Raw genomic sequence first — 106850 nt, forward strand, 5'->3', positions numbered from 1 at the left:
CCTTGTCGGTGGCGATGTCGTACCGCATGTACTCGGAGCCGCGGAAGAAGTACGCCTTGCCGTTGTTCCACACCACGCCGCCGTCGAGGTCCGATTCCCACAGTCCGGGCCAGTTACCGGCGATCGGCTTCGGGTAGCCGGCGTCGACCTTGTCGGTGGCGATGTCGTACCGCATGTACTCGGAGCCGCGGAAGAAGTACGCCTTGCCGTTGTTCCACACCACGGAGGCGTCGATGTGGTCCGGGAACAGACCGGGCCAGTTGCCGGCGATCGGCGTCGGGTAGCCCGGGTCGACCTTGTCGGTGGCGATGTCGAACCGCACGTACTCCGTGCCGCGGAAGAAGTACGCCTTGCCGTTGTTCCACACCACGCCGGCGTCGACGAGGGATGTGAACAGGCCCGTCCAGTTGCCGGCGATCGGCTTCGGGTAGCCCGGGTCGACCTTGTCGGTGGCCACGTCGTAGCGGTAGTAGGTACTGCCGTCGAACAAGAACGCCTTGCCGTTGTTCCAGAGCACTGGTGCGGTAACCATCTGCCTGAACACCTCCTGAGTGTCGCGGTCGCGTTGTGGGCTTGCCCCGACAACGTTCCACACTCGTCCGGCGCGAGCAGGGACGCCCTGAGCTTGATCGTTCCTGCACTGGACATGACCACCCGCACGGCCCAGTAGCCTGCCCGGATCGCCTGCGAGGGCCCCCTGGCGCGCCTGCAGATAGGCGGGGCGGGGCAGTCCGGTCGGTGACGGCTGCTGGGGCGAAACCCTTGTTTCGCGCAAGCCGATCAAGGTGTGCGTCGGTCAGGAAATTCGTCAAACGCCGGTGCGCTCGACAAAGTCATCAGCGAGGACGGTCAGACGTTGGGGACCTGCAGCTTGTCCCAACTGGCCTTGCCGGGGATGCCGTCGGCATCGCCGCCTTCGAAGCCGAGTTTCCGCTGCCAGGCGGCGAAGGACTTCACATCGCCCGGGCCCCATACGTCGGCGTTGGCGCTCGTCTGGTACCGGTTGCAGCCTTCGGCGACGAGCCGACGGTGCATTGCGGCGATGATCGGCGACTTCCGTCCGGTATGGAAGAACGACGCACCAGGGAACGGCTCGGTATCCGGCCTGGGGACGGGGTGTGAGTCCTTGAAGTGGTCGTACGCCTCCTGAGCCGCCGCGAGGACCTTGTCGTAGATCTTGTCCATGTACGGGCCGGCGCAGGAGGTCGAGGACCAGTGGCGGTGGTAGAAGAGGTTGCTCTTGCTGGGGCGTTCGCCGATCACCTTGGCGAAGTGCCAGCCGGCGAGACGGGCAGCGTTCCTCCAGGTGTCCTCGGCGACCGTCCAGCCGGGCGCGAGCGTCGCGTTCGCCATTTCGATGCTGATCGTGCTCTGGTTGCCGGCCATGTTGCCGACGGCCCAGGCGAACTCGTTCACCTTGACGTACTGAGCGACGGCACCGGCGGCGTCCACGTCGAAGTGGGCCGAAGCCGGACGCGTCTTCCAGACGTTGAGCACACCCTGGTGCGAAAGCCGGCCGCCGTTGTGGTGCAGCGTGACCGACGTCTTCCTGTAGGACTTGTGGGTGACGTGGCCCGTCGCGCTCAGCTTGTCGATGAGGTTCGAGACGGTACGGTCGTAAGCGATGGTGGCGGTCACTTGAGGGCCTCCGCGTCCTTCTCGACGCCGCCCTCGGCGAAGGCGACGAAGTCGCTCTCCGGAAGGTCATCGAGGTTGTCGGTGCCGGGTCCATCGCCGGTGTCTGTCTTCTCGAGAACCGCCTTCACGTCCTCGTCGTCGAAGTTCTTCGCGGGCATGACGCCATCCTTTCAGTTCCACAAACTTGTGTCGCCAGTGGTACTCAGGATCAAGAATTCCCGCGTCACCGGTCGAGATGTCATCACGTCAACCGTCATCGGATGGTCGAGGCATAGAACTGCTGGTTGATGTAGCGGTCGAATCCGAAGGCCGATCTCCCGACGTCTCCGCGGAGAGAAAGGTACCGGAACCTGCGACGCCATGGCCTCAGCCTTTAGACGTTGGGGACCTGCAGCTTGTCCCAACTGGTCTTGCCGGGGATGCCGTTGGCATCGTCACCTTCGAAGCCGAGTTTCCGCTGCCAGGCGGCGAAGGACTTCACATCGCCCGGGCCCCATACGTCGGCGTTGGCGCTCGTCTGGTACCGGTTGCAGCCTTCGGCGACGAGCCGACGGTGCATTGCGGCGATGATCGGCGACTTCCGTCCGGTATGGAAGAACGACGCACCAGGGAACGGTTCGAATTTGGTGGGGCCGGCGGGCCCGCCATCCATGTACTGCTTGTAGGCCCCGTTCGTGAACGTGGACCATTGGTTCCAGTTGTGTGCGTCCTTGATGGCCTTTGCCGTCGTGGCGTTGTAGAGCGGGTTCTTGAGCTTCCCCTCGACCCTGAGCATGTCCGGTGGGGAGAACTGCCCTGGATGCTTCAGGGAGCGTATCTGGAAGAGACCAATGGACGGCCCCCACTTGTGGTCGACCAGATCCTGGTCTCCGATGATGCCCGGGTCGCCTTTGGACTCTGCCATGGCGACGGCCGCCGCGGTTTTGATGTCATTGCCGGTGAACCCTGCCTGTATGGCGAGGGCGCGCAGCTCGGTCAGGCTCATTCTCATATTCCGACGCCCCTCTAAATTGTTGATCAGAAGCCATGCCCACATGGCGCATCACGGAGTCGGATCGAGGACCGGGAATTGGCCGGAATTCTCGACCCGGGAGGAGGTGTTGCCGAAATCTGATAACTGTACCTGCGGGTAAGGGATGAAATCCCGCTGCGAGCTTCCCGGAATTGGCACGTATACACATAGGAGATCACGGATCCCCTTAGCCGCGCCTCCGTGGTGCGAGACGGCTTTGCGAGGCGCGAAAGATCGCTTATTGCCACTGTAAGACAGTGTCAGGGATCGGGCAAACAGAGTGCCAAGGGCTCGCAGAGAATCAACCTGTTGCTTCCCCTGATCCGGCTCGTTGGTGTGGTGTGCGCATCCTCGAGCCGGTCTTTCACCAACTCGCTGTGAAGTTCGAGGTGTTGTTCCCGCATCTGGACGAGCGGCAGCGACGGCTGATGATGGGGGCCGAGGCCCGGATCCTGGGTCACGGCGGCATCCGGGCGCTCGCGCGGGCGGCCCGGGTCAGCGAGACGACGGTCCGCAAGGGCGTGCACGAGTTGGAGGCCGGCGAGGAGCCAATGAACCGGGTCCGCAGGTCGCCACTGCGGTGGACGGTGAAGTCGACCAGAAGCCTCGCAGCCGCGCTCACCCGTCAGGGGCACCGGGTGAGCGCGCACACGCCCGACCGGCACAGCTACCGACTCATGGCCTGCCCCACCCACTGACTCCCCAGAGCCGGAGCTACGCCCATCGCCATGTGGTCCCTTCCACCGCGTAGACGTCCCCACGACACCCCCGTCCGCCGGTGTTGTCCCCCGCCGCCCTCCTGCCATGGCCACAGATCAACAGAGGGCGGCATGTGGGCAGTTCAGTAAGGCCCGCCCAGGCACCGCGGCACTGTCCGGAACGCTGCCGAGGACGAGCAGAGGTGGCCGCACGCGTACAACTCGGTCTCGTCACCGGGGGTTTCCCGCAGGGCCCGGCAGACGTCGAGGTCGGGGCGGGCGCCGCTCGCGAACTTCAGCGGCTTGGTGTACGGGATCGCGTACGGGACGGTCTCGATCCCGGTGATCTTCACCGCATGGTTCCCTCGACGTGCCGGGCGACGCCGAGCAGGCGGCCCACGCGCGCGGGGTGGCCGATGAGTTGCAGGCCCAGCGGCATGCCGTCCGGGTCCCGGTGACCGGGGACGGTGACGGCGGGCAGACCGAGCAGCTGCCAGGGGCGGCTCAGGATCGGGGTGCCGGTGGCGTCCAGTCCGTACGGGGCGGGGCCGGGGGCCGCCGGGCCGAGGATCACGTCGGCATGGTCGAGGAGTTCGAGGATCCGGGTGCGGGCTTCGTGCCTGACGGCGAGCGCGGCCCGGTATTCGTCCGCCGGGATGTCGCGCCCGTGTGCCAGGAGGTCGTTCAGGTGGCGGCTCAGGGACCCGGGATGCTCCGCCTCGGCCGCGAGCGACCGGGCGGCCTCGTACGCCATGACCGTGGCATGCGTCTCGGCGAGTTCCGGCGTCCGGACCCGTCCCGCGAGGTCGTCCGTCTCCGCGCCGGCGGCGGCCAGGCCCCGCACCGTGCTCTGCAACGCGTCGAGCATCGCCGGGTGGACGTCGGCCAGTTCCGTGCCGGTCCACACCAGCACCCGTACCGTCGCGTCCGGGGCCTCGCACCGCGTGCCGTCGACGGCCTCCACGGCGGCGAGCAGATCGTCCACGTGCTCGGTGAGCAGCCCTGGTGCGTCCAGGGTCGGGCTGAGACCGGTGATCCCGGTCGTCGGCCAGGCACCGACCGGGGCGACATATCCGGCGACGCCGCAGAAGGAGGCGGGCCGGGTCAGTGAGCCCGCGGTCTGTGAGCCCAGGGCGAGGGGCACCACGCCGGCCGCGACGGCGGCGGCCGAGCCGCTGGACGAGCCGCCCGGGGTGTGGGTCACATCGTGCGGGTTGCGGGTGGGGCCGGGCTGGAAGTACGCGAACTCGGTCGTCACCGTCTTGCCGAGGGGAACGGCGCCCGCCCGGCGCAGCCGGTCCACGAGCCAGGCGTCCTGCTCGGCGATCCGTCCGCGGCGCAGCGGGGAGCCGCACTCGGTGGGCAGACCGGCGACATCGATGATGTCCTTGACCCCGAACGGCACGCCCCTGAGCGGTCCGTCCGATGCCCGCTCGGCAGCCGCGCGGGCACCCTCGGCGTCCACGCGGACCCAGGCGCGGATCTCCGGCTCGGTCAGCTCCAGACGTCGTAGCGCGTCCTCGACAGTGGTCATGAGCGGGTGCCTTCCGCTACGAGGGGATCGGCGTCGAGCCGGTGGAAGGCTCGGTTGAAGTAGACGAGGCTCTGGCCTCCGGGGCGGGTGCGGATCTGCTCGATGTCGACGAACAGCACGCTGTGCGAACCCATGGGCACAGTGTGCTTGATCGTGCCGATCGCTGTGACCAGGGCTTCCTTGAGGACCGGGACGTCATGGGTGCGGTCCCAGACGTCCCAGGTGAAGCGCTCGGCCATGTCCACCTTGGTGGCTCCGGAGAAGTGCAGTGCGAGTTCCTGCTGCTCTCCGCCGAGGACGTTGAGACCCACGCGTCCGTTCGCCCGGAAGACGTCGTGCATGGCGCTGCCGCGGTTCACGCACACCAGGACGGTAGGCGGGTCGTCGGTCACCGAGCAGACGGCGCTGAGGGTGATACCGCAGCGGCCGTTCGGCCCGTCCGTGGTCAGGATGTTGACGGCTGCCGGGAGGTGGGCCATCGCCTCGCGGAAGTCGGTCCGGCTGGGGGGCACGGCTTCGCCCTTCCTCTCGTTGTCGTCGTACCTCGGGGTGCTCGTAGTACTCACCACAGCTCGACCACCAGCCGCGCCGACTTCGCGCGTGACACGCAGGCGGCGATCTGGTCTCCGGCCGCCTTCTCCTTCGCGGTCAGGCAGTGGTCGCGGTGGTCGGGTTCGCCCTCGACCACGCGCAGGACACAGGTCCCGCAGATGCCCTCGCGACAGGAGGTCTCCAGCGGGACGCCGTTGTCCTCCAGCACCTCGGCGATGCTCCTGCCGGGCGGCACGGTGTAGATCTCACCGGTGTCGAGTTCGACCTCGAAGGCCCCGCCCGCGTCCGAGGGCTCACCGGCCTGGAACAGCTCCGAGTGGATCCGCTCCTCGGGCACACTGCGCGCGGCGACCTCACGGACGTACGTCATGAAATCCTGAGGTCCGCACGTGTAGACGTGGGCATCCGCCGGAAGACCGGTCAGTTGCGCGGCGAGCGCGGCACCGGCCGACTGCCGGCCGAGCCCGAAGTGGCGGACCACGCGCCCGGCGAAGGCGGACTCCTCCAGAAGTGCGGCGAAGGCCGCCTCCGCCCGGCTCCTCGCCACGTAGTGCAGGGTGAACTCCGCTCCCCCGCCGTGCAGTTCGTACGCCATCGCCAGCAGGGGCGTGATCCCGATGCCGGCCGCGACCAGATGGTGCTCGGCCGCGTCAGGGGCAAGGCCGAACAGCTGCCGGGGCGCGCCGACGGTCAGCTCGGTGCCCGGCTCGGTCTTGTCGTACAGGGCGTGGGAGCCGCCGCGGGAGTTCTCCTCGCGCTTGACGGCGATGGTGTAGGCGCCGGGGTCGTCCGGCGGCCCGCACAGCGAGTAGGGGCGGGTGATCCCGGTGGGGCCGGTGACGTCGACGTGCGCGCCGGACGGGTACGGGGCGAGGGGTACGCCGTCGGAGCGGACGAGTCGGAGGACCTTGACCGCGTCGGTCTCGTGGTGGGTGTCGGTGACGGTGACAGGGAACATCCGTCTGCCTTCGGGGGTCGGGTCGGGAGCTGACGGCGCTGTCAGCGCATGTACAGGCCGCCGTTGGCGTCCCAGCAGGCTCCGGTGACCGCGTCCGCGTGCTCGGCCGCGAGCAGGACGGCCATGTCGGCGACGAAGCGCGGACGGCCGAGCCGGCCGACGGGGATGGTCGCCTCGATCTGCGCGAGCCGCTCCGGCGCGACGGTCTCGCGGACCACCGGAAGGTCCTGCGGTCCCGGCGAGATGGCGTTCACCGTCACCCCGTGCGGGCCGAGTTCGCGGGCGAACACCTTCGTGAGGGTGGCCACTCCGCCTTTCGCCGCCGCGTATTGCGCGCCGGTCGCCGTTCCGCCGTTCTGGCCGGCCAGGGAGGCGATGTTGACGATGCGTCCGTAGCCGCGTTCGGCGAAGTAGGCGCCGAAGACCTGACAGCCGAAGAAGGTGCCGTTGAGGTTGGTGTCCACCACGGCGTCGAAGCTCTCCGGCGTGATCTCCATCAGTGGTTCGACCTTGGCGTGTCCGGCGTTGTTGACCAGGACGTGGACGGCGCCCCAACGGTCGGTCAACCTGTCCCGGACCGTGGCGAAGGCGTCCTTGTCGCGGACGTCGAGTGCGAGTCCGACGGCGTGGTGCCCCTCGGGGTCGAGCTCCGCCGCCGCCTTGGCCGCGGCCTCCTCGTCCAGGTCGGTGAGCGCGACGCAGTAGCCGTGGTCGTACAGCCGTCCGGCGATGCAGGCGCCGAGACCCCCGGCCGCGCCCGTCACCACCGCGACGCGCCGCTCGCTCTCCTCGTGCGGGCTCACAGCAGGAACCCCGAAGCGGTCACGGTCTCCTCGGAGTTGACCAGCTGGACGATCTTCCGCGCGATGCGGGGACCGTCCGCGCCGAACACGATCCGGTGAGTGACGTCGGCGGCGAGGACGAAGGTCTCCTCGCGTTTGTAGCCGACGAGGATCTGCGCGGAGCAGATCTCGATCGCGTCGGTCGCGCGGCCGGTGACGACGAAGCGGGAGACCGAGCGGACCGTGCGGGCGGCCGCCGCCGCGGAGATGGACATCCCGCCGGTGAGCCGCTCGATCCGCATCCGGCGCATGCGGTCGTCGTCGTAGACGAGGTTGAGGCGGGAGGCGAAGTCCGTGACATCACGGTCGATCGGAATGACGTACTCGCCGCCCTCGGACCACAGTTCGTCCCACTCCGCGTAGCGGCGGGCGTCGAGCAGATGGGCCTCGTGCCAGATCAGGGAGACGGCGGCGAGGGCGCGGGGATCGTCCCGTGGTAGCTCAACAGCCGTGCTCGGGGCCTCAGTTGCCATCGGTCATCATCCTCTTCCACATGTCGTACGCCTCCCGCATCCCGGTCTCGTCGGTCGCGTGGGAGGTGGGCTGACCGAGGTCGTCGGGTTTCTCCCGGCCGAGGCCGCGGTTGACCAGGATCGGCATGTCCACGCCGCCGGCCACACCGCGCTGAACGCGGTTCCAGGCCTCGGCGTCGTCGGGGCTGCCGAAGCCGAAGGGGCCCTGGAAGTGCTCGTGGATGCGCAGGCGTTCGCGGTTGACGATCTCGGGGCCGCCGTCCAGGCCGAGGGCGACGTGCCGGATCTCCGTCTCCGTGACCGAGATGGGGCGCAGGACGCGGAAGAACGCCATCGACATGGCCACGTTCGGGAACAGGTTGAGGTTGAACCCGGCGCCGTGGAGGGAGCGGACGATGCGCCGCACCTTCTCCGGCGGCAGGTCCTTCGACAGTTCCTCGACGATGTGGCTGAAGCGGTCCTGGAGCTTCTCGGAGCCGTCGTCCACGTCCAGGTCGGCGTGTTCGGCGACGGAGATGGAGACGCTGTGGCCGTTGCCGAGGGCGTGGGTGACCGCGGTCTCGTCGGTCATGATCGACAGCATGCTGGCGGTCTCGGCGTCGACCGAGGACATCCAGGAGCGGTGCACGATCGGGAAGTGGTACCAGTCGGTGGTGCTCTCCAGCTGGATCTTCCAGTTGCCGTTGAAGCGGAACAGGTGCTCGCCCTGCACCTTGATGGGGTATCCGGCTCCCTGCTTCATGAAGCGGTCGATCCACAGCCTGGCCCCGCCGAGGAAGTCCTCCAGCGGCTCGATGTCCTCGCTGAAGCTGGCGAAGACCATGCCCGCGTACGTGGCCACCTTGAGCCGCTGGAGCGGGAGGTCCTTCTTCTCCAGCACGTCCTCGTAGCCCTCGGAGTACGGGATGCCTCGCAGGGTGCCGTCCAGCGCGTACGACCAGGCGTGGTAGGGGCAGGTGAAGCCGTTGCCGTTGCCCTTGGGGGTCTCGCAGACGCTGGCGCCGCGGTGCCGGCAGCGGTTGAGGAGGACGTTGACGCCGCCGCGCCGGTCCCGGGTGACGATGACGGGACGGCGGCCGACCCAGGCCGTCTTGAAGTCGCCGGCCTTGGCGATCTCGCTCTCGTGGGCGACCCACACCCAGGTGCGGTGGAAGATGCGGTCCATCTCCCGTTCGAAGAGGGCCGGGTCGGTGTAGAGGGTGCCGGCGACGCGGTCGGACTCGACGAGCGGCGAGTGCGTCATCGGGCCACCTCCGGCTCGGGGAGCGGGCGGCCGAGGCGGGCCTCGATCTTCATGTAGCGCCACAGGCCGTGCTCGCCGACCTGGACGGTGCGGAAGAGGTTGCAGGCGGCGGCGACGGTGGCCTGGTCGACGACGTCGGCCAGGACGTAACAGGTCCAGGGCCAGGAGTCGGACGGGCCGACCATGTGCAGGTCGTCGTCGATGGTGCCCAGGACGGTGACTCCGGGCAGTTCGTACAGCTGGCCGAGCATGGTCGTGAAGCCGTCCCAGACGGTCTTGCCCTGCCCTGTGGGCAGGTCGAAGAAGTTCTGGTTGACGCCTATGCAGAACAGCACGCGCAGGTGTGCGTCGGACACGGGGCTCCTGCCTTTCTAGAGGTAGCCGGGGAAGGGCTGGACGCCCATGAGGACCGCGCCCGCGCCGTCGTACATGCCCTCCTGGAGGAAGGCGTGCTGCGGCACGACCGACGCGTCGCGCAGGTAGCGCTGGAGGGGGCTGCCGTCGGTGATGGCGCCGATGCCGCCGAGTTGGTAGGCGGCTCGGACGACCTCGAAGGAGGTCTTGGCGAGGTGCGCGGAGGCCAGCCTCAGCAGGCTCGCCTGTTCGGCCGTCGCGGGGTCGCCCGCCTCGACCGTGGCCCACACGTCCTCGGTGGTCTCGTAGAAGAAGGCGCGTACGGAGCGGAGTTGGGCCTCGGCCTGCCCGACCGCGATGCGGTAGGTGGCGCGTTCGGCGGGCTTCGGAGCGCCGGTGAAGCCGGAGCGGCCGCCCTGGGCGATGACGTGGTCGAGGGCCGCGCGGGCGACGCCGAGGCCGACGACGGCCAGGACCTGGGCCGCGTAGGGGACGGTGGGATAGCGGTAGAGCGGTTCGTCGACGGTGGGTTCGCCGCCGCGCACGAACGTCCACTCCTCCGGTACGTCCACGCCGTCGACCACGAGGTCGTGGCTGCCGGTGCCGCGCATGCCGATGACGTCCCAGTTGTCGACGATCTCCACCTTTTCGGGCCGCAGGACGGCGGTCCGCGGCCGTCCGGCCCGGTCCTCACCCGCCTTGATTCCGACGCCGAGCACGTCGGCGCCCTTGCAGCCGCTGGCGAACCTCCAGCGCCCTGAGACGCGGTAGCCGCCCTCGACGCGCTCGGCGGGCTGCACCGGGAACAGGCCGCCCGCGAAGGCCACGTCGGGCCCGTCCGCGTACAGCTCCGCCTGTGTCTCCAGCGGCAGTGCGGCCAGGTAGATCCCGGAGGAGCCGAAGCTCGCGACCCATCCGGCCGACCCGTCGACCACCGAGATCCGTTCGACGAGACGGAGAAACTCGGTGGGCGGCAGGGCATCGCCGCCGAATCGCTTCGGAACGCCTGCCCGGTAGATTCCCGCGCGCTTGAAATCGGCGATCACATCCCGCGGCACATGCCGCTTCTCCTCGAATTCCGCCCGCCGGTCGGCTACGACCGTCAGCAGCTGATCGAAATGCGTCATGAGGGAATCTCCTCGCATTGCCGGGCGGTTCTCACGCCCGCTGTGTCATCACGCTATGTGCGGCAACCAAGCGCCCGCCATTGGGACTTGACCTCGCCGCGTAGGGGATTTCCCTTATCCGAGCAGCAGTGCGAGGTCCTTGTGGACCTCTCCCGACCGCGCGACCAGAACCACGTTCTCCGGCCGGCCCAGGACAGCGATGTCGCGTACCGGATCCCCGTCCACGACCACGAAGTCGGCCGTTTTTCCCGCTTCGAGGGTGCCCAGCCGGTCGTCGACGCCGAGGAGGCGGGCCGCGTTCAGGGTGCCGGCCGTGATCGCGTCGAGCGGTGCCATGCCCAGGTCGACGAGGTGGGACAGTTCGAGCAGATTGCGGGCGTGCGGGACGACGCCCGAGTCCGTGCCCAGGGCGATCGGGACACCGCGGGCGATGGCGTGGGCGATGTTCTCCTTGCTGATGCCGGACCAGCGGCTCTTCTTGCGGTAGTGGTGGTCGGCCATGACCGCCGGGTCGAGCGGGGCGAAGACGGTGGACAGGGTGGGCACCAGGAACGTGCCCTGCTCCAGCGCCAGGTCGCACAGCTCGTCGGTCATGCCGTAGCCGTGCTCGATGCTGCTGACGCCGGCCCGGAGGGCGTTGCGGATGCCGGCGGCGCCCTGGGCGTGCACCGCCACGGGCCGGCCCCGGTGCCGGGCCGCCTCGTCGACCACGGCCGTCATCTCCTCCTGGGTCAGGCCCTCGTCGTCGGGATCGTCGTGCGGGCTGCCCATGCCTCCGGTGGCGCACACCTTGACGACGTCCGCTCCGGCGCGCAGTATCCGGCGGACGGCAAGCCGCGCCTCGTCCACCGTGTCGGCGAGCTCGCCGAGGTGCGGGGCGGCGTCGATCCCGCCGGGCAGCGAGCAGTCGGCGTGTCCGCCGGTGTGGCTGATCACCTTCACGGCGACCTGGAGCCGGGGGCCCTCGATCAGCCCGCGCTCGACGGCCGTCCGATAGCCGGCGGGTATGCCGCCGAGGTCGCGCAGGGTCGTCTCTCGGAACAGCTGTTTGACGGGTACGGCGGGGTCGGCGGCGCGGCGGGAGATCACGTCGGCTGGAAGTAGGCTGCTCCAGGCTCGGCCTAGTCACTGGGGCAGGCTCGCCTTGGGGGGATCGACCTGATAATTCGTCGTGGGTCCACGGCTGGAGCAGTGGCTCGCCGAGTGGGCAGAACTCTTGGGCTGGTCACTGCTGCGGCACTCGCGCTGACGGCGGTGCTGTTGTCGCCTTTCGTGCTGAAGGAGCTCTCACGCTCCAAGGACGTGGACTGGAACAGGCTGAGTCAGATTGGCGCGGCGTACGGCTTCACGTCGGCTGTCGTCTCGGCGTTGGCGTTGGCCGGCGTCGCCGTTTCCCTGGGCGTCCAGAACCGGCAGGCCAGGGCGGACCAGGTCCAGGGGATCCGCAGTTACTACCTTGAGCTGGTTCGCCTGGAACTCGACGACATGGCGCTTTTCCAGCCTGTTTGGGGCGACACGGACATCGTCGATCCCCATGAGCAGAAGCGGCACGTCTATGCCGACCTCATGATGAACTACGCGTGGATGGGCTTCGAGATCGGGACCATTCGCGAGAGCCTGCTGCGGGACATGCTCGCCGGGATGTTCACCGGAGACGCGGGGCGGCACTATTGGAGCCGGGCTCACACTTCGTGGATCGCCAGTTCGTCCGGAAGCCGTGTCGGTCGTCGCTTCCTGGCCATAGTGGGTGAGGAGCACGCTCGCGCTGTCGCTTCCGGACCACCGACGCGCTCGCCCATTGCCTCCCGTCCGCCTGCGGTGCCCCCCGCGGGGGCGTCGCCCGCATGGCGGGCATCGGTCGGCGCTCTGGTCGGTCTGGGCGCCGGCCTGGCCCTCGGATCGCTGCTGCGGAATCGACGCTAGGGGATATCGGCCGCGGGCCAGGTGATCATGGCGTGGCCGGTGTGATCACGGCGTCGGAGCCGTCTTGGACAATCGCGCTCTCCGGACTGAGCCCGCGCCAGTTCGGCACTTTGGTGGCCGCACTGCGGCGTTGGGGCACCGCCGGGGTTCGCCGGGGACGGCCTTGGAGTTTGGCTTCGGGTCGGGCATGACCTGCCGGCATCGCCACCCTCGGATGCGCACTCATCTGCTGGTGACGCCTGGAGCCCTGGCCTGGACGCCGGAGAACAAGTACGGGCCAGTGGGTTTCGGGGTTCGCCGCTCTGCGGTTTCCCGGTATTGGAGCAACCGAGTGACGGTGCGAGCGGACGGGACAACCACCGGTATCGGCGAAGGAGTTGTCCCGTCGTCGTCGTAAGGGCGATGGCCTGGCGGTCCGTATCACCGCGTGCCGATACGTTCCGGGGCGGTGGCGAGCACCGCGTTCAGGAGGCCGGGGAAGCAGGCGTCGAGATCGTCTCTGCGCAGGCTGAGCATGCGCCGGGCCCCGTCCACCCGGACCTTGAGGACGCCTGCTTCGCGCAGCACCCGCTGGTGGTGGGAGAAGGTCGACCGGCTGATGGTGAGCCCCGCCGCCTGCTGCAACTCCGTGCATGGTGATTCGCCCATCGCGGCCAAGGCGCGCACGGCGCTGAGCCGCGCGGGGTCGGCCAGTGCTGCCAGGACTGTGGCCAACCGTAGGTCGGCCGGGTTCGGGTGCGGTGTCTCGATCGGCGTGCTCACTCTGGCGAGCGTAGTGGAGGCTTGCTGTCATGTCGATGATCATCGTAGTGTTCGATGACTATCGACATGATGGCTCTCCAACGGAGGCGGCTGAGTATGAGCATCGAGAAGGTAGCCCTGGTCACCGGCGGATCTCGCGGCATCGGAGCGGCCATCGCCCGGCGCCTGGCCGGCGATGGCCTGCTGGTGGCACTCACCTACTCGGCTTCGCCGGACCGTGCGGATCAGGTCGTGCGGGAGATCGAACGCGCTGGCGGGCGTGCGCTGAGTCTTCGTGCCGATGCTGCCGATCCAGACGCGGTCACGGCAGCGGTCGAAAGGACAGCCGCTGCTTTCGGGCGCCTGGACGTTCTTGTCAGCAACGCCGGTGTCGCGAGTGCCGGCCAGGTGGAGGAACTCGAACCCGAACAGATCGATCGGATGATCGATGTGAACGTGCGCGGCGTCCTCCACGTCATCAGGGCCGCGCTTTCCCACCTCGGCGAGGGCGGACGGATCATCACCATCGGCAGCATGATTGCCGAACGCGTGCCCTTCGCCGGGGGCGCCGTCTACGCCATGACCAAGGCCGCCATCGCCGGACTGGTGCGCGGCCTGGCAAGGGACCTGGGCCCGCGGGGCATCAACGTGAACAACATACAGCCCGGCCCCACCGCCAACGATCGCATGTCGGCCGACAGCCCGGCCGCGGACGCCATGCTCCAGTGGCTCGCACTGTCCCGCATAGCGACCCCGGATGAGATCGCCGGACTGGTTTCCTACTTGGCCGGCCCAGAGGCCGGCTACATCACGGGGGCCAGCCTTTCCATCGACGGCGGTTTCACCGCCTGACCCGGGGCGGGGCCACCGCGGGTTACCTGGTCCCTCGTGTCCGGGCCAGGACTTCGGGGCCAAGTCATTGCGACAGGAGTTCTCAGTGCTTGTTCAGCGCCGTCTACGCCGACCGCGCCTCGATCATCCACGCCGGAAACGCCTCCACGCGCGCTCGCGTGCCCTCCACCGGATCGCCGACGGCCGCATCGGCATCCGGATCCGGCGAATACTCCCCAGGTCCACCAAGGGCACCTCCGCCGACCTCCGAGCAAAGGTGCCGGTGAGCGGCATGCTCAACCTCGAAGCCGGAGAAACCCCACGCGAAAAAGGGCCCCCACAGGCTCTCACCCGCGAAGACCCTTCGCACCGTCGGGACGACAGGATTTGAACCTGCGACCCCTTGACCCCCAGTCAAGTGCGCTACCAAGCTGCGCCACGTCCCGGTGCCGTTTGACCTGGGGTTTCCCCGGTCGAAACGCGCAAGGAAACAATACCGCACTCGGCTCGGTGGTCGCGCACGCCTTTTGTCCCGGCCGGCCGTGGCGGTGCGGTGCGGGTGTTCAGCTCCCGCCCGGCAGCCCCAACTCAGGATAGGAGTCCAGGAGTCGGGTCGGGGCCGCCTGCCGCCAGGAGTCGGCGAGGATGTCGCGCAGTTCACCCTCGCCCTCCAGCGCGGCGAGCCGGACCCGGACCCAGGCGAACTGGGCCTCGTGGTCGGCGATCCAGAACTTGGCCGGCTCGGCGAGCACCAGTTCGTCGCGCTCCTCCTTGGGACAGCGCACGGCGATGGAGGTCTCGTCCTCGGGCAGCGTGGCGAACATCTTCCCGGCGACCCGGAACGTGGGCATGCTCCAGGCGATCTTCTCGCTGGTGTCCGGCAGGGACAGGGCGACACGGCGTACGTCTTCGGCTTCCGGCATGTCCCGAACCGTAGCCGCTGCCACTGACAGTCACCCGGCCGGAGCACCCACGTGCTTGTAGTAGAGGGTTGTCGGGCGCAGCACCCCGTGGGGGTCGAGGGCGTAGTCGGGGATGACCCCGGCGCGGGTCCAGCCGGCCGAGCGGTAGAGGTGCTCGGCGGGGCTGTCCGTCTCGGTGTCCAGATGGAGCAGGGTGATCCCGGCGGCGACCGCGGCCTCCTCGGCGACGGCCAGCAGCCCGCGTCCGACGCCCCGGCCGCGGGCGTCGCGGTGGACCATGAGTTTCACCAGCTCGGCGCGGTGCGGACTGTTGGGCTTGTCGGGGTAGGGGAAGGCCAGGCCGACCGTGCCGACGGCCCGGCCGGTGCCGTCCAGCGCGACCCAGACGGCGAGCTGCCCGGCGGCCACGGCGGCCGCCCGCCCCCGCCACCAGGCGACGGCCCGCTCCCGCTCCAAGGGCGCGAGGAAGCCGACGGACGCCCCGCCGTTCACGGTGTCGGCAAGGAGCTCGGCCAACTCACCGACTCTCTGCGGGAGTTGATCCGCCCCGAGGCGCAGGGTCCTCACGGCCGCACCACCGCCAGCACATACCGCGTCTCCCCCGGTCCGGCGCACCGGAACCGCGTCGGTCCCCACACCCGCAGCCGCAGGCAGTCGCCGACGTCCAGGAGCTGCTCGGCGCCCTCCGCCGTCACGGCCAGGCTCCCGTCGAGCACCCAGATGTGCTGCTCCAGGCCGGGCACCGGCGGACGGTCGTAGGCGATGTCCGCCCCCGCCGAGAGCCGGCCCTCGACGAGTTCGCCGCGCAGCCCGCCGTGCGGCGGAGACACGGAGCGTCGTACGAAACCGGAGGCGCGGTCCTCCCACACCTGCTGTTCGGCGGCGCGCAGCACCGGCGCGGGTTCCGCCTCGACCTCGCTGAGCAGCTGGGACATGGTCCGGCCGTAGACGTTGCAGAGGCGGTTGAGGAGGGCTGCCGTGGGGCTGGTCTCGGCGCGTTCGGCCCGGGACAGGGTGGACCTGCTCACTCCGCTGCGCTCTGCCAACTCGCCCAGGGACCAGCCGTGTTCGGCCCGCAGTTCGGCGAGGCGGCTGCCGAGGCGGGCGTCGACGGGGTCGGGGGCGGCAGGATGCGGGGCGGCCGACTCCTCGTGTTTCATATCCGGGACGATATCCCTGATGTGAAACGCCGGCGTTAAGGACGGCTCACATCCGTGCCGCCTCGCCCAGGGCCGTCAGCACCGGGCGGATCAGCGGGTGCCCCTCGGCTCCGCGTCGTACGGCCGCGAAGACACGGCGGGTCGGGGCGACGCCGTCGACGGGGCGTACGACCACGCCGGTCAGGTCCATGCCGCGCAGCGCCGAGCGCGGGACGAGGGCCACGCCCGCGTCGGCCGATGCCAGGGCCACCACGGCGCGGAAGTCGTCGGAGGAGTGTTCGAGGCGGGGCTGGAAGCCGGCGCTCTCGCAGGCCAGGACGACCACGTCATGGCACGGGTTGCCGGGGTACGGGCCGATCCAGGTGTCCTTGGCCAGTTCGGCGAGGGGGACCTCGGAGGCCTCGGCCAGCCGGTGGTGGAGCGGGACGACCGCGTCGAACGGCTCGGCGTACAGGGGTACGTGGATGAGCCGGGGGTCGTCGGCGGGCGGGGCCCCTCGGTACTCGACCGCGACCGCGACGTCGACCTGCCGGTCCAGGACCATCGGGAGGCTGGCGTCGCCCTCGGCGTCCTGGACGCGGATGCGGATGCCGGGGGCGGTGCGGGCGAGCTGGGCCACGGCCGGGGCGACCACCAGCGCGATGCCGGTGGCGAAGGCGGCGACGGTGACCGTGCCGGCCTCGCCGGAGCCGTACGCGGCCAGCTCTGCCTCGGCCCGCTCCAGCTGGGCGAGGACCGCGTTGGTGTGGGCCAGCAGGATCTCGCCGGCCGGGGTCAGCCGTACGCCCTTGGCGCTGCGCTCGACCAGGCGGTGGCCGGTCTCCTGCTCAAGGGCCGTCAGCTGCTGGGAGACGGCCGAGGGGGTCAGATACAGCGCGGCGGCAGCCGCCGTCATCGTGCGGTGGTCGGCCACCGCACGGAGGATGTGGAGCCGCCGTGCCTCGATCATGGGATTGATTATCGCAATATGTCGGCGCCGCTCGGACCGCCGGCTCAGCCCGGCCCGACGACCCGCTGCCCCGGCGACCTGCCGACCCGTCGGCTCAGCCGGCCAGCTCGGCCCGGGCCGCGACGAAGGCGTCCACCGCGCGGTCGACGTCGTCCGTCGAGTGGGCCGCGGACAGCTGGACCCGGATCCGGGCCTGCCCCTGCGGGACCACCGGGTACGAGAAGCCGATCACGTACACGCCGCGCTCCAGCAGCAGCTCGGCCATCCGGCCCGCCACGGCCGCGTCGCCGATCATCACGGGGGCGATCGCGTGGTCGCCGGGGAGGATGTCGAAGCCCTCCTCGGTCATCCGGCGGCGGAACAGGGCGGTGTTCTCGGCGAGCCGGACCCGCAGGTCGTCCGCCGCCTCCAGCAGGTCGAGGACCTTCAGCGAGGCCGCCGCGATCACCGGGGCGAGGGTGTTGGAGAAGAGGTAGGGGCGGGAGCGCTGGCGGAGCAGGGCGACGATCTCGGCGCGGGCCGCGACATAGCCGCCGGAGGCGCCGCCGAGGGCCTTGCCGAGGGTGCCGGTGATGATGTCGACGCGGTCCATCACGCCGTGCAGCTCGGGGGTGCCGCGGCCGGACGGGCCGACGAAGCCGACGGCGTGCGAGTCGTCGACCATGACCATCGCGTCGTAGCGGTCGGCGAGGTCGCAGATCTCGCGGAGCGGCGCGACATAGCCGTCCATGGAGAAGACGCCGTCGGTGACGACCAGCCGGCGCCGGGCGCTCTGCGCCTCCTTCAGCTGCCGTTCCAGGTCGGCCAGGTCGCGGTTGGCGTAGCGGAGGCGGCGGGCCTTGGAGAGGCGGATGCCGTCGATGATGGAAGCGTGGTTGAGGGCGTCGGAGATCACCGCGTCCTCCTCGCCGAGCAGGGTCTCGAAGACACCGCCGTTGGCGTCGAAGCAGGAGGAATACAGGATCGTGTCCTCCTGGCCGAGGAACGCCGACAGACGGGCCTCCAGCTCCTTGTGGACCTCCTGGGTGCCGCAGATGAAGCGGACCGAGGCCATGCCGTAGCCCCAGCGGTCCAGCGCCTCGTGCGCGGCGGCGATCACCTCGGGGTGGTCGGCGAGGCCGAGGTAGTTGTTGGCGCAGAAGTTGAGGACCTCGCCGGGACGGCCGCCCGCGGTGACGGCGACGGTCGCGGACTGCGGGGTGCCGATCACGCGCTCGGGCTTGTGCAGTCCGGCGACGCGGATCTCGTCGAGGGTGGCGCGCAGGTCGTCGCGCACGGAGTCGAACATCATCAGTCCTTGGGAGTCGTCAGCGGGTCCGTCAGTGGGTCCGTCAGTGGGTCCAGTCGAGGATGACCTTGCCGCCGCGGCCGCTCGCCGCGTCGGCGAAGGCCGCCTCGAAATCGCGGTAGCCGTAGCGGCCGGTGATCACGGGGGCGAGGTCGAGTCCGCCTTCCAGCAGCACCGACATCGCGTACCAGGTCTCGAACATCTCACGGCCGTAGATGCCCTTGATGGTGATCATCGAGGTGACGATCCGGGCCCAGTCGACGGGGAACTCCTGGGCGGGCAGGCCGAGCACGGCGATACGGCCGCCGTGCGTCATGTTGGCGATCATGTCGCGCATGGCCTCGGGCCGGCCGGACATCTCCAGGCCGATGTCGAAGCCCTCGCGCAGCCCCAGCTGCCGCTGCCCGTCGGCGATCCGCGCCTGCGACACGTTCAGGGCGAGGCTCACGCCGATCTTGCGGGCGAGTTCGAGGCGCTCCTCGCTGACGTCGGTGATCACGACGTGCCGGGCGCCCGCGTGCCGGGCCACGGCGGCGGCCATGAGACCGATCGGCCCCGCGCCGGTGATCAGGACGTCCTCGCCGACCAGCGGGAAGGAGAGCGCGGTGTGCACGGCGTTGCCGAACGGGTCGAAGATCGCGGCCACGTCGAGGTCGACGGGGACCCGGTGCACCCAGACGTTGCCGGCGGGCAGCGCGACGTACTCGGCGAACGCGCCGTCGCGGCCGACGCCGAGGCCGACCGTGGCCCGGCACAGATGGCGCCGCCCGGCCTGGCAGTTGCGGCACTTGCCGCAGACGAGGTGGCCCTCGCCGCTGACCCGGTCGCCCACCTTGATGTCGGTGACGTCCCGGCCGGTCGCCGCGACCTCGCCGACGAACTCGTGCCCGACCACGAGCGGAGTGGTGATCGCCTGCTGGGCCCAGCCGTCCCAGGCCCGGATGTGCAGATCGGTGCCGCAGATACCGGTCCGCAGGACCTTGATCAGTACGTCACCGGGACCGACCGCGGGCTCCGGAACGTCCGTGAGCCACAGCCCGGGCTCCGCCTTCTCCTTGACCAGCGCCTTCAACGCTACGGCTCCTGTGCGTGAGGTCCCGGCCGCGGGGTCGCCGAGGCGGCCCGCGGCCGGGGAGGGGGGTGGAATCTCACAGCAATCTGCCGCACCCGGGCGCATCGGTCCATCGAGGATTTCTTAAGCGCCGCCACAGCTCCGCTTCACGCCCGCGGAACGCCCGGCAGGACAGGGCTAGTCGAGGCGGGAGACCTGGTAGTGGGCGATGCGCCAGTCCTCGCCCGTCCGGGTGACGAGGACGGAGAGTTTGACGTCCAGCGGGGGCCGGTCCGTGAACGAGAACTCGACGGCCAGGTAGCCGAGGACGACGCCCTCGGCGGGCCACCGGGTCTCCAGGACCCGGTAGGCCGCCTTCATGCCGAGGGGCTGGGAGTCGTAGTACGCGGCGACGCCCTGCCGTCCGACGCTGTAGGGGTGCAGTCCCTGGAAGACGGCGTCCTCGGTGAACTCGGCCGCGACGCGCTCGGGTCGGTGTGCGTCGACGGCCGCCTTCCACCGGTCGAGGACCCCGGTCAGGATCGCCGTGTCGTCCGCCGTGCTGGTCATGTCCGCTCCTTTTCGATTGCCCGGGTGAGGTGCTGGGGTGACGTGCCGTGCCGTCAGTGTCCGGCGCTCATACCCCCGTCGACGTGCAGGATCTCGCCGGTGACGAACGGCGCGGTCTCCAGGAAGAGGACCGCGTCGACGATGTCGCTCACTTCACCCATCCGGCCGACCGGGTGCAGGGCGGCGAGGAACTCGTGGGTCTCCGCCGGGTGCATCGGAGTCTTGATGGTGCCGGGCGACACCGCGTTGACGCGGATGCCACGGGTGGCGTACTCGATCGCCAGGGACTTGGTCGCGGACTGCAGGCCGCCCTTGGTCAGCGAGGCCAGGACGGAGGGGACCCGGGCGTCCGCATTGTCGACCAGGCTGGTGGTGACGCTGACGATGTGTCCGCCGCCCTGGGCGAGCAGGTGCGGGACCGCCTGCTGGGTGAGGTGGAAGAAGCCGGCGACGTTGATGCCGGTCACGGCGGCGTAGTCCGCGGCCGTGTAGTCGGTGAAGGGCTTCGCGACGAAGACGCCGGCGTTGTTGACCACGGTGTCGACACGGCCGAACCGCTCGACGGCGGCGGCCACCACCCGCTCGGCGGTCGCCGGGTCGGCGATGTCGCCCTGGACGGTCAGGACGCCGGCGTCGTCGGCCGGGGCGATGGTGCGCGAGGTGGCGACGACCGCGAAGCCGAGCTTGCGGTAGCCCTCGACGAGGGCGGCGCCGATGCCCTGCGAAGCGCCGGTGACGATCGCGACCTTCTGCTGCTGCGTGCTCATGATGACCTTCTCCGTAGTGGCTGACCGGTTACTAGCCGACCGGTCGACTATTTGAAGGTAGGCCGGGTCCGTCGGGGGTGCCAGGATCGGCTTCCTCCCTGCTGGGAGGTACAGGCTCCCAGCGCAGCTCAGCCGTGGAGCGCGTACGGGTCGCCGGTGGGCAGCCAGGCGTCCGGGGCGTGGATCCCGAGGTCGCCGACGCCCTCGCACAGGGCGTCGACGGCGGCCAGGACGCCGGCGCGGTCCTCGCTCGCGCGCCAGACCAGGGACCAGGTCCAGTACACCTTCGGCGCGACGATCTCGCGGCGGACCAGGTCGGGCGGGAGCGGAGCGGTCTGGCCCTTGGGCGAGTTGAGGACGGGCCGGGTGCAGCGCCGGACGTGGTCGAAGTAGGCAGGGCCGGTGACGGCACCGTCGGAGATGCGCACCGCACGGGCGCCGACGGCCTGCGTGAGCTCCTCGGCGTACCCGTTCCAGGAGGCCCAGGAGGTGATGTCGTCGTCGATCAGGACGTCAGCGTCCCGGGCCGGCAGGTCGCTCGTGTCGGTGCCCTTCGCGACGGCGTACAGCCGGTCCGCGCCGATCAGCCGGGCCCGCAGCCCGAGCCGTTCGAGGTCCTCGGTACGCACCCAGCAGACGGCGAGGTCCAGGCTGCCGTCGGCGACCCGGGCGGCCTGGGTGTGGGAGGGCGCGACCCAGGCGTCCACATGGACCCGGGCCACCGCGGCCGTCCGCGAACCGAGGTCCGGCGGAAGCCAGTTGACGTACCCGAGCCGGACCGGCTGAGAGCCCGAGAGCCGGCCCGCCCGGCGCTTGAGGTCGTCGGCCCGCTCCAGCAGGTCCCGGGTGTGCGGGAGCAGCGCGGCGCCGGCGGGGGTGAGGGAGACCGAGCGGCGGTCCCGGTCGAACAGCCGGACGCCCAGGTCCCGTTCGAGCGCCTTGATCTGCTGGGAGAGCGAGGGGCCCGCGATGAGCAGCCGCTCGGCGGCCCGGCCGAAGTTCAGCTCCTCGGCGACCGCGACGAAGTAGCGCAGCTGGCGCAGTTCCACGCGCGTCATGCTACGCGCGCTGGGAGGCTGCGCCTCCCAGCAGCGAGTCGGCCGGTCGTGGCACCGTTGCCGGCGGCGGCGCACGATGGAGTCAGCGACAACGGAGGGAGCACATCGTGCGAGAGTTCCTGGTCGAGATCACCACCGACATCCCCGAGGGAACGGGCCAGGACGAGGTCGACCGGCGGCGGGCGGCCGAGGCGGTCCGCGCCGGGGAACTGGCCGCCACCGGCCACCTGTTCCGGCTGTGGCGCCCGGTGGGCGAGCTGCGCAGCATCGGCGTGTGGCTGGCGGACGACGAGGCGGAACTCCACGAGAAGGTGCTGGGCACCCTGCCGCTGCGTCCGTGGATGACGCTCACCGTCACCCCGCTGGAGTCCCACCCCAACGACCCGGGCCGGGTCGACGGCACCCGATGACCGCCTCTCCCTGGGCCCATGTGGCCAGGGCCGCCGCCGCACTCGCCGCGGGCATGGGCGTCGGCCGTTTCGTGTACACCCCGATCCTGCCCCTGATGCATGCCCGGGCGGGCCTGTCCGCCGGTGCCGGGGCGAACCTGGCCACCGCCAACTACGCCGGCTACCTCCTCGGCGCGCTCGCCGGCACCCTGGCCCCCGCACTGGTCCGGTCCCGCGCCGTGCTGCGCGGCTCGCTGATCCTGCTCACCGCCACGCTCGCCGCGATGCCCCTCACCCACAGCACGGCGGTGTGGGCCGCGCTGCGGCTGTCGGCCGGAGCGGCAAGCGCACTGGTGTTCGTGATCGCGGTCGCCTCGCTGCTGCACCATCTGCGGGAGCACCCTGCGCACCTGCCCGGCTGGGCCTTCGGCGGGGTGGGCGCCGGCATCGCGCTGTCCGGCCTGCTGGTCCTGGCCCTGCGCTCCGTCTCCGACTGGCGGGCGGCCTGGTGGGCGGCCGCCGCGCTCACCGCAGTGCTGGCCGCGGCCGCGTGGCGACTACGGCCCGAGGACGCGCCGGCCGCGACGGCGGCCGGGGACCGGCCCGGGGCCCGCACCCACCGATGGTTCGGCGCGCTGTTCCTCAGCTACTTCCTGGAGGGTGTCGGCTACATCGTCGCCGGTACCTTCCTGGTCGCGGCGATCGGCCAGGGCTCCCCCGGCTGGGTCGGCAGCGGCGCGTGGGTGCTCGTGGGGCTGGCCGCCGTACCGTCCTCGGCGCTGTGGGCCCGGCTCGGGCGCCGCTGGTCCCGCCCCGGCCTGCTGCTCACCGCGCTCACGATCCAGGCGGCCGGCATCGCGCTGCCCGCACTGAGCGGAAGCACGGCCGCCGCCCTCGGCTCTGCCGTGCTGTTCGGCGCCACGTTCCTGGGCGTGAGCACCCTCGCCCTGGCCACGGGCGCGCAGTTGCGCTTCCCGCGCTCCGTCGCCCTGCTGACCGCCGGATACTCCGTCGGCCAGATCCTCGGCCCCCTGGTCGTCGCCCCGCTGCTGCGCCACGGCTACCACCAGGCGCTGCTGCTGGCCGCCCTGGTGGTCCTCGCGGCCGCCGTCGCGGCCGCCGTGCTGCGGATCGGCTTCCCGCACCACATGGGCCGGGACCACACAGTGCCGGTACGACAGCGGCGACCGGCCGGGGCCGCCACCCGCTCCTAGGCCGCTGTCACACCGAGCAGGGCCCGGCAGTTCTGCCAGAGCGGGCTCAGCCGGCCGGTGCTGTTGTACAGCTTGGCGAACATCACCTGGCCCTCCAGCTGGGCCACCACCGCCCGTGCCGCCTCCCTGGTGTCGGTCACGCCCACGTCGCCGCGCTCACGGGCCTCGGCGACGACCGACTCCACCATGTCGACCTGGGCATCGAAGATCTCCTGGAGCCGTCCGCGGACCGCATCGGTCTGGTTGCTCAGCTCCAGGGCGAGGTTCCCGAACAGACAGCCCGCCACGGTCCCGCAGCCCCGCTGGCCGGCGAGCTGGCCGGCCTCGGTCTCCTCGAGCAGCCGGCGCAGCCGCCGCAGCGGCTCCGCGTCACCGGTCAGGGCCCGGGTCCAGTCGCGCTTCTGGGCGGCCCAGTGCTCGTCGACGACCGCGAGCGCGAGGGCCTCCTTGGACTCGAAGAAGTAGTAGAAACTGCCCTTCGGCACCCCGGCCGCCTTGCAGATCTCGGCCACGCCGAGCGCGGAGTAGCCACGCCCTTCGATCAGCGAGCGAGCGGCGTCGAGGATCTTCCGCCTGGCGTCACTGGTACGTCCCATGCCACCAGGGTACGGAGATACTAGACCGGTCGGCTAGTGAAGGGGGTGTTCCCGTCGTCACAGCAGCGGCAGACCGTCGGCCTCGCGCCGCTCGATGCGGGCCACCAGCTCCACCGCCGACGACTTGATCGTCTCCAGACCGGGCCGGCCCCAGGGCCTCGGCTCCACGTCGACCACGCACACCGTGCCGAGTACCGTCCCCGTGCTGTCGATCAGCGGGGCGCCCAGGTAGGAACGGATGCCGAAGTCGTCGACGACCGGGTTGCCCGCGAACCGCGGGTAGTCGCAGACGTCCTCCAGGACCAGCGCCTTGCGCCGGACCACCACATGGGGGCAGAAGCCATGGTCGCGGGGCAGCTCCCGGCCCAGTACCGGTGTGCTGCCGTCGGGTCGCACCACGGGCGGTGCCACGTCCGGCAGGTGCAGACCCGCGAAGAACTGGCGGTTCACGTCGATGAAGTTGACCATGGCGTACGGCGCCCGGGTGATCTCGGCGAGCCGGTCCGCGTAGGCGTCCAGGGCGGGGTCCGGGTGTGCGCCCAGGCGCAGTTGGCCGAGGCGCCGGGTGCGCTCGGGTGCCTCCTTGTCCTCGGGCGTGAGCAGCAGCCGGCCGGCCGGGCGCGACGGGTCGTACCTCATGCGCGGGCTCCGTCGCAGTGGACGTGGGTCATATACGGGCTCCGTGAGGGGTGTTGGGGGTTCACATGTGGGCGCCGTGGCTCGGCGCGGAGACCGGAGCGTGGGCGATGAGATGGCGGACGAGGGTGAGCAGGGTCTGGACGCCGGAACTGGAGATCCGGGCGTCGCAGCGGACCACCGGGATCTCCGGGTCGAGATCGATGGCGGCGCGCACCTCGTCGGGGTCGTAGCGGTAGGAACCGTCGAACTCGTTGATGGCGACGATGAAGCCGAGGCCGCGCTCCTCGAAGAAGTCGACGGCCGCGAAGCAGTCCTCCAGACGGCGGGTGTCGGCGAGGATGACCGCGCCGAGCGCGCCCTCGGACAGCTCGTCCCACATGAACCAGAACCGCTCCTGTCCGGGCGTGCCGAACAGGTAGAGGACGTGTTCCGGGTCCAGGGTGATGCGGCCGAAGTCCATGGCCACGGTCGTCTCGACCTTGTTCTCGATCCCTTCGAGGCTGTCGGTCGCGGCACCGACCGTGGTGAGGAGTTCCTCCGTGGACAGCGGGGCGATCTCGCTGACCGCGCCCACGAAGGTGGTCTTGCCGACCCCGAACCCACCGGCCACCAGGATTTTCAGCGCGGTGGGAAAGGGATCAGAGCTGTCGTCGTAGTCCATCGAGCACTGCCTCCAGGAGGGACCGGTCAGTGGGGTTGTGGTGGAACACGGGGGGCTTGGCGGTCAGCGCCCCGCAGTCGACGAGGTCGGAGAGCAGCACCTTGGTGACCACGGCGGGCAGTTTGAGGTGCGCGGCGACCTCGGCGACCGAGACGGGGGCGCGGCACAGGTCGAGTGCCTGCGCGTGCTCTAGGCCGAGGTAGCCGAGGGGCGTGGACCCGGTCGCCATCACCTGCGACATGAGGTCGAGGGCGATGCTGGGCTCGGTGCGGCCGTTGCTGACCGTGAACGGACGCACGAGGCGTCCGGCCGCGTCGTCGAGCCAGGGCCCGTCGCCGGCTGCCGCCACCCTCAAGGCCTCATCGCCGTGGATTCGACGGCATGCTGCCGGGGCGCGGTGACGAGGTACGGGCGGACGCTCTTGACCAGCATCGCCATCTCGTAGCCGAGGACGGCGGCGTCGGCCTCCCGGCCCGCCAGCACGGCGAGGCAGGTACCGGAGCCGGCCGTGGTGACGAACAGCAGCGTCGAGTCGAGCTCGACGACGACCTGGCGGACGTCCCCGCCGTCGCCGAACCGGACGCCCGCGCTGCGGCCCAGCGAGTACAGGCCGGAGGCGAGCGCCGCCATGTGGTCGGCGCTGTCGGGGTCCAGGCCGTGGACGGACTTCACCAGTCCGTCGCAGGACAGGAGCACCGCGCTGGTGGTGTGCGGTACGCGCTGCACTAGGCCGCTCATCAGCCAGTCGAGGTCGGATACCTGGGCGGTCGGCGCATCGCTCGCCATGGTGGATCGACTCCTTGGGGTACGAAGGTCTGCGGGAGCGGTGGGGGTGGGGGTGGAGACGGTGCTGGTCATCCGGCCGGTGCGCTCCCGTCGGGCCGGGTGGTGAAGTCGGAGGTGTGCACCGGGCGCAGGGCCTGGGAGTACGACTGGGGTCGGGACGCGGACTGGGTGTCGGCGGGGTCCCGGTGCGTCCGGCTCATGTGTGTGGGGGACATGTGGTCCGTGGCCGCCGGGTGACCTGTGGTCATGAGGTCCGAGGTCTTGTGATCCGAGGCCGTGTGGTCGGAGGTCAGGTGGTCGAAGGTCAGGTGGCCTGAGACCAGGGGGTCCGGCGTCATGGGGGCCGGCGTCATGCGGTCCCGGGCCGACTGGTCCGGGCCTGTGTGGCCGGGAGCTGTGTGGTGCGGAGTCAGGTACCCGGCCTCCATGTACGTGACGTCCGTATGTGCCGCCCCCGTGTGCGTGGCATCCATGTGCGTGGAGTCCATGTGCGTGGAGTCCATGTGCGTGGCATGGGACGTGTTGGTCGGCCGGTCGCCGGATCCGTCGCCGGCGGCCATGTCGGCGAAGCCCGTACCGGTGAACCCGTCATGGAGGGATGCGCCATGTGCCCCGCCCATGGACTCGGCGGTGGTCGGCTCCACCTGGGTGGCCTCCAGGTGCTGCTGGGCTTCGGCGAGGCCGATGCCGCGCTGGAAGGCGGCCATCAGGCCGGGGTCGTGTCCGGCCGGGACCTCGTTTTCCTGGCGGGGCGCCGGGCCGCCGCGGAGCTGGGGAACGATGTGCTCCTGGGCACGGCGGCGGGGCAGTTGGGGTTTGCCCATGGTGCCGCGCACGGCGCCGACGCGCGGCACGGGCGGGCTGCCCGCGTGCTCGGCGACCGCGGACCGGTCCTCGGGCCGGATGCCGGGCAGCGCCTCGGCGGGGTTCGCGCGGGTCTCCTGGGCGCCGCGCACCGGCAGCGGCGCGGGACCGCCCCCGTGCTGCGCGTGCCGGCGGCGGCCACCGGCGGCGGGCGTGGCGGGACCTTGCTGCTGCCCGGGTCCTCGGCCCGCCGGCGAACCGCCCGCGGCGGCCCGGCTTCCGGCTCCCGTGTCCGGCCCGGCGGCACCGCCGGGCCGCACGCCCTCCAGTGCCCCGGTCCCCTTGGACGACCGGGCTTCCCCGGCTCCGGGCGCACCAGCACCACCACCGGGCGCCCCCGGCGCGTCGCCCCCGGTCGCCGTGGAGCGCGGCTGCGGGAGGGCCCCGGGTGCTCCGGGTGTGCCCGGGGCCGTACCCAACAGGCCCTGCGGGACGACGAGGACGGCCTGGACTCCGCCGTAGATGTTGGTCTGGAGGCGGACGTTGATGCCGTGCCGGCGGGCGAGCTGGGAGACGACGAAGAGGCCGATACGGCCGTCGGCCAGCAGGCTGGCGACGTTGACCTGGTCGGGGTCGGCGAGCAGGGCGTTCATCTTGGACTGCTCGCCGACCGGCATGCCGAGTCCGCGGTCCTCGACCTCGACCGCGAGGCCGGAGGTGACGAGGTTGGCGCGGAGCAGCACCTGGGTGTGCGGGGCGGAGAACACGGTGGCGTTCTCGACGAGTTCGGCGAGGAGGTGGATGACGTCGGCGACGGCGTGCCCGCGCAGTTCGCCGTCGATCGGCGGGACGAGTTTGACCCGGGAGTACTGCTCGACCTCGGCGATGGCGGAGCGCAGCACCTCGGTCATGGAGACGGGGTTGCTCCACTGCCGCCGGGACACGGCGCCGCCGAGGACGGCGAGGTTCTCGGCGTGCCGTCGGATGCGGGTGGCCAGGTGGTCGACGTGGAAGAGGCCCTTGAGGAGGTCAGGGTCCTCGATCTCGTTCTCCAGTTCGTCGAGGATCGAGATTTCCCGGTGCACGAGGGACTGAAGGCGCCGCGCCAGGTTGACGAAGACCTCCAGCTTCTGTTCGCTGCCGGCCTGGCTGGAGAGCTGGGCCGCCTGTACGACGGCGGTGACGGCGCCGTCGTGCGCGCGGGACAGGTCGGCCGCGAGCAGCTCGAAGTCGTCTGCGTCCTCGGGCGGTCCGCCGCGCGGCTTGCGCGGGGGCGGGGTCTCGCCGCGGCGCAGTGCGTCGACGAGGGCCAGCAGATCGGCCTCGCCGCGGGCTGCGTTGCGGCGCAGGACGGCGACGCGGTCGCTGACCGAGCGGGCGGCGCGGCCCGCGGCCACGGCGGCGATCACGATGCCCGCGGCCGTCACCGAGACCGCTCCGGCGAGCACGGCCAGCAGGCTGAGGCTGGGCCGGGCGCCGGTGGAGCGGACGGTGAAGAGGACGGCCGCGCAGCCGCTGAGCGCCACCGCGACCGGCGGCAGCACCGCCAGACGCATGAGCTGAGGCCGTATGTGGGTCTCGGGCAGCGCGGGAACGGGTCGGGCGACCGGCCGTCCGTGCCGGCCGCCCTCACGGCGGTCGGCGCGGGCGGCCGGTGCACGGAGGTGAGACATCTGCGTCCTCGTACTGGTCCGTCGGGCCTGGTTCCTCGCGCGGGTCGCGCGAGTTGGGCATGCGCCATCGCAGTGTCGGCCGAGGGGACCGCAAAAGAATTCGGCCCCGCCTCGCCCGACGGACACTCACAGTAGTCGCCAAGGCATCATGTGCGGTGGGCAGTTGACAAAGTCCCCCGGAGATGGTCCCGCTCTGGTATGAGCCGTCGTACGAAAGACCGATACCCCCCTCGACACTCCACTCCCGAACAGTCATCGACCGATCCGACCTGCTCAGAAACGGTCACGCACAGAAGACGCGAGCCGGGGCTCCCGCCGCTCCGTCCCGCTCGCCGACCCCCCGTCCGCGCACCCTCGACCGGTCGGACCGGACGGCCGCAGGGGCTTCCGTGCCCTCTCCGCCACCCCCGGAACGTCACCCACGGTGACCCCTTTGGCCTTGACTGCTCTTCGTCGGTGCGCGGCGCGGGCCGTCGTGGGCGACGATGCCCGTCACCGCGTCGGTCGCGGCCCGGGTCAGGTCCGGGCGGCTCAGGACCTCCGTGCTGTCGATGAACTGGTCCACCGCGCCGGTCCTGCGCAACGCCCGTATGTCCGGGTCCTTGATGCGGGCGCTGAGGGCCCGGGTGAAGCGGTCGGCGCGCAGCACCCGGAAGGGCCGGGCGTGATAGGTGCGCGTGGCCGGGTCGACCCGGTCGGTGAGCTCCAGTTCGTTGTGCAGGTGGGCGACGATCTCGTACGCCTGGACCAGATGACGCTCGCGCAGGTGCCAGTCGGTGGCCGCGAGGACGGCGGTGAGTTCGGAGGTGAGCCGCGGGGCCGCGGGGGTGCGGGCGAAGGCGCTGCCGAGCCATTTGCCGTAGGGCGGGTAGCGCCGGTCCATCAGCAGGGAGAGCCGCATGAGGTCGCGGACCAGGCGGGAGGCCTCTACGGCGGAACCCAGTTCGTCGCCGACCTCGCCGCAGCGGCCGACGAAGGCCTCCTCCTGGGCGATGCGCTGCCACTGGCAGGCGAGGACGTGGAGCCAGAGGTCGTGGGGGTACCAGCGCAGGGCGGTGCGGGCCGGGGTGAGCGTGTGGAGGCCGTCGTGGAACACGGCACCGGCGGTGACCTCGGCGAGGAGCTGGGTGGGCATGGCGAGCCAGTGCGCCGGGGTGACTCCGGAGGCGGGGTCGAAGCCGAGGGTGGCGCGGAACCAGGAGGAGACGCCGGTCACTTCGACGCGGTGGTGCACCGGACCGTCGGTGACCCGCATGACGCGGATGTCCCGGTCCCCCGTGGCGGCGAAGTGGGTGGGCCAGCCGTGGAAGGTCTTCGGAAGGTGTTCGGCGAGCACATGTCTGATGCGTCCGGCGTGGCGGCTCACATCGTGGGAGTGCAGGAAGAGCTGGAGCCGCGGCCCCCATTCGTGGTCGGCGGAGCGCTCGGTGTCGTATCCGAGCACTTCGGAGCCCGCGCCGATGCGGGCAGCGGAGTGGGGTATGCCGGGAGCGGCCTCCTCCAGCAGTGGGCGTACGGCCTCGGTGTAGAAGCGTCGGGAGAGCTCAAGTCCCGGTAAAAAAGAAGGACTTGGCATATGTGCATGGCTCATGACGATGCCCCTGCCCAGGTTGTGCAGGGGCATGCACGCCATTTTCACGCCATCGCCACACCGGTGACGGCGTCACAGGCCCTTCGTCACGATTTCCTCGCCGCTCGCGCCCACCGGCCCGCCGTCACCGGTCGCCCGCGAGGTCACACTTCGCCCGCGAGGTCGAGGTCCCCCTGCCCGGGCGCGACCTCCGGCCGCTTCTCGCCGCGCCAGGGCCGGGCGATCGGCGCCGAGACCGTATGCCACCACGGATCCGCGGGCAGCTTGCCGGACGGCTCGAAGGGCTCGCCGGGACGCGGCAGCGCGACCGCCTGGCCCGCCTCGTCGCCGGCGTCCTTGGTCCACTCCCCCGGCTCGGCCCAGGCGTGCGGGGCGAGGTTGAAGGTGCCCCAGTGGATCGGCAGCAGCACGCCGTGCGGCTGCCCGCCCTGGAGGTCGAGGTGGGCGCGCATGCCCTCCTGCGGCGTCATGTGTATGTCGGGCCAGTACTCGCTGTACGCGCCGATCTGGATCATCGTCACATCGAAGGGCCCGTGGTCGGCGCCGATGTCCTTGAAGCCGTCGAAGTAGCCGGTGTCACCACTGTGGTAGATCCGGTGCTCCTCGCCGGCCACGACCCAGGACGCCCACAGGGTGTGCTGGGTGTTGCGCAGCCCCCGGCCGCAGAAGTGGCGGGCGGGGGTGGCCGTCAGGGTGAGTCCGCCGACCTTGGTCTCCTCGTGCCAGTCCAGCTCGCGCAGCCGGTCGGCGGAGATGCCCCACTGTTCGAGATGGGCACCGACCCCGAGCGGCACGGCGAACAGGGTGTCGGTGCCGGCCAGTGCCTTGATGGTGGGCAGGTCGAGGTGGTCGTAGTGGTCGTGCGAGATCACCACCACGTCGACGGGGCCCAGCGCGGCCAGCGGCAGCGGCGCCGGGTGCAGCCGCTTGGGCCCGGCGAACGGGAACGGGGAACAGCGCTCGCCCCAGACGGGGTCGAACAGGACGCGGTGCCCGTCGATCTCCGCGAGGACGCTGGAGTGGCCCATCCACGTCACGCGCAGGCCGGTGGCGGCGGGCCTGCCGAGATCGGCGACGGTGGTGGGGTACACCGGGACGGTGCCCCGGGGAGCCCTGCGGGCGCGCTGCTCCTTCTCGAAGTAGGTCTTCGCGAACTCCAGCATCGACCCCGAGGGCCGCATCCGGGTGGTGCCGCCGGGGTTCTGGAAGACACCGTCCTTGAAGTGCGGGGAGCCCTGGATACGGGCCAGGCGCTCGCCGCCGGGGTCCGCGCCGAAGGCAGCGGGCCGCAGCACGCGGAGCCCGGAGCTCAGGGATCGCAAACCGGTCACGGTACCTCCAGTGGTGTCGCCGAGGTCCCCATTATGGTCGGCCCTTGTGACAGTCGGCGTTGACACCGCACCATCCGCCTCCCAATACTGACCCACTGTTCAGTAGCACCGTTTCTTCACACCGCTCCCGAGGAGCCCCCGTGACCGCTCCCCTGATGTCTCTGGTCTGGACCGACCACGTCACCGGCCGCCAGGGCTTCCTGGTCGTCGACCGGCTGGTGCGGGGCGTGGCCAGTGGTGGTCTGCGGATGCGGCCGGGCTGCACCCTGGAGGAGGTCACCGGGCTCGCGCGCGGCATGACGATGAAGGAGGCCCTGCACTACAACCCCGAGGGCCGCTACATCCCGCTGGGCGGCGCCAAGGGCGGCATCGACTGTGATCCGCAGGACCCCGGGGCGTACGCCCTGCTGGTCCGCTATCTGCGCGCCATGCGGCCGTACGTGGAGAGTTCCTGGACCACCGGCGAGGACCTGGGGCTCACCCAGGACCTGGTCGACCGGGCGGCGGCCGAGGCGGGGCTGGTCTCCTCGGTGCAGGCCGTGTATCCGCTGCTGGCCGACGAGGCGGCGGCCCGGCGGCGGCTGGCGGACGCCTTCACCGTCGAGGTGGACGGGATCGGTCTCGACGAGCTGGCCGGTGGCTGCGGGGTCGCCGAGTCGGCGCTGACGGCCCTGGACCGGGCCGGGGTGCCGTACGCGGGGACGCGGGTCGCCGTGCAGGGCCTCGGCACGATGGGCGGGGCCACGGCGCGGTTCCTCGCCCGCGCGGGGCTCACCGTGGTGGCGGTCGCCGACATCAAGGGCACGGTCGCCAACCCGGCGGGTCTGGACGTCGAGGCGCTGCTGCGCGCGCGGGACGCGTACGGCACCGTCGACCGCGCGGTGCTACGCCCCGGTGACGTGGAACTGCCGGGTGACGCCTGGCTCTCCGCCGACGCGGAGGTGCTGGTGCCGGCGGCGGTGTCGTACGCGATCGACACCGGCAACGAACACCTGGTCACCGCCCGCTGGATCGTGGAGGCGGCCAACATGCCCGTGCTGCCCGAGGCGGAGGAACGGCTCACCGCGCGCGGGGTGACCGTGCTGCCGGACGTGGTGGTGAACTCGGGCACCAACGCCTGGTGGTGGTGGACCCTGTTCGGCGACATCGGGCCCGACGCCGACGAGGCGTTCGCCCACACCCGCCGCTCGATGCGGGCGCTGGTGGAGCTGATGCTGGACCGCGCGGAGTCCGACGGTACGACCCCGCGGGCCGCCGCCCATGCCCTGGTGACCGACCGGCTGCCGGTGATCGCGGAGCGGTACGGCTGGTATCGGTGACGCGACGCGTGCTCAGCGGCGCCCGGCCCTCAGAGTGAGGAGCAGGGCCAGGAACAGGGCCAGGAGGGCCGTGAGCGCGGTGCCCTGCCAGCCGACGGCGTCGAGCAGGGGCGCGGCGACGGCCGTGCCGACGGCGCCGACCGTGAAGTACGCCACGAGGTAGACGCTGCTGAGGCTGCCGGAGCGGGCGGGGTCGAGGGCGATGACGCGGCTCTGGTTGGCGGCCTGGGCGGCGAAGCAGCCGGCGTCGAAGAGGGCCAGGCCGAGGGCGGTGCGCCACGGGGTGTCCAGGCCCGTGGCCAGCAGGGCGGTACCGGTCGCGGCGGCGGCCATGGAGACGCCGATCACCGTGCGCGGGCCGTACCGGTCGGTGAGGCGGCCGGTGAGCGGGAGCGCGGCGAAGCCGAGGAGCCCGGCCAGGCTGTACAGGCCGATGGCGGTCGGGCCGAGGGAGTGCGGCGGCTGGGCCAGGTCCAGGGTGAGGGCGATCCAGACGAGGTTGAAGGCGAAGTACCAGAGCGCTCCGGTGGTCACCGCGCGGCGCAGCCGCGGCTGGTGCAGGAGCAGCGGGGCGAGGGCCGTCAGGGTGGCGCGGTAGCCGCGGTCGGTGTGCGGCCGGTGCCGGGGCAGGAGCGTGGCCGCGGCGAGCGCGCCGAGCAGGGCGAGGGCGGCGAAGACGAGGAGCATCCGCCGCCAGCCGAGGGCGTCGGTGAGGGCGCCGCCCGCCAGCCGGCTGAGCAGGATGCCGGCCGACATGCCGGCGGCCACGAGGGCGACGCCGGTTCCGCCGCGGCCCGGCCGGGCATGGCGGCCGGCGATGTTACCGGCCTGGGCGGCCACGCTCGCGGTGGCGCCGACGAGCAGATAGGCGGCCAGGAGCACGGACGCGTCGTGCGCGGTCGCGGCTAGCGCGAGGGCCGCGGCCAGGGCGGTGAGCTGCGCGGTGACCAGGCGGTTGGGGGCGAGGTGGTCGGTGAGCGGCAGCAGCAGGGCGAAGCCGGTCATGCAGCCGGCGAGCGCGGCGGTGGGCACCAGGCCGATCACGGAGAGCGGCACGTCGAGGTCGGCGGCGACCGCGGTGAGCGCGGGCTGCACGGCGTAGTTGTTCGCGATCGCCGTCCCGGCTATGGCGGCCAGCAGGAACGTGCCGCCGCGGGGCAGCGGCCAGCTCATGGCCGCGCGTCGCGGGTGAGGACGACGGCGTAGCGGCACTCGGCGCCGGTGGTGTTGGCGAAGACGCGCTCGGCGGGTGCGCCGAGTTCGATGGTGTCACCGGCGTCGAGTTCGTGGACCGTGGCGCCGTCGTGGAAGGTCAGCCGGCCGTCCAGGACCCAGACGAGCTGCCGCACGAAGGCGAAGGCCGCCGCCGGATACGGGACGCGGGCGCCGGCGGGCAGCCGGATCTCGGCGATCTCCGCCGGGAAGCGCGGGCCGGTGATCTGGCGGCGCCGGTAGCCGGTGCCGGGGTCGCGCCACTCGTCGGCGTCGGTGACACGCCGCACCCCCGGGGTGTCGGCCACGGGCTCCTGCGCGCCCTCGGCGAGGGTCAGCAGTGAGGCGACGCTGAGCTGGAAGGCGGCGGACAGCTTGCCGAGCACGACCGCGGTGGGGCTGCTCTCCCCGCGCTCGATCCTGCTGATCATCGCCGGGGAGACCCCGGAGGCGTCCGCGAGCTGCGCCAGGGTCCAGCGGCGGCGCTCCCGTTCGGTGCGGACACGGGCGGCGATCTGCCGTACCAGGGGATCCGCCGGTGGTTCTACTATATTGGACATGAATCCAATATACGAGAGAGGCGCGGTGACGGTACGCCCGGCCCGGCCCGGTGACGGGGAGGCCGTCCGCGCGATCCGCAATCACGCGATCGAGCACTCGACGGCCCTGTGGACCGAGACCCCGCAGACCCCCGCCCAGGGAGCGGCCTGGTTCGCCACGCACCTGGAGCGCGGATCGGCGCTCGTGGCCGAAGTCGCCGAAGCGCCGGGCGAGGTGGCCGGATTCGCGGTCTACGGCCCGTGGCGCGCGCTGGACGGCTACCGGCACACGGTGGAGAACTCCGTCTACGTCCGCGAGGGCAGGCACGGGCTCGGCATCGGCTCCGCGCTGCTGGGCCCCCTCGTCGCCGCGGCCCGCGAGGCCGGCCACCATGTGATGATCGCCGGCATCGAGGCCGGGAACACCGCGTCTATCCGGCTGCACGACCGGTTCGGCTTCGAGCACGTCGGGACGGTCCGGGAGGTGGGCACCAAGTTCGGCCGCTGGCTGGACCTGACGATCATGCGGCTGCCGCTGTGACGGTCACGCGGCTGCCGCCCGCCCCGGGACGCCGACGCGGGCGGTGTGACAACCGATTAGGGTGGCCGCGTGGCGAGAGTGCGGTTGAGTGTGGCCGAGCGGCGGGAGGAACTGCTGCGGGCCGCCATCCAGCAGATCGAGGTGCGGGGCGTGGCGGCGGTGCGGATCGCCGACGTCGCCTCGGCCCTCGGCGTGAGCAACGCGCTGGTGCTGTACCACTTCTCGACGAAGGAGAAGCTGGTCGCCGCCGCCTTCACCTACGCCGCCGAGGACGACCTGACGCATCTGCGCAAGCTCCTGGGCCGCCGGACGTCGGCGCTGCGCCGGTTGCGGGCGGCGGTGCGCTGGTATGCGCCGACGGGGCAGGCCAAGGGCTGGCGGCTGTGGATCGAGGGCTGGGCGGTGGCGTTGCGGGAACCCGCGCTGCGGGACGTCACCAAGGGCCTGGACCGGCAGTGGAAGGCAGCGATCGCCGAGGTCATCGCCGAAGGGGTGGCCGCGGGCGAGTTCCGGTGCCCCGACCCCGCGGCGGCGGCGCTGCGGCTGACCGCCCTGCTCGACGGGCTCGCCGTCCAGCTGACCTCGTACCCGGGTGCCGTGCCCCGTTCCCGGGCGCAGGAGTGGGTGGACGAGGCCCTGGCGCGCGAACTGGGGCTGCCGGAGGAGAAGTAAGGGGCGGCCCGCAATGGGGCCACCCCTTACCTGTCGGCACCGCCTCAAGCCACCGAGGCGATCCGCATCTTGATGTCGTCCGGGGAGAGCGCCCCCTTGGCCGTCACGTGGTCGCCGGACGACTCGCCGCGCAGTCGGCGCCCGATCCAGGGCACCAGGTACTCACGGGCCCAGTGCACGTCGTCGCGGCGGACCTCCAGGGTGCCGCGGGGCGGCAGCGGCGGCCACGGCTGGTCCGGGTCGGCCGGTACCTCGACGCCGAGCATCTGGCCGGCGCGCAGCGCCACGCGCGTGTGGCCCTCGGGCGAGAGGTGCAGACGGTCGCCGTCCCAGGCCCGGCGGTCCTGCACGGTCTTCAGGGACCACAGGTCCAGGACCGGGCAGCCGTACCGGTCGGCGATGGCCCGGACGTGCCCGTTGTATGTGGCGATCTTGCCGCGCAGATGCTTGAGGACGGGTACGCCCCTGGTGTCGAACCCGGTGGTCACCAGCACCGTGCCGATGGCCTCGGTCAGCTGGGCCACGGCCCGCTCGAACCGCTCGGCCACCTCGTCGGGGTCGGTGCCGGGGCGGATGATGTCGTTGCCGCCCGCGCAGAAGGAGACCAGATCCGGGGCGAGTGCCAGGGCCTGCGGCACCTGGTCCGCCACGATCTGGTCGAGCAGTTTCCCGCGCACGGCGAGGTTGGTGTACTCGAAGTCGCCCTCGGGCCGTCGGTCCGACAGCAGTACCGCGAACCGGTCGGCCCAGCCGACGAACGCCCCGTCGGGGCCGGGGTCGCCGACGCCCTCGGTGAAGCTGTCCCCCACCGCCGCGTACGACCCGATCACTGATGCATTGTCACTCTTCGAATCGTCTCCCACATCGGACCATGATTCACCTTCGACTGTGACCTACGCGACCGTAATTAAGGGTTGACGCTCGGTGAGATAAGACACTTTTAAATACTTTGCCAAGCCTGGAATAAGGCTCTGATCAGCGGCGTTTACGTGTCGATCGCCAGACGCTGAAGTCGCTGACCCGGATGTGGCTCCAGGTGGTCCGGAACGCGAAGTGCCCGCTCGCATAAGGCTCCGGGTCGGTGTAGTCGAACACCAGCCGGCCGTTGTTCCACCATCGCACGGTCGGACCGTCGGAGACGATCCGGACGCGATTGGGCCGGTTCGCGACGAGCAGCGGCTCGGTGTAGTCGTAGATCAACGGGCGCACGCCGGGCTCTCCGACGTAACGGCGCAGCCTGGTCGTCGTGTTGTAGTTCGCGCCGTAGCCCGCGTAGTACGTCGTGAGGTAGTCGTACTCGGCGAGCGCGCCGCCGCGCGGGGTGGCGAACAGGTCGTCCGGGGAGCGGACGTCGGTGGCGTTCCAGAAGTTGTTGAGGTCCGAGACACGGTCGTTGGCACCGCCCGCCGACACCGGTGTGGCGGTGTACTCCAGGACGTACGGCCCGTCGAGCCGCCGTCGGAACCATACGGTCGCACCGGCGGGCACGTCGACGTCCAGGGTCCCGTCCGCCGCGGTGACCGTGCCGCCCTGCTCCAGTTCCACGAACCACTGACCGAGGCCGTGGCGGAAGTCGTCGCGGGCGAGCAGCCGGCGCTGCCGGGGTACGGCGGTCGCGGGCGCGGCGGAGGCCAGGGCCGTGAGGGCGGCTCCGGCGGCCAGGGCTCCGAAGGCTCGGCGGGTGGTCGTCATGCGGCGGTTTCCTTCCGGCGGGGCGGCAGTGGCGGGAATCGCTGACAGAAAGCGCTTGCATCAACGGGGGTTCACTGTGCCGCCGTCCGCCGCCCGTGTCGATGCCCTGAGCACCCCCGCCACGAGAAGGAAACACGGAAGGCCGGACCCGGGGATCGGGGGTCCGGCCTTCTGAGTGCGTGTCAGACCAGTGCGGGCGCCGGGTCAGCCGACGGCGAGGCCCTTCGAGCGGAGGTAGGCGACCGGGTCCACGTCCGAGCCGTAGTCGGGGGTGGTCCGGATCTCGAAGTGGAGGTGCGGGCCGGTGACGTTGCCGGTGGCGCCGGAGAGGCCGATCTGCTGGCCCGCGGTCACGGTCTGGCCGACCGAGACGGAGAGGGCGGAGAGGTGGCCGTACTGCGCGTAGTAGCCGTCGGCGAGCCGGATGACGACCTGGTTGCCGTAGGCGCCGCCCCAGCCTGCCGTGACGACCGTGCCCGCGCCGACGGCCTTGACCGGGGTGCCGGTCGGGACGACGAAGTCGACGCCCGTGTGGTAGCCGCTGGACCACATACCGCCGGCGACGTGGTAGCCGGTGCCGACGGTGGCACCGGTGACCGGAAGGGTGAAGCCGGACGCGGTCGCCGCCGAGCCGGCCGAACCGTCCGAGGAAGCGGCCGGGGACGAGGTGGACGACTGCGGGTTCGACGGCGTCCCGGAACGGGAGCCGGAGTCCGCGCCGTCCGTCGTCGCGGCGTGACGGCCGCCGAGCGTGAGCCTGAGGCCGGGGTGGATCAGCGAGGGGTTGTCGCCGACGGCCTCCCGGTTGTCGGCGTAGAGCCGGTGCCAGCCGCCGCGGACGCTGTGCTCGCGGGCGATCTTCGAGAGATAGTCGCCGGGCACCACGGTGTAGACGCGGTGCGCGGAATGCGTGGCGGAATTCCTCGCGGCCGCCTTGTTCACCGCGGTCTTCTCGACCTTCGGAAGCGACTGCGTGGCCTTTTCGGAAACGGACTGCGAGGTGGCAGCGTGGGCGCCGGTGGCCCCCATGAGCGGCAGAGCCAGCGCGGCGCCACCGGTTCCGGCGACGGCCATCGAGCGGGTGAAACGCTGGGACTTGGGGCGGCGGTGCTTACCCTTCGCGGGCATGGCGCATTCCTCTCCGACGCCTGCGAGGTGAGCTGTCGGGTTCGGGCTGGAGCTGCCCGGCCACGCACCGTCGCGCGACTACACCCCTAGCCGTCCCGGGAACCGGAACAGGCGGTCTTACCTGGTGGGTCCCCCGCTCCTGCCGGGCACGGGTGAGTGTGTGTGGGGACTCCGGGCGGCGGCAGGATTCGGCGTTCCGTCCGGAAGTGTGGCGAACGTAAGCGAGTGAGACGCACGCGGACAAGCGGCCGGTTCCGCCTGTCCGAGTTTCACTTGATCCGTTACCGGAAATCCCGGTCACCGTCCGTAAATTCCGGCCTATTCGGTTTTCCAACCTTCTTGCAAAGCACCGGAATTACGTGAACATGACGCGCGACGGACGGTCACGAATATGACGCTCCTCACGCACGTCACGCCACGTCCCCTTATTCCAGAGCGAGTTGTAATGAAGGTGCTAATTCGGGCAGATGCATCAGATCCGACGGAGCCGGATGACCGACGCATCCAGGTCACCCTTCAGTCCGGTGTGCAGTCCGTGGTGCAACAGGACGGCACCCCGATACACTTCGCCCGTTTCGCGGCATTCGTAAGACGCCGTGGGGTCGAGACCCTGCAGCCGCACCGCCGGCGCCGGCTCGCCGTAGCTCTGGGCCTGCAGCCAGGCGAGGACGACGGTCTCGTCGCCGAGCGTGTACTGCACCGCGCTGAGCCCGCCGGTCGGCGGCCGCAGCCGGAACTGGTCGCCGCGCTGCACCAGGGGCCGGATCTCCTTGTAGAGCTCCACCCAACGGCCGGCCTCGGCGAGCTCCTCCTCGGTCCACTGCGAGAGGTCGCCGCCGACACCGAGCGCCCCGGCCATCGAGCTGACGAAACGGAAACGCAGACTGCTGACCCGGCCGTTGAGCTGGTGGTTCGGGCTGTCGGTGACCCAGGCGGACATCACCCGGGCGGGATGGATCTGGCTGAAGCCGTGCTGGATGGCGAGCCGGTCCAGCGGGTCGGTGTTGTCGGAGGTCCACACCTCGTCGGTGCGGCTCATGATGCCGAGGTCGATCCGCCCGCCACCGCCGGAGCAGGACTCGATGGCGACGCCCGGGTGGGCCGCGCGGAGCCGGTCGAGGAGGGCGTACAGCCCGCGGACGTGGTCGACCCACAGGCGCTGCGGGTAGGGCTCGCCGGGCCAGCCCGCATCGGTGAAGCAGCGGTTGAAGTCCCACTTGACGTAGTCGATCGGGGCGCTGGACAGCAGGGTGTCGAGCTGCCCCCAGAGGTACTCCTGGACGTCCTCGCGGGCCAGGTTGAGGACGAGCTGATTGCGCAGTTCCGTCCGCTTTCGCCCCTGCTGGTACTGCACCCAGTCGGGGTGGGCGCGGTACAGGTCGCTGTCCGCGTTCACCATCTCGGGCTCGACCCAGATGCCGAACTGCATGCCGAGGGCGTGCACGTAGTCGGCGAGGGGCTTGAGGCCCTTGGGGAAGCGGTCCGGGTTGGGCGTCCAGTCGCCGAGGCCGGCGCGGTCGCTGGTGCGGGCGCCGAACCAGCCGTCGTCGACCACGAACAGCTCCACGCCGATCGCGGCGGCCCGCCGGGCGAGGGTGGCCTGCTGCTCCTCGGAGATGTCGAAGGTGGTGGCCTCCCAGGAGTTGAACAGCACGGGCCGGTCCCGGTCGGCGTCCGGGATGATGTACGCCCGCTGGTAGGCGTGCCAGGCACGGCTCGCCCCGCCGAAGCCGCCGTCGGTCCACAGGCCCGCGAAGACCGGGCTGGTGTACGACTCCCCCTCGGCCAGCATCAGCAGGCCCGAGTCGTCGTAACCGGCGCCGCCGGTGATCTGCACGCGCGCGTCCGGGAGTTGGGCGACGGCGATCCGCCAGGAGCCGGACCAGCCGAGCGCACAGCCCCAGACCTCGCCGCGCTCCTCGGTGGCGTCGGTGTCGAGGGCGACCCAGGGCAGGTGCTGGTGGCTGGTGTGGCCGCGGCGGCTGCCGATGACCTTCTCGCCGTAGGTGAGCGGGGCGCTGGTGAGGCGGGACTCGGCGGCCCAGCGCCCGTGCAGCTGGGAGAGCCGCCAGCCCTCGCGGTCGGGGAGCGTCCAGGCGGCGGGGTCGGCGCGCAGCAGCTCCACGCGCGCGTGCCCCTCGTTGCCGACGGTCACCCAGCGCTCCACGACGTCGTCGCGCATCCGGTAGTGCAGGGTGATGAGGATCCCGTCGTCCCGGAAGCGCAGCCGCAGCTCGTCGCCGTCCGCGCCGGCCTCCGTCTCGTAGGCCTCGAAGGCCCACTCGGTGCCGCGCCGCTCCTCGGTGCGCACGGACAGGGAGGGGCGGACGAACCGCGGCCCGCCCTCGACGGGGTACTCCTCCCGGCCGTCGAGCGGCGACTCGAAGGCCCAGTAGCCGGGCAGCGCCCGGGTGCTGAGCTCCTCGGCGTCGGCGAGCTGGATTCTGGCGCCCCAGTGCAGGTGGAGCAGTTCGTCGGCCTCCGTGAGATGCAGCGCGTAGCTGCTGCCGGGGCCCGACAGGAGCCAGGTACGACCGTTTTCGGCGATGTCCACCATCGAGAAACCTCAAACCTCACACAGCTGCCAACAGATCCGCTCAAGCACCAACATCATCAAGGTCTGCGGGCTCCGGAAGCAAGGGCAACGGGCCTGCAGGCGATGCCTGTGGACAACTCATTGCCCGTGGAAACCGATGTCGTATGGTCGATCCAGTGCCCGTCGACGAGCAGCGCCGACGGGGCCGACCGGGAGGAGCCCCCCGTGACGCAGCAGGTCCCGTCCACCGAGCCCGAGCTGGCCGGGGTGCGCAACTTCCGTGACGTGGGCGGCCTGCCGACCGTGGACGGGCGGCGGGTGCGGCCGGGCGTGCTGTTCCGCAGCGGGCATCTGGCGCACGCCACGGAGCAGGACACGGAGTTCCTCGCCTCGCTCGGCCTGCACACCGTCTTCGACTTCCGCAACGCGGCCGACCAGAAGCTGGAGGGCCCGGACGTCGAGCTGCCCGGCACGCGGAACGTGAACCTGCCGCTGACCGACCCGGCGCACGGCGCCGAGTTCTGGAAGATGGTCCGCGAGGGTGACATCGAGCAGCTGCGCGGGCTCCTGGGGGACGGCAAGGCCGCGGCCCGGATGGTCAGCTCCTACCGCACGATCGTCAAGGAGCGCACCGACGAGCACTCCCACGTGCTGCACTCGATCGCCGAGGACAGCGTCCCGGCGCTGATGCACTGCGCGGCCGGCAAGGACCGGGCGGGCATCTCCATAGCCGTGACGCTGCTCGCGGTGGGCGTGGAGCGGGACGCGATCCTCGCCGACTACCTGGAGTCCAACGCCAAGCACCGCCGCTACAAGGTGCGGCGCAGCGGCGGCGGGGACAGCGCGTACAGCCCCGAGGTGATGGACCTGCTGAGCCCGCTCTTCGACGCCCGCGCGGAGTACCTGACGGCGGCCTTCGAGAGCATCGAGGAGACGTGGGGCGACGTCGACACGTACCTGGAGCAGGGTCTGAAGGTGGCCCCGGAGACCCGGGAGCGGCTGCGCGAGCGGCTGCTCGACTGAGGCTCAGCTCTTCGCGCCGAGGGAGAACAGCAGGAAGAGGAACGCGGCCAGGACGTGCCCGAGGGCGATGTAGATGATCAGCCGGACCCACAGGGCCCGGGGGAACTTCTCCTCCATGTCGGTCATGGCAGCTCTCCGGTGATCGGGCCCAGGCACAGCGCGGCCGTGGGACTCTGCAGCAGGGTGTGGACGAACAGGAGCTCGACCCCGTCCTGGTCCTCGGCGGCCAGCCGGTGCGGGGTCAGCGAGTCGAAGTGCGCGCTGTCGCCGGGCGCGAGCACATGGGTGGTGTCACCCAGACGCAGCCGGAGCCGGCCGCGCAGGACGTACAGCCACTCCTCGCCGGGATGCACCCGCACGATGTCGCCCTGGGAGCCGTACGGCACCCGGACGCGCAGCGCCTGCATCCCGCGGCCGGACGCCCCGGCCTGCCAGTACGTCCAGCCGCCGGCGCGGGTCGGTTCCATGTCGCCGGCGCGCACGATCGCGTCCCGGTCGGCGACGGTCTCGCCCAGCAGCTCCGAGACCGTCGTACCGTAGACACGCGCGAGCGCGAGCAGCATCGGCAGCGAGGGCTGCCGCTGCCCGGTCTCCAGCCGGGAGAGATGGGCGGGCGACAGCCCCGCGTCCCGGGCCGCGGCCTCCAGAGTGAGACCGGCACGGCGGCGCAGGGAGCGCAGCTGCGGGGCGACGGCGGGCAGGTCGCCCACCGGCCCGCCCGTATGCTCTTTCTCGTGCTCTTTCTCGGAGGAGCTCATGCCTCCATTCAGCCGGAGCTTTGCCCCTACGGCAATTTTCTTGCCTCAGAGACAAAAGGCTAACGGTTGGCCACCGCCTGCTTGATGAGCGTCTTGCCGAAGTCCCACATCAGGCCGCCGCCGCTGTGGGCGTCGTCCATGACGTCCGTGAAGGCGTCCACGAAGCGGTCCACGTCCGTCTCGTCGACGATCAGCGGCGGGATGAGCTTGATCACCTCCAGGTGGTCGCCGGAGACCTGGGTGAGGATCCGGTGCCGTTGCAGCAGCGGTACGACGACCATCTGGGCGAACAGGCCCTTGCGGGCGGCCTGGAGCATGGTCCAGCGGCTGCGTAGCTTCAGCGAGCTGGGCCGGCCGAACTCGATGCCGATCATCAGGCCCCGGCCGCGCACGTCGGCGAGCAGCTCGTACTTGTCGGTCAGCGCGGCGAGCCGGGACTTGAGCTGCTCCCCCACGGCCCGGGAATTGGCGACGATCTGGTCGTTCTCCATGACCGAGAGGACGGCGAGCCCGGCCGCCATGGCCTGGGCGTTGGCGCCGAAGCTCGCCGAATGGACCAGGACGCGGTCCATGGACGAGTAGACCTTCTTGAAGATCCAGTCCTTGCCGAGGGTCGCGCCGACCGGGACGTATCCGCCGGACAGCGCCTTCGCCACGCACACCAGGTCCGGTTCCACGCCCTCCTCGTGCTGGTAGGCGTAGAAGTCGCCGGTGCGGCCGAGGCCGGTCTGCACCTCGTCGGCGATGAGCAGCGCCTTGTGCCGGTGCAGCAGCTCCTGGGCGGCGCGCAGATAGCCGGGCGGGGCCTCGTGCACACCCTTGCCCTGGATCGGCTCGACGATCAGGGCGGCGACATCGCCCTTCTTCAGTTCGCGGGCGAGCGCGTCGAGGTCACCGAGAGGGACGGCGGTGTCGGGCAGCAGCGGGGCGAAGCCGTCCCGGAAGCCGTCCTCGCCGTTGACCGACAGCGCGCCGGTGGTCAGGCCGTGGAAGGCGTGGTCGCAGTAGAGGACACGGGGTCTGCCGGTGGCGAAGCGGGCGAACTTCAGGGCCGTTTCCACCGACTCCGTGCCGCTGTTGCCGAAGAACACCCGGTCCAGGTGCGGACTGTGCGCGAGGAGCCGCTCGGCGAGCAGCCCGGGCAGCGGCTGGCAGTCGAAGCGGGTGAGGTCGGCCAGCTGGGCGTCCAGGACGTCGTGCAGGGCCTTGCGGACGACGGGGTGGTGGCGCCCCAGGCCCATCACCCCGAACCCGGCGAGCATGTCCAGGTAGTCGTTGCCGTCCGCGTCCCAGAAGTGGGCACCCTCGGCCCGCTCATAGACCTTGTCGAAGCCGATGGTGTGCAGCATGCGCGGGAGCTGATGGTTCAGGTACTTCCCGTGCAGCTCGTACCGCTCACCACCGCGCTCGGCGAGCAGCGCACCGAGGTCGAACTCCTTGCTCATTCTTTCTCCTCGTAAGCGCCATCGATGACAGCGCCCTCGGCTGAGGCGCCCCGTAGGGGCGCGGGACGCATCGATTTGCGGCTGCCGCCGCGGGGCGCGACCAGCCCGGACGCCGCCGCACCCGCCACACGACCCCCCGCGGCACCCCGTCCCGCGAGACTGGACCCGATCCGCCCCGCGATCTCCACCGGCGTCAGCCCGATGTCGGCCAGCACCTCCCCCCGCTTCGCATGCGCCAGGAACTGCTCCGGAATCCCGAACCGCCGCACCGGCACGTCCACTTCGGCGTCGCCGAGCGCGAGCGCCACCGCCGAGCCCACCCCGGCCGCCCGGCTGTTGTCCTCGACGACGGCCACCAGCTGGTGCTGCGCCGCGAGGCCCGGCAGCGCCGGATCCACGGGCTTGACCCAACGCGGGTCCACGACCGTGCAGCTGATCCCCCGCGCGGCCAGCAGCTCCGCGGCCTGGAGGCACACCGGCGCCATCACACCGACCGCGACCAGCAGCACCCGCGGATCCTCCCCACGGTGCAGGACGTCGATCCCGCCGACGCGGTCGACCGCCGGGATCTCCGGGCCCACCGACTCCTTGGGGAACCGCACCAGGGTGGGCGCGTCGTCCACGGCGACCGCCTCGCGCAGCTGGAGGCGCAGCTGTTCGGCGTCGCGCGGGGCGGCGATCCGCAGGCCGGGGACGACCTGGAGGATCGACATGTCCCACATGCCGTTGTGCGACGCGCCGTCGACTCCCGTCACACCTGCCCGGTCCAGGACGAACGTCACCCCGCAGCGGTGCAGCGCCACGTCCATCAGCAGCTGGTCGAAGGCACGGTTCAGGAACGTGGCGTAGACGGCGACGACCGGGTGCAGTCCGCCGGTCGCGAGGCCGGCAGCCGAGACCGCCGCGTGCTGCTCGGCGATGCCCACGTCCCACACGCGGTCCGGGAAGCGCTCGGCGAACTTGCCGAGGCCGACCGGGTGCAGCATGGCCGCGGTGATCGCCACGACGTCGTCCCGTTCCTCGCCGATCCGGACGATCTCGTCGCCGAACACCGAGGTCCAGGAGGGGCCGTTGGACGGCGCGAGCGGCTCGCAGGTGAGCGGGTCCATCACGCCGACGGTGTGGAAGTGGTCCTCCTCGTGGGCGAGGGCGGGTTCATAGCCGCGGCCCTTCTCCGTGAGGCAGTGCACCAGCACCGGCCCGTGGAAACGTTTCGCGCGCCGCAGCGCCGACTCGACGGCCTTGATGTCGTGGCCGTCGATCGGGCCGACGTATTTGAGGCCCAGGTCCTCGAACATGCCCTGCGGGGCGAAGGCGTCCTTGAAGCCCTTCTTCGCGCCGTGCAGGGACTCGTAGATGGTGTTGCCGACGACCGGGGTACGCAGGAGGACGTCCTTGCCCCAGGCCAGCACCTTCTCGTAGCCGTCGGTGGTGCGCAGGGTGGCGAGGTGGTTGGCGAGTCCGCCGATGGTGGGGGCGTACGACCGCTCGTTGTCGTTGACGACGATGATCAGCGGGCGGTCCTTCGCCGCCGCGATGTTGTTGAGCGCCTCCCAGGCCATCCCGCCGGTCAGCGCGCCGTCGCCGATGACCGCGACGACATGGCCCTTCTCCCCCTGCACCTGGCGGGCCTTGGCGAGGCCGTCGGCCCAGCCGAGCGCGGTGGAGGCGTGGCTGTTCTCGATGACGTCGTGCTCGGACTCCTCGCGCGAGGGGTATCCGGACAGGCCGCCCTTGCCCCGCAGCTTGGAGAAGTCCTGACGGCCGGTCAGCAGCTTGTGGACGTAACTCTGGTGACCGGTGTCCCAGAGGATGCGGTCGACCGGGGACTCGAAGACCCGGTGCAGTGCGACGGTCAGCTCCACGACGCCCAGGTTGGGCCCGAGGTGGCCGCCGGTCCTGGCGACCGCGTGCACCAGGAACTCGCGTATTTCTTCGGACAGTTCACCGAGTTCCGCCTCGGACAGCGCCTTCAGGTCGCGTGGTCCCCGGATCTTCTCCAGAATCGTCACGCTCGGGCCCCCTTCGGTCCGTGCTGTTCAGCTCACGGTGACGGCGGGTGTTCCGGACCCGGCGCCGTCCTGCTCCATCTGCTCGGCGATCTTCATCGCTTCCTCGATGAGGGTCTCCACGATCTTCGACTCGGGCACGGTCTTGACGACCTCGCCCTTGACGAAGATCTGCCCCTTGCCGTTGCCGGAGGCGACCCCCAGGTCGGCCTCGCGTGCCTCGCCGGGGCCGTTGACCACGCATCCCATGACGGCGACGCGCAGCGGCACCTCCATGCCCTCCAGGCCGGCCGTCACCTCGTCCGCCAGCTTGTAGACGTCGACCTGGGCGCGCCCGCAGGACGGGCAGGAGACGATCTCCAGGCGCCGCTGCCGCAGGTTCAGCGACTCCAGGATCTGGATGCCTACCTTGACCTCCTCGGCGGGCGGGGCGGACAGCGAGACGCGGATCGTGTCACCGATGCCCTGCGAGAGCAACGCCCCGAAGGCGACCGCCGACTTGACGGTGCCCTGGAACGCCGGGCCCGCCTCCGTGACCCCGAGGTGCAGCGGGTAGTCGCACTGGGCGGCGAGCTGCCGGTAGGCCTCGATCATCACGACCGGGTCGTTGTGCTTGACGGAGATCTTGATGTCCCGGAAGTCGTGCTCCTCGAAGAGCGAGGCCTCCCAAAGAGCGCTCTCCACAAGCGCCTCCGGGGTCGCCTTGCCGTACTTCTCAAGGAGCCGGCGGTCGAGCGAGCCGGCGTTGACCCCGATCCGGATCGGCGTGCCGTGGTCCTTCGCGGCCCGCGCGATCTCCCGCACCTGGTCGTCGAACTTCTTGATGTTGCCGGGGTTCACGCGGACCGCCGCGCAGCCGGCCTCGATCGCCGCGAACACGTACTTCGGCTGGAAGTGGATGTCGGCGATCACCGGGATCTGGGACTTCTTCGCGATCGTCGCCAGGGCGTCCGCGTCGTCCTGCGTGGGGCAGGCGACGCGGACGATCTGGCAGCCGGACGCGGTGAGTTCGGCGATCTGCTGGAGGGTGGCGCCGATGTCCGAGGTGCGGGTCGTGGTCATCGACTGCACCGACACCGGGGCACCGCCGCCGACCGCCACCGGCCCGACATGGATCTGCCGGGACACGCGGCGCTCGGCGACGGGCCGGGCCGGGACCTCGGGGAGGCCCAGGGAAATGGCGGTCATGCGGTCACTCCCGGTTCCCGGAGACCGTCTCGCGCATCGCGCGGAGCGACTCCTTGAGGGATCCCATGGTGGCGAGGACGGCGGTGGGCTCGTAGCCGCAGTGCGCCATGCAGTTGGCGCAGCGCGGGTCCTTGCCGCGGCCGTACTTGTCCCAGTCGGTCTTCTCGATGAGTTCGCGGTACGTCGGCACGTACCCGTCGCTCATCAGGTAGCAGGGGCGCTGCCAGCCGAAGAGCGAGTAGTTCGGGATCGCCCAGGCCGTGCACGGGAAGTCGACCTTGCCCTCCAGGAAGTCCAGGAAGAGCGGGGAGTGGTTGAGCCGCCACTTCTTGCGGTTGCCGCCCGCGAAGGCCTTCTTGAAGAGCTCGCGGGTCTGCTCCACGCCGAGGAAGTGCTCCTGGTCGGGTGCCTTCTCGTAGGCGTAGGCGGGCGAGATCATCATCTCGTCGACCTTGAGGTCGTCGTTGAGGAAGTTGAGCACCTCGATGATGGTCTGTGGGGTGTCCGTGTTGAAGAAGGTCGAGTTGGTGGTCACCCGGAAGCCGCGCCGCTTGGCCTCCTTGATGGCCTCCACCGCCTCGTCGAACACGCCCTCCTTCGCGACGGACTCGTCGTGCCGCTCGCGCAGCCCGTCGATGTGCACCGCGAAGGCGAAGTACGGCGAGGGCGTGAACTTGTCCATCTTCTTGCGCAGCAGCATCGCGTTGGTGCACAGGAAGACGTACTTCCGCTTCGCCACCAACTGCCGCACGATCTCGTCGATCTGGGGGTGCATCAGGGGTTCGCCGCCCGCGATGGACACCATCGGCGCGCCGGACTCCAGCACCGCCCCGACCGCCTGCGCGACCGGCATACGCTGCTTCAGCACTCCCGCCGGGTGCTGGATCTTGCCGCAGCCCTCACATTTCAGGTTGCAGGCGAAGAGGGGTTCCAGCTCCACGATCAGCGGGAACTTGTCCCGCTTGCGAAGCTTCTGTTCAGCCAAGTAAGTAGCGACCTTGATCGTCTGACGCAGCGGCATGGCCATCTGGCTCACCTCCGGGGGAGCAGCAAAGAACGGTGCCATTCGAAGAAAGCTGGAAGAACGGATCGAAGAACGCGGAAAGCAGATATTCCACCGCGCACCGTGCCGATCCGGACGAGTTCATGTTCAGGAGCGTCCACGACCACCCTGACGGCCGCAACAGGGCGCTCGCCCGCGTGCACGGCGCTCAGGAGTGTGGCCGCCGACTCCATGTCGACCGCGATTGCGCCGGTCGCGAGCAGATCTGATCGCTCGTGACCGCGGACGACGTGATCGGAGCCGGTGACGGGGCCGGTGTGGACGGTGCGGCCGGGCAGGGTCCGCACGAGCTCCTTCACGAGGAGTTCGGTGCCGACGCACGGGACGCTGCCGCGGGGGTCCCGGGTCTCCTCGGCGACGACCAGGTCGCCGGGGTGCATCCCGGGGGCGAGTCCCGCACAGAAACCCGTCGCCAGGACCGCGGCACCGGCCAGCGCGGGATCGGCCAGGACCCGGGTGACGGACCGTTCCGCCGCCTTGGGTCCCATGCCGGTGCGCAGCACGGTGACGGGTCCGCCCGCGCCCCCGCGTTCGCCGGCGCGCAGGGCGAGGTGCTCGATGCCGAGTGCGCAGGCGATCAGCAGCGGGGCCGGCGCGGGCGTGGGGCTCATCAGTCCCCCTCGGCCTCGGGGGTGGGCTCGCCGTGGACGTAGCGGCCGAGCGCGGTGAGCGGGAAGACCTGCCGGTAGAGGTGGTAGTTGATGGAGAAGTCCCAGGGGAAGCCGGTGCCGGTGAAGTACGGCTCGTCCCAGGAGCCGTCCTGGCGCTGGGTCTCGGCGAGCCACCGGACGCCCCGCTCGACGGCCTTGGCGTCCTTCTCCCCCGCCGCGAGCAGCGCCATCAGCGCCCACGCCGTCTGCGAGGCGGTGGAGGCACCGCGCCCGCTCCAGTCGTCGGCGTACTTGTAGGAGCGCAGGTCCTCGCCCCACCCTCCGTCCTCGTTCTGGACCTGCTCCAGCCAGGTCACCGCCCGCCTGATCGCCGGGTGCGAGGCGGGCAGCCCGGCCGCGGTGAGCGCGGGCACCACGGAGCCGGTGCCGTAGACGTAGTTGACGCCCCAGCGCCCGAACCACGCGCCGTTCGGCTCCTGTTCGGCGAGCAGCCACTCGATTCCGCGCCGGGTGCGCGGGTCGTGCGACATGCCCTCGAAGGCGAGCATCTCCACGACGTGCGCGGTGACGTCGGCCGACGGCGGGTCGATGACCTCGCCGAAGTCGCAGAACGGCAGCCGGTTGGGGAACGGGCTGGTGTTGTCGACGTCGAAGGCGCCCCAGGCCCCGTTCTTCGACTGCATGCCGAGGTTCCACCGCACCCCGCGCCCGATGGCCTTCTCCATCCGCTCGGGGTCGTGGTGCCTGACCCGGCGCAGGGCGAGGACGACCTCGGCGGTGTCGTCGATGTCGGGGTAGTTGTCGTTGTGGAACTCGAACGCCCAGCCGCCCGGCGGCAGCTGGGGGCGCTTCACCGCCCAGTCGCCGGGCCGCACGATCTGCTCGCCGAGCATCCAGTCGGCGGCCTTGACGAGTTGCGGGTGGTCGGCGGGCAGACCGGCGTCGGCGAGCGCGATGGTCGCCAGGCAGGTGTCCCACACCGGCGACTGGCAGGCCTCGATCATCCGGCCGCCGTCCTCGCGCCACACGGCGTAACGATCCAGCGACTCGAGTCCCGCACGCACCACGGGGTGTTCGAGGTCGTAGCCGAGCAGGTACAGGGCGATCACCGAGTACACGGCCGGGGGCTGGATGCCGCCCCACGCGCCGTCGTTCTCCTGGCGCTCGACGATCCAGCGGCCGGCGGACTTCAGGGCGGAGCCGCGCAGCCGGCCCAGCGCGATCCTGCGGTAGCCGCGGACAACCTTGTCGAGCCGCTGGAAGACACCCTCCCAGCTCGCCACCGGAGCCAGCGGCTGGGGCGGGTTCGGGTTGGCCGGGTCGGTGTGGAGCTCGTCCAGCGGGAAAGGGGCGGGGCGCACCGGGCGCTTGGCCGAGACCACGGTGAGCGGCACGATGGTCTGCCGGGCCCACTGGCCGAAGTTGTAGATGCTGAGCGGGAACCACTTGGGGAAGTACAGGAGTTCCGGCGGGAGTTCGGGCAGGTCCTCCCATTTCCACCAGCCGAACAGGGCCAGCCAGATCCGGGTGAAGACCCGGGCGGCGGCGATCCCGCCACGCTCGCGGATCCAGGCCGACGCCTTCGCCATGTGGGGTGCGTCCGGCGCGTCCCCGGCCAGCCGCAGGGCGACGTACGCCTCGATGGTGGTGGAGAGTTCGCCGGGGCCGCCGTAGAAGGTGGCCCAGGTGCCGTCCGCGCGCTGCTCGCCGCGGATGAAGAGCGCGGCGGCGGCGGTCGTGGACTCGTCGCGGATGCCCAGGAACTGACGGAGCAAAAGGTCCTCGGCGTCCATGGTGACGTTGGTCTCCAGGTCACCCTTCCACCAGCCCTGCGCGTCCTGCTGGGCGAGCAGATGATCGGTGGCACGCCGCACGGCGCGTTCGGCTGCTTCTTGTACCCCGGCCGCCACGGGGGTGGTGTGGTCGGTTGTGGCCGAGTCGGCCCGGGGCGGAACGGTGGCCCCGGTGCTTCCGTCGGTCGTCGCTGTCATGGCTTCCCCTTCGTGCAGTCGTACGAAATCGTTCTGCTGTGGGTCCGCCGTCGGCCGGTGCTGGCTGCGCGCTCGCACCGGCCGGCGACTACGCGAGGGCTATTCGACCGATAATGATCATCTCTTTCGTACGACGACGAAGTCCGCGAGCGCCGTGAACTGTGCCCGTACCCGGTCGGGCATGTCGATGGCGTGCAGGGCCTCGATGGCGATGGTGTGCTGGCGGCGCGCCTCTCCGGCGGTCCACTCGCGGCCGCCGGCCTCCTCGATGAGGGCGGCGCGGGCGGCGAACTCCTCCTCGGAGAAGTTCTCGAAGTCGCTGCTCTTGGCGTCGGCGGCGAGGATCTCGCCGAGCCGCTCGGAGGCGGGCCCGCCGGCGGCGAGCGCGGCGACGACCGGGAGGGACTTCTTGCGCTGGCGCAGGTCGCTCCAGGTCTGCTTGCCGGTGGCGTCCGGGTCGCCCCAGATGCCGAGCAGGTCGTCGACGGCCTGGAAGGCGAGGCCGAGGTGGTAGCCGTACTTCTCCAGGGTGTCGGCGGTGCGGTCGTCGGCGCCGCCGAGCACCGCGCCGATGGAGCTGGAGGCGGCGAGCAGGGCGCCGGTCTTGTTGCCCTCCATCTCCAGGCACTCCTCGACGCTGACCCGGTCGCGGTGCTCGTAGGAGATGTCCTGGGCCTGGCCGTCGATCAGGGCGCGGGTGGCGGTGGTGAGCCGGCGGGTGGCACGGCCGGCCTCGACGGTGCCGAGCTCCAGCAGGACCTCGTTGGCGAGGGCGAACAGGGCGTCGCCGACCAGGATGGCCTGGGCGGGGCCGTGCACCTTCCAGACGGTGTCGCGGTGCCGGCGCTGTTCGTCGCCGTCCATCAGGTCGTCGTGCAGCAGGGAGAAGTTGTGGACGAGTTCGACGGCGACGGCACCGGGGATGCCGACCTCGGGGGCGGCGCCGGTGACCTCGGCGGAGAGCACGGCGAGCGCGGGCCGTACGGCCTTGCCGCCGTCGCCGTCGGCGGGGTTGCCCTCGGCGTCGATCCAGCCGAAGTGGTAGGCGGCCACGGTGTCCATGGGGGAGGCCAGGCGGTCGACGGCCGCCCGCAGTACCGGTGTGGCAAGGGTCCGGCCGCGCTCCAGGAGCGCGGTCACGTCCACCGCGTCGGCAGCCGTCTCGGCCGGGGGCACAGTGGGCACAGTTTCTCCTCTTGTTGCGGTACCGGGGGTGCGGGGGCCTGCCGCCTGCTGATCGAGCGTCACGCCGCCTCCTCGAACTCGAAGAGGTGACGGGGGCGGGGCCGGCCCAGAGTGCTCAACGCGGCATCGGCCGCACTGACACCGCTGCGGACCGCACTCTCCATGGTCGCGGGCCACCCGGTGGCGGTCCACGCTCCGGCCAGGTACAGGCCGAATGCCTTGGTGCGGGCGCCGGGCCGCAGCCGCCCGACGCCGGGGGTGGGGGCGAAGGTCGCGGTGCGCTCCCGGGTCACGAAGAAGTCCTGCACCCCGGCGCCGCGCGCACCGGGCAACAGCCGTTCCAGCTCGGGCAGATAGCGCTCGCGCAGGTCGGCGACGGAGGTGTCGATCTCGTCCTGGGCCGCCGACTGGGACAGCGCCAGGTACTGGCCCTCGCGCAGCCCGGAGGCGTGGGTACGGTCGAACACCCACTGGACCGGGGTGCCGAGGGCCGCGAAGAACGGCTTGGTGAGCACCGTGCGGTCGTAGACCACATGGACGTTGAGGATCGGCGCGGTACCGATCTCCAGAAGATTCCCGGGGGCGTCGAGGGCGCCGGCGGGCAGCAGGTCGTACGCCTCGCGCGGGGCGACGGCGAGCACGACGGCGTCGGCGGCGAGCGTCTCGCCGGGAACCTGAACGCTCCAGGTTCCGTTCTCGTTAGTGGAGACGGAGGTGACGCGTGTACGGACCTCGGTACGCACGCCCGCGGAGTCGAGCGCCTTGCGGGCCAGCCGGTCGTGCAGTTCGCCCAGCGGCACATGGGCCCAGCCGATGTCGGCCGCGCCCGGGTCGGACAGCAGACCGGTCTTGAACACCATCGCGGCGAGCCCCAGCGAGGCGTCGCCCGCGACCGCGTTGAGAGTGGCGACCCCGACCAGGTCCCACAGGGCCTCGATGGCACGCGCCGACTGGCCGTGTGCGGCCAGCCAGCTGCCGAAGTCCTGTGCGTCCAGGCTCGGATCGGCGAGGTCGAGCCCCTTGAGCGCGAGCGCGGCACGCCCGACCTTGGCCCGCTCGGCGAGCGAGAGGTGCGGATAGGCGGCCAGGCTGCGCCCCAGATGCAGGGGTACCGGCAGCGGGTCGCGACGGAGCCTGCCCAGGCGCCGCCCCTCCGGCTTGGCGAGGTCGAGCACAGGCACGTCGAGGCGGTCCTGCAGCGGTGCCAGCGCCGTGCCCTCGATGCGGTCGAGGAACCAGCGGTAGGCGGTGCAGCAACGCAGGTACACGTGCTGGCCGTTGTCCACGGTCAGGTCGCCGCGCTGGAAGGAGAAGGCGAGCCCGCCGAGCCGCGGCCTGCCTTCGAGCAACGTCACGCGCACCCCCGCGTCGGCGAGCCCGAGCGCGGCCGTGATGCCCGCGAGCCCGCCGCCGATCACGACGGCGGTGCGCCCGGACGGGATGTCGTCGTGCGTCCGTTCGGATCGCGTGCCGTCGGTCATCGTGCCGCCTCTCCTGGCCGCCCGCAGTGCCGGTGGAACGGGGCAGGGCGGGCCGTCGCAGTCAGGGACGCCATGCCGCGCCGGAGGGTTGCCTGCCGTTTTCCTCCGGTGGAGTCACCTTGGCCCACTTTGTCCATCAGGCGCGCCTCCTGACGGTCAGACGGGAGGTGTGGCGCCGGGTGTCGAGCCCGGACAGGCCACGCACGGCGACGTACGCCTTCTCGCGTCCGGGCAGCGAGACCCGGCCGCGCAGCACCGCCTCCGGTTCGCGCTCGATGCGGTCGAGCAGGCGGCGGTAGATGCCGGCCATGGCGGCGACACAGGCGCCGCTGCGCCGGTCGAGCATGGGCAGCAGCCGGTAGCCCTCGGCGAAAAGGGCACGGGCGCGCCGTACTTCGAAGTGCACGAGGCCCGCGAAGTCGGAGCCCTCCGGCGGGGTCGGCCCGTGGAACCCGGCCGAGCAGCCGAACTTGGCGAGGTCGTCGGCGGGCAGATAGGTACGGCCGTTGCCGGCGTCCTCGCGGATGTCCCTGAGGATGTTGGTGAGCTGGAGCGCGAGACCGAGCGTGTCGGCGTACTCCGGCGCACGTTCGGCGCCGCGCGCCCCGGGTTCCGTACCGAACACGCCGAGCGAGAGCCGGCCGATGGCGCCGGCCACGCACCGGCAGTAGACCTTGAGGTCGTCCCAGGTCTCGTAGTGCTCGCCGCGTACGTCCATCAGCACGCCGTCGATCAGCTCGTCCAGGCCGCCGAGCGGGATCGGGAAGGCCTGGGCGGCATGCGCGAGGGCGACCGCGACCGGGTCGGTGTCGTCCTCGGCGACCCCGCCCTCCTGGACCCGGGCGAGCAGCGCCCGGGTGTCCTCCAGGCGGGCCGCCTTCACGTCGCCGGCCAGCTCGCCGTCGCCGATGTCGTCGACGCGCCGGGAGAAGGCGTAGAGCGCCGACATGGCACGCCGCTTGGGCGCCGGGAGCAGCCTGATGCCGTAGGCGAAGTTCCGTGCCTGCTGTCCGGTGACGGTCTCGCAGTAGCTGTAGGCGGCGAGTACCGGTGCGGACACATGTGTGGGAGAGTCCACGGTCCGGATCACCCCTCTCCTCGCAGAGTCACGCCCACCTCACGCAGCAACCGGCCCTTGCCGGGCTTGGGCGGGCCTGGAAGTACGTCGTATTCGGCGGCGGCGATCGCGTGGACCGCCGCCCTTCCCCCCGCCACGAACCCCGCGAGCAGCAGCTTCAACCTGCCGTGGACGCTACCCACAAGGGGGGCGCCTTCATTCAGGAGATCGCGGGCGCGTTGTGCTTCGTATGCAACCAGTGCACGCACCGATGCGCCTGCGGTTTTCCTGGCGAGATCCGCCTCCTGGACGTGAAAGCGCTTCATGTCCTCGGCGGGCAGATAGATCCGGTCGCGGCCGAGGTCCTCGGCCACGTCCTGGAGGTGTTCGACGATCTGGAGTGCGGTACAGATCGCGTCGGAGAGCCGGATCCGCTCGGAGGTCGAGGTGCCGGTGACGGCAAGGACCAGGCGGCCGACGGGGTTGGCGGACAGCTCGCAGTAGGCGACGAGGTCGTCGTAGGTCTCGTACCGCTTGACGAGCTGGTCCTGGCGGTTGGCGGCGACCAGCCCGAGGAACGGCTCGGGGGTCAGCGCGCGGCGGCGGACGGTCGGCTGGAGCTTGCGCAGCAAGGGGTGGTGCGGGGTGGCGTCGAAGACGCGGCGCAGGTCGGCCTCGAAGGCGTCGAGCAGGACCAGGCGGTCCTCGGCCTCCTCCGGCGACACCCCCAGCAGCCGTGCGTCGCCGCCGCCGGGGGCCAGGTCGCCGTCGCCGATGTCGTCGACGAGGCGGGCGAAGCCGTACACCGCCATCAGGTCGTCGCGCCAGGCTTTCGGCAGGAAGAAGGGGGCCACGGGGAAGTTCTCGTCCGCGGCCTTGTCCAGGGTGCCGCGCTCCGGGTCTCCGGTGCGCACCGGGCCGGCTGCCGTCACCGTTCGCTGCCCGGGGCGGGGACGGCGCGGCCTGCGTTGAGCTGGGGAGTTTCCGTAGCCATTGCCGTCACATCTCCCGTTCTACACTGCCGACCCAATACACACTATTTCGGACACGCCGCCCAGCGGCCCGCGGGGCGGCCCGGCAGAGGGTGTCGCGCATTATCGCCCCACTTGCCGCTTTCCGGGACCGGTACAGCTTACGTTGTACAACGCATCGAGGATCGTCGGGGTGTCCCGCAGATCACAACAACACACCGATTGCCGTCAAGATTCCTAAGGCGAGCCGGAGTTGACGTTTCCTTTGCAGACGCCGGGCCCCACCGGAAAGGTTCCGGCAGGGCCCGGGGCGTGGCGGGCTACTTGCCCGTGAACTTCTCGTACTCCTGGAGCACCTCTTCGGTCGGGCCGTCCATGCGCAGCTCACCGCGCTCCAGCCACAGGACGCGGTCACAGGTGTCGCGGATCGACTTGTTGTTGTGACTGACCAGAAACACCGTGCCGGCATGCTCGCGCAGTTCGCGGATCCGGTCCTCGGAGCGCTTGCGGAAGGCCGCGTCACCGGTGGCCAGCGCCTCGTCGATCATGAGGACGTCGTGGTCCTTGGCGGCGGCGATGGAGAAGCGGAGCCGGGCCGCCATGCCGGAGGAGTAGGTCCGCATGGGCAGGGTGATGAAGTCGCCCTTGTCGTTGATGCCGGAGAACTCGACGATCTCCTGGTAGCGGGCCCTGATGTCCTCCCGGGACATGCCCATCGCGAGGCCGCCCAGGATGACGTTGCGCTCGCCCGTGAGGTCGTTCATCAGGGCCGCGTTGACGCCGAGCAGCGAGGGCTGGCCGTTGGTGTAGACCCGGCCCTTCTCGGCCGGCAGCAGGCCGGCGATGGCGCGCAGCAGGGTGGACTTGCCGGAGCCGTTGGAGCCGATCAGGCCGATGGCCTCGCCCCGGTAGGCGACGAAGGAGACCCCGCGGACGGCGTGCACCTTGCGGACGCCCCGGTCGTCGCCGCGCTTGAAGATGCGGCTGAGGGCGGCCGTCGCGCTGCCCTTGCCGGTCTTGGCGCCGTTGACCCGGTAGACGATGTGCACGTCCTCCGCGATCACGGTGGGGATCCGCTCCCCCTGGCTCTGCTCCACGTCGTTCAGGTCAGCCACGGCCGTACCGCTCCTCCGCCTTCCAGAAGTACACGAAACCGCCGGCGAACACGACCACGGCCCAGGACAGGGCGACGGCCCAGACGTGCGGCGGCAGGTTCGAGGCGCCGTAGCCGTCGATGAGGGCGAAGCGCATCAGGTCCATGAAGACGGTGGCGGGGTTCACCTGGAGGAGCGTGCGCGCCCACTCCGGCCGGCCCTCCATCATCTTGGTGATCGAGAACATCACACCGGACATGTACATCCAGGTGCGCAGCACGAACGGCAGCAGCTGGGCGAGGTCCGGGGTCTTGGCTCCCATCCGGGCCACGATCAGGGCCAGTCCCGTGTTGAAGAGGAACAGCAGGAACAGGATCGGGACGACCAGCACCCACGAGAGACCCGGGTGGCTGCCGAACCCGACCACCACGGCGATCATGACGATCATCGAGAACAGCAGCTGCTGGAGCTGCTGGAGCGCGAAGGAGATCGGCAGCGAGGCGCGCGGGAAGTGCAGCGCGCGCACCAGACCGAGGTTGCCGGAGATCGCCCGCACGCCCGTCATGATCGAGCTCTGGGTGAACGTGAAGGTGAACACGCCGGTGACCAGGAACGGGATGTAGATGTCCTGCGACATGCCACGGCTGGCGTGCAGGATGACGCCGAAGATGAAGTAGTACACGGCCGCGTTCAGCAGCGGCGTGGCCACCTGCCAGAGCTGGCCGAGCTTGGCCTGGCTGTACTGGGCGGTGAGCTTCGCCTGCGAGAAGGCCAGGATGAAGTGGCGCCGTCCCCAGAGCTGGCGTACGTACTCGACGAGCGAGGGGCGTGCGCCGCTCACCGCGAGCCCGTACCTGGCGGCGAGCTGCGCCGCCGTGAGGCCTTCGTCGGGCGACGGCACCGCGCTCACCGCGATCCCGCCGTCATGCGTTGTCTCACTCAAGGGTGGAAGCCTTCGTCTCCGGATCCGTCTTCGGATTCGCTTTCGGATGCATCTTGGATGCGTCTTACGTTCGTCTTACGGAATTGTGCTACCGGACGCGACACGTCTCCGCCATCGGACACAATCCCGGGGCGTCCGCGCGCCGTGCGCGGCCGTTCCCGGGCGTGTCCGCACGCCGTACGCGCGGACACGCACCTTCGAGCTTGTCAGATCACCGGGGGACGGCCCAGTCGCGTGAGTTTCCACACGGTGCGCCAGCGCATCGGGCGGCGTGGTCCGCACGGGGTGGTCCAGCCCTCCCGGAAGCCGGCGAACCAGGCGTGCAGGGCCGGGCGGGAGGGGCGGCGCACCAGGGTCAGCAGCATCCACACCCCGAGGTAGACCGGGACCAGGAGGGCGGGCAGGTTGCGCCGGGCCAGCCAGACCCGGTTGCGGGCGACCATCCGGTGGTAGACCGCGTGCCGGGAGGGCGCGGTGGTGGGGTGGTTGAGGACCATGTCGGAGCGGTAGTCGATCATCCAGCCGGCGTCCAGGGCCCGCCAGGCCAGGTCGGTCTCCTCGTGGGCGTAGAAGAACTCGTCCGGCAGGCCGCCGACCTCGGCGAGGACCTGGGTGCGGACGGCGTTGGCGCCGCCGAGGAAGGTGGTGACCCGGGAGGAGCGCATCGGGTCGGAGGCCCGCAGTCGCGGCACGTGCCGGCGCTGGGTCTGCCCGGTGTCCGGGTCGGCGATGCGGAAGCTGATGATGCCGAGCCGCTGGTCGGCGGTGAAGGCCTGGCGGCACAGTTCGGCGGTGTCGTGCTCGGCGAGCAGTCCGTCGTCGTCGAGGAAGAGCAATATGTCGACATCTCGGCCGCTCGGGCCGAAGGCCTCTATGCCGACGTTGCGCCCGCCGGGGATCCCGAGGTTCTCGGGCAGCTCCAGGGTGCGGACGCCGTCCGGCACCTCCGGGACGGGCGAGCCGTTGCCGACGACGACCACCTCGACCCGCTCGCCGTCCTGCTTGGCGACCGAGTCGAGGAGGGCGCGCAGTTCGTCCGGGCGGTTGCCCATGGTGATGACGACCGCGCCGACCTTCAGCCCGGCGCTCACCGCAGCCTGCTCGACGCGAGGACCGAGACCAGGTGCAGCAGGGTCTGCAGCAGCGCGATGCCGGCGAGCACGGCGGTGCCCAGCCGGGTGAAGAAGAGGTCGCCGCGGACGTGGTCCACGATCGCCAGGGCCAGGATCAGCAGCGAGGCCTCGATGCCGAGGATCAGCCGGTGGAACCGGAGCAGGGCGGCGGCCCGGCGGGCCAGCGCCATGCCGGAGGAGCGCATCTCGGCGGCGGCCTCCTTGACCACCGGCAGCCCGGCCTGGTGGCGGGCGACGCCGACCAGGTCGGTCTCGGCCTTGATCAGGATCGCGCCGAGCGCGGCCAGAGTGCCGAGGAAGGCCCACAGCCAGTCGATACGGCCGCTGCCGAACAGGTCGGCGGCGCGCAGCCCGAGCCCGACAAGAACGGCCGCGTCGGTCAGATACGCGCCCACCCGGTCGAGGTAGACCCCGCCCAGCGAGTACTGCTGCTTCCAGCGGGCGACCTCGCCGTCGACGCAGTCGAGCAGCAGGTACATCTGGACGCAGACCACGCCGAGCACGGCGCCCGTGATCCCCGGCACCAGCAGGGCCGGGGCCGCGAGCACGCCGAAGACGGTCATCAGGTACGTGAGCTGGTTGGGCGTGACCCTGGTGTTCACCAGGTAGCGGTCCACCCGCAGGGACACCTCACGCATGTAGAGGCGCCCCATCCAGTGCTCACCGCTGCGCCGGTCCTTGACCCCCACGGGGTGCACGACCGGACGGAGTTCAGCTACCGATGGCCTTGACATAGTCGACGTAGAAGTCCTTGATCTGGTGGGTCTTGAGTTCGAGGTGTTCGAGGATGGTGTAGCGGCCGGGCCGGGTCTCCGGAGCGAACTCCACGACCCGGACGAACTCGTCCACGGTGAAGCCGATCTCCTCCGGCAGCACCGGCAGTCCGTGCCGGCGCAGCACATCGGCCATGTACACGGACTGCTCGTGGGCTCCGCGCAGGTACATCGCGAAGGCCGCACCGAGCCCGCACTGCTCGCCATGGCTGGCGGCACGCCTCGGGAACAGCAGGTCGAAGGCGTGGTTGATCTCGTGGCAGGCGCCGGAGGACGGGCGGGAGTCGCCCGACACCGACATGGCGATACCGCTGAGCACCAGCGCCTCGGCGAGGACCTGGAGGAAGTCGTTCTCGCCGATGCCGCCGGGGTGGCGCAGCACCGCCTCGCCGGCCTGCCGGGCCATGGCGGCCGCCAGACCGTCGATCTTCTCGCCGTTGACGCGGTGGGACAGCTCCCAGTCCGCGATCGCCGAGATGTTGGAGACGGCGTCGCCGATGCCCGAGCGTACGAAGCGCGCCGGGGCCTCCCGGATGACGTCGAGGTCGATGACGACCGCGATCGGGTTCGGCACACCGTAGGAGCCGCGGCCCGCGTCGTTGTCGAGGGTGGCGACCGGCGAGCACAGGCCGTCGTGCGCGAGGTTCGTCGGCACGGCGACGAGCGGCAGGCCGACCCGGGCCGCGGCGAACTTGGCGCAGTCGATGATCTTGCCGCCGCCGAGGCCGACGACCGCGTCGTAGTGGCCGGCCTTGATGTCGCCGGCCAGCCGGATCGCGTCGTCGAGGGTGCCGCCGCCGACCTCGTACCAGGTGGCGCCGGGCAGGCTCGGCGAGACGCGTTCGCGCAGCTTCGAGCCCGAGCCGCCGCTGACGGCGACGGCGAGCCTGCCCGAGTGCGAGATGCGTTCGTCGGCGAGGACGCCCGCCAGGTCGTCGAGGGCACCCGGGCGGATGTCGACGACGACCGGCGAGGGGATCAGCCGGGTCAGTACTGGCACGCGATCTCCCGTCCCCTGGCGAGATCGTCGTGGTTGTCGATCTCGACCCACCGGACGTCGCCGATCGGCGCCACGTCGATCCGGAAGCCGCGGTTGACCAGCTCCTGGTAGCCGTGCTCGTAGAACTGCTGCGGGTCGGTCTCCCAGACCGCCTTCAGCGCGTCGGCGAGCTCGGGGGCCGCGTCGCCCTCGATGAGGGTGACGCCGATGTACTCGCCGGTGGCCTCGGCGGGGTCCATCAGCTTGGTGATCTTCGTCATGCCCTTGTCGGCGTCGACGACGACCTTCATCTCCTCGTCCGCGAGGGACTTCACGGTGTCCAGGGCGAGGATGATCCGCTTGCCGTCGCCGCGGGAGGCGAGCAGCGTCCTCTCGACGGAGACCGGGTGCACGGTGTCGCCGTTGGCGAGGATCACGCCGTCCTTGAGGGCGTCACGGCCGCACCACAGGGAGTAGGCGTTGTTCCACTCCTCGGCCTTGTCGTTGTCGATGAGGGTGAGCTTGAGGCCGTACTTGGCCTCCAGGGCCGCCTTGCGCTCGTAGACGGCCTCCTTGCGGTAGCCGACGATGATCGCGACCTCGGTCAGGCCGATCTCGGCGAAGTTGCCGAGGGTCAGGTCGAGCACCGTGATCGAGTCCTCTATCCCGGCAGGCCCCACCGGCACCAGCGCCTTGGGCAGGCTGTCGGTGTAGGGGCGCAGACGCCGTCCGGCGCCGGCCGCCAGCACGAGGCCGATCATGCGGGTTCTCCTTCATCGTGTACGGCGGGCGCCCCTGCGGACACCCAGAAGCGGATGCTCTCGACGAGCACCAGCCCGGCCACGGCCACGGCGAGGACCGTGAGCGCGACCTTGAACTGCGCGGCGGTGAGCACCGCGGCCAGGACAGTGACCAGCAGGACTCGCCCTTCCTGCCCCCCGATGGCGCGGACCAGCCAGGCCGGCGGCGCCTCGGCGTCGCCGCGGATGCGGTACACCGTGTCGTAGTGATGGTAGGCGACGGCGGCCACCAGGCCGAAAGCCGCAGGAAGGGCTCCGTTTACCCCAGCTTTACTTGCGAGGATGAGCACGGTGCCGTATTCGGCGGCGCGGAAGAGCGGCGGGACCAGCCAGTCGAGGGCGCCCTTGAGGGGGCGGGCGAGGGCCCGGCCGGAGGCGAGGGTGTAGGCGAAGGCGCCCACGACCGGTGCCCAGGTCACACCGGAGAGGAGAGAGACGGCGAGAATCGCCGTGCCGGCGAGCGCCACCAGGAACGGGGAGCCGAGGGGGGCGGCACGCATGGTGCGGGACACGAATCCGGCGAGGGGGCCGTTGTCGGCCAGGTCCGCGAGTGCCTTCGCCGCCCGGTCCGTCCGCTTCGCCTTCCGGGTCAGCGACCGCAGCACCCGCCCGGCCGTGGTGTACGTGGCCGCGAAGGCGCAGCCGATCAGCAGTACCCAGAAGGTGATCCGGGGGGTCGTGGCCGCCGTGAGGACGGCTATCAGTGCCCATCGTTCGCCGATGGGCAGGACTATCATCCGGCGCACCCAGACCGTCCAGCCGACGCTGTCGAGGCGGCCCGAGAGGGCGGCGGTGGGGCTGGTGTTGGCGGTGGCGTCGTGGTTGGCCTCGTTGAAGGAGAAGTCGACCACGTGCCGGCAGGTCTGCAGGATCATGGCGCCGAGAGCGAGGGCCCATACGTCGTCGCCACCGCGGGCGGCACCCACGGCGAGGCCCGCGTAGTAGGCGTACTCCTTGGCCCGGTCGAAGGTGGCGTCCAGCCAGGCGCCGAGCGTGGAGTACTGCAGGGAGTAGCGGGCGAGCTGGCCGTCGGTGCAGTCCAGGACGAAGGACGCGATCAGCAGGACGCCCGCGGCGACGAACCCGGCCCGGGTGCCGGTGGCCGCGCAGCTCGCCGCGATCAGGGCGGTGAGCAGGGAGGCGGTGGTGACCTGGTTGGGGGTCAGTCCGCGCCTGGCGCACCAGCGGGCGATGTACCGCGAGTACGGGCTGATGAAGAAGGTGGTGAAGAAGCCGTCGCGGGACTTCACGGCCGACTTCAGGCGTACGGCCTCGTCGTCGACGGCGGCGACGGCCTGCCGCGCCTCGTTGCGGGCCTGCGGATCGTCGGGGACGGCGGCGACCAGGCTGCCGAGCTCGGTGTGGTGGACGTCCGTGTCCAGGGCGGTGACGAGACCGTCGACGGCGAGGGCGGTACCGCCGCCCGCGGAGGACTCCCTGGCCAGCGCCCGGGTCAGCGCCGGACGGCCGGCGGGCTGGGCGGTGACGGCGCCGGGGATCGCGGCGAGCGGGAAGCGGGGGTCGGTGAGACCGAGCCGCAGGGCGTGCACATGACCGACGAAGCGGGCGTCGACGACGGCGACGCGCCGGTCGGCGGGGACGGCGGTGAGCAGGGCCTCGGTCTCGGCGGTGTCCGACGCCGTCCGCACCTCGAAGCCGAGCGCCCGCAGATCGCTCTCCAGTGACGATCCGGGGACCGGCGGACCGGTGACGATGGCGGTCGACAACCGAACTCACTCCCTGAGTGCCGGCGTACGGGCGCCGGTCCACTGCGTAGTCGGGCGGGGTGTGCCTGGTGGCCCCCGGGCGGCATTCGGCAGAGGTTATCGGATGGTGAGGACTGCTTGTTCACCGGCCGTTCACGGCACGGTCGACCCGCTCTGCCCCGGCCTTTGCCGAGATCATCATCCGTGATCCTGGCCCCGGCCCACAAACCGCGTTCACAGAACGGGCATCGGGGACACCCGCCCACGGCGTCGCGACCGCCCACCCGCACGGCCCGACCCCTCACGGACGGTAACTGAGGCTACCCTGACCTGCGCTTCGTTTCCGCAGGTCAGGGCATATGACAACGGTGTTCAGTGCCGCGTTGCCGGATACCCCCCACCCGTAGTTCACTGTGATCCCGGGCGGAACAAAGGAGGCGTATCTCATGGGGGCAGGTCACGACCACGGCCACGGGCACACCCACGCGCCGGCCACCGGTACGGCCGCGGCGGCGTACCGCGGGCGGCTTCGGGTGGCGCTCGCCATCACCCTCGGGGTGATGGTGGTCGAGATCGCCGGCGGTCTGGTGGCCGACTCGCTCGCGCTGATCGCGGACGCGGCCCACATGGCGACCGACGCGCTGGGCCTCGGCATGGCCCTGCTGGCGATCCACTTCGCCAACCGCCCGCCGAGCACCAACCGCACCTTCGGCCTCGCCCGCGCCGAGATCCTCGCCGCCCTGGCGAACTGTCTGCTGCTGCTCGTGGTCGGCGGCTATGTGCTGTACGAGGCGATCCAGCGGTTCCTCACACCCGCGGACACCCACGGCGGCCAGATGATCGTGTTCGGTCTGATCGGCCTGGTCGCCAACATGATCTCGCTCACGCTGCTGGTGCGCGGCCAGCAGGAGAGCCTGAACGTGCGCGGGGCCTTCCTGGAGGTGGCGGCCGACGCGCTGGGCTCGCTGGCGGTGCTGATCTCGGCCGTGGTGATCCTGACCACCGGCTGGCAGGCGGCCGACCCGATCGCCTCGCTGGTCATCGGCCTGATGATCGTGCCGAGGACGCTGAAACTGCTGCGCGAGACCCTGGACGTCCTGCTGGAGGCGGCGCCACGGAACGTCGACATGACTGAGGTGCGGACGCACATCCTCGCGCTGGACGGTGTGGAGGACGTCCATGATCTGCACGCCTGGACGATCACCTCGGGGATGCCGGTGCTCTCGGCGCACGTGGTGGTCCGCTCGGACGTGCTGAGCGCCATCGGCCACGAGAAGATGCTGCACGAGCTGCAGGGCTGCCTGGGCCACCACTTCGATGTGGAGCACTGCACCTTCCAGCTGGAGCCGGGCGGGCACGCGGAGCACGAGGCCCGGCTCTGCCACTGACTCCGTCACGGTCAGGTACTGGAACGCAGCGCTCCGCACTCCCCCGGCGTCCTTGTGTTCGAGACCCCCGGACGGTTCCCTCCGGCACCCGTAGGGCACGATCAACTACCGGGTCCCTCTTCCGGCGTGCCCGTGCCGGGAAGTGCCGGGAGTGTCGGATTCGTACGGCAGACTTGGTGCGAAGACCGAGGCGAAGGATGGGTATGCCGATCACACCTGCCACCGCGACGCACAGCACGTCGGAAGGGACCGCAGACGCGATTTTCCTTGAACTCGTCGACGAGAAGGGTGTGACCATCGGCACCGCGGAGAAGCTGGCCGCGCACCAGCCGCCCGGGCAGCTGCACCGGGCGTTCTCCGTCTTCCTCTTCGACGAGCACGGCAGGCTGCTGCTCCAGCAGCGGGCACTGGGCAAGTACCACTCCCCCGGCGTGTGGTCCAACACCTGCTGCGGCCACCCGTACCCCGGTGAGGCCCCCTTCGCGGCGGCCGCCCGGCGGACCTTCGAGGAGCTGGGGGTCTCCCCGTCGCTGCTCGCCGAGGCGGGCACGGTCCGCTACAACCACCCGGACCCGGCCTCCGGCCTGGTCGAACAGGAGTTCAACCACCTGTTCGTCGGCATGGTCCAGGCGCCGCTCGCGCCGGACCCGGAGGAGGTCGAGGCGACCGTCTTCGTGACAGCCGCCGAGCTGGCCGAACGGCACGCCCAGGACCCCTTCTCGTCCTGGTTCATGACCGTGCTGGACGCGGCCCGCCCGGCGGTCAGGGAGCTGACGGGCCCGTCCGCCGACTGGTGAACCCCCTCAGGGCAGCGTCGCGGGTTTGAGCGGCAGGGCGGCCCAGATCACCTTGCCGCCGTTCGACGTGTGCTCCACGTCCACGACTCCGCCCGCCTCCCGGGCCACCTCGCGCACCAGCAGCAGCCCCCGACCGCCGGTCTGGCCGTGGTCGGCCTCCAGGGCGGTCGGGCGGTAAGGGTGGTTGTCCTCCACCGACACCCGCACCCACTCGGCGCCGACGGCGACCTCGACGGCGAGCATCGGCGACAGCAGCGCCGCGTGCTTGACCGCGTTGGTGACCAGCTCGGAGACGATCAGCAACAGCCCGTACACCAGGTCCTCCGAGACCGGGACGCCCTGGCGCTGGAGCAGGTCCCGTACGGCGCGCCGCGCCTGCGGGACCGAGGCGTCCACGGCGGCGGCGGTGAACCGCCAGACTCCTTCGTACGGCAGCGGATCCGGCGGCGGAGCGCCGCCTCCCTCTGGACGCGGGTCGTGCCCGCGCCCGTGGTTCTCCATCGTCCGGTCGCCACCCTCGCGCTCGATTGTCACCACACGTCGAGTGTTGGTAACGACCCGCTCCACTCCGGATGACTGAACACAAGTCAGCAACTATCGAACGGATCTGACCGTTGGCGTATGACAAGGTCAGTTGTGGAGCGACTCTTGCCCTCCTCAATGCCGACTTCGCGAACTATTCGGGTTGTACGGGTATGAGAACTTTCCGCGCAGACGGGGTGCGGCTCCCCGGACACCACCGGAAATCGGCTCCTCCCGGGCGCGGATACCATCCCGCACCATGGAGTCCCGCCTCGACCACCAGGTCAGAAACGCCGTTGCCACGGTAGTCATCGGCAACCCGGCCAAACGCAACGCGATGACCGCGGAGATGTGGCGCGCCCTCCCGCCCCTCCTCGACGCCCTCGCGGCCGACCCCGCCGTGCGGGCCCTCGTCCTCACCGGCGAGGGCGGCACCTTCTGTGCCGGCGCCGACATCTCCACCCTCCGGGGCTCCTCCGCCGAGGCACAGACTCTCGCCGTCGCGGCCGAGGAGGCGCTCGCCGCGTTCCCCAAGCCGACCCTCGCCGCGGTGCGCGGCCACTGCGTCGGCGGCGGCTCGCAGCTCGCCGCCGCCTGCGATCTGCGGTTCGCCGAGGAGGGCGCGCTGTTCGGGGTGACACCGGCCAAGCTCGGCATCGTCTACCCGGCCGCCTCCACCCGGCGCCTGGTGTCCCTCGTCGGCCCGGCCACCACCAAGTACCTCCTCTTCTCCGGCGAGCTGATCGACGCGGAGCGGGCGCTGCGCACCGGTCTGGTCGACGAGGTGCTGCCGGAGGGCGAACTGGACAAGCGGGTGGCCGAGTTCACCCGGACCCTGGCGGCCCGCTCGCAACTGACGCAGGCCGCCGCGAAGGAGTTCGCGAACGGCCGCGCGGACCGGGACGCGCACTGGGCGGAGCAGGCCCGCGGCAGCGGCGACACCGCCGAGGGTGTCGCCGCGTTCCTGGAGCGCCGTCAGCCGCGGTTCACGTGGGCTGTTCCCGGCCGAGGATGAACCGGCTCGCCGAGCGGAGCAGGTCGACGACCTCGGCGGGCGCCTTCTCCGGGGAGCCCGCGTCGTAGGGCGGCTGCGGGTCGTACTCGATCCCGAGCTGTACGGCCTGGGCGACGGCGTCCCCGGAGATCCGGCCGAGCAGGGCGAGGCCCATGTCGATCCCGGAGGAGACGCCGGCCGCGGTCACGTACTTGCCGTCGGTGACGACCCGCTCCCCCGTCGGCTCGGCGCCGTACTTGCGCAGCTCGTCGAGGGCCAGCCAGTGCGAGGTGGCGCGGCGTCCTTCGAGGAGGCCGGCGGCGGCGAGCAGCAGCGAGCCGGTGCACACGGAGGTCGTCCAGGTGCTGGTGGCGTCGGCGGTGCGGATCCAGTCGAGGAGGACCTGGTTCGTCATCTGCGGGGTCTGGCCGGGGCCGCCGGGCACGACCACGACATCGGGGTGCGGCACCTCGGCGAGGGTCCGGTCGGCGATCAGGGCGAGGTTCCCGTTGTCGGTGCGGACGGGGCCGGCCTCCTCGGCGACGAAGACGACCTCGGAGTCCGGGAGCCGGCCCAGGGTCTCGTACGGCCCCACGGCGTCGAGGGCGGTGAAGCGGTCGAAGAGGACGATCGCGAACTGCATGGCTCTCCTAACGGGGTTGGCTGACGGGCGCTGGGCTGAACCTGCGCCGGTATTCGGCGGGGGTCGTGCCGAGGGCCTTGAGGAAGGCGCGGCGCATCGCTTCGGGCGTGCCGTAGCCGCTGGCGCGGGAGACCTCCTCGACGCCGTCACCGGTGTCCTCCAGGAGCCGGCGGGCGTGTTCCAGCCGGACCCGGTCGACGTAGCGGCCGGGCGTCGTCCCGGTCTCTGCCTGGAAGGCACGGGCGAAGTGGCGGGGCGAGAGCGCGGCGCGGGCGGCCAGGGCCTCCACGCTCAAGTCGTCGTCCGGGTGCTCGGTGATCCACTGCTGGACCTCCCGGAGCGGTGCGCGCTGTGCGGTCTGGGCGGCGAGCTGGGCGCTGAACTGGGCCTGGTTGCCGGGCCTGCGCAGGAACACCACCAGGTGCCGGGCGATGGTCAGCGCGGCGTCCCGGCCGAGGTCCTCCTCGACGAGGGCGAGCGCGAGGTCGATGCCGGAGGTGACGCCGGCCGAGGTGGCGACGAGACCGTCCCGGACGTAGATCGGGTCGGGGTCGACGTCGACGTCGGGATGGTCGCGGGCCAGCTGCTCGCAGTACGCCCAGTGGGTGGTCACCCGGTGGCCGTCCAGGAGCCCGGCGGCGGCGAGCAGGAGGGCGCCGGTGCAGACGGAGACGAGCCGCTCGGCACGCGGCCCGTGCGCCCGCAGCCACGCCACCAGCTCCGGGTCGGACCGCCGGGTGCCCTGACCACCGGGGACGAGGAGGGTGTGCGGGTCGGACGCGTCGGCCAGGGCCTGGTCCGGTACGACGGTCAGCCCGCTGGAGGTCCGCACGGGAGCGCCGTCCAGGGAGGCGGTACGGATGCGGTAGCTGCCCGGGGTGTAGGTCTCGGCTCCCGCGAAGACCTCCACCGGGCCGGTGACGTCGAGGCTCTGGACACCGTCGAAGAGGACGACGAGAACGGTTCGCTGCGCCATGTCATCGATTGTTGGCCGGTCCGGTGATGGCCGCAATGACGAACAGCCCACCTTTCCTGCCATGCCGGACGGCGGAACGGGCCGGCATCGGGCCGGACACTGGAGTCCGTACCAACCAGTCAGTAGCGTGCCGCCCATGACAACCGCCGCCCTGGAGCCGCGCGCCGGCCGCCGCTGCCACACCCTGCTCAACTCCCTGCACGCGAGCCACTTCTTCAGCCCCGAGCTGGCCGAGGAACTGGCCGCGCTCGGGGTCACCCACCCGCGGGCCGTCAACTTCGCGGTGCGGGCGGCCGCGCTGGGCGCGGTCGGGGCCGGCACGGTGACGGCGACGTTCTACAACTACAAGCACGAGCTGGTGGCCCGGCATGTGCCGGCCGTCTGGGAGCTCGCCTCCCCGGAGGACGTCCTCGCCGCACGCGCGCGTGCCGTCGACGCGTCCATGCGGCGGCTGCTCGGCGCGGACGCGGTGGTCTCCGACGGGATGGCCGAGGCCGCGAAGCTCGCGCTGCGCGCCACCGAGGCCTGCTCGCGCTCCGGCCGCCCGCTGTACGCCGCGCACGCGGACCTGCCGGTGCCTCAGGAGCCCCATCTCGCCTACTCGTACGCGAGCACGCTGCTGCGCGAGCACCGCGGCGACGGGCACCTCGCGGCGCTGCTGGCGGCCGGTCTGGACGGGCTGGAGGCGGTGGTGACGCACACGGCGACCGGCAAGGGGATGACTCCGAAGTGGGTGTTCGCCACGCGCGGCTGGAGCCAGGACGACTGGGACGCGGCGGTGGCACGGCTGCGGGAGCGCGGGCTGCTCGACGCGGCGGGTGAGCTGACCGGGGCGGGGGTGGCGCTGCGGGCGGAGATCGAGACGGAGACGGACCGGCTGGACCGGGCGCCGTACGAGCATCTGGGGGCCGACGGGGTGGCCCGGCTGACGGAGCTCGCGGCGGGGTTCGCGAGGGCGGCGGTGGCCGCGGGAGCGTTTCCGGCGGATCTTGTCGGCAAAGGGTGACCAGGCCGGGGGCCAGGGCCGTGGTGTTGGGCCGGGGGCTGGCTGAGGGCCGGTTCGGCACCGCCGGGCAGCACCGCCGGGGCTGAGCACCGTTGCGGCGGATCATGGTGAGCGGCCGATCTTGGTGTGGGCGAACCCTTCGCCTGTGAGGCGGCGGGTTCCGTGGCTGGGCCGCGGGTTCGTTCATCCGTGAGGCAGCCGCCCCCCCATGAAGCAGCGGGTTCCGTGGCGCGGCCGCGGAATCGTTCGTCCGTGAGGCAGCCGCCCCCCATGAGGCGGCGGGTTCCGTGGCTGGGCCGCGGGTTTGGTTCGTCTGTGAGGGGGTGGATTCATTCGGGTGTGCGAGCGATTGCTCGGGCGTGCGATGGATTCGCGGAGAGTCCGTGTCGCGGAAAGGCGCCCTGGGGCCCGGTTGTCGGTGTCACCTGCCACAATTGCGGCGCAACCTCAGTGGAGAAGGCGGTACGGGATCGTGACGACACCCGGGTCCCTGGTTCCAGGGTCCATCGAAGGCAGGATCGCCGAGGAGCTCGGCGTACGGGAGCGGCAGGTCAAGGCTGCCGTGGAGCTGCTCGACGGCGGTTCGACGGTGCCCTTCATCGCCCGCTACCGCAAGGAAGCGACCGAGATGCTCGACGACGCGCAGCTGCGCACGCTCGAGGAGCGGCTGCGCTATCTGCGGGAGCTTGAAGAGCGGCGGACGGCGATCCTGGAGTCGGTGCGGGAGCAGGGCAAGCTCACCGACGAGCTGGCGGCGCAGATCCGGGGCGCCGAGACCAAGGCGCGGCTGGAGGACATCTACCTGCCGTACAAGCCGAAGCGGCGGACCAAGGCACAGATCGCGCGGGAGGCCGGCCTGGAGCCGCTGGCCGAGGGGCTGCTCGGGGATCCCGGGGTGGACCCGCTGGCGGCGGCCGCCGCCTTCGTCGACGCCGACAAGGGTGTCGCCGATCCGCAGGCCGCCCTGGACGGTGCCCGCGCGATCCTCACCGAGCGGTTCTCGGAGGACGCGGACCTCGTCGGCGAGCTGCGCGAGCGCATGTGGGTGCGCGGCCGGCTCGCCGCGAAGGTGCGGGACGGCAAGGAGGAGGCGGGCGCCAAGTTCGCCGACTACTTCGAGTTCGCCGAGCCGTTCACCGAGCTGCCCTCGCACCGCATCCTGGCGATGCTGCGCGGCGAGAAGGAGGAGGTCCTCGACCTCGTCCTGGAGCCGGAGGAGCCGACCGAGGGCCCGTCCTCGTTCGAGGGCATCGTCGCCCACAAATTCGGGATCGCCGACCGCGGCCGTCCGGCCGACAAGTGGCTGTCGGACACGGTCCGCTGGGCCTGGCGCACCCGCCTCCTCGTCCACCTCGGCATCGACCTGCGGCTGCGCCTGCGTACGGCCGCCGAGGACGAGGCGGTCGACGTCTTCGCGGCGAACCTGCGCGACCTGCTGCTCGCCGCCCCGGCCGGCACCCGCGCGACCCTGGGCCTGGACCCCGGTTTCCGGACCGGCGTGAAGGTGGCCGTCGTCGACGCCACCGGCAAGGTGGTCGCCACCGACGTCATCTACCCGCACGTCCCGGCCAACAAGTGGGACGAGGCGATCGCCAAGCTGGCCCGGCTCGCCAAGGAGCACGCGGTCGAGCTGATCGCGATCGGCAACGGCACGGCGTCCCGCGAGACCGACAAGCTCGCCGGTGAGCTCATCACCAGGCACCCGGAGCTGACGCTCACCAAGGTGATGGTGTCCGAGGCCGGCGCGTCCGTGTACTCGGCCTCCGCGTTCGCCTCGCAGGAGCTGCCCGACATGGACGTGTCGCTGCGTGGCGCCGTGTCGATCGCCCGCCGGCTCCAGGACCCCCTGGCCGAGCTGGTGAAGATCGACCCCAAGTCGATCGGCGTCGGCCAGTACCAGCACGACCTGTCCGAGGTGAAGCTGTCCCGCTCGCTGGACGCGGTCGTCGAGGACTGTGTGAACGGCGTGGGCGTGGACGTCAACACGGCGTCGGCCCCGCTCCTCGCCCGGGTCTCCGGCATCACCTCCGGGCTCGCCGAGAACATCGTCGCCCACCGCGACACCAACGGCCCGTTCACCTCCCGCGGCCAGCTGAAGAAGGTGGCCCGGCTCGGCCCGAAGGCGTACGAGCAGTGCGCGGGCTTCCTGCGCATCCGCGGCGGCGACGACCCGCTGGACGCGTCGAGCGTCCACCCTGAGGCGTATCCCGTCGTACGGCGCATGGTGAAGACGTCGGGTCAGGAGGTGGCCGCGCTCATCGGCAACACGGGTGCGCTGCGCTCACTGCGGCCGACGGACTTCGTGGACGAGACGTTCGGTCTGCCGACCGTCTCCGACATCCTCAAGGAGCTGGAGAAGCCGGGGCGCGACCCGCGTCCGGCCTTCAAGACGGCCACGTTCAAGGAGGGCGTCGAGAAGATCGCCGACCTGTCCTCCGGGATGGTCCTGGAGGGGGTCGTCACGAACGTGGCGGCGTTCGGCGCGTTCGTCGACATCGGTGTGCACCAGGACGGCCTGGTCCATGTCTCCGCGATGTCCAAGACGTTCGTCAAGGACCCGCGGGACGTGGTGAAGTCGGGTGACATCGTCAAGGTGAAGGTCCTCGAAGTGGACATCCCGCGCAAGCGGATCTCGCTGACGCTGCGGCTGGACGACGAGGCGGCGGCCTCCGGCGGTGAGCGCCGGCAGCAACAGCAGCGAGGTGGCGGCGGGCGTCCGCCGCAGCAGCGGCAACAGCAGCAGCGTCAGGGGGGTGGCGGCCCTCGCCAGGGGGCTGCGCCGGCACCGGCGAACAGTGCGATGGCCGATGCTCTGCGCCGGGCCGGGTTGCTGGACGGGAAGAACGGGAAGCGCTGACCGTACCCGCCGCGGGGCGTGGGTCGCTGCCGGTCCGTTGTGGCTGGTCGCGCCCACGCGGCGGAGCCGCATATCGATACAGCCCCGCGCCCCTGAAGGGGCGCGTTCGCCGGGCCCCGTCAGACGTACCCGCGTCGCTGTACGAAGCCCAGCGCGGCCGCGCCCAGCGGGACGTTGAGCCAGAACGTGAGCAGCCGGTAGACCAGGACCGCCGAGGTCGCCGGGCCGGCCGGCACGCCGAGGGCGGTCAGGCCCGCGATGAGGCCCGCTTCGAGCGCGCCGAGACCGCCGGGGACCGGGGCCGCGTTGGCGAGCAGGCGGGCCGCCATGTAGGCGGCACCGAGCTGGACGAACGGGAGGTCGCCGCCGAGCGCGTGCAGGCTCAGCGCGAGCCCGACGATCTGGATGACGGGCAGGCCGAACATGCCGACGACCCCGAGGGCCAGCTTGGCGGGGTCGGCGGCGATCCCGGTGAGCGTCGTCCCCGCCGCGCGCAGGAACGGCCACACCTTCTCGCGCAGGAAGCGCCGGCCGGGCGGGGTCAGGCCGAGCAGCCCTCCGGCGGCCAGCACGAGGACGATCGCGGGCAGGGTGTACTTGCCGACGGGCAGATCCAGGTGCACCCCGCCGTGGCGCTGTCCGGCCGCGGCGAAGAACACGGTGGCGACCACCACGTTGGAGACCGCGCCGGCCAGGCTCTGGAGCCCGACGGAGGCCGTCGCCGCGCCGGTCTCGATCCCCGTCTTCTGGAGATAGCGCAGGTTGAGCGCCATGCCGCCGACGTTGCCCGGGGTGATCCGGTTCAGGAAGGAGCTGGCGAACTGCACCTGGTAGGTGGCCCGGAACGGCAGCCGCCCGGGGATGCTGCCCAGTTGCAGACAGGTCGAGAACGCCTGCGAGACGAAGGTGACGGGCACGACCGCGAGCAGCCACCACCAGTTGGCGTCGCGCAGCGCACGGAGGGCGGCCGGGGCGTTGGCGAGCTGTGGCAGCACAAGGTGGAGCACCAGGAACGCGCCGGCCAGGCCCAGGACGCTCTTCCAGGTGAACCGGGCGAGCGGGGCCGGTTTGGCGGCCGGGACCTCGCATGCGCCGCGCACTTCCTCGGCGAGGTCGTGCATCAGGTTCGGCCGGCCGCCGGGGCGCAGCGTGCGGCGCCGGGTGCTGGTCGTGGCCTCCCGGGCGCGGGCCTGGTCGTAGCGGGCCACCTCGCGGCGGGCGGGGCCGAGCAGGGCGAGCGGTTGCAGGTACGGCAGGGCACTCGCGAGCCGTTCGGGGCCGAGGCCGGCCAGGGCGCAGGCGGTGGCGCGGGCCGGTCCGACGCGTACGGCGGTGGTGGCGAGCAGTTCGGCGAGGTCACTGCCCAGCGTCTCGGGCGGCGCGTTCAGCTGGGCTCGCGCGAACGCGGTGAGCCTGGGGCCGCCGTCCGGTGCGACGAGGATGTGCTCGGGGCGCAACGCCCGGTGCGCGAGGCGGTGTTCCTGGATGCGGGCCACGGCCGTCCAGGCCTCGCCGAGCAGGGTGTCGGTCAGTTCCTCGTCGGGGAGCGCGGACAGCGGACGGGCCCCCGTCCCGACCGTCACCACCACCGCGCCGCCCCCGGTCACGGGGTAGGCGATGACGGGGTCGGCGACCCGGGCGCCGGTGCGGGCGGCGAAGACGAGCATGAGCAGTTCGTGCTCGGCGGCCCCGAGCGGCGTCTGCTCGCCGGGATCGGCCGGGTGGCGCAGCAGGACGCGCCGGGCGAGCCGGTGGAACAGGTCGCGGCCCCGGTCCTCGGCGGCGAGGGCGCGTACGGTCAGCTGCGCGCCCTCGGCGGTCTGGGCGCCGTAGAGGACGCCCTCGCCGGGGAGTTGGCGGTCCGCCGGAAGTTCGCGGAGGGTAGCGAGGGGGATCCCGCAGGCGACGAGGGCATCGGCGACGGCCTGGGCCGGCGGACGGTCTGGCGGGCCGCCGGCCATGAGCAGGACGGCCGATCCGGCGGTGCCGCCGACGACGAGGGCCCCGAACGCGTCCAGCGGGACGAGCGAGGCGGCCAGCGCGCCGAGCGCGGCGCACCCGGTGGTCAGGGCCCACAGCGCCCGCCGCCACGGCCGTGCCAGCCAGGGGCCCGCGGCGACGACCGCGGACGCGCAGGCCGCCAGGTACACCGCCGACGGCCAGCCCGCGTGCACCAGTCCGCCACGGCCGACGAGCACCTCCGGCCACAGTTCGGGTCTGCTCTCGGCCAGCGCGAGCCGGGTGAGCGTCCAGCCGTCGGCCGCGCCCAGGGCCGCGGCGGGCAGCACCCTCGACACCGCGTCGAACCGGCGCCGTACGACGAGGACGGTCAGGGCGGCCAGCGGTGCGAGCATGGCGACCGCCTGCACCGTGCCGAGCAGTGCGTCGCGCAGGTCCGGCGGCAGCGCGGTGGCCGCGGTGAGCAGGCCCTGCTGCGCCCTGCGGGCGAAGTCCCGGGTGGCGACCGCCACCAGTACCGTCAGTGCGAGGGCGGCCAGGGAGACCAGCAGTCGCAGCAGGTCGGCCGCGCGGCGTACGTCCTGGGGCGGCGGGGCGTGGACGGTGGGCGCCGTCCCGCCGGTCCCGGCCGCGCCCACGATGTCGGAGGACAGCAGCATGCCGTGCCGGTCGGTCATGTCCCGCCCCCGGCGGGGCTGCGAGGACGGCCCATGCGCGCGCTCCTTCGGGCACAGGTCCGGCTCCCCCGGACGTCGGCTCATGGTTCCATGCGGCCGGAGTTCCGCGCCTCCGTCGAATGACTGTGATCAGACGCAGTCGGCCGACGGATCATGTCTCCTTCGGAGGCTGGATGGTGCCGTTCATCCGGGCGCGGTTCTCCGCGAGCAGTTCCTGGACGCGCTTCTCGACCTCCACGGGGTCGACGCCGAGGGCACGGCCCATGTGGATGGACCACACCTCCGAGCGCACGTTGGTCTCGAAGTCCAGGTCGGCGCGGACGTTCTCACGGGCGGCCTGCCGGTTCTGGCTCACCATCACGAACGTGGACAGGAAGATCGCCTCCAGGCTGACGATCATGGTGAGCAGCCCGAAGGGGAACGGGTCCCAGATCGCGCCTTCGCCGAACACGCCCTCGTTGCACACGATCCAGACCGCGAACCACAGGGCGTGCAGGTACACGAACGTCATGGTTCCGGCGAAGGCGGTGATCCCGTCCGCGATGCGGTCCTGGGTGCCGCGCAATTGTGCGAGGACGTCCTGTTCGTTCACGATCCGTAGGGCCGGTCGCTTCGGTGTGCCCATGGTCCCTCCCTGCCCTGTGTCCGATGATGATCGCAGCGTACGGGGCGGGGCCGACAGCGCCGTAGGGGGTGCCGGGTCGGGTTGTTCGGCGGCTGCGGGTGCGTTGTGGTTGCTCGCGCCCGCGCGGCGGAGCCGCATATCGACACAGCCCCGCGCCCCTTACGGGGCGCTTTCAGGCGGGGTCAGCGTTCCGTGACCTTGCCCGCCGCTACCTCCAGGCGGCGGGTCACGTGGACCGCGTCCAGCATGCGGCGGTCGTGGGTGACCAGGAGGAGGGTGCCCTCGTAGGAGTCGAGCGCCGATTCCAGCTGCTCGATCGCCGGCAGGTCCAGGTGGTTCGTCGGTTCGTCCAGGACGAGGAGGTTGACGCCGCGGCCCTGGAGCAGGGCCAGCGCCGCACGGGTCCGCTCCCCCGGTGACAACGTGGCCGCGGAGCGCAGCACATGGTCCTGTTTGAGGCCGAACTTGGCGAGCAGGGTGCGGACTTCGACCGGTTCGGTGTCCGGTACGGCCGCGCAGAAGGCGTCCAGCAGGGACTCGGTGCCGTGGAAGAGCTTGCGGGCCTGGTCGACCTCGCCGACCAGCACGCCGGAGCCGAGGGCAGCGTGCCCGGCGTCCAGCTCCACCCGGCCGAGCAGCGCGGCGAGCAGCGTCGACTTGCCCGCGCCGTTCGCGCCGGTCACCGCGACCCGGTCCGCCCAGTCGATCTGGAGGGACACCGGGCCGAAGGTGAAGTCCCCGCGCCGTACCTCCGCGTCCCGCAGGGTGGCGACGACGGCGCCGGAGCGCGGGGCGGTCGCGATCTCCATGCGCAGGTCCCACTCCTTGCGGGGCTCCTCGACGACGTCCAGGCGTTCGATCATGCGCTGGGTCTGGCGGGCCTTGGCGGCCTGCTTCTCGCTGGCCTCGCTGCGGAACTTGCGGCCGATCTTGTCGTTGTCGTTGCTCGCCTTGCGCCGGGCGTTCTTGACGCCCTTGTCCATCCAGCCGCGCTGCATCTGGGCGCGGTCCTGGAGGGCGGACTTCTTGTCGGCGTACTCGTCGTAGTCCTCGCGGGCGTGCCGGCGGGCCGTCTCGCGTTCCTCCAGGTAGGCGTCGTAGCCGCCGCCGTAGAGGTTGATCTGGTTCTGGGCGAGGTCGAGTTCGAGGACCTTGGTGACGGTGCGGGTGAGGAACTCGCGGTCGTGGCTGACGACGACCGTGCCGGCGCGCAGGCCGGTCACGAAGCGTTCGAGGCGCTCCAGGCCGTCCAGATCGAGGTCGTTGGTGGGCTCGTCGAGGAGGAAGACGTCGTAGCGGGAGAGGAGGAGGGAGGCGAGGCCCGCGCGGGCGGCCTGGCCGCCGGAGAGGGAGGTCATCGGCTGGTCGAGGTCGACGGCCAGGCCGAGGGTGTCGGCGATCTCCTCGGCCCGCTCCTCGAGGTCGGCGCCGCCGAGGTCGAGCCAGCGTTCCAGTGCGGTGGCGTAGGCGTCGTCGGCGCCCGGTGCCCCGTCGACGAGCGCCTGGGTCGCCTCGTCCATCACACGCTGGGCCTCGGCGACCCCGGTGCGCCGGGCGAGGAACGCGCGAACGGTCTCGCCCGGCCGCCGCTCCGGCTCCTGGGGCAGGTGGCCGACGGTCGCGGTCGGCGGGGAGAGCCGCAGTTCGCCCTGTTCGGGGGCGGTGAGCCCGGCGAGCAGCCGGAGCAGGGTGGACTTGCCCGCGCCGTTGGCACCGACCAGCCCGATCACGTCTCCGGGCGCGACGACGAGGTCGAGCCCGGAGAAGAGCGAGCGGTCGCCGTGCCCGGCGGCGAGGTTCTTGGCGACGAGGGTGGCAGTCATCAGAACGCCGATCCTAATGTCCGCGGGGCAGGGCGGTCAGCGCGCCGTCGCCTGCACCAGGACGCTCCCGGCGGTGCGGGCCACCACGAAGGACCCGCCCTTGGCCGTCCTGCCGTCCAGGGGGATGCGGTGGCGGCCGGGTTCCAGGACGCCGTCGAAGAGTTCGTGGGTGCGCGGGCGGGAGAGCCGGTCGAGGCGGTACGCCGTGAGCCGTACCCGGCAGGGCGAGGTGACCTCGATGCCCGCGGTGCCGTCGGCGGCGTCCAGGTGGGCCAGCCGGCGCTGCGGGAGCGGGCTGCGGTCGAGGGCGTGTTCGATCTGGGCGACGAGGAGCGGGACGATCGGGGCGAGTCCGTCCACGTAGGCCACCTCCACGCCGGCCCGCTCGAACACCTGGCGTACGGCGGTCCGCTCCGCCTCGCCGACCGCGGGGCCGAAGGCGACGGCTGCGTAGCCGCGGAGTTCCTCGGCGGGGACGGCGTCGGCGTCGCGGGTGATGTCGGCACCGATGCCGATGGTGCGCAGGGCGGCGGCCAGCTTGGCGAGGAGGGCGACCCGGGAGCCGATCAGCAGCACCCGGCGGCCGGGCGGCGGGCCGGAGTCCGCCAGGAGCGCGCCGAGGGCCTCGCGGTACTCGGGGCCGTGGAAGCGGAACGGGCCGATGCCGTGGTAGCCGTTGAGCTCCAGGTCGGCATGTTCGCCGGTCTGCCAGGCGAAGTCCCGCCAGATGTAGTCGTCGCCGTCGTGCTCGATGACCGCGGTGACCGCACCGCAGGCCAGGTCCTCGCACTCGGGGCAGCCGTAGACGACGTACCGGCCGTCGGGCAGCGGGGCCTCGGACTCCAGTAAGAGGCTGCGGACCTGCGCGATGAAGATCGCGGGCGGCACGTCGGAGGCGAGCGGGGAGACGGCGTCCAGGTCGGAGAGCTGGAACAGCAGCGGGTGACCGTCGACGACGAAGTCCACGAAGTCCCGGTGGAGCTGGTACCCGCCGTCGGCGAGGACAGCGCCGGCGCGCATCGCCGGGGCCAGGCCGAAGGTCGCGTATGCGGCAGACATGCTGTGAGTATCCCCAGAGCGGGACGATCTGAGCGCGGCATGACATATTCCGCTAACGTCACGGTGTGCGGTCTGAGCTGAGTGACGAAGTGATCGTGGTCGGCGGCGGGGTCGTCGGACTGACCACGGCGGTGGTGCTGGCCGAGGGCGGGCGGCGGGTGCGGGTGTGGGCCCGGGAGACCGGCGGGCGTACGACCTCGGCGGTCGCCGGCGCCCTGTGGTGGCCGTACCGCATCGAGCCGGAGGCGCTGGTCGGGGAATGGGCGCTCGCCTCCCTTGTCGTGTACAGGGAGTTGGCGGGGCGGCCGGAGGAGACGGGCGTACGCCTGGTCGAGGGCGTACACGACGGCCTGCGGCTGGACGGGCTGGGTGCGTGGGCGGCGGAGGTGCCCGGACTGGCCGAGACCGCCGAGGGTCTGGCGGCCCGGCTGCCGTTGATCGACATGCCGGTCCATCTGGAGTGGCTGCGGAAGCGGTTGGAGCGGGCGGGCGGGACGGTCGAGGAGCGGGTGGTGGGCGCGCTGGACGAGGCGCCCGCGCCGGTGGTGGTCAACTGCACCGGGCTCGGGGCCCGTTCACTCGTCCCGGACCCGGCCGTGCGTCCGGTGCGCGGGCAGCTGGTCGTGGTGGAGAACCCCGGCATCACCACCTGGTACACGTCGGACGAGGTGGCGGGAGGCGCGTCCGCGTACTTCTTCCCGCAGCCCGGCGGGCTGCTGCTCGGGGGTACGGCGGAGGAGGACGCCTGGTCGCTGGAGCCGGATCCGGACGTCGCGGCCGGGATCGTGGCGCGGTGCGCGGCGGTCCGGCCGGAGATCGCCGGGGCGCGGGTGCTGGCGCACCGGGTGGGGCTGCGGCCGTACCGGACGGCGGTCCGGCTGGAGCACGAACTCCGGCCGGACGGGCGGGTGCTGGTCCACAACTACGGGCACGGCGGGGCCGGGGTCACGGTCGCCTGGGGATGTGCGCGGGAGGCGGCCGGGCTGGCGGAGGCCGGCCCGGCCGCCTGAGCGGTCAGCTCGCGGGAACGCGCTGGACGGTGCGCGGGGCGCGGACGCCGTGCAGGGCGGTCTTCTCGGGAGCGGTCCACCGGGCGGAGGTGGCGCGGGTGAACGCGGCCGCGCCGCCGACCAGCGGAACCCTGGCCGTCGTACGGGACAGATCCACGCTGAGCGTCGGGGTGGTGGACGGCGGATCGATGAGGTCCTTGTCCGTGCCCGCGACGATCAGCGCCAGGCGGTGGCCCTTGGGTACGACGTGGTCGGTGGCCGCCAGGTCGAGCGTGATCGTGTAGGCCTTGCCCGGGGTGAGCGGGACGACCTTGCCGGGGTCGGCGTAGGTGCCCAGGTCGGCCCAGCCGCGGCTGAAGACGGTGTAGTCGACGGCCTTGGTCTTGGCCGCGGTCTTCAGGAAGCAGGCACTGTCACCGGCCGTGCTCTCGCCCCAGCAGGTGCGGTCGGTGAGGGTGGTGATGCCCTCGGCGGCGTCGGCGTAGTCCCGGATGGTGTCCGGGCCGAGGTCGACCAGGACGGCGGTCAGGTGGGCCGTCGAGGTGGTCGGGGTGGCGGTGACGGTCACCTTCGACGAGCCGGACAGGCGCACGTCGTGGGTGAGCGGCGCGGTGAGGAAGCCGGCCTTGTCCGAGGTGGGGGTGGCGAGCTGGGCGGCCCAGTCGGTCTCGCTCTGCTGCGGGTCGTCCGTGAACGTCTCGGTGCCGGATCCCTTGTGCAGGCCGAGGGTGCCGACGCCCGGCTGGGTGCCGGTGGCGGGGCGCAGGGTGGTGGTCTGCGTGCCGCTCGGCGGCCAGGCGGAGGAGGTCACCCACTGGTCGGGGTGGCGCTCGATGTCGGCCATCGGCTCGCGGTCGATGCCGTTGTCGTAGCCGAGGAGTTCGTGGTCGAACCAGCGGTGCAGGGTGTCGACCCAGGCGCCGCGCCGGTAGTCGAAGGGGTCGACGTGTCCGGTCTGGGAGAGCCAGATCTTGCGCTCGACGCCGGTCTTGGCGAGGGCGTCCCACCACTGGCCGAAGTGTTTGGTGCGGACGTTGAGGTCCTGCATGCCGTGCACGAGGAAGACGCTGGCCTTCACCTTGGACGCGTCCTTGACGTAGTCGCGCTCGGTCCACAGGTCGGTCCAGTCGCCGCTGCGCGGGGCGCCGTCGACCAGCTTCTGCTGGACGGCACCGCACTTGGCGTAGGCGTCGTCGCTCTCCACGGCGCCGGCCAGCCAGTCGGGGCCTGAGTCGTAGAGCGGGGCGCCCTGGGCGAAGTAGTAGTCGTACCAGGAGGAGATGGCGCTGATCGGGACGATCGTCTTGAGGCCCTTGACGCCGGTGGCGGCCACGCCGTTGGCGATGGTGCCGTCCCAGCTCTTGCCGATCATGCCGGTCTTGCCGTTGGTCCAGCTCGCCTTGACCGTGGTGGTGCCGGTGCGGCTGCTGTACGCCTTGGCACGGCCGTTCAGCCAGTCGATGACGGCCTTCGCGGACTGGATGTCGGAGCGGCCGCCGACGTCGACGCAGCCGTCGGAGCGGTTGGTGCCGGCCAGGTCGACGCCGACGAAGGCGTAGCCGCGGGGCACGAAGTAGTTGTCGTAGAAGAGCGGCATCTGGACGACGTCGCCGTTGGCGTCGTACGTCTTCAGCTGGCTCTCGTTGCCGCGTCCGCAGCAGGAGTAGTAGGGGCTGGCATCCATGATGACCGGCACCTTGCGGCCCTGCGCGGCGGGTTCGGCGGGCCGGACGATGTCGGCGGCGACCCGGTCGGTCTTCCCGTCGCCGTCGGAGTCGAGGCCGGTGTCCACCCAGACGGCCTCGCGGATGGCGTTCGCGTACGAGTAGACGGGTTGGCTCTCGCGAGGGGCGCCGGAAGCCTGGGCCGCGGCCGGGGTGAGGAAGGCGGCGATCAGGGCTGCGACGGCCGCGACGGCGAGCGGTCTCCAGATCGTGAAGCGCGTGCGTTTCGGCATGCGGCGGACGCTACCCCGGTCAACTCCCGTGCAGAAGGGGGCATCTGGGGGACCGTCAGGGCGGATTGCGGCCGAATGGCGATCGTGTGACAGCAGGGACCATGGACAGGCCAGGTGACACAGGGACTGAATAGGCTCCGAACAGTTTCGTGCTCCATCGACTTGGCGCTGCCCGCCGCGGTGTGGCGGGTGTGCCTCGGCCCCCTACCGACCTGGAGTTCTCGTGCACCGCAGAATCCTCGCGCCGGGCGCCCTCGCGGCGGCCTCCCTGTTGCTGGCGATCCCGGCATCGGCCGCGAGCTACAGCCCCGGCGCGCCGGGCATCGGCGACCCCTACTACCCGTACTACGGCAACGGCGGTTACGACGTCTCCCACTACGACCTCCGGTTGCAGTACCAGCCGACCACCGACGAGCTGGCCGGTACGGCGACGATCCTGGCGCGCACCACGCAGGACCTGTCCAGCTTCGACCTGGACTTCCTGCTGGACGTCAGCGAGGTACGGGTCAACGGGGTGAAGGCCGACTTCGCCACGTCCGGTCAGCACGAACTGGTCATCACCCCCAAGTCGCCGCTGGCCAAGGGCACGCAGGTCACCGTCGTCGTCCGCTACAGCGGGGTGCCGTCGACGAAGAGCGCGTACGGCTTCAACACGTGGCACCGCACCCCGGACGGGGCGGTCGCGGCGGACGAGCCCGAGGCCGCCTGGTGGTGGTACCCGAGCAACGACCACCCGCTGGACAAGGCGACCTACGACGTGTCGGTGGCCGTTCCCGACGGCACCCAGGTCATCTCCAACGGCCTGCTCCAGTCGACGAGTTCGAAGCTCGGCTGGACCCGGTACAACTGGCGTCAGAACAAGCCGCAGGCGACCTATCTGACCACGCTGGCCGTCGGGAAGTTCGACATCACGACGAGCACCTCCGAGGGCGGGGTGCCGGTCGTCAACGCCTACAGCAAGGACCTCGGCGACAACGACGGGGCGGCGCGGGCGAGCGTGGAGCGCACCGGGGAGCTCGTCGACTGGCTCTCCGGCTACTTCGGGCCCTATCCCTTCAGCTCGGCCGGCGGGTACGTGCCGAACACCACCACCGGGTACGCGCTGGAGACGCAGACCCGGGTCTACTACAGCCCGAAGCAGTTCGCGAACGGCGCCAACACCTCCGTGGTCGTGCACGAACTGGCACACCAGTGGTACGGCGACGACGTCTCCCTCAAGGGCTGGAAGGACATCTGGATCAACGAGGGCTTCGCCCGCTACGCGCAGTGGCTGTGGTCCGAGCACGAGGGCGAGGGCACGGCGCAGGAGCTCGCCGACTACGTGTACGCGTCGCATCCGGCCGACGACGCGTTCTGGACGGTGAAGCCGGGGGATCCCGGCCCCGACGACCAGTTCGACATCGCTGTCTACGACCGGGGGGCACTGGCGATCCAGGCGCTGCGGAACGAGGTCGGTGACGACGCGTTCTTCGCCATTCTGAAGGGGTGGCCGAAGGAGCACGCGTACGGGAACGCTTCGGTGGCCGACTTCCAGGAGTACGCCGAGAAGGTGTCCGGGAAGTCACTGTCGGCGTTGTTCGACGCGTACCTGTTCGAGCCGACGAAGCCGGTGGCTCCGGCGGTGAAGGCCGTGGGGGCTGTTGCGCAGCCGAAGTCGTGGAAGCAGATCGAAGCTACGAACGACGTGCACTAGGCGGGTGCCGGGTGCGGTGGGGTGGGGGCTGCGGGCCGGTTTGTGGCTGGTCGCGCAGTTCCCCGCGCCCCTGAAGGGGCGCCTGTTCGCGGCGTCTCCAGAAAGCTAGAGGGGCGCTTCATCGCCGTAGTCGTACACGGTGACCGGGATTCGGCGGGCCACCAACCGTTCCTGTATCAGTGGCTCGACGCGGGACCATTTTCCGCCGGCCAGGCCGCAGCCTATGCGGGGCATGTGCACGGAGGCGCCGAGTTCGGTCACCTCGTCGGCGAGACCGGCCAGCGCCGTGTCTATCGCCTCGTACCGGACCGGTGCGCCCTTGCTACCCGTCTTCGTCCCCCGCTGGCCGATCATGTTGGCCACCCAGATGTACCGGTCGACGCGGACCAGCTGGACCGCGCCCAGGCCGAAGTCGTTGTTCGCGCGGTCGCGGTGCCAGGCACGGTATGCCTTCTCCGGCTCCGGCCAGCGGCGTGAGAGCGCCAGCACGAAGCCCTTTCCCCAACCCCCCAGGTCGTTGCAGACGTGGGCGATCACCTTGACGCCCTTGCCCGACGGCGTGGTGGCGTCCCCCCGGATGTATGTGATCTCCGACATGACGCCACCGTAGGCGATGCCACTGACAACGACGCCGACCTGCTACTTCGTGAGCTGGGACAGCTCCTTGTCGGCCGTCCGGGAGACCCGGCGCCGAACGCCGAACCAGCCGGCCACCAGCAGTGCGGCGATCACCGGGATGAGCAGGAGGGTCTTGCGGCCGACCTCGGGGTCGTTCCACATCATGCCGAGGCAGACCAGCAGGAAGGCGATCGTGGCGATCTCGGTCGCCGGGCTGAAGCGGAGGCGGAACGCGGGGCGGTCGACCAGGCCCGCCCTGGCACGGCGGACGAAGATCAGGTGGCAGAGCATGATGATCACCCAGGTGCTGATGATGCCGAGGGAGGCGACGTTCAGCACGATCTCGAAGGCCTGGCTGGGCATGAGGTAGTTCAGGCCGACGCCGAGCACGCAGACCGCGCAGGTGAGCAGGATTCCGCCGTAGGGGACCTGGCTGCGGTTCATGCGGGCGGTGAACTTCGGGGCCGAGCCGGCCACCGCCATGGAGCGCAGGATGCGGCCCGTGGAGTAGAGGCCGGAGTTGAGGGAGGACATCGCCGCGGTGAGGACCACCAGGTTCATCACGTCACCGGCGCCCGAGACGCCGATCTTGGAGAGGACCGTGACGAAGGGGCTCTCGTCGGCCGAGTACACCGAGCCGGGGAGCAGCAGAGCGAGCAGGACGACCGAGCCGACGTAGAAGAGGCCGACGCGCCACATGATCGAGTTCACCGCGCGTGGGACGACCTTCTCCGGCTCGGCGGTCTCGCCCGCCGCGACGCCGACCAGTTCCAGGGCCGCGTACGCGAAGATCACGCCCTGCATGACCAGGACGACCGGCATCAGGCCGTGCGGAAGGACACCGCCGTGGCCGGAGACGACGCTCAGGCCCGGGGTCCGCCCGTCGACCTTGTGCTGGGTGGCGAGCAGGAAGATGCCGATCAGCATGAAGCCGACGAGGGTGGCGACCTTGATGATCGCGAACCAGAACTCCATCTCGCCGAAGATCTTCACCGAGATCAGGTTCACCGACAGGACGACGGCCAGGGCGATCAGCGCCAGCGTCCACTGCGGGATGCTGGTGAACATGGACCAGTAGTGGGTGTAGAGCGCGATCGCGGTGATGTCGGCGATGCCGGTGGTGGACCAGTTCAGGAAGTACATCCAGCCGGCGACGTAGGCGCCCTTCTCGCCGAGGAACTCGCGCGCGTACGACACGAAGGAGCCGGAGGAGGGGCGGTACAGGACCAGCTCGCCGAGGGCGCGGACCACGAAGAAGGCGAAGATTCCGCAGACCAGGTAGGCGAGGGCGAGGGCCGGGCCCGCGTTGTGGAGGCGTCCGCCGGCGCCGAGGAAGAGTCCGGTGCCGATCGCGCCGCCGATGGCGATCATGTTGACGTGGCGGGCCTTGAGGTCCTTGCTGTAGCCGGCGTCGCCCGCGTCCGCGGGCGCCTGGGCCGCGTCGGTCCGGGTGGCGGCGGCCTGTGCCGTGTCCACGGCGTCCTTGCTCACAGGTGGTTCCACTCTCTGGTGCGCCCGAGCGGGTCGCGCTCGGGTGTCCGGACGTACTCGGTCGGCGTGCTCGGTGGGCACGGACCAAGGCGCCACCTTCCCCTGCCCCCGTGACGCATGCGATGGCACAGGTCACAGAGCGGCGCTTCTCACAAGGTCACGATCATGGGGTCCGGGTGAACATCGACCCGACGCGTCGCATGGACCGCCTGGTGTCACAGTGCCGGTGTGACAGCGATACTGCTGCACATGACGACCGACGCCGACGGCGACCTCGGGGAGCCGGCGCTCACGATCGACGAACTGGCCGCGCGGGCCGGCACCACGGTCCGCACGGTCCGCTTCTACGGCACCAGGGGGTTGCTCCCGCCACCCGTGCTCGGTCCGCGCCGGGTGGGCCACTACGGGCGCGAGCACCTGGCCCGGCTGGCGCTGATCGAGGAGTTGCAGCACCAGGGCATGACGCTGGCGGCGATCGAGCGCTATCTGCAACAGCTGCCGCCCGGCCTGAGCCGGCACGACCTGGCCATCCACCGGGCCGTGGTGGCCTCCTGGGCCCCGGACACCGAGGAGACCGTGACGGCCGGGGAGCTGCGGCGGCGGGCCGGGCGGCCGCTGGAAGACGAGGACGTCGAACGGCTCGTCGCCATGGATGTCGTACGGCCCGACGGGGACGCCTACCGCATCGACCCCGGCCTGCTCAGGCTTGCCGTGCAACTCCTCGACGTGCCGCTGTCCGAGAAGGCGATCCTGGCCGCGCGCACGGTCCTGACCGAACACGCGCGGGCGGCCGCGCACGAGCTGTCCCAGCTGTTCCGGGCCGAGGTGGCGGAGCGGACCGAGGCGGACGTGAAGTCCCTGTCCGCGCACATGCAGCCGCTGGTGGTCCAGGCCCTGCTGACCGCCTTCCAACGGTCGCTCAGTGCAGAGGTGCACCAGTGGCTCGAGGGCTCCTGAGGAGGGTCCGCTCCGCGCACTCGGCTCGGCGTCGGCTCAGCGCCCGTCCGTGAAGGTCTCCCCCTTCTCCGCCTTCGCCACCAGCAGCGCGGGCGGCGTGAACCGCTCGCCGTAGGTCTCGGCGAGTTCACGCGCGCGTGCCACGAAGCCGGGCAGGCCTGCACCCGCCCCGCCGTAGGCGTCGTAGCCGTTGACGTACTGGAGGACGCCGCCGGTCCAGCCGGGGAAGCCGATGCCGAAGAGCGAGCCGATGTTGGCGTCGGCGACCGAGGTGAGGACGCCCTCCTCCAGGAGGCGGACGGTGTCGAGGGCTTCGGAGAAGAGCATGCGCTCCTGCATGTCCCGGAACGGGATCTCGTGGCCGGGCTTGGCGAAGTGCTCGCGGAGACCGGGCCAGAGCGCGGCGCGCTTGCCGTCCTCGGCGTAGTCGTAGAAGCCGGCGCCGCCGCTGCGGCCGGGGCGGCCGAAGTCGTCGACCATGCGGTCGATGACCGCCTCGGCGGGGTGCGCGGTCCAGGTGCCGCCGGCCTCCTCGACGGCCAGCCGGGACTCGCGGCGGATCTTCTGCGGCAGGGTGAGGGTCAGCTCGTCCATCAGGGAGAGCACCTTGGCCGGGTAGCCGGCCTGGGCCGCCGCCTGCTCGACCGACGCGGGCTCGATGCCCTCACCGACCATGGCGACACCCTCGTTGATGAAGTGGCCGATCACCCGCGAGGTGAAGAAGCCGCGCGAGTCGTTGACGACGATCGGTGTCTTGTTGATCTGCCGGACCAGGTCGAAGGCGCGGGCGAGGGCCTCGTCGCCGGTGCGCTCGCCCTTGATGATCTCGACGAGCGGCATCTTGTCGACGGGCGAGAAGAAGTGCAGGCCGATGAAGTCGGTCTGCCGCTCGACACCCTCGGCGAGGGCGGTGATGGGGAGTGTGGAGGTGTTGGAGCAGAGCAGGGCGTCGGGGGCGACGACGGACTCGATCTCCTGGAAGACCTTGTGCTTGAGGGAGGTGTCCTCGAAGACGGCCTCGATGACCGCGTCACAGCCGGCCAGGTCCTGCGGGTCCGCGGTGGGCGTGATCCGCGCGAGCAGCGCGTCCGCCTTCTCCTGGCTGGTACGGCCCTTGGCGACGGCCTTGGCGCACAGCTTCTCGGAGTAGCCCTTGCCCTTCTGCGCGGCCTCGGCCGAGACGTCCTTGAGGACGACGTCGATGCCCGCGCGGGCGCACGAGTAGGCGATGCCGGCGCCCATCATGCCCGCACCCAGGACGGCGACCTTGGTGACCTTGCGGGGCTCGATGCCCTTGGGGCGGTTGGCGCCGGAGTTGACGGCCTGGAGGTCGAAGAAGAACGCCTGGATCATGTTCTTCGAGGTCTGCCCGGCGGCCAGCTCCACGAAGTAGCGGGCCTCGATGACCTGGGCGGTCTCGAAGTCGACCTGGCTGCCCTCGACGGCGGCGGCGAGGATGCGGCGCGGCGCCGGGTAGGGGGCGTTGTTGGTCTGCTTGCGCAGGGTCGCCGGGAAGGCGGGCAGGTTGGCGGCGAACTTCGGGTTGGCGGGGGTGCCGCCGGGGATCCGGTAGCCCGGGGTGTCCCAGGGCTGGCGGGACTCGGGGTTGGCGTCGATGAAGGCGCGGGCCTTGGCCAGCAGGTCCTCCGGCGACTCGGCCACCTCGTGGATGAGGCCGTTCTGCAACGCGCGCGTGGCGTTGTACTGGGTGCCCTGGAGGAGGACCTTCAGCAGCGCGTCGGCGATGCCGAGGAGGCGGACCGTGCGGACGACTCCGCCGCCGCCCGGGAGGAGGCCCAGGGTGACCTCGGGGCAGCCGATCTTGGTGCCGGGGGTGTCGAGGGCGACGCGGTGGTGGCAGGCGAGGGTGAGTTCGAAACCGCCGCCCAGGGCCGCGCCGTTGATGGCGGCGACGACCGGCTTGCCGAGGGTCTCGATGCGGCGCAGGTTGCGCTTGACGGCGAGGCCGCCGTCGAAGAGGTCCTGGGCGGTCTCGGGGGTGACGCGGATGAGGTCGCGCAGGTCGCCGCCGGCGAAGAAGGTCTTCTTGGCGGAGGTGAAGATGATGCCCCGGATCGAGTCCTGTTCGGCCTCCAGGCGGTCGGTGACCGCGGCGAGGGACGCGGCGAAGGCCGCGTTCATGGTGTTGGCCGACTGGTCGGGGTCGTCGAGGACGAGGGTGACGACGCCGGTGTCGTCCTGTTCCCAGCGGATGGTGGTGCGCTCGGTCATGTGAGGGTCTCCGTGAAGTCTCTTGGTTCCGCCGGGGTTTCAGACGCGCTCGACGATGGTGGCGATGCCCATGCCGCCGCCCACGCACAGGGTGGCGAGGCCGTAGCGCTTGTCCTGGCGCTCCAGTTCGTCGACGAGCGAGCCGAGGATCATCGCGCCGGTGGCGCCGAGGGGGTGGCCCAGCGCGATCGCGCCGCCGTTGACGTTGACCTTGTCCAGGGACAGGCCCATGTCCTTCACGAAGCGCAGCACGACCGCCGCGAACGCCTCGTTGATCTCGACCAGGTCGATGTCGTCGATGGTGAGGCCGGCCTTGGCGAGGGCCTTGCGGGTGGCGGGGGCGGGGCCGGTGAGCATGATGGTGGGCTCGGAGCCGGAGACGGCGGCCGAGACGATCCGCGCGCGCGGGGTGAGGCCGTAGCGCTCGCCGATCTCCTTGGTGCCGATGGCGACCAGGGAGGCGCCGTCGACGATGCCGGAGGAGTTGCCCGCGTGGTGGACGTGGTCGATCTTCTCGACCCAGTGGTACTTCTGGAGGGCGACGGCGTCGAAGCCGCCCAGTTCGCCGATGTCGGCGAAGGAGGGCTTGAGCTTGGCGAGCGAGTCGGCGGTGGTGCCGGGGCGCAGGTGCTCGTCGTGGTCGAGGACGACGAGGCCCGCGCGGTCCTTCACGGGGACCACGGAACGGTCGAAGCGGCCTTCCTTCACAGCCGTCGCCGCCCGCTCCTGGGAGAGGGCCGCGTATTCGTCGACGTCCCGCCGGGAGAAGCCCTCGATGGTGGCGATCAGGTCGGCGCCGATGCCCTGCGGCACGAAGTTGACGGCCAGGTTGGTCATCGGGTCGTTGAACCAGGCGCCGCCGTCCGAGGCCATCGGCACCCGGGACATCGACTCGACGCCACCGGCGAGGACGAGGTCCTCGAAGCCCGAACGGACCTTGGCGGCGGCCATGTTGACGGCCTCCAGGCCGGACGCGCAGAAGCGGTTCTCCTGCACGCCGGCGACCGTGTCGGGCAGTCCGGCGGCGATGGCGGCGATCCGCGCGATGTCGGAGCCCTGGTCGCCGACCGGGCCGACGACACCGAGCACGACGTCGTCGATGGCGGCCGGGTCGAGGTCGGGAAAGCGGTCACGGATCTCGTGGATGAGGCCGACGACCAGGTCGATGGGCTTCGTGCCGTGCAGGGCGCCGTTCGCCTTGCCGCGGCCGCGCGGGGTGCGGATCGCGTCGTACACGTACGCTTCGGTGCTCACTGACAAGCCTTTCAACGAGGGTTTTTCAAGAGACGAGGGTTGTCCAGGAGAGGGAGGGTCAGAGCCAGTTCTTGACGGTCTCGACCAGGCGGGCCGGGTCCGGGCCGACGGGGGCGATCTCCAGCATGGTCACGCCCGCCTCGCGGAACGCGGCGATACGGTCACGGACGTAGCCCTCCGGGCCGCACAGGGTTATGAGCTCGCAGAACTCGTCCGGTACGGCCGCCTCGGCCTCCTTCTTGCGGCCGGAGAGGTACAGCTCCTGGATGAGCCGGGCCTCTTTCTCGTAGCCGTAGGCGACGGCGAGGTCGTTGTAGAAGTTCTTGCCGGGCGCGCCCATGCCGCCGACGTACAGGGCGATCCTGGGTCGGACCAGGTCCCGGGCGGCGGCCGCGTCCTCGCCGATGGCGAGCAGGCCGCCGGCGACGATCTTGAGCTCGCCGAGGGCCGGGTCCCGGCGGGCGGCGCCCTCCGCCAGGGGCGTGCCCCAGACCTGGCGGGCCTTCTCGGGGATGAACAGGGTGGGCAGCCAGCCGTCGGCGATCTCGGCGGTCATCCGGACGTTGGCGGGGCCCAGCGAGGCCACGTAGAGCGGGACGTCGGGGCGGACCGGCTTGGTGAGGATCTTCAGGGGCTTGCCGAGGCCGCCGGGGCGGGGCATGTCGGTGATGCCGTGGTGGTCGATGACCTCGCGGCGCAGGATCCGCCGGGTCAGCTCGATCGTCTCGCGGGTACGGCCTAGGGGCTTGTCGTACGCCTTCCCGTGCCAGCCCTCGACCACCTGCGGGCCGGAGGCGCCGAGTCCGATGATCGCGCGGCCGCCGGAGATCGCGTCGAGGCCTGCGGCCGTCTGGGCGATGAGGGCGGGGGTGCGGGAGTAGACGTTGAGGATCGCGGAGCCGATCTTCATCCGTTCGGTGCGGGCGGCCAGGTAGCCCATGATCGTGGGCGAGTCGAAGCCGTAGGCCTCCGCGACCCAGACCGCGTCGAGGCCCGCCGACTCCAGCGCGGCCGCCTGGTCCGCGGCGGCGCGCGGGTCGCCCGCGTAGTCGAGGAAGGTCGAGAGCTCCATCAGGTGGCGTCCTTGTCGTGGTCGTCGGCTTGGTCGTCGGCTTGGTCGTGGTCGTCGGCGTGGCCGTCGAGGAGTGCCGGTATGTCCCAGTCGCGGGCCACCGCGCCGGTGTCGGCGCCGGGCCGGGCGGGAGGGGTGCGCACGGTCGTGGGGGTCGCGGAGAAGCGCGGGGCGGGGGCGGGCTGGGTGATGCCGCCGTGGTCGGTGAAGGTGCCGCGGGCGGCGAGGTGGGGGTGGTGCGGGGCCTCGCGGAGGGAGAGGACGGGGGCCACGCAGGCGTCGGAGCCCTCGAAGACCGCCGTCCACTCGTCCCGGGTGCGAGCCTTGAAGCGGGCGGCGACGCGCTCGCGGAGCTCGCCCCAGCGGGTCCAGTCCTTGCGGGCGTCGGCCAGGTCGTCCAGGCCGCCGAGCAGCCGGAGGAACTCGGCGTAGAACTGGGGTTCCAGGGCGCCGACCGCCATGTGGCCGCCGTCGGCGGTCTCGTAGGTGCCGTAGTACGGGCAGCCGCCGTCCAGCAGGTTGGCCGCGCGCCGGTCCTGCCAGCGGCCCGCGGCCACCATGCCGTGGATCATCGCGGCGAGGTGCGCGGTGCCGTCCACGATGGCGGCGTCCACGACCTGGCCGGTGCCGGTCGCGCGCGCGTGGTGCAGGGCGGCCAGGACGCCGACGACGAGGTAGAGGGAGCCGCCCGCGTAGTCGCCGAGCAGGTTGGCGGGGACGGCCGGGGGCTCGTCAGGGCGGCCGATCATGCCGAGGGTGCCGGTGAGGGCGATGTAGGCGATGTCGTGGCCCGCGCGGTGCGCAAGGGGCCCCTCCTGGCCCCAGCCGGTCATCCGGCCGTAGACCAGGCGGGGGTTGCGGGCGTGGCAGGCCTCGGGGCCGACGCCGAGCCGCTCGGCGACGCCGGGGCGGTAGCCCTCGATCAGGATGTCGGCGCGCGCGGCCAGGTCGAGGACGCGGGCGGGGCCGTCCGGGGACTTCAGGTCGACCAGCACCGAGCGCTTGTTGCGGTTGGTGACGTCGTACGCGGGGTCGACGGCGAGCGCCGGGCCGCCGGGCCGGTCGACGCGGACCACGTCGGCGCCCAGGTCGGCGAGGAGCATGGCGGCGAAGGGGCCGGGGCCGATGCCGGCCAGCTCGACCACGCGCACGCCGGAGAGCGGGCCCTGTCCTGGCGTCCCTGCCGTGGTCATGCCGCCCCCAGTCATGTGACACAACTGATGTAACACCGATGATGCTAAGAACACGTTCCACTGGGCACAAGGGTGGACGAGCAAGCGCTTAGTCAAGATACCCCGTGGGGGTGCGTCCGCACTCCTCACGCTAGCCTCAGCCACCGACAACGGCGCGGGTGGCAGGACCGAGAGGTGTCATGAGCAGGCTGAAGACGACGGACCGTCCCTACGACCTCGTGCTCTTCGGAGCCACCGGCTTCGTCGGCGAGCTCACCGCCGAGTACCTCGCCGCCCACGCGCCGGAAGGCCTGCGCTGGGCCCTCGCGGCCCGGGACGGGCGCAGGCTGGCGGCGCTGCGCGAGCGGCTGCCGGGCGGCGCGGAGGTCGGGGTGCTGCGCGCCGACGCGGCGGAGCCCGCCACGATCCGCGCCCTCGCCGAGCACGCGCGCGTGGTGGCCACGACGGTCGGCCCCTACGGCCGGTACGGCGAGGACCTGGTCGCGGCCTGCGCGGACACCGGCGCCGACTATCTGGACCTGTGCGGCGAGCCGGAGTTCGTGGACCTGATGTACGTCCGGCACGACGCACGCGCGCGTGAGACGGGCGCGCGCCTGGTGCACGCGTGCGGTTTCGACTCGGTCCCGCACGACCTGGGCGCGTACTTCACGGTCCGTCAGCTGCCGGAAGGCGTGCCGCTGGCCGTGGACGGGTTCGTGACCGCCGACGCGGCCTTCTCGGGCGGCACCTTCGCCTCCGCACTGGACCAGTTCGCGCGCCCCCGGCAGATGATCGCCGCCGCGCGGGACCGGGCCCGGCACGAGCCCCGGCTGCTGAGCCGCCGGGCGAGCGCGCCGACGGGTGTCCCGCGCTTCGCGTCCGAGGTCGGCGCCTGGGCGCTGCCGCTGCCCACCATCGACGCCCAGATCGTGCGCCGTTCGGCGAGGGCCCTGGACCGCTACGGCCCCGACTTCCGCTACCGGCACTACGCGGCCGTCAGGCACCTGCCGATGGCGCTCGGCGGGGTCGCGGCCGTCGGCGCGGTCGCCGCGGCCGCCCAGCTGCCGCCGGCCCGGCGCTGGCTGTCGGACCGGCTCAGGCCCGGGGACGGGCCGGACGCGGAGAAGCGGGCCCGCAGCTGGTTCACGGTCCGGTTCGTCGGCGAGGGCGGCGGACGGCGGGTGTTCACGGAGGTCTCGGGCGGGGATCCCGGCTACGGCGAGACGGCCAAGATGTTCGCCGAGGCCGCCCTGTCGCTGGCTTTCGACGACCTGCCGCCGACGGCCGGCCAGGTCACCAGCGCGCAGGCGATGGGCGACGCGCTGACCGAGCGGCTGCGGGCGGCCGGGATCGGGTTCCGGGTGGCTGCAACGTTCTAGGAGGACCCGGGCACCGTCAGGACTGCCACTCCAGCACGGTGTAGAGCATCCCGACGATCCAGGCGAACCCCGCCACCACGGCGAGGAACAGCGCCGCGTTCACGGCGCGCTCGGCGGAGGGGGCGGGGGCGGCCGCGGGCTTGGGTGCACGGTGTGTCGTCATGCGGGCCAGCCTGCCGTCGGACGGTAACAGCGGCATCCGTACTAGTACTCAGAATCGCTACTCAGCCCTGAGCTTCGCGCAGCGCCCTGCGGCACAGCGCGTCCGCGCGGCGGGTGGTCTCCGGCAGGCGGTACTTCGGGGTGAGCGCGAGCGTGTGGGCGCAGGCGTTGTCGAGGCTCACCCGGTGGCCGACGGAGACGAACACCGGTTTCACGGCGGCCTGGGTACGCAGGGCGCGGCCGACCTCCTCGGTGCCGGCGAGGAGCGGCGCGTGGCTGCCGCGTGGGGTGTCCGGGTCGTCGTACGCGAAGGTGAAGGGGTTCTTGGCGACGCCGACGGTGGGCAGGCCGGTGAGGACGCCCAGGTGGCTGGCGAGGCCGAAGCGGCGCGGGTGGGCGAGGCCGTAGCCGTCGCAGACGACCAGGCCCGGCGGGCAGGGCAGGGCGTCGAGGGCGGCCCGTACGGTCGGGATCTCGCGGAAGGCGAGCAGTCCCGGCACGTACGGGAAGGACACCCGGCCGACGGCGGTCGCCTCGGCGACGACCTCCAGCGTGGCCGCGTCCAGGACGACGGCCGCGGCGGCCACCAGGTCGCGCTCGTCGTCGTAGGCCACGTCGACGCCGGTGACATGCCCGGTGCCGGGCGCCGGGCCCGGCTCGTCGAGGACCACCCGCCCCCGCAGCTCGTCCTGCACGGCCAGGGCCGCTTCCTCGGTCGCGGGCCAGCCCGCGGGCACACGTACGGTCGTCGTCATCGTGGGCACGAGCGTACGGCGCCGCACGCGCGCGTGCGGTGGGCGGGTGAGCTCTACCTGCGTCCAGGGCGCGTTGCGACTCGGCCTTGTTCATGTCCGAACGGCCCTCGATGGCACGCCGCCCGGCCTCCTCGTAGAGCTGGTCGTGTGCCCACGCTTCAGTTCTCCAGGCGTGCCGCCCGCCCCTGCTCGCCGGCCGCCCAGCAGCTGAGGTCCGGTGTGCAGGTCACCGTGTCGTACGAGCCGGTGTCCAGGGGCCGCCAGGTGCGGCCGCCGTCGGTGGTCAGGTCGGTGCCGGTGGGACCGACGGCGAGGGCCGTGGTGCGGCTGTGCGGGAGCCAGGCGGCACCGGAGCGGTAGGCGGGCGGCGGGGTCGCGGCGGGCCGCCAGCTGCGGCCGCCGTCCGGGGTGACCGCCGCCGCCTGCGGTGAGGCCTGGTCGGCGCGGTAGTCACCGCCGACCGCGAGGCCGTGGGTGCGGTCGCGGAAGGCGAGGGCGAAGACACCCTTGGCCGGATCGCCCGCCGGGACGGGTGTGTCGGCGGCGGTCCAGGTGAGGCCGCGGTCGGTGGAGTGCAGCACGCGCGCGTGGGCGCCGCCGCCAGTGGCCAGCCAGGCGTCCTTGGACCCGGAGGTGACCAGGCACTGGCCGCTCGCCGCGAAGCCCGCCTCGCCGTCCAGGGCGGCCGGCATGCCGTCGTCCGGCAGCACGCGCCACGAACGGCCGCCGTCGCTCGTCGACAGGATGCGGAACTCCCCGTCGACCGGGTCGCTCATGGCGAGGCCGTGGCGGCGGTCGAAGAAGGCCATGCAGTCGTAGAAGGCGGCGGGGTCGGTGTTGCGGAAGGACTCCGTCCAGGTCCGGCCGCCGTCGTCGGTGCGGTAGACCCGGGACGCCTCGCCCTCGCCGATGGCCAGGACCACCGCGCGGCGCGCGTCGAACGCCTCGACGTCCCGGAACTGGAGGTCGCCCGCGCCCGGCGGGGAGACGTTGCGCCAGCTCGTCCCGCCGTCCGTGGTGCGCAGCACGGTGCCGGCGGTACCGGCCAGCCAGGCGGTGTTCCGGTCGACGGCGGCCAGGCCCCGGAACCGCACGTCCGGGGTGCCGGTGTCCTTGAGCGCCCAGTGCGGTGCCCGCGTCGTGGCCTGTGCGGATGCGGAACCGGCGGCCAGCGCGGCCAGCGCCGCCGTGCACGCCACCCCCACCGCGACCACTCGGCCGGTACGTCGGGCTCGTCCTGTGCGTCGCGTGCTCCCCAAGCGCCTCATGGCGCGCGAAGCTAGCCGACCGTCACGGCGCCGTCCAGAGGACCTGGCAGTCCCTCGTGGCAGGTAAGCCCCGGGTGTGAATGAGGCCGGTGACGGAGGTCACTCGCGTTTCGCGTGCACGGATCGGCCGCTTCCGTCGTCTCTTCCAGTGCCAGGTCTCACACGCCCGGAAGTTCGTACAGCCGTCACGAGGGAGCAAGGCGTTGTCCACCGTCATCGAGCAGCCCGTAGAGGCCCGCCTGGTCGCCGCGTCACCGCGCATGCCGAGCATTCCCGCCACCCTGTGCTACGACCGCGAGGACCCCTTCGCCGTGCGTATGACCTTCCCGGCCCCGGCCACCCTGGAGGGGGTCGACGTCTGCTGGACCTTCTCCCGTGAGCTGCTGGCGGCCGGGCTGCACGCCCCCGAGGGCAACGGGGACGTCCGGGTACGGCCCTACGGCTACGACCGGACCGTGCTGGAGTTCCACGCCCCCGAGGGCACCGCCGTCGTCCATGTGCGCACGGGCGAGATACGGCGGTTCCTGGAGGCGACCGGCGACCTGGTCCCCACCGGTCTCGAACACCTCCAGCTGGACCTGGACCACGACCTGGCCGAGCTGATGCGGGACGCCTGCTGAGTCAGCTCTCCCGCGCCAGCAGGGTGTTGAGCTCGCCGTAGCCGAGCCCGCCCGCCAGCGCCCCGTACGTTCCCGCGTCCAGCAGCTCCCGCGCGGCGCAGCGGACGGACGCGTGCGCGGCCTCGGCCAGGCCGGAACCGGCGCTCACCCGGGCCACACCGAGGGCGGCCAGTTCGGCGACGGCCGGCGCGCCCGGGCCCACCAGCACGTTCAGCGGCCCGTCGACACCCTCGACGAGCGCCTTGACCGTCTCCGGATCGACCACCCCGGGGACGAAGATCCCGTCGGCGCCCGCGGCCCGGAAGGCGGCGGCCCGCTCCAGGGTGGCGTCCACTCCCCCGGCGGCACGCAGAATGGTGTCGATCCGGGCGTTCACGAACAACGGCACGCCCTCCGCGTCCGCGGCCGCACGCGCGGCCGCAATACGCTCGGCCTGCCCCGCGACCGACCGCAGCGGCCCGCTCTCCTCCTCGCCGTACAGGGCGTCCTCGATGTTGACGCCCACCGCGCCCGCCGCGAGCACCGCCCGGACGGTGTCGGCGACACCCGCCGGATCCTCGGCGTACCCGCTCTCGATGTCGGCGCTGACCGGAACCCGCACCGTGGCGACGATGCGCCCCACGGCCTCCAGCGCCCGGTCCCGGTCCAGCCGGTCGCCGTCGACGGCGCCGAGGGCCCAGGCGAGCCCGGCGCTGGTGGTCGCCACCGCGGCGGCGCCCGCGTCCTCCGCGAGCCGGGCGCTGACCGCGTCCCAGGCGTTCGGGAGGACGAGCGGCCGCCCCGGGACGTGCAGGGCGTGGAAGGCGAGGGCGTGGTCCCGGAGGGTGCTCTGGTTCTTCGTCATGCGGACGACCCAACCACCCTGTGCCGGGCGGAGGCTGGCAGGAATCCGACATGCATGTGGAGCCCGGACGGGCTCGCGTCCAATGCGTTGACGCCTCGGTTTAATGCGTTGACGCCTCGTCGAGCCCGCTCGTACGGTGTAGACGTCCTGTTGCCGTCGATTGGAGAAGGACGTTGCTCGTCTGAGGTCCTGAGACACCGCATCACACCCGTGAGGTGTGTCTGTGGCGTTCGACCTCGGCGTGTGAGCCGTCCTCCCGGCGCAGGATCTCTCCCTGGCCCTCTCGGCTTCTGCCTCGCGGTGTCTCGACACGCGTTTGCCCCCGACACCGCAAGCAACCGCGAGGCGCCCATGTCTGCATCCGTCACCGTCACGTCCCTGTCCTTCGCCTGGCCCGACGGCTCCCCCGTCTTCGACTGCCTGGACATCTCCTTCGGCCCCGGCCGCACCGGCCTGGTCGGCGTCAACGGATCAGGGAAATCAACACTTCTGAAGCTCGTCGCCGGTGAGCTCACCCCGTCCGACGGCACCCTGAAGGTGGCCGGCGAGGTCGGACACCTGCCGCAGAACGTCACGCTCGACACCGCGCTGCGCGTCGACGAGGCGCTCGGCATCGCCGCCCGGCGGGCCGCGCTGCACGCCATCGAGGCGGGTGACGTGTCCGAGGCGCACTTCGAGACGGTCGGCGACGACTGGGACGTCGAGGAGCGCGCCCTGGTCACCCTCGGCGAACTCGGCCTCGGCCACATCGGCCTGGACCGGACCGTCGGCGAACTGTCCGGCGGCGAGTCGGTGCTGCTGCGGCTGGCCGCGCTGCTCCTGCGGCGCCCGGACGTGCTGCTGCTCGACGAGCCCACCAACAACCTCGACCTGTACGCCCGCAAGCGGCTGTACGCGGCCGTCGCGTCCTGGCCGGGCGTGCTGATCGTGGTCAGCCACGACCGCGAACTCCTCGACCTGGTCGACCAGATCGCCGACCTGCGCACCGGGGAGGTCACCTGGTACGGCGGCAACTTCTCGGCGTACGAGGAGGCGCTCGCGATCGAACAGGAGGCGGCCGAGCGCATGGTGCGGGTCGCCGAGGCCGATGTCCGCAAGCAGAAGCGCGAACTGTCCGACGCCCAGGTCAAACTGGCCCGCCGCAAGCGGTACGGGCAGAAGATGTTCGAGCAGAAGCGTGAGCCGAAGATCGTCATGGGGGCGCGCAAACGCGCGGCACAGGAGTCCGCGGGCAAGCACCGCATCATGCACGAGGAGCGGCTCAGCGAGGCGAAGGAGCGGCTGGACGAGGCGGTGGAGGCGGTACGGGACGACGACGAGATCCGCGTCGAGCTGCCGTACACGGCCGTACCGCCGGGCCGGAACGTGCTGACGCTGGAGAACCTGGAACTCGCGCACGGCTCGCGGGTGAAGGGGATCCTCGATCTGCGCGGGCCCGAGCGGATCGCGCTGATCGGGCGCAACGGCGCGGGCAAGACGACGCTGCTGCGGACGATCGCCGGGGAGCTGGCGCCGGTCTCGGGCGAGGCGCACGCGCACGTGCCGCTGCGTTTCCTGCCGCAGCGGCTGGACGTTCTCGACGACGAGCTGACCGTCGCCGAGAACGTGGCCCGGTTCGCGCCGGACGCCGGCAACAACCGGATCCGGGCGCGGCTGGCCCGCTTCCTGTTCCGGGGCGCCCGGGCCGACCAGAGGGCGGGGACGCTCTCCGGCGGCGAACGCTTCCGGGCGGCGCTGGCCGCGCTGCTGCTGGCCGAGCCGGCGCCGCAGCTGCTGATGCTGGACGAGCCGACCAACAACCTCGACATGGCGAGCGTCCGGCAGCTCACCACGGCCCTGGAGGCGTACGCGGGCGCCCTGATCGTGGCCAGTCACGACCTGCCGTTCCTGGAGTCGATCGGGGTCACGCGGTGGCTGCTGATGGCGGACGGGGAGCTGACGGCCACGTCACCGGAGGAGGTGGCGCGTCTCGGGGAGGGCACAGCCTGACAACGGGGGGTTTTGTCGACACGGACCTGCCCTGCATGATGGCGGTCCGGCGCCCCGCAATGGGCGCCGGACCGAACCCCGACCCCGGAGACCCGTCGTGCCCAGCAAGAAGGCCCTCATCCGCCGCCCCAGCCCGCGCCTCGCCGAAGGCCTGGTGACGCACATCGAGCGGGAGAAGGTCGACGTCGAGCTCGCCCAGGAGCAGTGGGAGGCGTACGCGGAGACGCTGCGCGCGCACGGCTGGGAGACCGTCGAGGTGGACGCGGAGGACGACTGCCCGGACTCGGTGTTCGTCGAGGACACGGTCGTCATGTACAAGAACGTGGCGCTGATCACCCGGCCCGGTGCCGAGTCCCGGCGCGAGGAGACGGCCGGCGTCGAGGAGGCGGTGGCCCGCCTGGGCTGCTCGGTGAACTGGATCTGGGAACCCGGCACCCTGGACGGCGGTGACGTTCTCAAGGTCGGCGACACCGTCTATGTCGGCCGCGGCGGGCGGACCAACGCGGCCGGGGTGCAGCAGCTGCGGGCCGCGTTCGAGCCGCTGGGCGCGCGCGTGGTCGCCGTACCGGTGAGCAAGGTGCTGCATCTGAAGTCGGCGGTGACCGCACTGCCCGACGGAACGATTCTGGGGCACATCCCCAACGTGGACCGGCCCTCGCTGTTCCCGGGCTTCCTGGCGGTGCCGGAGGACGCGGGTGCCCATGTGGTGCTGCTCGGCGGCGGCAAGCTGCTGATGTCGGCGAGCGCCCCCAAGACGGCGGAGCTGCTGACCGATCTCGGCCACGAGGTGATCACGGTGGACATCTCCGAGTTCGAGAAACTGGAGGGATGTGTGACGTGCCTCTCGGTGCGACTGCGGGAGCTGTACGCCTGACAAGTGATCGTTTCACCTCTTCAGCCCCGGGACCTGCGGGTCCCGAGGCTGGTTGGCATGTCCCGATTCGCCATGTACACCGGGCCTGATCAGCAGTCTTTACAGCGCGCTTAACCTACGGCTTCGTAACCTACGGTTTCGTAGCCTACGATCGCGTAGGTTCCGGCACCGCTCGCCGGTCTTCTCCTGTTCATCCGCTCTTGTTCGACGTCCCCATGGAGTTCTCGTGACGATCACTTCTCCCCATCTCGGCAGCTCGTCCGCCTGGACCGACGCGCGGCTGCTGTACGCCCTGGAGGAAGTGGTCGAGAAGGAGCTGAACCGCCATCTGACGGTCGCCAAGGACTGGATGCCGCACGAGTACGTGCCGTGGACGGACGCCCGTAACTTCCCCGGTTTCTTCGAGGACGGCCAGGCCTGGGAGAAGGAGCAGTCCAAGGTCACCGAGATCGGCCGGATCGCCCTGGTGGTGAACCTGCTCACCGAGGACAACCTGCCCAGCTACCACCACGAGATCGCCTCGCTGTTCGGCCGGGACGGCGCCTGGGGCACCTGGGTGCACCGCTGGACCGCCGAGGAGGGCCGGCACGGCATCGTGATGCGCGACTACCTGCTCGCCTCGCGCGCGGTGGACCCGGACAAGCTGGAGCAGTTCCGGATGTCGCACATGAGCGAGGGCTTCGAGTCGGACAACCGGCACTCGATGCTGCACTCGATCGCCTACGTCGCCTTCCAGGAGCTCGCGACCCGCATCTCGCACCGCAACACCGGCCACCAGTCCGGCGACCCGGTCTGCGACCGCATGCTGGCCCGCATCGCGACCGACGAGAACCTGCACATGGTCTTCTACCGCAACCTCCTGAAGTCGGCGTTCGAGCTGGCCCCCGACCTGACCATGCAGGCGGTGCGGGACGTCGTGGTCGACTTCCGCATGCCCGGCCACGGCATCCCCGGCTTCGAGCGCGCCGCCGCCCAGATGGCGATCGGCGAGGTCTACAACCTGCGTATCCACCACGACGACGTGCTCCAGCCGGTGCTGCGCCACCTCAAGGTCCTGGAGATCGACGGCCTCGGCCCGGAGGGCCTGCAGGCGCAGGAGGAACTCGGCCTGTTCATGGGCGGGCTGAACGCGGAGGCCTCGAAGTTCGACGAGAAGCTGGCCGCGCGCAAGGCACGGATGGCGGCGCGCGCCGGCGCGTGACACCACGACGGACGGGCGCCCGGATTTCCCGGTGCGCTCTGTCGGTGGCCTGCGGCATCATGCGCGCATGCTTGCTGACACCACCTCCGGCCGGGCGGTCGGCTTCCTGCTGGACCTGATCGACTCCGCGGACGCCGACCGGGTACGCGCGCGTGTCGGGCTGCCCCGGCCGGCGCCGGAGGACCTCCGGGAGGCCAGGCGCCGGATCCCCTGGGGGCTGCCGGCGCTGCCGTCATCCGTGGTGCTGTGGATGCTCCAGGAGGACGACCCGGATCTCAACACCGTCGTCTGGCGGCTGCTCACCGACCGGGACACGGGGCTGCGGCGGGCCATCCTGGACGGCGTGCCCTTCGCCCCGGGGCGATTGCTCGCGGTGGAGGTCGACCCGGTCCTGCGCGACGACTACAAGGCGCCGCCGGTCTCGGAGCGGGTCGCCCGCCTCGGACTGGTGCCGGCCCTGCGCGAGTCGGACTCCATGGCCGCCGCGCGGGAGGCCACCTCCATGGTCTACCGGCGTGAGCACTGGCTGACGGTCGCCGAGGCGGACCGTGAGAACTCCCTGCCCGGCTACGTCCGCTGGGCTCTGTCCGTCCGCCCGGACTGCCCGCCCTCGCTGCGCGCCCAGTTCGGCACACATCGCAAGTTCGATTTCCGCGTCCGCCAGGCGGGGATCCTGGACGGGCCCGCCCTGTACGCGCTGGACCACGGACCGGCCCTGGACGTGCTGAAGGTGCTCTCCCTGGGGCACGTGATGTTCCCGCGCCGCGCCGCCGAGGCCGAGGACGCGCTGCGCCCGCTGGTCCGGGACCATCTGGGCGACCGCGAGGAGGCCTGGGCGGTGCTGGCCCAGCTCCTCGACAGCTTCCACGGCACGACCGGGGAGCTCGTCATGACCGCGGGGGCCATCGCCTAGGTCGCCATCCGCTGCTTGTACCGGTCCGGATAGCGTTCGGTGAACTTCACCGCCCAGACCAGCAGGGCGATGGGGATGACCCAGTTGAACCAGTCGCTGCCCGCGGGGATCAGGATGGCCAGCCAGGTGGACAGGGCCATCAGCGCGAAGACCGCTCCCCAGGCCGCGGTCAGCACCTTGTTGACGTGCTTGAAGACGGCCGAGTCCCAGTACTCGCGCGGCACCGAGTGACGGGCGTACTCCGCGGTGAAGGGGTCGGACGGCAGGGAGCCGAGCGCCACTACGGCCACGACCGCGCTGGAGATGACCTGGGCGTACGTCTCCAGCCAGATCAGCTCGTGGCGTTCGAGGGCGAGGGCGAGGACGCAGAGCACGGCGAAGAACACGATGGCGACCATGTCCAGGAGGAAGAAGCGGCCCCGGAGCATGTCCTTGCCGGAGAGCACGGCGGCGGCGATCAGCGCGGCCAGTGCCGCGTACTCCCAGGTGCTGGGGCTGGCCACGACGCCGAAGATGATCCACGGGGCGAAGGAGAGGAACACGCTCCCGGCGCCTACGGGCTTCTCGGCCCGGGTCCGGGTGGCGGGCCGGTGTTCGGTGTGTCCCACGGGAACTCCTCCCATCGCCACGTCGCTCTCCTACCAGCGTGCCGCGCGGGCGGGCCGCCCGCATGCCTGCCGGTGTGCGACCCGGCCGCACGGTTCCTGGCATGGGAAGGGCGGGCGACCCGGGCGCCGGGACGGTCCCGGTGCCCGAGGAGCCCGCATCCGGTGCCGGGAGCGGCCGTGCCCCTCCGGCCGGGCAGGACCTCCTCGCCGGCCCCCGCGTAGACGGACGCCGGATCGTGCCGGTCGGCATCGGCCGGGCCGGCTGCCGGGCACCGCGCACGCCGACGGTCGAGCACCGGATCGCCGCCGCCGTCACCGACCCGGGCGTCCCTGCGGAAACTCTTCTCGGAAGCTCTCTCCGGAAGTTCTTCGAGGGGGGCGGGGCGGCCGGATTCGAACCGGCGTGTTCTGGTTCTGGAGACCGGTGCGCCTGCCTCTGCGCTACGGCCCCGCCCTTGCGGCAGATCGTAATGCCTTGGCCCGTTGTCAGTGCCGGCTGGTACCAATGGAGCACTGGGGGAACCGCGGCACGGGGGACGGCACATGGCGTACGGAGAGCGGGGGCGGTCACGCCCTCTCGTGGTCGACCTGGCCGACCGCAGGGCACTGGAGGCCTACCGCCCGGCGGATCCGGAGGTCGTGGCTCAGGCGCGGCGGCTGAAGGAGGCCGCGCTGCTGGACTTCGGGCTGACGGAGTCGGCGGTCGCCTCGTGGCTGTACTCGAAGTGCCCGCACCAGATCCCGACGACGGCGGTGGACACGGCGGCTGTGGTCGCCTCGGGCGACGGCACCTGTCTGCTGCTCTACAACCCGGACTTCTTCGTCGCACTGGGCCTGGACGGCGTGAAGTTCGTGCTGTTCCACGAGGCCCGGCATCTGGTGCACCGGCATCTCCTGGCCGATCCCGAGCTGCGCGAGGACCCGGTGTTCACGCTCGCCGCCGAGGTCGCCATCAACCACGTGGCCCTGGTCCGCCTCGGCCGCGCGGAGCTGCCCCTGCTGGACGGCCGGCCCACGGGCGTCGACCCGCGCACGGTGTACGACGCCTACCGCGAGGACCTGACGGCCCACGGCCTGGAGCCCCTCGCGTACGAGGAGTTCATCGAGACCGACATGCGGATCTACGGCGAGCTGAAGCGCATGTGCGATCCGCCGGTGCCGCCGCCGCTGTGCCCGCACCTGGTGGCCGGCCTGGTCCCCGCCGACCAGGAGACCGTGGCCGCGGTGACGTCGTCGGCGCTGCTCAACGCCCTGCTGGCGGCCCGGCGCGGCCACGCGGGCGCCGAGCGCGAGCTGCTCGATCTCATGAACCGTACGGAGGAGGGTTCGGCGCGGGCCGCGAAGCTCTGGGGGAAGCTGGGCGCGGGCATGCTGCGCGGCGAGACCGTCCGCACCCGGACCGTCGACTGGTGGCAGCGCTGGCTGGTCGACGTCCTGGGCTCCCGGCTGCGCGACGGCGAGCGGCTGGTGTACCCGAAGAAGCGCGGCGCGCTGCTCGCGGCCCTCGGCCAGGACCCGATGCTCGCCCGGCGCGGCCCGGTGCGCGACAAGGTGCTGGTCATCGCCTACGACACCTCGGGCTCGATGCCGGACCGAGTGGTCGACTGGCTCACCGGGCTCGTCGGCCGGATCGACGGGGTGACGGCGCACTGGATGTCCTTCGACGCCGTGGTGATGCCGTTCCGGCCCGGGGAGAGGGTGTACGGCGGGGGCGGCACCAGCTTCCAGGTGGTCGCGGACTACGTGGAGGGCCGTACCGAAGTGGCGGGCCGGCGCTGCGAGGTGAACCCGGACGCGGTCGTCGTCCTCACCGACGGACACGCGCCGCCGATCACCCCGGCCGAGCCGGAGAAATGGATCTGGCTGATCACAGAGGGCGGCAGCGACTGGCCCGAGACGCACACACCCGCGATGGACTGCCATCGCGTCACCACGGGATCACGGTAGATGACCACAGAGACGCAGAAGGCACAGAAGACACAGCAGCCGACCACGTCCCGTCTGGAGTCCTTCATCGACGCGATGATCGACATGGGGCAGACGGGACAGGTTTTCGGCGAGCACGGCATCGGCAAGACGGCGACGTTCTTCTCGCACCTCGCCCGCGCGCACCCGGACACCACGCTGGTGTACGTGCCGGCGGCGAACCTGACCCCGGACGACCTGCTGGTCAACGCGCCGGTCCGGGACCCGCACACGGGCGAACTGGTGCTGCGCCAGCTGGTGATGAGCCAGCTCAAGCCGGGCCGGCCGTTCGTGCTGCTGATCGACGACTCGCTGCAGGCGGGCGACACGATCCAGTCGCAGCTGATGCAGATCGCCTGCAACTGGTCGCTGGGAGAGCACGATCTGCGTGCCCTGGGCTGCGTCGGCGTGTTCCTCACCGACAACGAGTCGCTGTCGGAGACCTCGGCACGCCGTGGTGACCTGGCGCTCCTGGACCGCATGGTGACGATGCGGATCACGGCGAACGACACCTCGTGGCGCCGGCACCTCGCGGCCGAGTACCGCCCTTGGGACCTGCGTGAGGTGTTCTCCCTGTGGGCGTCCCTCTCCCCCGCGCTGCGCGAACTGCTCTCGCCGCGCACCCTCGACCATGTGCTGGCCAACGCGCGCGAGGGCTTCCCGCTGCGCTGGGGCCTGCCGATGGTCGACGGCGAGCGGCTGCGGCTGGCCGAGCCGGGCCCGGACGGACGGCCGGGGCAGAACCGCACGGCCGAGATCCTCGACCGGATCGCCGCGAGCGTGGGCGTGGCCAACCCGGCGACGGTCGCGGACCCGGTGCGGCAGGTGGTGCGGGCGGCGCTGCGCAACCGCTGGACGGTGCTGCTCCAGGGGCCGCCGGGCTGCGGCAAGACGGAGCTGGTCCGGGAGACCCTGCGCGAGGGGCTGGGCCGGGACGCCCTGTACTTCTCGCTGCCGGTGACGAACGTCGAGGACCTGTGCGCGCCGGTGCCGTCCCCGGACGGCACGCTCGACAACCTCCTCGCCGCGCCCTTCACGGGTCCGGAGCCCAAGGCGATCGTGTGGGACGAGTACAACCGGCCCAAGGACCGGGCCGCGTTCGCCAAGCTGATGGAGGTCACCCAGGAGTGGTCGCTGGCGGGACGGCGGATCGAGAACCTGCGGGCCCAGATAGCCGTGCAGAATCCGCCGTACCACCTGGGCCGCAAGCTGCTGGTGTCGCGGAACAACATCGCCCAGGCGACCAGGTTCACGGCGTCGCTTCAGGTCGAGCCCGAGGACATCCCGGCCAACGAGTGGCTGCTCGCGCGGTACGGCCGGGACGCCGAGACCGTTCTGGAGTGGTGGAAGCACGACATCGACGACGAGGGCCGGGCCTGGATCACCAAGCGGACCCTGGAGCGGCTGGTCAAACTGCACCGCAAGGGGCTGCCGCTGGAGATGGGCACGGTCTACCTCGGCGACGGCGAGTACGCACCGGTGCCGCTGACGGCCCTCATCGACCGTTTCAAGGGCCGCCCGGTCACCGGGCTGCGCGAGCTGACCCGGGACGTCGACGCCTGGGAGTCCCGGTTGCGCAGGGCCGCCGCGCACTCCGACGAGGGCGGTGACGACAGCGACGTGGTGCACCAGATCCTCGCCAACGCGGAGCTGTCCCAGCTGAAGAGAGACCGGGCGGCGGTGGGCCGCCTGGTGGCGCTGCTCCCGGCCAAACTGCGCGCGACCTACCTGGTGGGGACGTCCGAGCGGCAGCAGCGGTTCTGGATGGAGGTCTTCACGGAGCTGCGGCGGAGCTGACGGTCAGGCCTCCGGCGGCGCGGTCCGGTGGACGCTGCGTACGGCGGCCACGTCGGCCGGGACCGCGGGTGCCGGGATATGGGCGCTGAGGTCGTCCAGGCGGCGCTTGACGCTCGCGGCGATGCCGGCACCGAGGCGGTAGCGGGTGGCCGTGCCGGCGTGCACCGCGTGGTCGAGGAGGCGGTGGGCCTCGCGGCTGCGCATCCCGGTGTGGGTCAGCACCAGGTGGGCGAGGCGGTGCCCGGAGCCGGACAGGGCCCGGCCGATCGTGTCGGCGGCGGCCAGGTCGATCTCGTTGTCGCCCGCCGCGAGCACGGCCGCCGCGCGTACCCGCCCCAGGTCGAGCAGGGTCACCCCGGCGGGGGGCGCCCCCCCCCCCCCGCGGGCGGGGGGCCGCGGGCCCCTGCCCCTGCTGGCCGGCCCGGGGCCGGGGGGGCGCCCCCCCCCGGCCCCCGCCCCGGCGGCGGC

At 71.4% G+C, this 106850-nt stretch carries 100 protein-coding genes, 2 tRNA genes, 4 pseudogenes and 1 riboswitch; of the genes and pseudogenes, 26 read left to right on the forward strand and 80 right to left on the reverse strand.

Annotated features, from left to right (window positions below; all coding sequences use genetic code 11):
- The 4 genes from KVT45_RS30755 to KVT45_RS30770 form a co-directional block, all read right to left on the reverse strand.
- Positions 1–532: hemopexin repeat-containing protein (locus KVT45_RS30755; protein WP_254647601.1), on the reverse strand; the 532-nt coding region annotated here is incomplete at its 3' end.
- A 317-nt stretch (positions 533–849) separates the two neighbouring features.
- Positions 850–1638: a peptidoglycan-binding protein gene (locus KVT45_RS30760; protein WP_217552407.1), complete on the reverse strand. Its 789-nt coding sequence runs from the start codon at positions 1636–1638 to the stop codon at positions 850–852.
- Positions 1635–1796: a hypothetical protein gene (locus KVT45_RS30765; protein ID WP_217552409.1), complete on the reverse strand. Its 162-nt coding sequence runs from the start codon at positions 1794–1796 to the stop codon at positions 1635–1637. The genes KVT45_RS30760 and KVT45_RS30765 overlap by 4 nt, the downstream gene beginning before the upstream one ends.
- A gap of 215 nt (positions 1797–2011) precedes the next feature.
- The gene (locus KVT45_RS30770; RefSeq protein WP_217552410.1) at positions 2012–2623 is read right to left on the reverse strand and encodes a peptidoglycan-binding protein; all 612 of its coding nucleotides are present in this window, start codon (positions 2621–2623) and stop codon (positions 2012–2014) included.
- 455 nt (positions 2624–3078) lie between these two features.
- On the opposite strand from KVT45_RS30770, the pseudogene KVT45_RS30775 reads away from it, so the two are divergent.
- A pseudogene (locus KVT45_RS30775) lies at positions 3079–3303 on the forward strand (ISAzo13 family transposase); the annotation flags it as partial.
- Positions 3304–3491: 188 nt separating this feature from the next.
- On the opposite strand, the gene KVT45_RS30780 reads toward KVT45_RS30775, so the two are convergent.
- The 10 genes and pseudogenes from KVT45_RS30780 to KVT45_RS30825 all read right to left on the reverse strand — a co-directional run.
- Positions 3492–3701, reverse strand: coding sequence for a hypothetical protein (locus KVT45_RS30780; RefSeq protein WP_217552411.1), 210 nt, complete (start codon positions 3699–3701; stop codon positions 3492–3494).
- A complete protein-coding gene (locus KVT45_RS30785) occupies positions 3698–4882 on the reverse strand; it encodes an amidase (protein ID WP_217552412.1) in 1185 nt (394 codons plus the stop codon). The genes KVT45_RS30780 and KVT45_RS30785 overlap by 4 nt, the downstream gene beginning before the upstream one ends.
- Positions 4879–5394 carry a flavin reductase gene (locus KVT45_RS30790; RefSeq protein ID WP_308310912.1) on the reverse strand — a complete coding sequence of 172 codons (516 nt, stop codon included), beginning with the start codon at positions 5392–5394 and terminating at the stop codon, positions 4879–4881. The genes KVT45_RS30785 and KVT45_RS30790 overlap by 4 nt, the downstream gene beginning before the upstream one ends.
- A 50-nt stretch (positions 5395–5444) precedes the next feature.
- On the reverse strand, positions 5445–6392 hold the full coding sequence (locus tag KVT45_RS30795) for a PDR/VanB family oxidoreductase (protein WP_217552413.1): 948 nt from the start codon (positions 6390–6392) through the stop codon (positions 5445–5447).
- Between the two features lie 41 nt (positions 6393–6433).
- Complete coding sequence (locus KVT45_RS30800; RefSeq protein ID WP_217552414.1) at positions 6434–7195, reverse strand: SDR family NAD(P)-dependent oxidoreductase; 762 nt, start codon at positions 7193–7195, stop codon at positions 6434–6436.
- On the reverse strand, positions 7192–7707 hold the full coding sequence (locus KVT45_RS30805) for an aromatic-ring-hydroxylating dioxygenase subunit beta (RefSeq protein WP_217552415.1): 516 nt from the start codon (positions 7705–7707) through the stop codon (positions 7192–7194). Before KVT45_RS30805 ends, KVT45_RS30800 begins: the two co-directional genes overlap by 4 nt.
- Positions 7697–8950 carry an aromatic ring-hydroxylating dioxygenase subunit alpha gene (locus KVT45_RS30810; RefSeq protein WP_217552416.1) on the reverse strand — a complete coding sequence of 418 codons (1254 nt, stop codon included), beginning with the start codon at positions 8948–8950 and terminating at the stop codon, positions 7697–7699. The genes KVT45_RS30805 and KVT45_RS30810 overlap by 11 nt, the downstream gene beginning before the upstream one ends.
- Positions 8947–9306: a hypothetical protein gene (locus KVT45_RS30815; RefSeq protein WP_217552417.1), complete on the reverse strand. Its 360-nt coding sequence runs from the start codon at positions 9304–9306 to the stop codon at positions 8947–8949. The genes KVT45_RS30810 and KVT45_RS30815 overlap by 4 nt, the downstream gene beginning before the upstream one ends.
- A gap of 15 nt (positions 9307–9321) precedes the next feature.
- On the reverse strand, positions 9322–10431 hold the full coding sequence (locus KVT45_RS30820) for an acyl-CoA dehydrogenase family protein (RefSeq protein WP_217552418.1): 1110 nt from the start codon (positions 10429–10431) through the stop codon (positions 9322–9324).
- Positions 10432–10545: 114 nt separating this feature from the next.
- A pseudogene (locus tag KVT45_RS30825) lies at positions 10546–11463 on the reverse strand (amidohydrolase family protein); the annotation flags it as partial.
- A gap of 171 nt (positions 11464–11634) precedes the next feature.
- Between KVT45_RS30825 and KVT45_RS30830 the strand changes: the two are divergent.
- Entirely contained in the window at positions 11635–12354 is a 720-nt protein-coding gene (locus KVT45_RS30830; protein WP_217552419.1) for a DUF6082 family protein, read from the forward strand.
- A 32-nt stretch (positions 12355–12386) separates the two neighbouring features.
- Positions 12387–12527: pseudogene (locus KVT45_RS30835) on the forward strand (IS5/IS1182 family transposase); the annotation flags it as partial.
- Between the two features lie 247 nt (positions 12528–12774).
- On the opposite strand, the gene KVT45_RS30840 reads toward KVT45_RS30835, so the two are convergent.
- Positions 12775–13116 (reverse strand): helix-turn-helix transcriptional regulator, encoded by a 342-nt coding sequence (locus KVT45_RS30840; RefSeq protein ID WP_217552420.1) that lies wholly within the window; start codon positions 13114–13116, stop codon positions 12775–12777.
- A 96-nt stretch (positions 13117–13212) separates the two neighbouring features.
- Between KVT45_RS30840 and KVT45_RS30845 the strand changes: the two genes are divergently transcribed.
- Positions 13213–13947, forward strand: coding sequence for an SDR family oxidoreductase (locus KVT45_RS30845; protein ID WP_217552421.1), 735 nt, complete (start codon positions 13213–13215; stop codon positions 13945–13947).
- A 351-nt stretch (positions 13948–14298) separates the two neighbouring features.
- Here KVT45_RS30845 and KVT45_RS30850 read toward each other — a convergent pair.
- The 10 genes from KVT45_RS30850 to KVT45_RS30895 all read right to left on the reverse strand — a co-directional run bounded on the left by KVT45_RS30850 (position 14299) and on the right by KVT45_RS30895 (position 21692).
- Positions 14299–14372, reverse strand: a tRNA-Pro gene (locus KVT45_RS30850).
- Positions 14373–14489: 117 nt separating this feature from the next.
- Positions 14490–14849 carry an MmcQ/YjbR family DNA-binding protein gene (locus tag KVT45_RS30855; RefSeq protein ID WP_150136445.1) on the reverse strand — a complete coding sequence of 120 codons (360 nt, stop codon included), beginning with the start codon at positions 14847–14849 and terminating at the stop codon, positions 14490–14492.
- A 30-nt stretch (positions 14850–14879) separates the two neighbouring features.
- Positions 14880–15416 (reverse strand): GNAT family N-acetyltransferase, encoded by a 537-nt coding sequence (locus KVT45_RS30860; protein WP_217552422.1) that lies wholly within the window; start codon positions 15414–15416, stop codon positions 14880–14882.
- Complete coding sequence (locus KVT45_RS30865; protein ID WP_217552423.1) at positions 15413–16009, reverse strand: helix-turn-helix domain-containing protein; 597 nt, start codon at positions 16007–16009, stop codon at positions 15413–15415. Before KVT45_RS30865 ends, KVT45_RS30860 begins: the two co-directional genes overlap by 4 nt.
- Before the next feature lie 46 nt (positions 16010–16055).
- Positions 16056–16958, reverse strand: coding sequence for a LysR family transcriptional regulator (locus KVT45_RS30870; RefSeq protein WP_217552424.1), 903 nt, complete (start codon positions 16956–16958; stop codon positions 16056–16058).
- A 94-nt stretch (positions 16959–17052) separates the two neighbouring features.
- Positions 17053–18246 (reverse strand): glycine C-acetyltransferase, encoded by a 1194-nt coding sequence (locus KVT45_RS30875; RefSeq protein ID WP_217552561.1) that lies wholly within the window; start codon positions 18244–18246, stop codon positions 17053–17055.
- A gap of 43 nt (positions 18247–18289) precedes the next feature.
- Positions 18290–19318 carry an L-threonine 3-dehydrogenase gene (gene tdh / locus KVT45_RS30880; RefSeq protein WP_217552425.1) on the reverse strand — a complete coding sequence of 343 codons (1029 nt, stop codon included), beginning with the start codon at positions 19316–19318 and terminating at the stop codon, positions 18290–18292.
- Between the two features lie 177 nt (positions 19319–19495).
- Positions 19496–19867 carry a nuclear transport factor 2 family protein gene (locus KVT45_RS30885; protein ID WP_217552427.1) on the reverse strand — a complete coding sequence of 124 codons (372 nt, stop codon included), beginning with the start codon at positions 19865–19867 and terminating at the stop codon, positions 19496–19498.
- Positions 19868–19920: 53 nt separating this feature from the next.
- Positions 19921–20634: an SDR family NAD(P)-dependent oxidoreductase gene (locus tag KVT45_RS30890; protein WP_217552428.1), complete on the reverse strand. Its 714-nt coding sequence runs from the start codon at positions 20632–20634 to the stop codon at positions 19921–19923.
- 128 nt (positions 20635–20762) lie between these two features.
- The gene (locus KVT45_RS30895) at positions 20763–21692 is read right to left on the reverse strand and encodes a LysR family transcriptional regulator (protein ID WP_217552430.1); all 930 of its coding nucleotides are present in this window, start codon (positions 21690–21692) and stop codon (positions 20763–20765) included.
- Positions 21693–21799: 107 nt separating this feature from the next.
- Here KVT45_RS30895 and KVT45_RS30900 point away from each other — a divergent pair, with 107 nt between their 5' ends.
- Both KVT45_RS30900 and KVT45_RS30905 read left to right on the forward strand, forming a co-directional pair.
- Entirely contained in the window at positions 21800–22102 is a 303-nt protein-coding gene (locus tag KVT45_RS30900; RefSeq protein WP_217552431.1) for a muconolactone Delta-isomerase family protein, read from the forward strand.
- Positions 22099–23295, forward strand: coding sequence for a YbfB/YjiJ family MFS transporter (locus KVT45_RS30905; RefSeq protein ID WP_254647602.1), 1197 nt, complete (start codon positions 22099–22101; stop codon positions 23293–23295). Before KVT45_RS30900 ends, KVT45_RS30905 begins: the two co-directional genes overlap by 4 nt.
- On the opposite strand, the gene KVT45_RS30910 is transcribed toward KVT45_RS30905, so the two are convergent.
- The 8 genes and pseudogenes from KVT45_RS30910 to KVT45_RS30945 all read right to left on the reverse strand — a co-directional run bounded on the left by KVT45_RS30910 (position 23292) and on the right by KVT45_RS30945 (position 31376).
- Entirely contained in the window at positions 23292–23891 is a 600-nt protein-coding gene (locus KVT45_RS30910; protein ID WP_217552432.1) for a TetR/AcrR family transcriptional regulator, read from the reverse strand. The genes KVT45_RS30905 and KVT45_RS30910 overlap by 4 nt on opposite strands.
- A 57-nt stretch (positions 23892–23948) precedes the next feature.
- Complete coding sequence (locus KVT45_RS30915) at positions 23949–24530, reverse strand: GAF domain-containing protein (protein ID WP_217552433.1); 582 nt, start codon at positions 24528–24530, stop codon at positions 23949–23951.
- A gap of 61 nt (positions 24531–24591) precedes the next feature.
- On the reverse strand, positions 24592–25191 hold the full coding sequence (locus KVT45_RS30920) for an ATP/GTP-binding protein (protein WP_217552434.1): 600 nt from the start codon (positions 25189–25191) through the stop codon (positions 24592–24594).
- Complete coding sequence (locus KVT45_RS30925; protein ID WP_217552435.1) at positions 25169–25540, reverse strand: DUF742 domain-containing protein; 372 nt, start codon at positions 25538–25540, stop codon at positions 25169–25171. Before KVT45_RS30925 ends, KVT45_RS30920 begins: the two co-directional genes overlap by 23 nt.
- 2 nt (positions 25541–25542) lie before the next feature.
- Entirely contained in the window at positions 25543–25977 is a 435-nt protein-coding gene (locus KVT45_RS30930) for a roadblock/LC7 domain-containing protein (protein ID WP_089107225.1), read from the reverse strand.
- A gap of 659 nt (positions 25978–26636) precedes the next feature.
- Positions 26637–28454: pseudogene (locus KVT45_RS30935) on the reverse strand (ATP-binding protein); the annotation flags it as partial.
- A 415-nt stretch (positions 28455–28869) separates the two neighbouring features.
- On the reverse strand, positions 28870–30030 hold the full coding sequence (locus KVT45_RS30940; protein ID WP_217552563.1) for a DUF4037 domain-containing protein: 1161 nt from the start codon (positions 30028–30030) through the stop codon (positions 28870–28872).
- A 158-nt stretch (positions 30031–30188) separates the two neighbouring features.
- Positions 30189–31376: an MBL fold metallo-hydrolase gene (locus KVT45_RS30945; RefSeq protein ID WP_217552436.1), complete on the reverse strand. Its 1188-nt coding sequence runs from the start codon at positions 31374–31376 to the stop codon at positions 30189–30191.
- 140 nt (positions 31377–31516) lie between these two features.
- On the opposite strand from KVT45_RS30945, the gene KVT45_RS30950 reads away from it, so the two are divergent.
- The gene (locus tag KVT45_RS30950) at positions 31517–32695 is read left to right on the forward strand and encodes a glutamate dehydrogenase (RefSeq protein ID WP_217552437.1); all 1179 of its coding nucleotides are present in this window, start codon (positions 31517–31519) and stop codon (positions 32693–32695) included.
- A 12-nt stretch (positions 32696–32707) separates the two neighbouring features.
- Here KVT45_RS30950 and KVT45_RS30955 read toward each other — a convergent pair whose 3' ends face one another.
- Together KVT45_RS30955 and KVT45_RS30960 are read right to left on the reverse strand one after the other, a co-directional pair.
- Positions 32708–33868 (reverse strand): MFS transporter, encoded by a 1161-nt coding sequence (locus KVT45_RS30955; protein WP_217552438.1) that lies wholly within the window; start codon positions 33866–33868, stop codon positions 32708–32710.
- A complete protein-coding gene (locus KVT45_RS30960) occupies positions 33865–34467 on the reverse strand; it encodes a helix-turn-helix domain-containing protein (RefSeq protein WP_217552439.1) in 603 nt (200 codons plus the stop codon). The genes KVT45_RS30955 and KVT45_RS30960 overlap by 4 nt, the downstream gene beginning before the upstream one ends.
- On the opposite strand from KVT45_RS30960, the gene KVT45_RS30965 reads away from it, so the two are divergent.
- Positions 34466–34987: a GNAT family N-acetyltransferase gene (locus tag KVT45_RS30965; RefSeq protein ID WP_217552440.1), complete on the forward strand. Its 522-nt coding sequence runs from the start codon at positions 34466–34468 to the stop codon at positions 34985–34987. The two genes, KVT45_RS30960 and KVT45_RS30965, sit on opposite strands and share 2 nt — an antisense overlap.
- Positions 34988–35056: 69 nt before the next feature.
- Positions 35057–35659: a TetR/AcrR family transcriptional regulator gene (locus KVT45_RS30970; protein WP_217552441.1), complete on the forward strand. Its 603-nt coding sequence runs from the start codon at positions 35057–35059 to the stop codon at positions 35657–35659.
- Between the two features lie 44 nt (positions 35660–35703).
- On the opposite strand, the gene KVT45_RS30975 is transcribed toward KVT45_RS30970, so the two are convergent.
- The 4 genes from KVT45_RS30975 to KVT45_RS30990 form a co-directional block, all read right to left on the reverse strand.
- Positions 35704–36489, reverse strand: coding sequence for an SGNH/GDSL hydrolase family protein (locus KVT45_RS30975; RefSeq protein WP_217552442.1), 786 nt, complete (start codon positions 36487–36489; stop codon positions 35704–35706).
- 145 nt (positions 36490–36634) lie between these two features.
- Positions 36635–37351 carry a DUF6250 domain-containing protein gene (locus KVT45_RS30980; RefSeq protein WP_217552443.1) on the reverse strand — a complete coding sequence of 239 codons (717 nt, stop codon included), beginning with the start codon at positions 37349–37351 and terminating at the stop codon, positions 36635–36637.
- Between the two features lie 204 nt (positions 37352–37555).
- Positions 37556–38479: a LysM peptidoglycan-binding domain-containing M23 family metallopeptidase gene (locus KVT45_RS30985; RefSeq protein ID WP_217552444.1), complete on the reverse strand. Its 924-nt coding sequence runs from the start codon at positions 38477–38479 to the stop codon at positions 37556–37558.
- Between the two features lie 4 nt (positions 38480–38483).
- Positions 38484–38644: riboswitch (cyclic di-AMP (ydaO/yuaA leader) on the reverse strand.
- A gap of 307 nt (positions 38645–38951) precedes the next feature.
- Positions 38952–41036 carry an alpha-galactosidase gene (locus KVT45_RS30990; protein WP_217552445.1) on the reverse strand — a complete coding sequence of 695 codons (2085 nt, stop codon included), beginning with the start codon at positions 41034–41036 and terminating at the stop codon, positions 38952–38954.
- Between the two features lie 204 nt (positions 41037–41240).
- On the opposite strand from KVT45_RS30990, the gene KVT45_RS30995 reads away from it, so the two are divergent.
- Complete coding sequence (locus KVT45_RS30995) at positions 41241–42038, forward strand: tyrosine-protein phosphatase (RefSeq protein WP_217552446.1); 798 nt, start codon at positions 41241–41243, stop codon at positions 42036–42038.
- A 3-nt stretch (positions 42039–42041) separates the two neighbouring features.
- Here KVT45_RS30995 and KVT45_RS31000 read toward each other — a convergent pair whose 3' ends face one another.
- The 20 genes from KVT45_RS31000 to KVT45_RS31090 all read right to left on the reverse strand — a co-directional run bounded on the left by KVT45_RS31000 (position 42042) and on the right by KVT45_RS31090 (position 63246).
- Complete coding sequence (locus KVT45_RS31000; RefSeq protein ID WP_089107238.1) at positions 42042–42164, reverse strand: DUF6126 family protein; 123 nt, start codon at positions 42162–42164, stop codon at positions 42042–42044.
- Positions 42161–42796, reverse strand: coding sequence for a helix-turn-helix domain-containing protein (locus tag KVT45_RS31005; RefSeq protein ID WP_217552447.1), 636 nt, complete (start codon positions 42794–42796; stop codon positions 42161–42163). The genes KVT45_RS31000 and KVT45_RS31005 overlap by 4 nt, the downstream gene beginning before the upstream one ends.
- Before the next feature lie 59 nt (positions 42797–42855).
- Positions 42856–44241: an aspartate aminotransferase family protein gene (locus KVT45_RS31010; RefSeq protein WP_217552448.1), complete on the reverse strand. Its 1386-nt coding sequence runs from the start codon at positions 44239–44241 to the stop codon at positions 42856–42858.
- The gene (dxs, locus tag KVT45_RS31015) at positions 44238–46253 is read right to left on the reverse strand and encodes a 1-deoxy-D-xylulose-5-phosphate synthase (RefSeq protein WP_217552449.1); all 2016 of its coding nucleotides are present in this window, start codon (positions 46251–46253) and stop codon (positions 44238–44240) included. Before dxs ends, KVT45_RS31010 begins: the two co-directional genes overlap by 4 nt.
- Positions 46254–46280: 27 nt before the next feature.
- A complete protein-coding gene (gene ispG / locus KVT45_RS31020) occupies positions 46281–47438 on the reverse strand; it encodes a flavodoxin-dependent (E)-4-hydroxy-3-methylbut-2-enyl-diphosphate synthase (RefSeq protein WP_217552450.1) in 1158 nt (385 codons plus the stop codon).
- A 4-nt stretch (positions 47439–47442) separates the two neighbouring features.
- Positions 47443–48465, reverse strand: a complete 1023-nt coding sequence (hpnH, locus tag KVT45_RS31025; RefSeq protein ID WP_217552451.1) for an adenosyl-hopene transferase HpnH — start codon at positions 48463–48465, stop codon at positions 47443–47445.
- Positions 48466–48470: 5 nt separating this feature from the next.
- A complete protein-coding gene (locus KVT45_RS31030; protein ID WP_217552452.1) occupies positions 48471–49112 on the reverse strand; it encodes a 1-hydroxy-2-methyl-2-butenyl 4-diphosphate reductase in 642 nt (213 codons plus the stop codon).
- Positions 49112–51103, reverse strand: coding sequence for a squalene--hopene cyclase (shc, locus tag KVT45_RS31035; RefSeq protein WP_217552453.1), 1992 nt, complete (start codon positions 51101–51103; stop codon positions 49112–49114). Before shc ends, KVT45_RS31030 begins: the two co-directional genes overlap by 1 nt.
- Positions 51104–51220: 117 nt before the next feature.
- Positions 51221–52288, reverse strand: coding sequence for a polyprenyl synthetase family protein (locus KVT45_RS31040; RefSeq protein WP_217552454.1), 1068 nt, complete (start codon positions 52286–52288; stop codon positions 51221–51223).
- Between the two features lie 59 nt (positions 52289–52347).
- The gene (gene hpnE / locus KVT45_RS31045; protein WP_217552455.1) at positions 52348–53769 is read right to left on the reverse strand and encodes a hydroxysqualene dehydroxylase HpnE; all 1422 of its coding nucleotides are present in this window, start codon (positions 53767–53769) and stop codon (positions 52348–52350) included.
- Entirely contained in the window at positions 53766–53906 is a 141-nt protein-coding gene (locus KVT45_RS58480) for a DUF6380 family protein (RefSeq protein ID WP_368857559.1), read from the reverse strand. Before KVT45_RS58480 ends, hpnE begins: the two co-directional genes overlap by 4 nt.
- Positions 53906–54859 carry a presqualene diphosphate synthase HpnD gene (hpnD, locus tag KVT45_RS31050; RefSeq protein ID WP_150136338.1) on the reverse strand — a complete coding sequence of 318 codons (954 nt, stop codon included), beginning with the start codon at positions 54857–54859 and terminating at the stop codon, positions 53906–53908. The genes KVT45_RS58480 and hpnD overlap by 1 nt, the downstream gene beginning before the upstream one ends.
- On the reverse strand, positions 54856–55758 hold the full coding sequence (gene hpnC, locus KVT45_RS31055) for a squalene synthase HpnC (protein WP_217552456.1): 903 nt from the start codon (positions 55756–55758) through the stop codon (positions 54856–54858). The genes hpnD and hpnC overlap by 4 nt, the downstream gene beginning before the upstream one ends.
- Positions 55759–56117: 359 nt before the next feature.
- Entirely contained in the window at positions 56118–56912 is a 795-nt protein-coding gene (locus tag KVT45_RS31060; RefSeq protein ID WP_308310913.1) for an ABC transporter ATP-binding protein, read from the reverse strand.
- Positions 56905–57834, reverse strand: coding sequence for an ABC transporter permease (locus KVT45_RS31065; RefSeq protein ID WP_217552457.1), 930 nt, complete (start codon positions 57832–57834; stop codon positions 56905–56907). The genes KVT45_RS31060 and KVT45_RS31065 overlap by 8 nt, the downstream gene beginning before the upstream one ends.
- A gap of 206 nt (positions 57835–58040) precedes the next feature.
- Positions 58041–58913 carry a glycosyltransferase family 2 protein gene (locus tag KVT45_RS31070; RefSeq protein WP_217552565.1) on the reverse strand — a complete coding sequence of 291 codons (873 nt, stop codon included), beginning with the start codon at positions 58911–58913 and terminating at the stop codon, positions 58041–58043.
- An 8-nt stretch (positions 58914–58921) separates the two neighbouring features.
- Positions 58922–59665 carry a CDP-alcohol phosphatidyltransferase family protein gene (locus KVT45_RS31075; RefSeq protein WP_308310914.1) on the reverse strand — a complete coding sequence of 248 codons (744 nt, stop codon included), beginning with the start codon at positions 59663–59665 and terminating at the stop codon, positions 58922–58924.
- A 13-nt stretch (positions 59666–59678) separates the two neighbouring features.
- On the reverse strand, positions 59679–60740 hold the full coding sequence (locus tag KVT45_RS31080; RefSeq protein ID WP_217552459.1) for an iron-containing alcohol dehydrogenase family protein: 1062 nt from the start codon (positions 60738–60740) through the stop codon (positions 59679–59681).
- Complete coding sequence (locus tag KVT45_RS31085; protein WP_089107251.1) at positions 60728–61480, reverse strand: sugar phosphate nucleotidyltransferase; 753 nt, start codon at positions 61478–61480, stop codon at positions 60728–60730. Before KVT45_RS31085 ends, KVT45_RS31080 begins: the two co-directional genes overlap by 13 nt.
- Positions 61477–63246, reverse strand: coding sequence for a DUF5941 domain-containing protein (locus KVT45_RS31090; protein WP_217552460.1), 1770 nt, complete (start codon positions 63244–63246; stop codon positions 61477–61479). Before KVT45_RS31090 ends, KVT45_RS31085 begins: the two co-directional genes overlap by 4 nt.
- Positions 63247–63671: 425 nt before the next feature.
- Here KVT45_RS31090 and KVT45_RS31095 point away from each other — a divergent pair, with 425 nt between their 5' ends.
- Positions 63672–64613 (forward strand): cation diffusion facilitator family transporter, encoded by a 942-nt coding sequence (locus KVT45_RS31095; protein ID WP_217552461.1) that lies wholly within the window; start codon positions 63672–63674, stop codon positions 64611–64613.
- Between the two features lie 203 nt (positions 64614–64816).
- Complete coding sequence (gene idi / locus KVT45_RS31100; protein WP_217552462.1) at positions 64817–65410, forward strand: isopentenyl-diphosphate Delta-isomerase; 594 nt, start codon at positions 64817–64819, stop codon at positions 65408–65410.
- A 6-nt stretch (positions 65411–65416) separates the two neighbouring features.
- Here the strand turns inward: idi and KVT45_RS31105 are convergent, their stop codons facing one another.
- Positions 65417–65911 carry an ATP-binding protein gene (locus KVT45_RS31105; RefSeq protein ID WP_217552566.1) on the reverse strand — a complete coding sequence of 165 codons (495 nt, stop codon included), beginning with the start codon at positions 65909–65911 and terminating at the stop codon, positions 65417–65419.
- Between the two features lie 280 nt (positions 65912–66191).
- Between KVT45_RS31105 and KVT45_RS31110 the strand changes: the two genes are divergently transcribed.
- Complete coding sequence (locus tag KVT45_RS31110; protein WP_217552463.1) at positions 66192–66947, forward strand: enoyl-CoA hydratase/isomerase family protein; 756 nt, start codon at positions 66192–66194, stop codon at positions 66945–66947.
- Here the strand turns inward: KVT45_RS31110 and KVT45_RS31115 are convergent.
- Complete coding sequence (locus tag KVT45_RS31115) at positions 66919–67569, reverse strand: DJ-1/PfpI family protein (RefSeq protein WP_217552464.1); 651 nt, start codon at positions 67567–67569, stop codon at positions 66919–66921. The two genes, KVT45_RS31110 and KVT45_RS31115, sit on opposite strands and share 29 nt — an antisense overlap.
- 7 nt (positions 67570–67576) lie before the next feature.
- On the reverse strand, positions 67577–68545 hold the full coding sequence (locus tag KVT45_RS31120; protein ID WP_217552465.1) for a GlxA family transcriptional regulator: 969 nt from the start codon (positions 68543–68545) through the stop codon (positions 67577–67579).
- A 136-nt stretch (positions 68546–68681) separates the two neighbouring features.
- On the opposite strand from KVT45_RS31120, the gene KVT45_RS31125 reads away from it, so the two are divergent.
- Complete coding sequence (locus KVT45_RS31125) at positions 68682–69551, forward strand: hypothetical protein (RefSeq protein ID WP_217552466.1); 870 nt, start codon at positions 68682–68684, stop codon at positions 69549–69551.
- Positions 69552–70023: 472 nt separating this feature from the next.
- The gene (locus tag KVT45_RS31130) at positions 70024–72408 is read left to right on the forward strand and encodes a Tex family protein (RefSeq protein ID WP_217552467.1); all 2385 of its coding nucleotides are present in this window, start codon (positions 70024–70026) and stop codon (positions 72406–72408) included.
- 119 nt (positions 72409–72527) lie between these two features.
- On the opposite strand, the gene KVT45_RS31135 is transcribed toward KVT45_RS31130, so the two are convergent.
- The 4 genes from KVT45_RS31135 to KVT45_RS31150 form a co-directional block, all read right to left on the reverse strand.
- Positions 72528–75128: a lysylphosphatidylglycerol synthase transmembrane domain-containing protein gene (locus KVT45_RS31135; protein ID WP_217552468.1), complete on the reverse strand. Its 2601-nt coding sequence runs from the start codon at positions 75126–75128 to the stop codon at positions 72528–72530.
- A gap of 67 nt (positions 75129–75195) precedes the next feature.
- Positions 75196–75669 carry a DUF1003 domain-containing protein gene (locus tag KVT45_RS31140; protein ID WP_217552469.1) on the reverse strand — a complete coding sequence of 158 codons (474 nt, stop codon included), beginning with the start codon at positions 75667–75669 and terminating at the stop codon, positions 75196–75198.
- Between the two features lie 182 nt (positions 75670–75851).
- Positions 75852–77492: an ABC-F family ATP-binding cassette domain-containing protein gene (locus KVT45_RS31145; RefSeq protein ID WP_217552470.1), complete on the reverse strand. Its 1641-nt coding sequence runs from the start codon at positions 77490–77492 to the stop codon at positions 75852–75854.
- Positions 77493–77528: 36 nt separating this feature from the next.
- Positions 77529–78551 carry an oxidoreductase gene (locus KVT45_RS31150; RefSeq protein ID WP_217552471.1) on the reverse strand — a complete coding sequence of 341 codons (1023 nt, stop codon included), beginning with the start codon at positions 78549–78551 and terminating at the stop codon, positions 77529–77531.
- 65 nt (positions 78552–78616) lie between these two features.
- Here KVT45_RS31150 and KVT45_RS31155 point away from each other — a divergent pair, with 65 nt between their 5' ends.
- On the forward strand, positions 78617–79561 hold the full coding sequence (locus tag KVT45_RS31155) for an FAD-dependent oxidoreductase (protein ID WP_308310915.1): 945 nt from the start codon (positions 78617–78619) through the stop codon (positions 79559–79561).
- Between the two features lie 4 nt (positions 79562–79565).
- Here KVT45_RS31155 and KVT45_RS31160 read toward each other — a convergent pair whose 3' ends face one another.
- A complete protein-coding gene (locus KVT45_RS31160; protein WP_217552472.1) occupies positions 79566–81518 on the reverse strand; it encodes a Xaa-Pro dipeptidyl-peptidase in 1953 nt (650 codons plus the stop codon).
- A gap of 223 nt (positions 81519–81741) precedes the next feature.
- Between KVT45_RS31160 and KVT45_RS31165 the strand changes: the two genes are divergently transcribed.
- A complete protein-coding gene (locus KVT45_RS31165; protein ID WP_217552473.1) occupies positions 81742–83211 on the forward strand; it encodes a M1 family metallopeptidase in 1470 nt (489 codons plus the stop codon).
- 105 nt (positions 83212–83316) lie between these two features.
- On the opposite strand, the gene KVT45_RS31170 is transcribed toward KVT45_RS31165, so the two are convergent.
- Positions 83317–83808 (reverse strand): macro domain-containing protein, encoded by a 492-nt coding sequence (locus KVT45_RS31170; protein ID WP_217552474.1) that lies wholly within the window; start codon positions 83806–83808, stop codon positions 83317–83319.
- 42 nt (positions 83809–83850) lie between these two features.
- Positions 83851–85320 (reverse strand): amino acid permease, encoded by a 1470-nt coding sequence (locus KVT45_RS31175; protein ID WP_217552475.1) that lies wholly within the window; start codon positions 85318–85320, stop codon positions 83851–83853.
- Between the two features lie 249 nt (positions 85321–85569).
- Between KVT45_RS31175 and KVT45_RS31180 the strand changes: the two genes are divergently transcribed.
- Positions 85570–86277 (forward strand): MerR family transcriptional regulator, encoded by a 708-nt coding sequence (locus KVT45_RS31180; protein ID WP_217552568.1) that lies wholly within the window; start codon positions 85570–85572, stop codon positions 86275–86277.
- Between the two features lie 36 nt (positions 86278–86313).
- On the opposite strand, the gene KVT45_RS31185 is transcribed toward KVT45_RS31180, so the two are convergent.
- The 4 genes from KVT45_RS31185 to KVT45_RS31200 are packed head-to-tail and all read right to left on the reverse strand — an operon-like array spanning position 86314 to position 92028.
- Positions 86314–88509: a 3-hydroxyacyl-CoA dehydrogenase NAD-binding domain-containing protein gene (locus KVT45_RS31185; RefSeq protein ID WP_217552476.1), complete on the reverse strand. Its 2196-nt coding sequence runs from the start codon at positions 88507–88509 to the stop codon at positions 86314–86316.
- Between the two features lie 39 nt (positions 88510–88548).
- Positions 88549–89763, reverse strand: a complete 1215-nt coding sequence (locus tag KVT45_RS31190) for an acetyl-CoA C-acetyltransferase (protein WP_217552477.1) — start codon at positions 89761–89763, stop codon at positions 88549–88551.
- Between the two features lie 58 nt (positions 89764–89821).
- Positions 89822–90835: an LLM class F420-dependent oxidoreductase gene (locus KVT45_RS31195; RefSeq protein WP_217552478.1), complete on the reverse strand. Its 1014-nt coding sequence runs from the start codon at positions 90833–90835 to the stop codon at positions 89822–89824.
- Positions 90835–92028 (reverse strand): CaiB/BaiF CoA-transferase family protein, encoded by a 1194-nt coding sequence (locus tag KVT45_RS31200; protein ID WP_217552479.1) that lies wholly within the window; start codon positions 92026–92028, stop codon positions 90835–90837. Before KVT45_RS31200 ends, KVT45_RS31195 begins: the two co-directional genes overlap by 1 nt.
- Before the next feature lie 179 nt (positions 92029–92207).
- Here KVT45_RS31200 and KVT45_RS31205 point away from each other — a divergent pair, with 179 nt between their 5' ends.
- Positions 92208–93386 (forward strand): trans-acting enoyl reductase family protein, encoded by a 1179-nt coding sequence (locus KVT45_RS31205; RefSeq protein WP_217552480.1) that lies wholly within the window; start codon positions 92208–92210, stop codon positions 93384–93386.
- 16 nt (positions 93387–93402) lie between these two features.
- On the opposite strand, the gene mmpA is transcribed toward KVT45_RS31205, so the two are convergent.
- The 3 genes from mmpA to KVT45_RS31220 all read right to left on the reverse strand — a co-directional run bounded on the left by mmpA (position 93403) and on the right by KVT45_RS31220 (position 95571).
- A complete protein-coding gene (gene mmpA / locus KVT45_RS31210) occupies positions 93403–93549 on the reverse strand; it encodes a morphogenic membrane protein MmpA (protein WP_217552481.1) in 147 nt (48 codons plus the stop codon).
- Between the two features lie 61 nt (positions 93550–93610).
- Positions 93611–94303, reverse strand: a complete 693-nt coding sequence (locus KVT45_RS31215; RefSeq protein ID WP_217552482.1) for an endonuclease V — start codon at positions 94301–94303, stop codon at positions 93611–93613.
- A gap of 158 nt (positions 94304–94461) precedes the next feature.
- Positions 94462–95571 carry an oxidoreductase gene (locus tag KVT45_RS31220; RefSeq protein WP_217552483.1) on the reverse strand — a complete coding sequence of 370 codons (1110 nt, stop codon included), beginning with the start codon at positions 95569–95571 and terminating at the stop codon, positions 94462–94464.
- Between the two features lie 203 nt (positions 95572–95774).
- Here KVT45_RS31220 and KVT45_RS31225 point away from each other — a divergent pair, with 203 nt between their 5' ends.
- Positions 95775–96191, forward strand: coding sequence for an SsgA family sporulation/cell division regulator (locus KVT45_RS31225; protein ID WP_217552484.1), 417 nt, complete (start codon positions 95775–95777; stop codon positions 96189–96191).
- Position 96192: 1 nt separating this feature from the next.
- Here KVT45_RS31225 and KVT45_RS31230 read toward each other — a convergent pair whose 3' ends face one another.
- Positions 96193–97035, reverse strand: coding sequence for an isocitrate lyase/phosphoenolpyruvate mutase family protein (locus tag KVT45_RS31230; protein WP_217552485.1), 843 nt, complete (start codon positions 97033–97035; stop codon positions 96193–96195).
- Positions 97036–97386: 351 nt separating this feature from the next.
- Between KVT45_RS31230 and KVT45_RS31235 the strand changes: the two genes are divergently transcribed.
- The 4 genes from KVT45_RS31235 to KVT45_RS31250 all read left to right on the forward strand — a co-directional run bounded on the left by KVT45_RS31235 (position 97387) and on the right by KVT45_RS31250 (position 102012).
- Entirely contained in the window at positions 97387–99024 is a 1638-nt protein-coding gene (locus tag KVT45_RS31235; RefSeq protein ID WP_217552486.1) for an ABC-F family ATP-binding cassette domain-containing protein, read from the forward strand.
- 97 nt (positions 99025–99121) lie between these two features.
- Positions 99122–99898: a dimethylargininase gene (gene ddaH / locus KVT45_RS31240; RefSeq protein ID WP_217552487.1), complete on the forward strand. Its 777-nt coding sequence runs from the start codon at positions 99122–99124 to the stop codon at positions 99896–99898.
- 226 nt (positions 99899–100124) lie between these two features.
- On the forward strand, positions 100125–101099 hold the full coding sequence (locus tag KVT45_RS31245; RefSeq protein WP_217552488.1) for an acyl-ACP desaturase: 975 nt from the start codon (positions 100125–100127) through the stop codon (positions 101097–101099).
- Between the two features lie 67 nt (positions 101100–101166).
- Complete coding sequence (locus KVT45_RS31250; protein WP_217552489.1) at positions 101167–102012, forward strand: hypothetical protein; 846 nt, start codon at positions 101167–101169, stop codon at positions 102010–102012.
- Here the strand turns inward: KVT45_RS31250 and KVT45_RS31255 are convergent.
- Complete coding sequence (locus tag KVT45_RS31255) at positions 102009–102620, reverse strand: hypothetical protein (RefSeq protein ID WP_217552490.1); 612 nt, start codon at positions 102618–102620, stop codon at positions 102009–102011. The genes KVT45_RS31250 and KVT45_RS31255 overlap by 4 nt on opposite strands.
- Before the next feature lie 377 nt (positions 102621–102997).
- Positions 102998–103073: transfer RNA gene (locus KVT45_RS31260), tRNA-Trp, on the reverse strand.
- A 90-nt stretch (positions 103074–103163) separates the two neighbouring features.
- On the opposite strand from KVT45_RS31260, the gene KVT45_RS31265 reads away from it, so the two are divergent.
- Complete coding sequence (locus KVT45_RS31265; RefSeq protein WP_217552491.1) at positions 103164–104567, forward strand: hypothetical protein; 1404 nt, start codon at positions 103164–103166, stop codon at positions 104565–104567.
- Positions 104568–106382, forward strand: a complete 1815-nt coding sequence (locus KVT45_RS31270) for an AAA family ATPase (protein WP_217552492.1) — start codon at positions 104568–104570, stop codon at positions 106380–106382. It begins immediately after the preceding gene.
- 3 nt (positions 106383–106385) lie between these two features.
- On the opposite strand, the gene KVT45_RS31275 is transcribed toward KVT45_RS31270, so the two are convergent.
- Positions 106386–106736, reverse strand: a complete 351-nt coding sequence (locus tag KVT45_RS31275; RefSeq protein ID WP_254647607.1) for a hypothetical protein — start codon at positions 106734–106736, stop codon at positions 106386–106388.
- Positions 106737–106850: the final 114 nt, after the last annotated feature.

This window comes from Streptomyces sp. GbtcB6, assembly GCF_019091475.1.
Lineage (GTDB): Bacteria > Actinomycetota > Actinomycetes > Streptomycetales > Streptomycetaceae > Streptomyces > Streptomyces hyaluromycini.

What these genes read in the sequence shown, in the direction of transcription:
- KVT45_RS31140 (WP_217552469.1), bottom strand. Translation starts at nt 75,669, where the DNA reads ATGGGCACACCGAAGCGACCGGCCCTACGGATCGTGAACGAACAGGAC.
- KVT45_RS31135 (WP_217552468.1), bottom strand. Translation starts at nt 75,128, where the DNA reads ATGAGCCGACGTCCGGGGGAGCCGGACCTGTGCCCGAAGGAGCGCGCG.
- KVT45_RS31195 (WP_217552478.1), bottom strand. Translation starts at nt 90,835, where the DNA reads ATGGAGCTCTCGACCTTCCTCGACTACGCGGGCGACCCGCGCGCCGCC.
- KVT45_RS31235 (WP_217552486.1), top strand. Translation starts at nt 97,387, where the DNA reads ATGTCTGCATCCGTCACCGTCACGTCCCTGTCCTTCGCCTGGCCCGAC.
- KVT45_RS30915 (WP_217552433.1), bottom strand. Translation starts at nt 24,530, where the DNA reads ATGAGGTACGACCCGTCGCGCCCGGCCGGCCGGCTGCTGCTCACGCCC.
- KVT45_RS30920 (WP_217552434.1), bottom strand. Translation starts at nt 25,191, where the DNA reads ATGGACTACGACGACAGCTCTGATCCCTTTCCCACCGCGCTGAAAATC.
- KVT45_RS31145 (WP_217552470.1), bottom strand. Translation starts at nt 77,492, where the DNA reads ATGACTGCCACCCTCGTCGCCAAGAACCTCGCCGCCGGGCACGGCGAC.
- KVT45_RS30895 (WP_217552430.1), bottom strand. Translation starts at nt 21,692, where the DNA reads ATGACGCGCGTGGAACTGCGCCAGCTGCGCTACTTCGTCGCGGTCGCC.
- KVT45_RS30855 (WP_150136445.1), bottom strand. Translation starts at nt 14,849, where the DNA reads ATGCCGGAAGCCGAAGACGTACGCCGTGTCGCCCTGTCCCTGCCGGAC.
- KVT45_RS30770 (WP_217552410.1), bottom strand. Translation starts at nt 2,623, where the DNA reads ATGAGCCTGACCGAGCTGCGCGCCCTCGCCATACAGGCAGGGTTCACC.
- KVT45_RS31010 (WP_217552448.1), bottom strand. Translation starts at nt 44,241, where the DNA reads ATGAGCAAGGAGTTCGACCTCGGTGCGCTGCTCGCCGAGCGCGGTGGT.
- KVT45_RS30990 (WP_217552445.1), bottom strand. Translation starts at nt 41,036, where the DNA reads ATGGTGGACATCGCCGAAAACGGTCGTACCTGGCTCCTGTCGGGCCCC.
- KVT45_RS30960 (WP_217552439.1), bottom strand. Translation starts at nt 34,467, where the DNA reads ATGTCCAATATAGTAGAACCACCGGCGGATCCCCTGGTACGGCAGATC.
- KVT45_RS58480 (WP_368857559.1), bottom strand. Translation starts at nt 53,906, where the DNA reads ATGGACAAAGTGGGCCAAGGTGACTCCACCGGAGGAAAACGGCAGGCA.
- KVT45_RS30905 (WP_254647602.1), top strand. Translation starts at nt 22,099, where the DNA reads ATGACCGCCTCTCCCTGGGCCCATGTGGCCAGGGCCGCCGCCGCACTC.
- KVT45_RS30890 (WP_217552428.1), bottom strand. Translation starts at nt 20,634, where the DNA reads ATGAGCACGCAGCAGCAGAAGGTCGCGATCGTCACCGGCGCTTCGCAG.
- KVT45_RS31220 (WP_217552483.1), bottom strand. Translation starts at nt 95,571, where the DNA reads ATGAGGCGCTTGGGGAGCACGCGACGCACAGGACGAGCCCGACGTACC.
- KVT45_RS30940 (WP_217552563.1), bottom strand. Translation starts at nt 30,030, where the DNA reads ATGCCAAGTCCTTCTTTTTTACCGGGACTTGAGCTCTCCCGACGCTTC.
- KVT45_RS31115 (WP_217552464.1), bottom strand. Translation starts at nt 67,569, where the DNA reads ATGCAGTTCGCGATCGTCCTCTTCGACCGCTTCACCGCCCTCGACGCC.
- KVT45_RS31120 (WP_217552465.1), bottom strand. Translation starts at nt 68,545, where the DNA reads ATGGCGCAGCGAACCGTTCTCGTCGTCCTCTTCGACGGTGTCCAGAGC.
- KVT45_RS31095 (WP_217552461.1), top strand. Translation starts at nt 63,672, where the DNA reads ATGGGGGCAGGTCACGACCACGGCCACGGGCACACCCACGCGCCGGCC.
- KVT45_RS30795 (WP_217552413.1), bottom strand. Translation starts at nt 6,392, where the DNA reads ATGTTCCCTGTCACCGTCACCGACACCCACCACGAGACCGACGCGGTC.
- hpnH (WP_217552451.1), bottom strand. Translation starts at nt 48,465, where the DNA reads ATGGCCATGCCGCTGCGTCAGACGATCAAGGTCGCTACTTACTTGGCT.
- KVT45_RS31005 (WP_217552447.1), bottom strand. Translation starts at nt 42,796, where the DNA reads ATGAGCTCCTCCGAGAAAGAGCACGAGAAAGAGCATACGGGCGGGCCG.
- KVT45_RS31265 (WP_217552491.1), top strand. Translation starts at nt 103,164, where the DNA reads ATGGCGTACGGAGAGCGGGGGCGGTCACGCCCTCTCGTGGTCGACCTG.
- KVT45_RS31160 (WP_217552472.1), bottom strand. Translation starts at nt 81,518, where the DNA reads ATGCCGAAACGCACGCGCTTCACGATCTGGAGACCGCTCGCCGTCGCG.
- KVT45_RS31170 (WP_217552474.1), bottom strand. Translation starts at nt 83,808, where the DNA reads ATGTCGGAGATCACATACATCCGGGGGGACGCCACCACGCCGTCGGGC.
- ispG (WP_217552450.1), bottom strand. Translation starts at nt 47,438, where the DNA reads ATGACCGCCATTTCCCTGGGCCTCCCCGAGGTCCCGGCCCGGCCCGTC.
- KVT45_RS31000 (WP_089107238.1), bottom strand. Translation starts at nt 42,164, where the DNA reads ATGACCGACATGGAGGAGAAGTTCCCCCGGGCCCTGTGGGTCCGGCTG.
- KVT45_RS31125 (WP_217552466.1), top strand. Translation starts at nt 68,682, where the DNA reads ATGACAACCGCCGCCCTGGAGCCGCGCGCCGGCCGCCGCTGCCACACC.
- KVT45_RS30820 (WP_217552418.1), bottom strand. Translation starts at nt 10,431, where the DNA reads ATGACGCATTTCGATCAGCTGCTGACGGTCGTAGCCGACCGGCGGGCG.
- KVT45_RS30875 (WP_217552561.1), bottom strand. Translation starts at nt 18,246, where the DNA reads ATGTTCGACTCCGTGCGCGACGACCTGCGCGCCACCCTCGACGAGATC.
- KVT45_RS30955 (WP_217552438.1), bottom strand. Translation starts at nt 33,868, where the DNA reads ATGAGCTGGCCGCTGCCCCGCGGCGGCACGTTCCTGCTGGCCGCCATA.
- KVT45_RS30885 (WP_217552427.1), bottom strand. Translation starts at nt 19,867, where the DNA reads ATGACCAGCACGGCGGACGACACGGCGATCCTGACCGGGGTCCTCGAC.
- KVT45_RS31110 (WP_217552463.1), top strand. Translation starts at nt 66,192, where the DNA reads ATGGAGTCCCGCCTCGACCACCAGGTCAGAAACGCCGTTGCCACGGTA.
- KVT45_RS31270 (WP_217552492.1), top strand. Translation starts at nt 104,568, where the DNA reads ATGACCACAGAGACGCAGAAGGCACAGAAGACACAGCAGCCGACCACG.
- KVT45_RS30930 (WP_089107225.1), bottom strand. Translation starts at nt 25,977, where the DNA reads ATGGCGAGCGATGCGCCGACCGCCCAGGTATCCGACCTCGACTGGCTG.
- KVT45_RS30805 (WP_217552415.1), bottom strand. Translation starts at nt 7,707, where the DNA reads ATGGCAACTGAGGCCCCGAGCACGGCTGTTGAGCTACCACGGGACGAT.
- mmpA (WP_217552481.1), bottom strand. Translation starts at nt 93,549, where the DNA reads ATGACGACACACCGTGCACCCAAGCCCGCGGCCGCCCCCGCCCCCTCC.
- KVT45_RS30985 (WP_217552444.1), bottom strand. Translation starts at nt 38,479, where the DNA reads ATGCCCGCGAAGGGTAAGCACCGCCGCCCCAAGTCCCAGCGTTTCACC.
- KVT45_RS31200 (WP_217552479.1), bottom strand. Translation starts at nt 92,028, where the DNA reads ATGACCACGGCAGGGACGCCAGGACAGGGCCCGCTCTCCGGCGTGCGC.
- KVT45_RS31230 (WP_217552485.1), bottom strand. Translation starts at nt 97,035, where the DNA reads ATGACGAAGAACCAGAGCACCCTCCGGGACCACGCCCTCGCCTTCCAC.
- KVT45_RS31085 (WP_089107251.1), bottom strand. Translation starts at nt 61,480, where the DNA reads ATGATCGGCCTCGTGCTGGCGGCCGGCGCCGGACGGCGTCTGCGCCCC.
- KVT45_RS30870 (WP_217552424.1), bottom strand. Translation starts at nt 16,958, where the DNA reads ATGATCGAGGCACGGCGGCTCCACATCCTCCGTGCGGTGGCCGACCAC.
- hpnE (WP_217552455.1), bottom strand. Translation starts at nt 53,769, where the DNA reads ATGACCGACGGCACGCGATCCGAACGGACGCACGACGACATCCCGTCC.
- KVT45_RS30865 (WP_217552423.1), bottom strand. Translation starts at nt 16,009, where the DNA reads ATGAAACACGAGGAGTCGGCCGCCCCGCATCCTGCCGCCCCCGACCCC.
- KVT45_RS31185 (WP_217552476.1), bottom strand. Translation starts at nt 88,509, where the DNA reads ATGACCGAGCGCACCACCATCCGCTGGGAACAGGACGACACCGGCGTC.
- KVT45_RS30845 (WP_217552421.1), top strand. Translation starts at nt 13,213, where the DNA reads ATGAGCATCGAGAAGGTAGCCCTGGTCACCGGCGGATCTCGCGGCATC.
- KVT45_RS30785 (WP_217552412.1), bottom strand. Translation starts at nt 4,882, where the DNA reads ATGACCACTGTCGAGGACGCGCTACGACGTCTGGAGCTGACCGAGCCG.
- KVT45_RS30910 (WP_217552432.1), bottom strand. Translation starts at nt 23,891, where the DNA reads ATGGGACGTACCAGTGACGCCAGGCGGAAGATCCTCGACGCCGCTCGC.
- KVT45_RS30810 (WP_217552416.1), bottom strand. Translation starts at nt 8,950, where the DNA reads ATGACGCACTCGCCGCTCGTCGAGTCCGACCGCGTCGCCGGCACCCTC.
- KVT45_RS31205 (WP_217552480.1), top strand. Translation starts at nt 92,208, where the DNA reads ATGAGCAGGCTGAAGACGACGGACCGTCCCTACGACCTCGTGCTCTTC.
- idi (WP_217552462.1), top strand. Translation starts at nt 64,817, where the DNA reads ATGCCGATCACACCTGCCACCGCGACGCACAGCACGTCGGAAGGGACC.
- KVT45_RS31250 (WP_217552489.1), top strand. Translation starts at nt 101,167, where the DNA reads ATGCTTGCTGACACCACCTCCGGCCGGGCGGTCGGCTTCCTGCTGGAC.
- KVT45_RS31030 (WP_217552452.1), bottom strand. Translation starts at nt 49,112, where the DNA reads ATGAGCCCCACGCCCGCGCCGGCCCCGCTGCTGATCGCCTGCGCACTC.
- KVT45_RS31105 (WP_217552566.1), bottom strand. Translation starts at nt 65,911, where the DNA reads ATGGAGAACCACGGGCGCGGGCACGACCCGCGTCCAGAGGGAGGCGGC.
- KVT45_RS30965 (WP_217552440.1), top strand. Translation starts at nt 34,466, where the DNA reads ATGAATCCAATATACGAGAGAGGCGCGGTGACGGTACGCCCGGCCCGG.
- KVT45_RS30765 (WP_217552409.1), bottom strand. Translation starts at nt 1,796, where the DNA reads ATGCCCGCGAAGAACTTCGACGACGAGGACGTGAAGGCGGTTCTCGAG.
- KVT45_RS30980 (WP_217552443.1), bottom strand. Translation starts at nt 37,351, where the DNA reads ATGACGACCACCCGCCGAGCCTTCGGAGCCCTGGCCGCCGGAGCCGCC.
- shc (WP_217552453.1), bottom strand. Translation starts at nt 51,103, where the DNA reads ATGACAGCGACGACCGACGGAAGCACCGGGGCCACCGTTCCGCCCCGG.
- KVT45_RS31180 (WP_217552568.1), top strand. Translation starts at nt 85,570, where the DNA reads ATGACGACCGACGCCGACGGCGACCTCGGGGAGCCGGCGCTCACGATC.
- KVT45_RS31150 (WP_217552471.1), bottom strand. Translation starts at nt 78,551, where the DNA reads ATGTCTGCCGCATACGCGACCTTCGGCCTGGCCCCGGCGATGCGCGCC.
- KVT45_RS31215 (WP_217552482.1), bottom strand. Translation starts at nt 94,303, where the DNA reads ATGACGACGACCGTACGTGTGCCCGCGGGCTGGCCCGCGACCGAGGAA.